Source organism: Aquiflexum sp. TKW24L (assembly GCF_023502205.1).
Taxonomy (GTDB): domain Bacteria; phylum Bacteroidota; class Bacteroidia; order Cytophagales; family Cyclobacteriaceae; genus Cognataquiflexum.
In genome coordinates this window covers 57672-173014 of the sequence record NZ_JAMFLG010000002.1, presented here as the reverse complement: position 1 = coordinate 173014, position 115343 = coordinate 57672, and the positions used below count along the sequence as shown (strand labels likewise).

General features: G+C 39.7%; 105 protein-coding genes and 1 other RNA gene (2 of these 106 cut by a window edge). 54 read left to right on the top strand and 52 right to left on the bottom strand.

Annotated elements, in window-relative coordinates; all coding sequences use genetic code 11:
- Positions 1-347 carry the beginning of a lysophospholipid acyltransferase family protein gene (locus M3O96_RS02150; RefSeq protein WP_249718338.1) on the bottom strand. 487 nt of this gene lie to the left of the window's left edge, so only the first 347 of its 834 coding nucleotides appear in the window; it begins with the start codon at positions 345-347; its stop codon lies beyond the left edge, outside the window.
- A gap of 122 nt (positions 348-469) precedes the next feature.
- Here M3O96_RS02150 and M3O96_RS02145 point away from each other — a divergent pair, with 122 nt between their 5' ends.
- The 6 genes from M3O96_RS02145 (at position 470) to M3O96_RS02120 (ending at position 4032) form a co-directional block, all read left to right on the top strand.
- Positions 470-1069 carry a sigma-70 family RNA polymerase sigma factor gene (locus M3O96_RS02145; RefSeq protein ID WP_249718336.1) on the top strand — a complete coding sequence of 200 codons (600 nt, stop codon included), beginning with the start codon at positions 470-472 and terminating at the stop codon, positions 1067-1069.
- A gap of 59 nt (positions 1070-1128) precedes the next feature.
- Positions 1129-1401 carry an anti-sigma factor gene (locus M3O96_RS02140; protein WP_249718334.1) on the top strand — a complete coding sequence of 91 codons (273 nt, stop codon included), beginning with the start codon at positions 1129-1131 and terminating at the stop codon, positions 1399-1401.
- A 6-nt stretch (positions 1402-1407) separates the two neighbouring features.
- Complete coding sequence (gene gmk / locus M3O96_RS02135) at positions 1408-1980, top strand: guanylate kinase (RefSeq protein ID WP_249718332.1); 573 nt, start codon at positions 1408-1410, stop codon at positions 1978-1980.
- A 13-nt stretch (positions 1981-1993) separates the two neighbouring features.
- On the top strand, positions 1994-2560 hold the full coding sequence (nadD, locus tag M3O96_RS02130; protein WP_249718330.1) for a nicotinate (nicotinamide) nucleotide adenylyltransferase: 567 nt from the start codon (positions 1994-1996) through the stop codon (positions 2558-2560).
- A 171-nt stretch (positions 2561-2731) separates the two neighbouring features.
- Complete coding sequence (locus tag M3O96_RS02125; RefSeq protein WP_249718328.1) at positions 2732-3589, top strand: hypothetical protein; 858 nt, start codon at positions 2732-2734, stop codon at positions 3587-3589.
- 23 nt (positions 3590-3612) lie between these two features.
- A complete protein-coding gene (locus tag M3O96_RS02120) occupies positions 3613-4032 on the top strand; it encodes a hypothetical protein (protein ID WP_249718326.1) in 420 nt (139 codons plus the stop codon).
- A gap of 569 nt (positions 4033-4601) precedes the next feature.
- On the opposite strand, the gene M3O96_RS02115 is transcribed toward M3O96_RS02120, so the two are convergent.
- Positions 4602-5213, bottom strand: a complete 612-nt coding sequence (locus tag M3O96_RS02115) for an RNA polymerase sigma factor (protein WP_249718324.1) — start codon at positions 5211-5213, stop codon at positions 4602-4604.
- Positions 5204-6340, bottom strand: coding sequence for a glycosyltransferase (locus M3O96_RS02110; protein WP_249718322.1), 1137 nt, complete (start codon positions 6338-6340; stop codon positions 5204-5206). The genes M3O96_RS02115 and M3O96_RS02110 overlap by 10 nt, the downstream gene beginning before the upstream one ends.
- Before the next feature lie 131 nt (positions 6341-6471).
- Between M3O96_RS02110 and tgt the strand changes: the two genes are divergently transcribed.
- The 4 genes from tgt to M3O96_RS02090 all read left to right on the top strand — a co-directional run bounded on the left by tgt (position 6472) and on the right by M3O96_RS02090 (position 10905).
- Entirely contained in the window at positions 6472-7602 is a 1131-nt protein-coding gene (gene tgt / locus M3O96_RS02105; protein ID WP_249718320.1) for a tRNA guanosine(34) transglycosylase Tgt, read from the top strand.
- A 2-nt stretch (positions 7603-7604) separates the two neighbouring features.
- Positions 7605-8678 (top strand): LptF/LptG family permease, encoded by a 1074-nt coding sequence (locus M3O96_RS02100; RefSeq protein ID WP_249718318.1) that lies wholly within the window; start codon positions 7605-7607, stop codon positions 8676-8678.
- Between the two features lies 1 nt (position 8679).
- Positions 8680-9597: a DMT family transporter gene (locus M3O96_RS02095; RefSeq protein WP_249718317.1), complete on the top strand. Its 918-nt coding sequence runs from the start codon at positions 8680-8682 to the stop codon at positions 9595-9597.
- Between the two features lie 180 nt (positions 9598-9777).
- The gene (locus M3O96_RS02090) at positions 9778-10905 is read left to right on the top strand and encodes an ATP-binding protein (RefSeq protein ID WP_249718315.1); all 1128 of its coding nucleotides are present in this window, start codon (positions 9778-9780) and stop codon (positions 10903-10905) included.
- Positions 10906-11011: 106 nt separating this feature from the next.
- Here M3O96_RS02090 and ispE read toward each other — a convergent pair whose 3' ends face one another.
- On the bottom strand, positions 11012-11818 hold the full coding sequence (ispE, locus tag M3O96_RS02085) for a 4-(cytidine 5'-diphospho)-2-C-methyl-D-erythritol kinase (RefSeq protein ID WP_249718313.1): 807 nt from the start codon (positions 11816-11818) through the stop codon (positions 11012-11014).
- A gap of 635 nt (positions 11819-12453) precedes the next feature.
- On the opposite strand from ispE, the gene ilvD reads away from it, so the two are divergent.
- The 10 genes from ilvD to truA all read left to right on the top strand — a co-directional run bounded on the left by ilvD (position 12454) and on the right by truA (position 24703).
- On the top strand, positions 12454-14130 hold the full coding sequence (ilvD, locus tag M3O96_RS02080; RefSeq protein ID WP_249718311.1) for a dihydroxy-acid dehydratase: 1677 nt from the start codon (positions 12454-12456) through the stop codon (positions 14128-14130).
- An 18-nt stretch (positions 14131-14148) separates the two neighbouring features.
- Positions 14149-15831: a biosynthetic-type acetolactate synthase large subunit gene (ilvB, locus tag M3O96_RS02075; protein ID WP_249718309.1), complete on the top strand. Its 1683-nt coding sequence runs from the start codon at positions 14149-14151 to the stop codon at positions 15829-15831.
- Between the two features lie 16 nt (positions 15832-15847).
- Positions 15848-16357 (top strand): acetolactate synthase small subunit, encoded by a 510-nt coding sequence (gene ilvN, locus M3O96_RS02070; protein ID WP_249718307.1) that lies wholly within the window; start codon positions 15848-15850, stop codon positions 16355-16357.
- Between the two features lie 11 nt (positions 16358-16368).
- Positions 16369-17412 carry a ketol-acid reductoisomerase gene (gene ilvC / locus M3O96_RS02065; RefSeq protein WP_249718305.1) on the top strand — a complete coding sequence of 348 codons (1044 nt, stop codon included), beginning with the start codon at positions 16369-16371 and terminating at the stop codon, positions 17410-17412.
- A gap of 7 nt (positions 17413-17419) precedes the next feature.
- Entirely contained in the window at positions 17420-18931 is a 1512-nt protein-coding gene (locus M3O96_RS02060) for a 2-isopropylmalate synthase (protein WP_249718303.1), read from the top strand.
- A 6-nt stretch (positions 18932-18937) separates the two neighbouring features.
- On the top strand, positions 18938-20338 hold the full coding sequence (gene leuC, locus M3O96_RS02055) for a 3-isopropylmalate dehydratase large subunit (RefSeq protein WP_249718301.1): 1401 nt from the start codon (positions 18938-18940) through the stop codon (positions 20336-20338).
- Between the two features lie 17 nt (positions 20339-20355).
- Positions 20356-20946, top strand: coding sequence for a 3-isopropylmalate dehydratase small subunit (leuD, locus tag M3O96_RS02050; protein ID WP_249718300.1), 591 nt, complete (start codon positions 20356-20358; stop codon positions 20944-20946).
- A gap of 208 nt (positions 20947-21154) precedes the next feature.
- On the top strand, positions 21155-22774 hold the full coding sequence (locus M3O96_RS02045; RefSeq protein ID WP_249718298.1) for a hydroxymethylglutaryl-CoA lyase-like TIM-barrel protein: 1620 nt from the start codon (positions 21155-21157) through the stop codon (positions 22772-22774).
- Entirely contained in the window at positions 22743-23804 is a 1062-nt protein-coding gene (gene leuB, locus M3O96_RS02040; protein ID WP_249718296.1) for a 3-isopropylmalate dehydrogenase, read from the top strand. The genes M3O96_RS02045 and leuB overlap by 32 nt, the downstream gene beginning before the upstream one ends.
- Before the next feature lie 110 nt (positions 23805-23914).
- The gene (gene truA / locus M3O96_RS02035) at positions 23915-24703 is read left to right on the top strand and encodes a tRNA pseudouridine(38-40) synthase TruA (RefSeq protein WP_249718294.1); all 789 of its coding nucleotides are present in this window, start codon (positions 23915-23917) and stop codon (positions 24701-24703) included.
- Here the strand turns inward: truA and M3O96_RS02030 are convergent.
- From M3O96_RS02030 to M3O96_RS01985, 10 genes are all read right to left on the bottom strand, one after another.
- Positions 24684-24977, bottom strand: a complete 294-nt coding sequence (locus M3O96_RS02030; protein WP_249718292.1) for a type II toxin-antitoxin system RelE/ParE family toxin — start codon at positions 24975-24977, stop codon at positions 24684-24686. The genes truA and M3O96_RS02030 overlap by 20 nt on opposite strands.
- Positions 24974-25198, bottom strand: coding sequence for a hypothetical protein (locus M3O96_RS02025; protein WP_249718290.1), 225 nt, complete (start codon positions 25196-25198; stop codon positions 24974-24976). Before M3O96_RS02025 ends, M3O96_RS02030 begins: the two co-directional genes overlap by 4 nt.
- 179 nt (positions 25199-25377) lie before the next feature.
- Positions 25378-26193, bottom strand: coding sequence for an enoyl-ACP reductase FabI (locus M3O96_RS02020; protein ID WP_249718288.1), 816 nt, complete (start codon positions 26191-26193; stop codon positions 25378-25380).
- A 314-nt stretch (positions 26194-26507) separates the two neighbouring features.
- Positions 26508-28160, bottom strand: coding sequence for a DNA repair protein RecN (gene recN / locus M3O96_RS02015; protein ID WP_249718286.1), 1653 nt, complete (start codon positions 28158-28160; stop codon positions 26508-26510).
- A 43-nt stretch (positions 28161-28203) separates the two neighbouring features.
- Complete coding sequence (porD, locus tag M3O96_RS02010) at positions 28204-29109, bottom strand: type IX secretion system protein PorD (protein ID WP_249718285.1); 906 nt, start codon at positions 29107-29109, stop codon at positions 28204-28206.
- A 41-nt stretch (positions 29110-29150) separates the two neighbouring features.
- On the bottom strand, positions 29151-30359 hold the full coding sequence (coaBC, locus tag M3O96_RS02005) for a bifunctional phosphopantothenoylcysteine decarboxylase/phosphopantothenate--cysteine ligase CoaBC (RefSeq protein WP_249718283.1): 1209 nt from the start codon (positions 30357-30359) through the stop codon (positions 29151-29153).
- Complete coding sequence (locus M3O96_RS02000) at positions 30359-30670, bottom strand: DNA-directed RNA polymerase subunit omega (protein WP_249718281.1); 312 nt, start codon at positions 30668-30670, stop codon at positions 30359-30361. Before M3O96_RS02000 ends, coaBC begins: the two co-directional genes overlap by 1 nt.
- A gap of 29 nt (positions 30671-30699) precedes the next feature.
- Positions 30700-31605: an outer membrane protein assembly factor BamD gene (locus M3O96_RS01995; RefSeq protein WP_249718279.1), complete on the bottom strand. Its 906-nt coding sequence runs from the start codon at positions 31603-31605 to the stop codon at positions 30700-30702.
- 70 nt (positions 31606-31675) lie between these two features.
- On the bottom strand, positions 31676-32383 hold the full coding sequence (locus M3O96_RS01990; protein ID WP_249718277.1) for a T9SS type A sorting domain-containing protein: 708 nt from the start codon (positions 32381-32383) through the stop codon (positions 31676-31678).
- A gap of 183 nt (positions 32384-32566) precedes the next feature.
- A complete protein-coding gene (locus tag M3O96_RS01985) occupies positions 32567-34183 on the bottom strand; it encodes an OstA-like protein (protein WP_249718275.1) in 1617 nt (538 codons plus the stop codon).
- A gap of 50 nt (positions 34184-34233) precedes the next feature.
- Here M3O96_RS01985 and tilS point away from each other — a divergent pair, with 50 nt between their 5' ends.
- The 4 genes from tilS to M3O96_RS01965 all read left to right on the top strand — a co-directional run bounded on the left by tilS (position 34234) and on the right by M3O96_RS01965 (position 40060).
- Positions 34234-35550 carry a tRNA lysidine(34) synthetase TilS gene (gene tilS, locus M3O96_RS01980; protein WP_249718273.1) on the top strand — a complete coding sequence of 439 codons (1317 nt, stop codon included), beginning with the start codon at positions 34234-34236 and terminating at the stop codon, positions 35548-35550.
- Positions 35551-35553: 3 nt separating this feature from the next.
- Positions 35554-36078: a Crp/Fnr family transcriptional regulator gene (locus M3O96_RS01975; RefSeq protein ID WP_249718271.1), complete on the top strand. Its 525-nt coding sequence runs from the start codon at positions 35554-35556 to the stop codon at positions 36076-36078.
- 220 nt (positions 36079-36298) lie between these two features.
- On the top strand, positions 36299-37237 hold the full coding sequence (gene mdh, locus M3O96_RS01970; protein WP_249718269.1) for a malate dehydrogenase: 939 nt from the start codon (positions 36299-36301) through the stop codon (positions 37235-37237).
- Between the two features lie 102 nt (positions 37238-37339).
- Positions 37340-40060 (top strand): hypothetical protein, encoded by a 2721-nt coding sequence (locus tag M3O96_RS01965; RefSeq protein ID WP_249718267.1) that lies wholly within the window; start codon positions 37340-37342, stop codon positions 40058-40060.
- 22 nt (positions 40061-40082) lie between these two features.
- Here M3O96_RS01965 and M3O96_RS01960 read toward each other — a convergent pair whose 3' ends face one another.
- From M3O96_RS01960 to M3O96_RS01945, 4 genes are read right to left on the bottom strand one after another with little or no spacing between them, the layout of a single operon-like run.
- Positions 40083-41717: a hypothetical protein gene (locus M3O96_RS01960; RefSeq protein ID WP_249718266.1), complete on the bottom strand. Its 1635-nt coding sequence runs from the start codon at positions 41715-41717 to the stop codon at positions 40083-40085.
- Positions 41718-41725: 8 nt separating this feature from the next.
- On the bottom strand, positions 41726-42877 hold the full coding sequence (locus tag M3O96_RS01955; RefSeq protein WP_249718264.1) for a DUF4249 domain-containing protein: 1152 nt from the start codon (positions 42875-42877) through the stop codon (positions 41726-41728).
- Entirely contained in the window at positions 42877-45630 is a 2754-nt protein-coding gene (locus M3O96_RS01950) for a TonB-dependent receptor (RefSeq protein WP_249718263.1), read from the bottom strand. Before M3O96_RS01950 ends, M3O96_RS01955 begins: the two co-directional genes overlap by 1 nt.
- The gene (locus M3O96_RS01945; RefSeq protein ID WP_249718261.1) at positions 45623-46327 is read right to left on the bottom strand and encodes a hypothetical protein; all 705 of its coding nucleotides are present in this window, start codon (positions 46325-46327) and stop codon (positions 45623-45625) included. The genes M3O96_RS01950 and M3O96_RS01945 overlap by 8 nt, the downstream gene beginning before the upstream one ends.
- 185 nt (positions 46328-46512) lie before the next feature.
- Between M3O96_RS01945 and M3O96_RS01940 the strand changes: the two genes are divergently transcribed.
- On the top strand, positions 46513-47436 hold the full coding sequence (locus M3O96_RS01940) for a sugar phosphate isomerase/epimerase family protein (protein ID WP_249718259.1): 924 nt from the start codon (positions 46513-46515) through the stop codon (positions 47434-47436).
- A 79-nt stretch (positions 47437-47515) separates the two neighbouring features.
- Here the strand turns inward: M3O96_RS01940 and M3O96_RS01935 are convergent, their stop codons facing one another.
- Positions 47516-48937, bottom strand: coding sequence for an SLC13 family permease (locus tag M3O96_RS01935; protein ID WP_249718256.1), 1422 nt, complete (start codon positions 48935-48937; stop codon positions 47516-47518).
- 389 nt (positions 48938-49326) lie between these two features.
- Here M3O96_RS01935 and M3O96_RS01930 point away from each other — a divergent pair, with 389 nt between their 5' ends.
- Entirely contained in the window at positions 49327-50589 is a 1263-nt protein-coding gene (locus M3O96_RS01930; protein ID WP_249718254.1) for a replication-associated recombination protein A, read from the top strand.
- A gap of 90 nt (positions 50590-50679) precedes the next feature.
- Here M3O96_RS01930 and M3O96_RS01925 read toward each other — a convergent pair whose 3' ends face one another.
- Positions 50680-51411 (bottom strand): nitroreductase family protein, encoded by a 732-nt coding sequence (locus M3O96_RS01925; protein ID WP_249718252.1) that lies wholly within the window; start codon positions 51409-51411, stop codon positions 50680-50682.
- 102 nt (positions 51412-51513) lie between these two features.
- Between M3O96_RS01925 and M3O96_RS01920 the strand changes: the two genes are divergently transcribed.
- From M3O96_RS01920 to M3O96_RS01910, 3 genes are all read left to right on the top strand, one after another.
- Positions 51514-53001: a DUF5687 family protein gene (locus M3O96_RS01920; protein ID WP_249718250.1), complete on the top strand. Its 1488-nt coding sequence runs from the start codon at positions 51514-51516 to the stop codon at positions 52999-53001.
- Entirely contained in the window at positions 52998-53693 is a 696-nt protein-coding gene (locus M3O96_RS01915) for an ABC transporter ATP-binding protein (RefSeq protein WP_249718248.1), read from the top strand. Before M3O96_RS01920 ends, M3O96_RS01915 begins: the two co-directional genes overlap by 4 nt.
- Before the next feature lie 299 nt (positions 53694-53992).
- Positions 53993-54205, top strand: coding sequence for a hypothetical protein (locus M3O96_RS01910; RefSeq protein WP_249718246.1), 213 nt, complete (start codon positions 53993-53995; stop codon positions 54203-54205).
- 108 nt (positions 54206-54313) lie between these two features.
- Here M3O96_RS01910 and ssrA read toward each other — a convergent pair.
- Positions 54314-54720: a transfer-messenger RNA gene (ssrA, locus tag M3O96_RS01905) on the bottom strand.
- Between the two features lie 387 nt (positions 54721-55107).
- On the opposite strand from ssrA, the gene M3O96_RS01900 reads away from it, so the two are divergent.
- The 3 genes from M3O96_RS01900 (at position 55108) to M3O96_RS01890 (ending at position 57660) form a co-directional block, all read left to right on the top strand.
- Positions 55108-55836, top strand: a complete 729-nt coding sequence (locus tag M3O96_RS01900) for a DUF481 domain-containing protein (RefSeq protein WP_249718244.1) — start codon at positions 55108-55110, stop codon at positions 55834-55836.
- Positions 55837-55927: 91 nt separating this feature from the next.
- Complete coding sequence (locus M3O96_RS01895; protein ID WP_249718243.1) at positions 55928-57073, top strand: DNA polymerase III subunit gamma/tau; 1146 nt, start codon at positions 55928-55930, stop codon at positions 57071-57073.
- Positions 57070-57660, top strand: coding sequence for a DUF8439 domain-containing protein (locus tag M3O96_RS01890; protein WP_249718240.1), 591 nt, complete (start codon positions 57070-57072; stop codon positions 57658-57660). Before M3O96_RS01895 ends, M3O96_RS01890 begins: the two co-directional genes overlap by 4 nt.
- On the opposite strand, the gene M3O96_RS01885 is transcribed toward M3O96_RS01890, so the two are convergent.
- The 4 genes from M3O96_RS01885 to M3O96_RS01870 are packed head-to-tail and all read right to left on the bottom strand — an operon-like array spanning position 57657 to position 62142.
- Positions 57657-58646 (bottom strand): DUF3078 domain-containing protein, encoded by a 990-nt coding sequence (locus tag M3O96_RS01885; RefSeq protein ID WP_249718238.1) that lies wholly within the window; start codon positions 58644-58646, stop codon positions 57657-57659. The genes M3O96_RS01890 and M3O96_RS01885 overlap by 4 nt on opposite strands.
- A 25-nt stretch (positions 58647-58671) precedes the next feature.
- Complete coding sequence (locus M3O96_RS01880) at positions 58672-60270, bottom strand: LysM peptidoglycan-binding domain-containing protein (protein ID WP_249718236.1); 1599 nt, start codon at positions 60268-60270, stop codon at positions 58672-58674.
- Positions 60267-60911 (bottom strand): O-methyltransferase, encoded by a 645-nt coding sequence (locus M3O96_RS01875; RefSeq protein ID WP_249718234.1) that lies wholly within the window; start codon positions 60909-60911, stop codon positions 60267-60269. Before M3O96_RS01875 ends, M3O96_RS01880 begins: the two co-directional genes overlap by 4 nt.
- Position 60912: 1 nt before the next feature.
- A complete protein-coding gene (locus tag M3O96_RS01870; protein ID WP_249718232.1) occupies positions 60913-62142 on the bottom strand; it encodes a M16 family metallopeptidase in 1230 nt (409 codons plus the stop codon).
- Between the two features lie 126 nt (positions 62143-62268).
- On the opposite strand from M3O96_RS01870, the gene M3O96_RS01865 reads away from it, so the two are divergent.
- The 3 genes from M3O96_RS01865 (at position 62269) to M3O96_RS01855 (ending at position 68847) form a co-directional block, all read left to right on the top strand.
- A complete protein-coding gene (locus M3O96_RS01865) occupies positions 62269-63555 on the top strand; it encodes an aminopeptidase P family protein (RefSeq protein ID WP_249718230.1) in 1287 nt (428 codons plus the stop codon).
- A gap of 475 nt (positions 63556-64030) precedes the next feature.
- A complete protein-coding gene (locus M3O96_RS01860; protein WP_249718227.1) occupies positions 64031-65398 on the top strand; it encodes an SdrD B-like domain-containing protein in 1368 nt (455 codons plus the stop codon).
- Positions 65399-65424: 26 nt separating this feature from the next.
- Positions 65425-68847 (top strand): sensor histidine kinase, encoded by a 3423-nt coding sequence (locus M3O96_RS01855; RefSeq protein ID WP_249718223.1) that lies wholly within the window; start codon positions 65425-65427, stop codon positions 68845-68847.
- Positions 68848-68997: 150 nt separating this feature from the next.
- Here M3O96_RS01855 and M3O96_RS01850 read toward each other — a convergent pair whose 3' ends face one another.
- A complete protein-coding gene (locus tag M3O96_RS01850) occupies positions 68998-69375 on the bottom strand; it encodes a VOC family protein (protein WP_249718220.1) in 378 nt (125 codons plus the stop codon).
- A gap of 71 nt (positions 69376-69446) precedes the next feature.
- Here M3O96_RS01850 and M3O96_RS01845 point away from each other — a divergent pair, with 71 nt between their 5' ends.
- Complete coding sequence (locus M3O96_RS01845) at positions 69447-70463, top strand: Gfo/Idh/MocA family protein (RefSeq protein WP_249718216.1); 1017 nt, start codon at positions 69447-69449, stop codon at positions 70461-70463.
- Between the two features lie 24 nt (positions 70464-70487).
- On the opposite strand, the gene M3O96_RS01840 is transcribed toward M3O96_RS01845, so the two are convergent.
- From M3O96_RS01840 to M3O96_RS01825, 4 genes are all read right to left on the bottom strand, one after another.
- On the bottom strand, positions 70488-71876 hold the full coding sequence (locus tag M3O96_RS01840; protein WP_249718214.1) for a Fic family protein: 1389 nt from the start codon (positions 71874-71876) through the stop codon (positions 70488-70490).
- A gap of 129 nt (positions 71877-72005) precedes the next feature.
- A complete protein-coding gene (locus M3O96_RS01835; protein ID WP_249718211.1) occupies positions 72006-73892 on the bottom strand; it encodes a 6-phosphogluconolactonase in 1887 nt (628 codons plus the stop codon).
- A gap of 15 nt (positions 73893-73907) precedes the next feature.
- Positions 73908-75374: a sodium:solute symporter family protein gene (locus M3O96_RS01830; RefSeq protein WP_249718209.1), complete on the bottom strand. Its 1467-nt coding sequence runs from the start codon at positions 75372-75374 to the stop codon at positions 73908-73910.
- A gap of 31 nt (positions 75375-75405) precedes the next feature.
- Positions 75406-76758 carry a Gfo/Idh/MocA family protein gene (locus M3O96_RS01825; protein ID WP_249718207.1) on the bottom strand — a complete coding sequence of 451 codons (1353 nt, stop codon included), beginning with the start codon at positions 76756-76758 and terminating at the stop codon, positions 75406-75408.
- A 369-nt stretch (positions 76759-77127) separates the two neighbouring features.
- On the opposite strand from M3O96_RS01825, the gene M3O96_RS01820 reads away from it, so the two are divergent.
- A complete protein-coding gene (locus M3O96_RS01820; protein ID WP_249718205.1) occupies positions 77128-78441 on the top strand; it encodes a Gfo/Idh/MocA family protein in 1314 nt (437 codons plus the stop codon).
- A 62-nt stretch (positions 78442-78503) separates the two neighbouring features.
- The gene (locus M3O96_RS01815) at positions 78504-79265 is read left to right on the top strand and encodes a 3-keto-disaccharide hydrolase (RefSeq protein WP_249718203.1); all 762 of its coding nucleotides are present in this window, start codon (positions 78504-78506) and stop codon (positions 79263-79265) included.
- A 12-nt stretch (positions 79266-79277) separates the two neighbouring features.
- Here the strand turns inward: M3O96_RS01815 and M3O96_RS01810 are convergent, their stop codons facing one another.
- On the bottom strand, positions 79278-80324 hold the full coding sequence (locus M3O96_RS01810) for a twin-arginine translocation signal domain-containing protein (protein ID WP_249718202.1): 1047 nt from the start codon (positions 80322-80324) through the stop codon (positions 79278-79280).
- A 150-nt stretch (positions 80325-80474) separates the two neighbouring features.
- On the opposite strand from M3O96_RS01810, the gene M3O96_RS01805 reads away from it, so the two are divergent.
- Complete coding sequence (locus M3O96_RS01805; RefSeq protein WP_249718200.1) at positions 80475-81314, top strand: sugar phosphate isomerase/epimerase family protein; 840 nt, start codon at positions 80475-80477, stop codon at positions 81312-81314.
- A 77-nt stretch (positions 81315-81391) separates the two neighbouring features.
- Here M3O96_RS01805 and pyrF read toward each other — a convergent pair whose 3' ends face one another.
- From pyrF to M3O96_RS01770, 7 genes are all read right to left on the bottom strand, one after another.
- Positions 81392-82210 (bottom strand): orotidine-5'-phosphate decarboxylase, encoded by an 819-nt coding sequence (pyrF, locus tag M3O96_RS01800; protein ID WP_249718198.1) that lies wholly within the window; start codon positions 82208-82210, stop codon positions 81392-81394.
- Positions 82211-82250: 40 nt separating this feature from the next.
- The gene (gene lolA1, locus M3O96_RS01795) at positions 82251-82907 is read right to left on the bottom strand and encodes an outer membrane lipoprotein periplasmic chaperone LolA1 (RefSeq protein WP_502798893.1); all 657 of its coding nucleotides are present in this window, start codon (positions 82905-82907) and stop codon (positions 82251-82253) included.
- A 41-nt stretch (positions 82908-82948) separates the two neighbouring features.
- The gene (locus tag M3O96_RS01790) at positions 82949-85411 is read right to left on the bottom strand and encodes an FtsK/SpoIIIE family DNA translocase (protein WP_249718195.1); all 2463 of its coding nucleotides are present in this window, start codon (positions 85409-85411) and stop codon (positions 82949-82951) included.
- A 132-nt stretch (positions 85412-85543) separates the two neighbouring features.
- Positions 85544-86593 carry a quinone-dependent dihydroorotate dehydrogenase gene (locus M3O96_RS01785; RefSeq protein WP_249718193.1) on the bottom strand — a complete coding sequence of 350 codons (1050 nt, stop codon included), beginning with the start codon at positions 86591-86593 and terminating at the stop codon, positions 85544-85546.
- 66 nt (positions 86594-86659) lie between these two features.
- Positions 86660-87565 carry a site-specific tyrosine recombinase XerD gene (xerD, locus tag M3O96_RS01780; protein WP_249718191.1) on the bottom strand — a complete coding sequence of 302 codons (906 nt, stop codon included), beginning with the start codon at positions 87563-87565 and terminating at the stop codon, positions 86660-86662.
- A 43-nt stretch (positions 87566-87608) separates the two neighbouring features.
- The gene (gene vapC, locus M3O96_RS01775) at positions 87609-88004 is read right to left on the bottom strand and encodes a type II toxin-antitoxin system VapC family toxin (protein ID WP_249718189.1); all 396 of its coding nucleotides are present in this window, start codon (positions 88002-88004) and stop codon (positions 87609-87611) included.
- 3 nt (positions 88005-88007) lie between these two features.
- A complete protein-coding gene (locus M3O96_RS01770) occupies positions 88008-88199 on the bottom strand; it encodes a type II toxin-antitoxin system VapB family antitoxin (protein ID WP_249718187.1) in 192 nt (63 codons plus the stop codon).
- Between the two features lie 159 nt (positions 88200-88358).
- Between M3O96_RS01770 and aroQ the strand changes: the two genes are divergently transcribed.
- The 8 genes from aroQ to M3O96_RS01730 all read left to right on the top strand — a co-directional run bounded on the left by aroQ (position 88359) and on the right by M3O96_RS01730 (position 96721).
- Positions 88359-88778: a type II 3-dehydroquinate dehydratase gene (aroQ, locus tag M3O96_RS01765; protein WP_249718185.1), complete on the top strand. Its 420-nt coding sequence runs from the start codon at positions 88359-88361 to the stop codon at positions 88776-88778.
- A 6-nt stretch (positions 88779-88784) separates the two neighbouring features.
- Positions 88785-89840 carry an aminotransferase class V-fold PLP-dependent enzyme gene (locus M3O96_RS01760; protein WP_249718183.1) on the top strand — a complete coding sequence of 352 codons (1056 nt, stop codon included), beginning with the start codon at positions 88785-88787 and terminating at the stop codon, positions 89838-89840.
- A 4-nt stretch (positions 89841-89844) separates the two neighbouring features.
- Positions 89845-90429, top strand: a complete 585-nt coding sequence (locus tag M3O96_RS01755) for a MarC family protein (RefSeq protein WP_249718181.1) — start codon at positions 89845-89847, stop codon at positions 90427-90429.
- 66 nt (positions 90430-90495) lie between these two features.
- Complete coding sequence (rnhA, locus tag M3O96_RS01750; protein ID WP_249718179.1) at positions 90496-90951, top strand: ribonuclease HI; 456 nt, start codon at positions 90496-90498, stop codon at positions 90949-90951.
- A 23-nt stretch (positions 90952-90974) separates the two neighbouring features.
- Complete coding sequence (locus tag M3O96_RS01745; RefSeq protein WP_249718177.1) at positions 90975-91688, top strand: tRNA1(Val) (adenine(37)-N6)-methyltransferase; 714 nt, start codon at positions 90975-90977, stop codon at positions 91686-91688.
- An 84-nt stretch (positions 91689-91772) separates the two neighbouring features.
- Positions 91773-93242, top strand: coding sequence for an IPT/TIG domain-containing protein (locus M3O96_RS01740; protein ID WP_249718175.1), 1470 nt, complete (start codon positions 91773-91775; stop codon positions 93240-93242).
- Positions 93243-93251: 9 nt separating this feature from the next.
- Positions 93252-95651 carry a TonB-dependent receptor gene (locus M3O96_RS01735; RefSeq protein ID WP_249718173.1) on the top strand — a complete coding sequence of 800 codons (2400 nt, stop codon included), beginning with the start codon at positions 93252-93254 and terminating at the stop codon, positions 95649-95651.
- 5 nt (positions 95652-95656) lie between these two features.
- A complete protein-coding gene (locus tag M3O96_RS01730) occupies positions 95657-96721 on the top strand; it encodes a DUF4249 domain-containing protein (protein WP_249718171.1) in 1065 nt (354 codons plus the stop codon).
- Between the two features lie 115 nt (positions 96722-96836).
- On the opposite strand, the gene M3O96_RS01725 is transcribed toward M3O96_RS01730, so the two are convergent.
- Positions 96837-98174, bottom strand: coding sequence for a saccharopine dehydrogenase C-terminal domain-containing protein (locus M3O96_RS01725; protein WP_249718169.1), 1338 nt, complete (start codon positions 98172-98174; stop codon positions 96837-96839).
- 134 nt (positions 98175-98308) lie between these two features.
- Here M3O96_RS01725 and M3O96_RS01720 point away from each other — a divergent pair, with 134 nt between their 5' ends.
- The 3 genes from M3O96_RS01720 (at position 98309) to M3O96_RS01710 (ending at position 99955) form a co-directional block, all read left to right on the top strand.
- On the top strand, positions 98309-98791 hold the full coding sequence (locus tag M3O96_RS01720; RefSeq protein ID WP_249718167.1) for a cytidine deaminase: 483 nt from the start codon (positions 98309-98311) through the stop codon (positions 98789-98791).
- Entirely contained in the window at positions 98791-99429 is a 639-nt protein-coding gene (locus M3O96_RS01715; protein ID WP_249718166.1) for an alpha/beta hydrolase, read from the top strand. The genes M3O96_RS01720 and M3O96_RS01715 overlap by 1 nt, the downstream gene beginning before the upstream one ends.
- A gap of 85 nt (positions 99430-99514) precedes the next feature.
- Positions 99515-99955, top strand: a complete 441-nt coding sequence (locus tag M3O96_RS01710) for a UPF0158 family protein (protein ID WP_249718164.1) — start codon at positions 99515-99517, stop codon at positions 99953-99955.
- A 55-nt stretch (positions 99956-100010) separates the two neighbouring features.
- Here M3O96_RS01710 and M3O96_RS01705 read toward each other — a convergent pair whose 3' ends face one another.
- The 9 genes from M3O96_RS01705 to M3O96_RS01665 form a co-directional block, all read right to left on the bottom strand.
- Entirely contained in the window at positions 100011-101318 is a 1308-nt protein-coding gene (locus M3O96_RS01705) for an ABC transporter permease (protein ID WP_249718162.1), read from the bottom strand.
- Positions 101311-102210, bottom strand: coding sequence for an ABC transporter ATP-binding protein (locus M3O96_RS01700; RefSeq protein WP_249718160.1), 900 nt, complete (start codon positions 102208-102210; stop codon positions 101311-101313). Before M3O96_RS01700 ends, M3O96_RS01705 begins: the two co-directional genes overlap by 8 nt.
- Positions 102211-102257: 47 nt before the next feature.
- Positions 102258-103145, bottom strand: coding sequence for a hypothetical protein (locus M3O96_RS01695; RefSeq protein ID WP_249718158.1), 888 nt, complete (start codon positions 103143-103145; stop codon positions 102258-102260).
- Between the two features lie 79 nt (positions 103146-103224).
- Complete coding sequence (gene dnaJ / locus M3O96_RS01690) at positions 103225-104331, bottom strand: molecular chaperone DnaJ (protein WP_249718156.1); 1107 nt, start codon at positions 104329-104331, stop codon at positions 103225-103227.
- Between the two features lie 9 nt (positions 104332-104340).
- Positions 104341-104904 (bottom strand): nucleotide exchange factor GrpE, encoded by a 564-nt coding sequence (locus tag M3O96_RS01685; protein WP_249718154.1) that lies wholly within the window; start codon positions 104902-104904, stop codon positions 104341-104343.
- 74 nt (positions 104905-104978) lie between these two features.
- The gene (gene obgE / locus M3O96_RS01680; RefSeq protein WP_249718152.1) at positions 104979-105974 is read right to left on the bottom strand and encodes a GTPase ObgE; all 996 of its coding nucleotides are present in this window, start codon (positions 105972-105974) and stop codon (positions 104979-104981) included.
- 85 nt (positions 105975-106059) lie between these two features.
- Positions 106060-106632 carry an adenylate kinase gene (locus tag M3O96_RS01675; protein WP_249718151.1) on the bottom strand — a complete coding sequence of 191 codons (573 nt, stop codon included), beginning with the start codon at positions 106630-106632 and terminating at the stop codon, positions 106060-106062.
- A gap of 27 nt (positions 106633-106659) precedes the next feature.
- Positions 106660-107187, bottom strand: coding sequence for a hypoxanthine phosphoribosyltransferase (gene hpt / locus M3O96_RS01670; protein ID WP_249718149.1), 528 nt, complete (start codon positions 107185-107187; stop codon positions 106660-106662).
- 84 nt (positions 107188-107271) lie between these two features.
- Entirely contained in the window at positions 107272-108180 is a 909-nt protein-coding gene (locus M3O96_RS01665; protein ID WP_502798892.1) for a M20/M25/M40 family metallo-hydrolase, read from the bottom strand.
- 169 nt (positions 108181-108349) lie between these two features.
- On the opposite strand from M3O96_RS01665, the gene M3O96_RS01660 reads away from it, so the two are divergent.
- The 4 genes from M3O96_RS01660 to M3O96_RS01645 all read left to right on the top strand — a co-directional run bounded on the left by M3O96_RS01660 (position 108350) and on the right by M3O96_RS01645 (position 111773).
- On the top strand, positions 108350-109627 hold the full coding sequence (locus M3O96_RS01660) for an OmpA family protein (RefSeq protein WP_249718145.1): 1278 nt from the start codon (positions 108350-108352) through the stop codon (positions 109625-109627).
- A gap of 109 nt (positions 109628-109736) precedes the next feature.
- On the top strand, positions 109737-110387 hold the full coding sequence (gene upp, locus M3O96_RS01655; RefSeq protein ID WP_249718143.1) for a uracil phosphoribosyltransferase: 651 nt from the start codon (positions 109737-109739) through the stop codon (positions 110385-110387).
- Positions 110388-110394: 7 nt separating this feature from the next.
- The gene (locus M3O96_RS01650) at positions 110395-111318 is read left to right on the top strand and encodes a calcium/sodium antiporter (RefSeq protein WP_249718141.1); all 924 of its coding nucleotides are present in this window, start codon (positions 110395-110397) and stop codon (positions 111316-111318) included.
- The gene (locus M3O96_RS01645; protein WP_249718138.1) at positions 111315-111773 is read left to right on the top strand and encodes a hypothetical protein; all 459 of its coding nucleotides are present in this window, start codon (positions 111315-111317) and stop codon (positions 111771-111773) included. The genes M3O96_RS01650 and M3O96_RS01645 overlap by 4 nt, the downstream gene beginning before the upstream one ends.
- Here M3O96_RS01645 and sdaAA read toward each other — a convergent pair.
- From sdaAA to M3O96_RS01625, 4 genes are all read right to left on the bottom strand, one after another.
- Positions 111762-112670 carry an L-serine ammonia-lyase, iron-sulfur-dependent, subunit alpha gene (gene sdaAA / locus M3O96_RS01640; protein WP_249718136.1) on the bottom strand — a complete coding sequence of 303 codons (909 nt, stop codon included), beginning with the start codon at positions 112668-112670 and terminating at the stop codon, positions 111762-111764. The genes M3O96_RS01645 and sdaAA overlap by 12 nt on opposite strands.
- Before the next feature lie 104 nt (positions 112671-112774).
- On the bottom strand, positions 112775-113731 hold the full coding sequence (locus tag M3O96_RS01635) for an FKBP-type peptidyl-prolyl cis-trans isomerase (protein WP_249718134.1): 957 nt from the start codon (positions 113729-113731) through the stop codon (positions 112775-112777).
- A gap of 1 nt (position 113732) precedes the next feature.
- Positions 113733-115091, bottom strand: coding sequence for an outer membrane beta-barrel protein (locus tag M3O96_RS01630; RefSeq protein ID WP_249718133.1), 1359 nt, complete (start codon positions 115089-115091; stop codon positions 113733-113735).
- Positions 115072-115343, bottom strand: the 3' end of a protein-coding gene (locus M3O96_RS01625) for an RNA polymerase sigma factor (protein WP_249718130.1). 277 nt of this gene lie beyond the right edge of the window; only the last 272 of its 549 coding nucleotides appear in the window; the start codon falls outside the window, past its right edge — the gene reads right to left on this strand; its stop codon occupies positions 115072-115074. Before M3O96_RS01625 ends, M3O96_RS01630 begins: the two co-directional genes overlap by 20 nt.

The window sequence follows — 115343 nt, the reverse complement described above, 5'->3', positions numbered from 1 at the left end:
GCTTCCCAATTGATAAAATGTCCACTTACCATGATGACTGTTTCGCCTCTATCCAACCTACTCGATAAAATATTTCCGCTATGGATCTCAAGCATGTTGGCAAGCTCCTCTTTGCTGATGGTGTAGAACTTCAATGTTTCCGCAAAGGAATCAGTCAGATTTCGGAAAAACTTCTTTGAAATGGCTTTTCTTTCTTTCTCTGACTTTTCTGGAAATGCATGAAAAAGATTTTCTAGAATGACTTTTTGTCTGTATTTCAAAAGATGGTATCCTATTAGATACAAGATATCGGTAAAGATATACAATACCCAAAGGGGTAAAAAAGATATCAGTTTGAATAGATACATGCGTTAAAATCTGGAAGTAAGATTTCTGCGTTATTTTTTGCAAAGCTCAAAATAAGCCAAAAGCATGGACTTTATTCAAAAACATTAGTGATAAATTCTTCCAATGCTTACTTTTGAATCTTATGTCTGAAGTTCAGAGAAAAAAATATTCCGAACAGGAAAAGAGTAAAATTTTCGATCAGGAGTTTATGCCAAACATAGACTCTATGTATAATTTTGCCTACAGATTGACCTTTGACGAGGATGATGCCAAAGATTTGGTACAGGACACTTATCTCAAAGCTTTTAGATTTATCAATTCTTTTGAACAGGGAACCAATGCTAAAGCTTGGCTGTTTCGGATCCTGAAAAACTCCTTCATCAACGATTATAGAAAGAAGTCTAAACAACCTGCCAAAATTGATTATCAGGAAGTTGAAACTTATTACAATTCGGATGATGTTGACTATACGAGCACCACAGACCTGAGGGTAGATGCTGTCAAGGACATGCTCGGAGACGAGATATCCAATGCACTCAACAGTCTCGCAGTGGATTTCAGGACAGTTATAATCTTGTGTGATCTCGAAGGATTCACCTACGAAGAGATGGCCAAAATCCTAGATATACCGATCGGAACTGTCAGATCAAGATTACATAGAGCAAGGAACTTATTGAAAGACAAACTGCGTTCCTATGCATCTACTATGGGTTATGGCAATGACGAAGAGGAGGGATCATAAGCCGGACTTTCAAATCGGAAAAATTTTATTCAATAATAGTAAATCAAGTAAGATTAAAAATGGACGATAATTCAACACCATCCGGAGATAGGAAACTCTCGTGTTCAGATGTCAGTAAATGTTTCCAGCTATTGGAGAGCATTTTAGACGGGGAGAACTTGCCCAATTCTAAGGAAATGCTCAATGAAAAATTGGCCAAATGTGAACCGTGTTTCAAGCATTTTCACCTCGAGCAGGCAATCCGCGATGTACTCAAAACAAAATGTACCAAGCAGGCCGTCCCAAGTGAACTTGAGGCAAGCATCAGAGAAATAATACAGGATAGAAAATAACCCGCCATGTCCTCAGGAAAAGCCATCATTTTTTCAGCCCCTTCAGGTTCGGGTAAAACCACCATCGTCAGACATCTTTTAAGTAAATTTCCCAATTTGGGATTTTCTATTTCAGCTTCGACGCGAGACAAAAGAGGCAGAACAGAGGAAAACGGAAAAGATTACTACTTTTTGACACCAGAAGATTTCAAAAATAAAATTGACACCAATGAATTTATCGAGTGGGAAGAAGTCTATGAAGGTAACTTCTACGGAACTCTCAAGGAAGAAATCCAAAGGCTTTGGGACGAAGGCAAGCATGTAATCTTCGATGTGGATGTCAAAGGAGGAATCAACCTAAAAAAGTATTTTGGGGAGCAGGCACTTGCGATTTTTGTCAAAGTCCCTTCCTTGGAAGTGTTGCATGAAAGACTCAAAGATCGGGGCACAGAATCTGAAGAAAGCCTTTCACGAAGGCTGTACAAAGCAAAATTCGAAAGTACCTTTCAGGATAAATTTGATGTCATCATATTAAATGACGAAAAGGAAAAATCCTTTGCTGAGGCAGAGAGGCTTGTAGGGGATTTTCTAGCCAAATAATTATACTGTAATTTTGAAAATAGGATTGTTTTTTGGATCTTTTAATCCTGTTCACATCGGCCACTTGATCATCGCCAATGTGATGCAGGACAGGACTGATCTAGACGAAATTTGGTTTATCGTCAGTCCACAGAATCCTTTCAAGAAGCAAAAGTCATTGTTACATGAATTTGATCGGCTTAAGATGGTAGAGCTCGCCATTGCCGATCATTTTTATTTTAGGGCTTCCGATGTGGAATTTCACATGCCTCGGCCGAGCTATACCATTGATACACTTACCTACCTTACCGAGAAGCATCCCAATCATCAATTTAGACTGATAGTGGGAGGGGACAACCTGACACACTTCCACAAATGGAAAAATTTTGAAGTGATCTTGGAGCAATATGGTCTTTACGTCTATCCTAGGCCGGGAGAGCAACCGGATCTGAAGCATCCAAATATCCGATATGTAGAGGCGCCGCTGATGGATATTTCTGCGACTTTTATCCGGGACGCAATCAAAAACGGGAACTCGGTCAGGTATTTAATTCCACAATCTGTGGAGGATTATATCAGAGATAAGAAGTTGTTTCTGTGAAAAATTAAAATTGCTTTCAAGGTATTTTTTGGTAAGCTTAATAAGCCCTTTTCTTAGTTAAATTCTACAAAAAAATAATCTTTGATTATTGATTTATGCAAAAATGAAGCTCATAATTTTTTTTATAAGCTGTTGATTGTAAATAACTTTAGGTGTTAAATTTTATAATTTATGAAACACCTTAGGATATTTTTTATTTTGCTATTATTGGTCGGTTGTAATGATGGTTTTGAAAGGCAAAAAATTATCGGGGAGATCAATGACCAAGTTGCCTATCTGGATATGGAAATTATCGAGGGTGATAGCCTAGGATTTGTTTTTGAATTACAAACACCGGGTAATTTTCAAAATCTTTCAGTGATCGATCCCGATCTTATTTGTGATTCATTATCGGTGAATGACTGCTACAATTGGCATTCATTTTACCCGAGAAGGCCGGGAATGAAGCTTTTATACCATATTTCCGGGGAGGTTCTGTCACCCAATCCCAATGAAAAAAGAGTAGGAAAACCATTTATTCTAACAAAAGCGGAAAGGATTTTGAGTTGTCCTGTTGATTATCGAATAGTTCCGGGAGAAGTAGCTCTAAATGAAAAAGTTTGGAAAATGATAGGGTTTGTAGATAACGATGACCAGATTTATTCTCATCCTGCATGCGAATCAAATAATATGCGGATACAATTTTCAGATGTTTTATTGGATGATTATCCATTTAACCTGCCGGGCGGAAAAAGAGTGGAAGTGAGAACCGGCGATTACTTGTTTTCTCTCTCAGGAAGAGAAATAAGCTATTCTGTGATTGAAAACAGTAATAAAATCCGGCTAAAATATTTATCATCGCCATTTTTTATTCCCGGATTTAGAAATTACGTGCAGCATGATGGTCCCAGGACGCTGCAAACCAAACAAAAGTCAGATAGCCTACTCCGTTTACTTTCTACTGATACATTAGATTATATGTTGGAAAATAATATTCTAAAACTCAGTAATCCCAAGTCTAAGTTGAATGCGATGTTTGTGGCGAATTGATTCTAAATCAAACTATATCAGATATGAAACGGGTCGGAATCTTTTTTATTTTGGTTTTTTTGAGTAGTTGCATTTTTGATGAGGATCAGATTGAGAAAAGGAAAACACTTGTGGAAATTAATGATTTAAAGGCCTTTCTAGATGTAGAGCAGGTTGGAAAAAGTCTTGAATCCGGTTATATATTCAAATTAAAACCGATAGATAATTCTGTGCCATATCATGTTTTACATGTTGGTGATGATGGATTGATTTGTAGTTTTTTAAATGAACAATTTAAATACGGTTCATCCCTAACTGAAAATTGTGCGGGGGTTGTTTATTATTATGGCTATCTCTATAACGGATTAAAAAGTGCAAATTACCGCATGCAGGTAAACATAAGCGGTCTGATTAAAAAGAAGCTTGGCTCAAACGATTTTAATGGTGAACCTTTCCTCTTATAAAGTATCAGTAAGGTTCCTTCGTGCCCTATTTCTTTTGAAATACGAGAAGGCGAATTAAGCCTTGAAAATAAATTTTGGCAGCTTCAAGCATTTCTTGATGAAAATGGGGATATCCTGTCTTACCCAACCTGCGAAGATCCTGCGATAGGGATATATTTTTATGACAGCCTGAATTTATTTGGTGCATCAGGTACAGAATTGAAAAGTTTAGAAATCATTACTGAAGTTTGGATTCGTCAAAATTTCATTCCTGTTTATTCAACTGAAAATGAGAAAATAAAAATAAGTTCGTTTTACTTCCAAATTCGGCCTCAACCTAGTACCTATCCTACAGACAATATATCCAGAGTAACTTTAGATATTTACAATAAATATGATAGTCTTAATCTGCTATTAAAGGTAAATCAAAGCACTGAGTATTCTTTGAATCAAAATGTTTTGGAACTATACAATCCTGAAACGAAAGTCAAAGCCAGGTTTTTTAATCAATTTCCATAAGATTCCAAAAAATTTTTTCATTATAATTCGATAAAGCGATTCCAAACTTATAAGTGAAATATAAATAAACCCTATATATGATCCTCTTTTCCCGAGGCTATCTCATACAATAGCTCTCTGGACCGGTGAAGTTGGGCCTTCACTGTTCCAAGAGGCTTCTCAAGTTCCTGTGCGATTTCTTCGTAGGACAATTCATCAAAGTAGCGTAACTCCACCAATTTGCGGTATTTGGCAGGAAGCTTGTCTACAAAAATCCTGACCATCTCGATCCTTTGTGACCGGATATATTCATCTTGAGGATTATTGTCATCGTCCTCTACATCTATCGTGACCGAATTGCCGCCATCATCTGTCATACTGGTATTGAGACTCATGGTTTTGAGTTTCTTTTTCCTAATAAAATCGATGGTATTGTTGGTAGCTATTCGGAATAGCCAAGTACTGAATGTGTAGTCTTTTTTGAATTTATGGAGGTTTTTGAAAGCTTTGGCAAAAGCTTCCATGGTAAGGTCTTCGGCATCATCTGTATCCCTGATCATTTTCAGGATCATGAAATAAACAGCCTTTTTGTACCGCTTCATCAGCATGGCATAGGCCTGTTGGTCCAACTCAATAACAGCTTTGTCTATGAGTTCGAAGTCCTCTAAGGCCTTACTTGAAAATCCTCTTTCGTTTATTTCCATTTAACTTTTTTTGACAGGTACCCCAATGAACCTAAAATCCAAAAATACCCCATATACATGACATCGAAAACCAGCGACCAATAAACCTGAATTTTTCCTTCGAGTTTTTTTCTGGCCGAGCGGAATATCGAGGTGATTAATATAGAACGGACAAACATAATACCCAATATGACCAAAATTTGTTCCCATTTTTGATCAATTGCCAAAAATATAAGTAATACCGTACCCATTACCCAAAACAGGAAATGGGAAAAGGCATACCATCCCACCTTTTGTTTGTTGCCTGTAGTGTAGTATTTGCCGGCATGAAAATGCCTTTTCTTTTGGGTGAAATATTCCTCCCAGGTATTTTTTGGAATGGAATAGGTGATGCTTGCAGGATCGACTACCACCGCCACATTGGTACTGTTGGCGTGGAGATTTACAAACAAGTCATCATCCCCGCCTTCAATATCCCAAAGTCCTTTAAAGGCTTTTTTGTCCAAAAAGAAACTCCTTCTATAACTCATGTTGCGTCCGACTCCCATAAATGGTGATTTCCACAATGCAAATGAAATATATTGGATAGCAGTCCAGATGGTTTCCAATTGGATCCATTTGTTAAGAAAGCCCTTTTGTGATTCATATTGGGAAAATCCCAAGGCAAAATCTTTTCCTTCAAGCCTTACAGGTGCGGTCATCAATTCGATCCATTTATCAGTTTTGGGAGTGCAATCTGCATCCGTCAAAAGCAGGACGTCGTTTTTGGCCACTTTGATACCCAATGTCAAGGCATATTTTTTTGCGGTCACATGTCCCGGGGTGTAATGGACGGTCACGGTCCGGAGTCGGGGATAAACCGCCATCAATTGCTCAAGGACTTTTTTGGTGCCGTCATAAGAGCGGTCATTGATGACCATCACTTCAAAGTTTGGGTAATCCTGCTCAAACAGCAGAGGAATGATTTTCTTTAGGTTTGTACGTTCATTGTGCGCTGCAATGACCACTGTCACCGGTTCTTTTTCTTGGATTGGTACAGTTGACTTCTTTTTGTAGAAAAAAGCAAATCTTCCAAATAGAATAAGGAGGTAAAATAGTTGGATTGCAAGACTTACAAAAAAAACGACCCACAAAATTTGTATAAACATCCCCTTGTTATTGTGGGGCAAATATAAAATCAAATTGAGCATTCATTTAAGAATAAGCTTATATTTTTGTGATTCAAAAATGAAAAGAAATCTCTAATGCCTTTTGGGTACTACAGATCAATTCAAATAGAATGAAGTTTAAGTTAGAATCTACCGACCCGGACAGCAAAGCAAGGGCAGGAGTGCTCAAAACAGACCATGGGGATATCGAAACTCCGATTTTTATGCCTGTCGGTACGGCTGGTACAGTCAAGGCCGTACATCAGCGTGAGCTCATGGACGACATCAAGGCTCAGATAATCCTGGGTAATACCTATCACTTATACCTCAGACCGGGATTGGATATCCTCCAAAAAGCCGGTGGCCTCCATAAATTCAACGGATGGAACAAACCGATCTTGACGGATTCGGGGGGATATCAGGTTTTCTCCTTGGCAGCAAATAGAAAACTGACCGAAGAAGGAGCTATTTTCAAATCCCACATAGACGGTTCCAAACATACCTTTACACCCGAAGGAGTGATGGATATTCAGCGGATCATCGGGGCGGATATCATCATGGCTTTTGACGAATGTCCGCCATATCCCTGTGACTATTCCTACGCCCGCACATCTATGGACCTGACCCACCGTTGGCTCCAAAGATGCATTGAGAGGTTTGACAGCACAGAGGGGATTTATGGATATAGCCAATCGCTTTTCCCGATTATTCAGGGAAGCGTTTTCAAAGATTTGAGAAAACAGTCAGCGGAATTTGTTGCTTCCTGCGAAAGGGAAGGCAATGCCATTGGGGGACTTTCGGTAGGAGAGCCTGTGGAAATGATGTACGAAATGACAGACATGGTCACGGATATTCTTCCAAAAGACAAACCGAGATACCTGATGGGAGTAGGCACACCTGCCAATATCCTCGAAGGAATCGCCTTGGGCATCGACATGTTTGATTGTGTGATGCCCACCCGCAATGCAAGGAACGGCATGCTCTTTACTTCTGAAGGAATCATCAATATCAAAAATGAAAGGTGGAAGGACGATTTCAGCCCGATTGATCCAAATATCAATTCGTACGTTAGTACTTTCTATTCCAAAGCCTATCTCAGACACTTGGTAATCGGCAAGGAAATCCTTGCTGCTCAGATTGCAAGCATCCATAATCTGGCCTTTTACCTTTGGCTAGTCGGACAGGCAAGGGAAAAAATCAAGTCAGGTGGCTTTTTGGCCTGGAAAAATGAGATGGTAGAAAAAGTAAGCAGAAGGTTATAAACATGAAAATTCTCGACAAGCTCATCATCAAAGATTTTCTCAAAACCTATTTCTTTGTGGTTTTGATGCTGATCATGATTGTATTGGTGTTGGACTTCACCGAGAAAAACGATGCATTTATCCGCAATAAAGTCCCTGCCAAAGACATTCTGAGATATTTGGGAAACTATGGGCTTTACCTTAATAACCTCCTTACTCCGATCACTGTCTTTATTTCTGTCATTTTTATCACTTCCAAAATGGCCGGAAGAACAGAGATCATTGCCATTTTGAGCAGCGGGACGAGCTTTGTGAGGATGCTTTATCCTTTTCTGTTTTCAGCTTCCATGATCGGAATTGTGAGTTTCCTGATGAATGGTTGGATCCTTCCTGGAGCTACTGCGGGGGTGACAGAATTCAAATCAAGGTGGCTAGAGGATGATAAGTTTTTTACCCAACAAAATATTCATATTAAAGTAGCCCCGGATATTTACGCCTACATCTCTCGATACTACACTTCCGGCAATACCGGATATAATTTTACTCTGGAAGAAATCCGGGAAGGGAAATTGATCGCCAAGTTATCTGCCGACAGAATCGTGTGGGACACAGCCATCAATACTTGGTCTGCGAAAAATTGGAGAATGAGGGTGCTTCATGACGGCGGTGAGCACTACACCGTAGGCGAGTCTTTGGACACCTTATTGTCTATCACACCTAATGACTTTGACCTACCGACCAATCACCACGAAACGCTTAAACTTCCTGCCCTTAGTAGGCAGATTAAAATTTTAGAAGAAAGGGGGGCAGACAATGTCAATTTTTATAAAATCGAAAAATATGTCCGGTTCATGTCTCCTTTTGCGGCAGTGATCCTGACCTTTATTGGAGTCATCGTTTCTTCCAGAAAAACACGCGGAGGTTCAGGTTTTCAGATTGCTCTGGGATTCATGTTGGCCTTTGTATATATCATCATGTTTTTGCTTTCCAGGACTTTCGCCGAGGCAGGCACGGCCTATCCGATTTTAGCTGTATGGATCCCAAATATCGTTTTTGCGGCAACAGGGTTGGTTTTGTATAAAACAGTTCCAAGGTAGTATGTCGGAACACGCCACTGCCAAGGACTACCTCATGCTCCATTTTATCGTAGCAATCTGGAGTATTACAGCCATTCTCGGGATATTGATCAGTATTGCTTCTATTGAATTGGTGTTTTACCGGACACTGATTGCTTCAGCCATGTTGGGACTTATTTTCCTTTGGAAAAAAACCTCCATCAGAGTTTCCAGATCCGAACTGATTAAGATTATCGGTACAGGATTCTTGATCTCGATTCATTGGATTCTGTTTTTCTGGGCAGCGAGGGTTTCTACAGCCTCAGTTTGCTTGGCCGGGATGGCGACGACTTCCCTTTGGACGGCTTTTCTCGAGCCTATCATCAACAAGAAAAAGATCAAAGGATTTGAAGTTTTTTTGGGACTGCTGGTGATATCGGGGATCTATGTGATTTTCAGATTTGAGTGGGGATATTGGTTGGGATTGTCGATGGCGATCGGTGCGGCGCTGATGGGGGCATTGTTTTCGGTCATCAACGGAAGGCTTACCAAAAGACACAGTCCATATGTCCTGACATTCTATGAGATGCTTGGAGCTTGTGTTTTCGCATTCATGATGCTACCGGTCTATGCTTTTTTCTTTGCCGAAAATGGGCTTCAGCTTATCCCTGCACCAATGGATTGGCTGTGGTTGTTGATTTTGAGTGGAATCTGTACAGTATATGCCTTTTCTGTTTCGGTTGAACTGATGCGGAGGATTACCGCTTTTGCAGTCAACCTGACAGTGAATCTTGAGCCTGTCTACGGGATTATCCTGGCGGTGTTGATTTTGGGAGAAAGGGAAAAAATGACCGGAGGGTTTTATTTGGGAACTTTGATTATTTTGATTTCGGTGCTGATCTATCCGATATATAATTACATTTTAAAAAGGAGAATGGCCAAGAGAATGTTGGGAACCTAGCTCAAAACGGGGAGATTTTCCAAAGGTCGCCGTGATTTTTAAAGTACAAATTTATGACTTTACGGGAATGTAATCCTTTAAAATCATGACTTTACGGGAATGCAATCCTTTAAAGTTATAACTTTACGGGAATTTAATCATTTAAAGTTATATCTTTGTAATAAGATAATTTCAAACCCAATGAAATTTAACCGAATCATCAAAGCCTCTATTGAAGAAAAATTCTTTTCAGGGAAAGCAATTTTATTGCTTGGTCCAAGACAAGTTGGCAAGACAACTTTGCTCAGAGCAATATTGGATAACAGAAAGGAAAAGCATTTATATCTTGACGGAGATGATCCTACGGTCGTAGGGATTTTGGAAAATGCCAATACTGAGACTTTAAGGAGTCTGATTGCAGACAATCAGATTGTATATATAGATGAGGCGCAACGAATCAATAAAATTGGGATAAAAGCAAAAATACTCGTAGATCAATTCAAGGAAGTACAGCTTTTGATCAGCGGTTCTTCTTCATTTGAACTCAACCAACAGATCCAAGAACCCCTTACCGGAAGGAAATGGACCTTTAATTTATGGCCCATTTCTTGGGCTGAGTATGAAAAGGAAGTGGGATTTTTGAAGTCCGAGCAAAGCTTGGAAAACAGGTTGATTTATGGGTTTTACCCTGACGTCATCAACCAAACAAGCCAAGAAGAGAAGGTTTTAATTGAGTTGGCGGAGAGTTACCTGTACAAAGATGTAATGATGTATGGAAATTTGAAAAAGCCTAAGTTGATACAGGATATTTTAAAAGCTTTGGCTTATCAAGTTGGCCATGAGGTGAAATTCAAAGAGGTGGCTGAAACCGTCGGGGCCGATCCCAAAACAGTGGCTTCTTATATTGAAGTTCTTGAAAAGGCCTTTGTAGTGTTTGGCCTTTCTTCTTACAGTTATAACCTGAGGACAGAAATTAAGACGGCTAGAAAAATTTATTTTTACGACAATGGTATTCGAAATGCAATTATTAGAGACTTCACACCTTTGGCCATAAGGCAAGATGTGGGTGATCTTTGGGAAAATTTTTTGGTCAGTGAACGTGTTAAGCGAAATTCCTACTACCAGAGTTTGGCACGAAGCTATTTTTGGCGAACTAAGCAACAGCAAGAAATCGATTATGTGGAAGAATTGGCAGGTAAATTAACAGCCTATGAATTCAAATGGAATCCCAAGAGAAATGTAACTTTCCCCAAAACCTTTACAGTAGGATACAACAGCAATAACCTTTTGGTAAACAGGGGTAATTTCAGAGAGTTTGTGGGGAATTGAAATGCCCTAAAGTCAGTGTCTCACTGACTTTCTTTTTTGAATTTATGTGGTTTTTGCAATTTGGCATTAGAGACAAGCCAAAGTCGTCAAAAAATCCTATTTCTATTTACATCACCCCTTCAAAAACAAAATATTCCTTGTTCCATTCTTTAACCTCAGGTTTGTGGTCAAACAAACCAAACACAGTTGAACCTGAACCGGACATCGCGGCGTAGTAGGCCCCCATGTCGTACAGGGATTTTTTGATAGCCGCCAATTCTGGATATTGCGGAAAGATACTTTTCTCAAAATCATTTTGCAGCTCGGTTTTCCAAAGTGTTTGGTCCTTCAGGATTTGGGTGAGGTCTTTTTCCGGTTTTTTGGGACTTACTCCGGCATAGGCTTCTTTGGTGCCAATATGGATGGGAGGCTTGACGAGCAATAGGTGGTTTCCTTTGAGGTCTACTTCCACAGGTTCCATGATTTCACCTCGTCCTGTGGCGATTTTTGGGGCATTGTCGATAAAAAAAGCGCAGTCACTTCCAAGTTGGGCCGCATAGTCTTCCAAAAACCAGTTTTCCAGATGGAGGTCAAAGAGGTTGTTCATCAGTGTCAGCGCAAAAGCCGCATCAGCAGAACCTCCCCCCAAACCCGCACCCATGGGGATGTTTTTGTGCAAATGGATATGGACATTGGGTAGGTCATTGAAATCTTTCCTCAATAATTTGAAGGCTTTCAAGATAAGGTTGTCTTTTTCCTCACCTGGAATAGAAAGTCCGGAAGTATCAAACACCGTTTTATTTGACAGGATCATTTCCAAGGCATCATGCAGCGGAATGGGGACCATGCAGGTTTCGATGTCATGATAGCCGTCTTTCCTCTTGGCAGTGATGTGAAGTCCTAAGTTGATCTTGGCATTTGGGAATGAAATCATTTTTGAAAATAGGTTTTAATGAATCGAATTTAGATGTTGAAATTAGGATATAAAATTGAATTTGAAGGATTGAGGTCCTTTGGGATATTTGGATTTTTAAAATTGAGTATTTCACAGAAAGAAGTGTCTAAATTAATTTTGATATACTTTTTGTGAGATTTGAATGTTAAATGGTATTTATTCATATCCATTGTTGAATTTGATACATGGTTATTTTTCTTTTGAAGAAAATCCAAAAAAAATAGCTTTTGGTTAAAAATATGCGAAATCAATACATTCTTTTGATTTGTGAATAATTATGAGGTTAAGATAGGTAAAAGTTTTCCAATCGCTCATTTTGCAAAATAAACTATTATATTTAAATCTTTTTAATTCATTATCAATATATGTTTGCCATAAAAAATGAAATTAAATATTGTATCTCTCGAAATAGAGGTTTAATATTGTACTACGTTAGCCAAACAAAAAAGAATCATACCACATGTTGCAAATAGTCACTCCTCTAAGCTTTATTATTCTCATTTGTAATAATCACTGAGGCATCTGACATATTTGACCAACAACCATATAATGTTAAGTGCCTCAGATGATGGGGCACTTTTTTTATAAACCTATTAATCCAACCTGAAGTAACCATGAGTTTGAAAAAACACAGTTGGGAAATCAGTCAGAATGAAGAACATCCCGCAGGTAAAGCCATGCTGTATGCCACGGGAATGTCTGATAAACAGATGAACCAGCCCTTTGTAGGCATAGCTAGTTGTGGCTATGAAAGTAACCCCTGCAATATGCACCTCAATGACTTTGCCGGTCTGATCAAGGAAGCTACAAGAGCTCATGGTCTGACCGGTTTGGTTTTTAATACCATCGGGATTTCTGATGGAATTTCTATGGGAACCTCCGGAATGCGGTATTCTTTGGTGTCAAGAGAGATCATTGCAGATTCCATTGAGTCCTTTATTCTTGGTCATTCATTTGACGCCTGCGTCGCAGTAGCTGGATGTGACAAGAATATGCCCGGGGCGATCATGGGGATGTTAAGGATCAACAGGCCATCTATCATGGTCTATGGGGGAACTATCCGGTCGGGAAATTATAAAGGAGAAAAACTGAATATCGTTTCGGCTTTTGAAGCTTACGGCAAAAGGGTGAAAGGCGAGCTCAGTGATCTTGATTATCAAGGTGTAATTGAGAATGCATGTCCGGGTGCCGGTGCCTGCGGTGGGATGTACACTGCCAATACCATGTCTTCAGCCATTGAAGCCATGGGAATGTCATTGCCCTACAGCTCCTCGACTCCAGCCACAGCAGATGAAAAAATGACTGAGTGCAGGGATATTTCCAAATATATCACCATCCTTTTGGAAAAAGATATCAAGCCAAAGGATATCGTCACCAAGAAAAGTCTTGAAAACGCAGTCCGTGTAGCAGTGGCACTTGGAGGAAGTACCAATGCGGTGCTTCACATCTTAGCCATTGCCAAAACTGCAGGAGTGGATTTTACGCTTGCAGACTTCGCAAGAGTAAATCATGAGACTCCATTGTTGGGTGATTTCAAGCCTTCTGGGAAATTCCTCATGGAAGATCTTTTTGAGCAGGGTGGACTTCCTGCTTTTATGAAATACCTGCTGAACAACGGCATGCTTCATGGAGACTGTATGACAGTCACAGGAAAAACCCTTGCTGAAAATCTTGCAGATATTAATCCTGTGGTCCCATCGATGGTCAATGTCATCCATCCTTTGGAAACGCCACTGAAAGAAACAGGACATCTCTGCATCCTGAAAGGCAATCTTGCCCCTGAAGGTTCTGTAGCCAAAATCACGGGAAAAGAAGGCAAATCCTTTACAGGTCCTGCCCGTGTTTTTGATTCTGAATTGGAAGCAAATGAGGGGATCAAAAATAAATTGGTGAATAAAGGAGAAGTCATCGTTATCAGATACATCGGACCCAAAGGCGGTCCGGGAATGCCTGAGATGCTGAAACCAACCTCTATGATTATTGGTGCCGGATTGGGTTCGGATGTTGCTTTGATCACAGATGGCAGATTCTCTGGTGGAACCCACGGATTTGTTGTTGGTCACGTCACCCCGGAGGCTTATTCAGGTGGACCAATCGGTCTGCTCCAAAACGGGGATATCATCACCATCGATGCTGACTCTCTGACTTTGAGTTGTGCGGTAAGTGATGCCGAAATGGCAGAGAGGAAGAAGCATTGGAAAAATAAAGATTTGAGTGACCTCCAAGGAACACTCAAGAAATACAACAAACTCGTGTCCTCCGCTTCGGAAGGATGTGTGACAGATAAGTAAATTAAATCATCCAATTCTATGGTTAGAGGAGCAGACATCGTAGTGAGATCCTTGATCGCCGAAAATGCAGAATTCATCTTCGGTTATCCTGGCGGAGCAATCATGCCCGTGTATGATGCATTGTATGATTACAGTGATCAGATCAAGCATGTGCTGACCCGTCATGAGCAGGGTGCAATCCATGCAGCTCAAGGTTATGCGAGGGTTTCCGGAAATGTCGGGGTAGTACTCGCTACTTCAGGTCCCGGTGCCACCAACCTGATCACGGGTCTTGCGGATGCACAGATTGATAGTACTCCTTTAGTCTGCATTACAGGTCAGGTAGCTGCCCATCTTTTGGGATCAGATGCTTTTCAGGAAACGGACGTAATCGGTCTTTCCATGCCGGGTACCAAATGGAATATTCAGGTAAGAAGGGTAGAGGATATAGCTCCGGCGATTGCCAAGGCTTTTTTTATTGCAAAAACCGGAAGACCGGGTCCGGTATTGGTAGATATAACAAAAAATGCACAAGTTGAATTTGGAGAATTCCTCTATCAGCCTTGTTTAGGAATAAGATCCTTCAGGCCTTATGTCACCATCAATCCAACGGCCATTGCTGCAGCAGCCCAATTGATCAATGATGCAAAAAGACCTTATGTGCTCTACGGACAAGGTGTAATCCTTGCCAATGCAGAGGAGGAATTGAAAAGATTTTTGGATAAATCAGGGATACCTGCCGCTTCCACACTTCTAGGTTCTGGCGCACTTTCCCAAGATCACCCTTCCTATGTAGGCAAACTTGGGATGCACGGCAACTATGCACCCAATCTTCTGACCAACCAATGCGATGTACTGATTGCCATCGGAATGCGGTTTGATGACAGGGTTACAGGAGATTTGAAACGATATGCCAAGCAAGCGCAGGTTGTCCATTTGGAATTGGATCCTTCAGAAATCGATAAAAATGTAAAATGCGCAGTCCCTGTTTTGGGGGATTGCAAGACAAGTTTGCCTTTATTGACCGATGCTGTCAATTCCAATACCCACCACGAATGGTTTCAAAAATTCAGGGAATTGGACAAAGAGGAAAAGGCTGCTGTCATGTCTTATGACTTAGAATCTACCCATGGAGGATTGCATATGGGCGAAGTGATTCAACTAATCAATCAATTCAAGGATGAAAACGCCATATTGGTGACGGACGTAGGTCAGCATCAAATGATTTCCTGGCGGTATTTTCATTACAAAGAATCAAGGACCCAAGTCACTTCCGGTGGTCTTGGTACGATGGGATTTGCCCTTCCTGCGGCTTTGGGTGCACAATTGCATGATTTCAAAAGGCAAGTAATCTGTGTTGTGGGAGATGGCGGGATTCAGATGACTATCCAAGAATTTGGAACCATCATGCAGACCAAAGCCCCTGTCAAAGTGGTCTTGCTCAACAATAATTATCTTGGGATGGTGAGGCAATGGCAACAGCTTTTCTTTGATAAAAGATATTCATTTACAGAACTTGAAAATCCCGATTTTGTAAAAATTGCGGAAGCATACAAACTCAAAGCGGTAAAAGTAACCGAGCGCCACGAGTTGAAAGAAGCAGTAGCCCAAATGATTTTGCACGAAGGGCCGTTTTTCCTTGAGGTTGTCGTCGAGAAAGAAGACAATGTGTTCCCGATGATTGCTACCGGTTGTTCGGTGGAAGAGGTAAGGTTAAGCTAGGAATGAAACTGAATTTATGAATCGTTATACCATATTAGTATATACAGAAAACTTTATCGGGATACTTAACCGCATCACGATCATTTTCACAAGAAGGGGGATCAATATTGACGCTTTGACAGCTTCAGAAAGCCGTCTCGATGGGATCCATAAAATAACCATTGAGGTTACGGTCACCGATGAGCAGATTATCCAGCTTTCAAAACAGATCGAAAAAGTAGTGGATGTGATCAAGGTATATTATTTCATGGATGATGAAGTAGTCTATCAGGAAATCGCCCTTTACAAAATTCCGATCGAGAGTTTGGATCCGAGTCTGGAGAAAGTCATCAGGCAATTCAATGCCCACATCATTGCGGCAGAAAAGGAATTTGTGGTCTTGGAATTTACCGGACACAAAGAAGATACCCAGGCATTGCTTGAAATTCTAAAACCATTCAACCTGTTGGAATTTTCCCGGTCAGGTAGGGTTGCAATCGCCAAACCAAAATTTTCCATCACAGATTATTTAAATAATAAAACCTAATTTATCACACTATGAAACTGAAATTCGGATCAGTAGAAGAAAACGTAGTCACCAGAGAGGAATTTCCTTTGGAGAAAGCTAGAGAAGTATTGAAGAATGAAACCATTGCGGTATTGGGATATGGTGTGCAGGGCCCCGGTCAAGCACTTAACCTTAGAGACAACGGCTTCAACGTCATCATTGGTCAAAGGAAAGAATCCAAAACATGGGACAAAGCAATCGCTGACGGCTGGGTTCCGGGTGAGACCTTATTTGAATTGGAAGAAGCTTGCGAAAAAGGCACCATCATTCAATTTCTTCTTTCTGATGCCGGACAGATTGCACTTTGGCCAATGGTTAAAAAACACCTAACTCCGGGAAAAGCATTGTATTTCTCCCACGGTTTTGGAATTACCTATAAAGAAAAAACAGGCATCATTCCACCAGCTGACGTAGATGTGATTTTGGTTGCTCCAAAAGGTTCAGGAACTTCCTTGAGAAGAATGTTTGTCGAAGGTCGTGGATTGAACTCATCCTATGCCATCTTCCAGGACGGAACAGGCAAAGCCAAAGACAGGGTAGTTGCTTTGGGAATCGGGGTAGGCTCAGGATACCTGTTCGAAACAGATTTTTATAGAGAAGTAACCTCTGACTTGACTGGCGAAAGAGGCACTTTGATGGGAGCGATCCAAGGGATATTTGCTGCGCAATACGAAGTGTTGAGAGCAAATGGACATACCCCTTCTGAGGCATTCAATGAAACAGTGGAAGAATTGACTCAAAGCTTGATGCCTTTGGTAGCCGAAAACGGAATGGATTGGATGTATGCCAATTGCTCCACGACTGCTCAGAGAGGTGCCTTGGATTGGTGGAAACCTTTCAGAGATGCTACCAAGCCTGTTTTTGAAGAATTGTATAGCAGTGTAAAATCCGGAAAAGAAGCCCAAAAATCAATTGATTCCAACAGTAAGCCTGACTACAGAGAAAAGTTAGAAGTGGAATTGAAAGAATTGAGAGATTCTGAAATGTGGCAGGCAGGCGCTACCGTCAGGAAATTGAGACCAGAAAATAACTGAAAAAATTATGAGTGAAAAGCTATGGATATTTGATACTACCCTCCGGGATGGAGAGCAGGTGCCGGGATGTCAATTAAACTCCCAGGAAAAGATAGTGGTGGCGAAAGCTTTAGAAAAACTTGGGGTTGACATCATCGAGGCGGGATTTCCAATTTCCAGCCCTGGAGATTTCAATTCAGTAGTAGAAATTTCCAAAGCAGTTTCGGATCCTATCATCTGCGCCCTTTCAAGGGCAGTGGAGAAAGACATAGAAGTAGCTGCGGATGCTTTGAAATATGCCAAAAAAGGAAGAATCCATACAGGCATCGGAGTTTCCCCATACCATATCCAATTCAAGCTCAGATCTACTCCGGACAACATCATCGAGCGCGGTGTCAGGGCGGTGAAATATGCAAAAAGCTTTGTCGAGGATGTTGAATTTTACGCTGAGGATGCAGGAAGGGCAGAGTTGCCTTTCTTGGCAAAAATCATCGAAGCCGTCATAAAAGCCGGTGCAACGGTAGTCAATATCCCGGATACTACCGGTTATTGCCTCCCTGAGCAATATGGTGCCATCATCCGCTACCTAAAGGAACACGTATCCAATATCGACAAAGCGATCATTGCGACACATTGCCACAACGACTTGGGAATGGCCACGGCCAATACCATTTCCGGTGTGCAGAATGGTGCAAGACAAGCTGAACTTACGATCAATGGAATCGGTGAGCGTGCAGGAAATACCTCTTTGGAGGAAGTCGTCATGGCGATCAAATGCCATCATGCCATCCCTGTCCATACCAATATCAAAACCGAATTGATCTATGGGACGAGCAGGTTGATCTCCAAATTGATGAACATGCCAGTGCAGCCCAACAAAGCTATTGTAGGGAGAAATGCATTTGCACATTCCTCAGGCATCCATCAGGACGGAGTACTCAAGCACAGAGAAAATTACGAAATCATAGATCCAAAAGAAGTTGGCGTTCATGAATCTACCATTGTCCTGACTGCAAGAAGTGGTAGGGCTGCTTTGAAGCATCATTTGGATGCTTTGGGTGTAGAACTTGAAGGCGAACCATTGCGGGAGGTATATGAAGAGTTTTTGCTTTTGGCGGATTCCAAAAGAGATATCGGGACAAAAGATTTATTGTCCTTGGTAGGAAAGTTTATGGACAGTTCCACATTCATTGAATTGGGGAAAGTCAGCTACCAGTCAAATGGTGAAATCAAAGCCAATGTGGAATTGAAAGTAGGAGACAAAAGCCATGTAGCAAATTCCACAGGCAATGGGCCGGTGGATGCTGTTTTGAAAGCCATTGAATCCATTGTAAAACCGCAGATTGAGTTGGAGGAATTCCTCATCCAAGCAATAACACATGGAAGCGATGATGTGGCCAAAGTACATATGAGGATTATACAGGGTGACAGACCCTATTATGGGTTTGCGTCCAATACAGATATCGTAGTGGCTTCGGCTCAGGCATTTGTGGATGCCTTGAACAAAATACCTGTCAAAGAAAAAGTGATTGTAGCGTAAGTTAAGATGGAAAAAAATACATTATTCGATAAAATATGGGATTCACATGTGGTGCGTTCTGTACCCAATGGTCCTGATGTCTTTTTCATAGATAAGCATTTTATCCATGAAGTGACGAGCCCTGTTGCATTTCTGAATTTAGAAAAAAGAGGTATAGGCGTTCTTCATCCCGACAGGACAGTCGGAACGCCCGACCACAACGTGCCTACCGTAGATCAGGACAAAACCATCAAGGACAAACTTTCCCGCATGCAGGTTGAAAGACTCAGGGAAAACTGTAAAAAATATGATATTGAATTGCATGACTTGGGTTCAGACCACCACGGTATTGTCCACGTCATCGGACCCGAATTGGGCATAACCCAACCGGGAATGACCATCGTGTGCGGTGATAGCCATACATCTACCCATGGCGCTTTTGGTGCGATTGCATTTGGAATCGGAACCTCCGAAGTAGAAATGGTTTTGGCGACTCAATGCATCATGCAGACCAAAGCCAAAAAAATGAGAATCACTGTGGACGGTGAATTGGGTGGGGGAGTGACTTCCAAAGACATCATCCTCTATATCATTGCCAAGATTTCTGCCGCAGGAGCAACAGGTTATTTTGTGGAATATGCAGGTATGGCTATCCGAAGACTGAGCATGGAGGCAAGAATGACCATCTGCAACATGAGTATTGAAATGGGTGCAAGAGGTGGTTTGATAGCTCCGGACGAAACTACTTTTGCTTATCTCAAAGGAAAACAATATGCCCCCAAAGGTGAAGCTTGGGATCAGGCAGTAGCTTATTGGAAAACGCTGAAAACGGACGAAGAGGCTGTTTTTGACAAAGAATATACTTTTGATGCAGCCGACATCGAACCGATGATCACTTATGGTACCAACCCAGGAATGGGTATCAAAATCAAAGGCAACATCCCGACAACCGAAGGAATGGAAGGAAGCAACAAAATCTCCTACCTCAAATCTTTGGAATATATGGGTTTTGCTCCTGGTGAACCTATCAAAGGAAAAAAAGTGGATTATGTTTTCGTTGGAAGCTGTACAAACGGTCGCATCGAAGATATCCGCTCAGTAGCCGCTTTCGTCAAAGGAAAACAAAAAGCCGCTAACATAACCGCTTGGATTGTTCCCGGTTCAAGGGAAGTGGAGAAGATGGCGCATGAGGAGGGTTTGGTGAAAATATTGGAAGATGCCGGTTTCGAATTGAGACAACCGGGCTGTTCTGCTTGCCTTGCTATGAATGACGACAAGATTCCGTCAGGTAAATATGCGGTATCAACTTCCAACAGGAATTTTGAGGGAAGACAGGGACCTGGTGCGAGAACGCTTTTGGCCAGTCCATTGACTGTGGCAGCTGTGGCTGTTACTGGTGAAATCGCTGATCCAAGGGAAGTATTTTAACCTAAAAGAAAGAAAAAATGGCTTACGATAAATTCAATATACTTACCAGCACAATTGTTCCTTTGCCTGCAGAAAACGTGGATACTGATCAGATTATCCCTGCGCGTTTTCTGAAAGCTACCGAAAGAGAAGGTTTTGGCGATAATCTTTTCAGAGATTGGAGATATGATGTGGAAGGAAATCCCAAAAAGGATTTTGTGCTCAATGATCCTACTTATTCTGGTAAAATTCTTCTTTCGGGAAAAAATTTCGGGTCCGGTTCAAGTCGTGAACATGCCGTTTGGGCGATTTATGATTATGGATTTAGGGCAGTTGTTTCGAGTTTTTTTGCTGATATCTTCAAAAATAACTGTTTGAATATTGGTGTTTTGCCGGTGACCATCAGTGCTGAATTTGCTGAAGTTTTGTTTAAGTCTGTAGAAGCTGATCCAAAGACTGAAGTTGAAATCGATATTGACAAACAAAAAATCACCTTGCTCAATACAGGTGCGTCGGAGTCTTTTGACATCAATTCCTACAAAAAGGAAAACATGAAAAACGGTTTCGATGATATCGACTACTTATTGAACATCAAGGAGGAAATAGCAGCATTTGCTGAAAACAGATAGCTGATTCATTATTCATAATTCAATTTCGTTTAGATAAGCTTTTGGGTTATACAAACCTTTTCCAAAGTTGGGACCAGACCATGAAAATCTTAAAACATCCATTCCGAACCTTGGAAAAGTTTATCGAAGCAACCCTAACTAAACGACATTGATTCATAATTATTAATTCCATCAGCGCGAGTATATACTTTGTGCCAAACTCAAAAAAATGGGTCATCATAGGAAAATAGAAATCATGGATACAACCCTGAGGGATGGCGAACAGACCTCGGGTGTTGCGTTTCTACCTTCCGAAAAACTTCAAATAGCAAAGCTATTGTTGGATGAACTGAAGGTGGATAGGATAGAAGTGGCTTCTGCCCGGGTTTCTGAGGGGGAAATGGAAGGTGTCAAAAGAATTACCCAATGGGCTGCCGAGAAAGGATACCTTGATCGGGTAGAAGTATTGGGTTTTGTCGATACGCCTGATTCCATCAATTGGATCAAGGAAGCTGGAGGAAAGGTTCTGAACCTTTTGACCAAAGGCTCACTCAATCACCTGACCCATCAGCTTAGGAAAACCCCGGAGCAACATTATAATGATATTGAAAAAAGTGTCCTATATGCACGTCAAATGGGCATTTCAGTAAATGTCTACCTGGAAGATTGGTCCAATGGCATGAGAAATTCCATGAATTATACCATGGATTTGATCGGTGTATTGGTGCATCTTCAGGTGCGGAGAATCATGCTTCCTGATACTTTGGGCTTGCTCAATCCAAGGGAAGTATCCCATTTTCTCAAGGTGATTACAAGCGAATACCCTGATACCCATTTTGATTTCCATGCCCACAATGATTACGATTTGTCAGTAGCCAATGTCTTGGAAGCAATATATAACGGAGTGAGCGGCATCCATACCACTGTAAATGGATTGGGAGAAAGGGCGGGGAATGCACCTTTGGAGTCTGTAATTGCTGTTTTGAAAGATTTTACTGACTTCAAACTGAACGTCAAAGAGAATAAAATCTACCGCGTCAGTAAGTTAGTGGAGCAGTTCTCCGGTCAGCATATCCCGGCCAATAAACCTGTTGTGGGTGAAAATGTATTTACCCAAACTGCCGGAATCCATGCAGATGGTGACAATAAGAAAAATCTTTATTTCAATGATTTGCTTCCAGAGCGCTTTGGCCGTCAAAGAAAATATGCTTTGGGCAAGACATCGGGAAAAGCCAATATTGTCAAAAATCTGCAGGAATTAGGCATCTCTCTTGAACCTGACGAACTGACAAAAGTCACCCAAAGGATCATCGAGCTTGGTGACAAAAAGGAAAGGGTAACCACAGAGGACTTGCCATATATCATTTCAGATGTGTTGCAGAATAACTCCATCTCTCATGATATTTTCATCGAAGGTTATAACCTCAGCCATTCAAAAGGTTTGAGACCAACTGTCCAACTGAAGATCAACATCAACGGCGATAGCTTTGAAGAAGGTTCTTCTGGAGATGGGCAATACGATGCTTTCATGAAGGCCTTGAAAAAGATTTATAAATCACTGAATAAAGAATTACCGGTTTTGACTAATTATAGCGTGACGATACCTCCAGGAGGAAAGACGGATGCTTTTGTAGAAACCGTCATTACCTGGGATTTTGGAAAGATATTCAAAACCAAAGGTTTGGACAGCGATCAGACTGTAGCTGCTTTGAAGGCCACAGAAAAGATGCTGAACATCATTGAAAAGATTAAAAAAACAGAGCCGGTAACCGGAACTCATGCTGAAGAAAACCCAGAACTAGATAAAAAGAATTTCTATGGAAATGAATATAGCGCTATTGCCGGGTGACGGCATCGGCCCAGAGGTGATTGCTCAGGCAGTCAAAGTAGTAAATGCTGTAGCTAAAAAGTTTGGTCATACCATCCATTTTGAAGAGGCACCTGTGGGTGCTGCGGCGATTGACCTTACAGGAGATCCATATCCTGATACCACACACGAGGTTTGTTTGAGGGCGGATGCTGTACTTTTCGGAGCGATAGGTGATCCCAAATACGACAACGATCCCAAAGCCAAAGTAAGGCCCGAGCAGGGATTATTGGCAATGAGAAAGAAATTGGGATTATTTGCCAATGTCCGTCCGACCTTTACTTTCCCTTCTTTGGTACATAAATCTCCTTTGAAATTAGATAGAATTGAGGGTGTTGATTTGGTTTTCTTCAGGGAATTAACCGGAGGGATATATTTTGGTGAACCTCGTGGAAGAAACGAACAGGGTACCAAAGCTTTTGACACCAATGTCTATTCCAAAGAAGAAATCACGAGGTTGGCTAGAATGGGATTCGAAGCTGCCCAAAAGAGAAGAAAATTATTGACCTGTGTGGATAAAGCCAATGTTTTGGCTACTTCCAGGCTTTGGAGGGAGACTGTCCAAGAATTGGCTCCGGAATATCCTGATGTCAAAGTGGAATATGAATTTGTTGACGCAGTCGCCATGCGATTGATCCAATGGCCAAAAGCATACGATGTGTTGATCACAGAAAACCTTTTTGGAGATATTCTCACTGATGAAGCATCGGTGATTTCAGGTTCTATGGGATTAATGCCGTCTGCCTCTTTGGGAACTGAAAACAAGCTTTTCGAACCGATCCATGGTTCCTATCCCCAGGCTGCAGGAAAAGACATCGCCAATCCCCTGGGGACAATTCTGTCGGCAGCGATGATGTTTGAGTATGCATTTGATCTGAGTGATGAAGCCAAAGCGATTTCAGATGTGGTCAATAAATCATTGGAGGAAGGAATCGTCACAGAAGACATTGCCGAAGGCGGAAAAGCGTACAAGACCTCGGAAGTGGGGGATTGGTTGGCTGCAAATATTTAAAATCGATACTATTGATTCATTTGAAAACCCTCCTAAAGTTTTGAACTTTTGGAGGGTTTTGTATTTGGAGTGCTTGATGCCTTTATTTGTCATTCTCCCGTTAATCCAAAATGCAAACCCGACCGTTTACCTACCTTTTTTACCTGCAATATCTTGGACTTCGGTATCACGGTTGGCAAAAACAGCCAGGAGTCAAAACAATTCAAAGTACATTGGAGAAAGCTTTCCGGTATGTATTAGGTCATGAAGATTTTACCATCCTTGGAGCAAGCCGGACTGATGCAGAAGTTTCCTGCAGTCGTGGTGCTTTTGAATTGTTTTTGAAACATGAAATATCTCCCGATCTTCTTGATACCCTAAATTCATTCTTACCTTCAGATATCAGGCTTTTGGAGGTGGAACCTGTTCCCTTAAGCTTTAATATCATTCAGGATGTGCAGTGGAAGGAGTATCATTACCACTTTGCGATTGGAGAAAAATTCCATCCTTTTGCATCAGGGAACCTGGCATTTTTTCAAGGATCGCCTGATTTGGAATTGATGAAAATGGGTGCACTACTTTTTATAGGGAAACATGATTTTCGGCGATTTTGCTCCATTGATAAAGTGACAGATGATTATGTCAGGGAGGTTTACGAATCAGAGATTACCCAACATCCTCAAGCAGGAACTGGCCTTATCCCTGAAAGTGCCTTCACTTTTTCTGTCAAAGGAAAAGGATTCCTCAGGTATCAGGTGAGGATCATGATGGCCGCTTTGGTGGATTTGGGGCTGGGAAAAATAAGTTTAGATGACTTGAAAAATGCCTTCATTTCAGAGCAAACAAATCCCATTTCGATTGCAGTTCCGGCTAATGGGTTGGTTTTGGAGAGGGTAAGTTTTAATAAGGAAAGTTTTTAGGCCCTTTGCTATTGCTTCTTATACTGAGAATGATGATTTGATTTTTATCAATCTTATAATAAAGGCTTGAATGCTTTTTGATGACGGCTTTTCTTACCCCCTTAGTGGGTGATAAAGGAAATAATTCCGGGGACATTTTAATAAGTGCTATTACTTTTTCTATCCTATCCAGAAAATTGACGATTTCCTTTTCACTCCATTCTTTTTCTAAATACAAAATAATCTCTCCAAGTGAAACTTCAGCTTCTTTAGTCCAAAATACATGAAATTTCATTCTTTGATATTGGGTCTATATTTCTCCATAACAGCTTCATGGGGAACGATTTTACCTGATTCATAATCTTTGATCCCTTGTATGATAGACTTTTGGGAAACCTCATCGGTTTTATCCCAAAAATCTTCCCCCATTAATAGGGACCTGATTTGGTCTAAAATCACCTCGTCCTCTGAGATAATAATCTCTTCAATAATTTGATACTTTATTAATTTGTCCATTTTTAAATTTAAGAATAATACATGAAAAAATAAGGGCTGATAAAATTCAGCCCTATTTTTATTTTACCCCTATCGACATATTTACTTTTATTTTGTCCCAATTCGGGAAATAAATCTTTATTGCTCGAGATAGTAAAATTCTGCAATCTTTCAATTAATTACTCTTGAGCTTTTATTTATCAAAGATCCATGAATTTATTCATGATATCCTCAGATATACCAGTATTGGAATAACCACCATCGTGGAAAAGGTTCTGCATGGTGACCATTTTGGTCAAATCAGAGAACATCGTAATGATGTAATCGGCACAGGCCTCAGCAGAGGCATTTCCAAGGGGTGACATGGAATCCGCAAAATTGTAGAAGGTATCGAATCCTCCGATTCCTGTTCCTGCGGTAGTTTTGGTAGGTGATTGGGAAATTGTATTTACCCTGACTTTTTTCAGTTTGCCATATCTATAGCCATAACCTCGCGCAATACTTTCCAAAAGTGCTTTGGCATCGGCCATATCTGTATAAAATGGATATACTCTTTGCGCAGCAATGTATGAAAGTCCAAGGATGGAACCCCATTCATTCATAGCGTCCATTTTTTCTGCTACCTGCATCATTTTATGAAAAGATACCGAAGAGACATCGTAGGATTTTGCAGCCCATTCATAGTTGAGGTCACCATAAGAGCGGCCTTTACGGATATTTGGGGACATACCGATCGAGTGAAGCAAAAAGTCAAAGTTGCCGCCTAAATATTCACGGGCTTCGGTATAAAGTTTTTCAATATCTTCCAAAGAAGTGGCGTCTGCAGGGATAACAATGGTATTGCATTGCTCTGCCAATTCCTTGATGGCACCCATTCTCATGGCGATAGGTGCATTGGTCAATACAAACCTTCCACCTTGTTCGTGCGCTTTGAGTGCAGCTTTCCAAGCAATGGAGTTTTCATCTAAAGCTCCTGTGATTATTCCGAGTTTTCCTTTCAATAAATTCTCTGGCATGATATGTTCTTTTGATTTGGTCAAATAATGTGTAAAAATAAGATTTGGAGAAGCAAGAACCAAGTACAAAGTATCAAGTATGAAAGAGCCAGGTATAAGTAGATGGTGAGAAGTGAAAGGTAAGAGGGGAGCATTGAGTACCAAGTACCAAGTATCAAGTACTAAGTATCAAGTACCAAGTACCAAGTAGCGCCAACTCGAAAACATGTAGGACGGATATCAGTTAATCAGTTAACCAATTAACCAATTAACCAGTTAACCAAATAACCAGTTAAACCAAATAACCAATAACCCATTAACCCAATAACCAAAAATTAACCACCTAGCAACTCCCTAGCACTTTCAAACGCTGTTGGAGATGGATTGGCTCCGGCGATCATTTTGGCGATTTCAATGGTTCTTTCTTCGCCTTCTAGCAATTTGATTTTACTGATTGTTTTTTCTGAGCTGTCGTCCTTATAGACAAAGTAATGTTGATTCCCCTTAGCTGCTACCTGTGGCAAATGACTGATGCAGATGACTTGGTGCTGCTTGGCGATGTCCTGCATCATCCTGACCATCTGAAGCGCGATTTCTCCGGATACCCCTGTGTCTATTTCATCAAAAATCAAAGTCGGGAGGGCCATTTTATCGGCCATGATATACTTAATGGCGAAGATCAATCTAGAGAATTCACCACCCGAAGCCACCTGTTTTAAGGCCTGTGGTTTGACTCCTTTATTGGCGGAGAAAAGGATATCAATCTGATCAATTCCGTTTTTGGTTGGAGTGATTGGTTGATAGGAAAACTCGACTTGCGCATTTTCCATACCCAATTGCTGTAATAATTTGGCAAGTTGGGAAGCAAATGGCTGAAATGCTGATTTCCTTTTTTCGGAAAGGGCTTTGCCTTTTTCGGTCAATTCCTTTTCTGTCGCCTCTTTGATTTTCTTTAATTTTTCTAGTTCCTCATCGAGGTTCTCCACCAAAAAAACTTTTTCGGCAAGTTCGTTTTCTAAGGCAATCAATGCTTCGACAGTATCCAAGCCATGTTTCTTCTGCAGGTGGTAGATCTTGCTAAGTCTTGTCCTGACATTCTCAAGCTTGGCAAAATCCACTTCCACCTGTCCATCCTCTTCTTCCAGACTTGCCGCAATGTCTTTGAGTTCAATCAAAACACTCTGAAAACGCTCCCCATATGATTCAAACTTATGCGCAAATTTTGTGAGTTGTTGGACACCTTGATTGGCCAAAGCCAAAAGCTTCAAGGCTCCAAATTGGTCGTCTTCCATTTGGGCAAGGATTTCCTGAATTTTGGATTTGATTTCCTCCGCATTTTCTAGGATTTCCTGTTCACTTTCAAGGTCTGTTTGTTCGCCTTCATGAAGTTTCAATTCTGCCAACTCTTCCAGTTGAAATCTATTGAAATCAGCCTCTTTTTTCATTTCTTGAGCTTCTTGGCTTAGCTTTTCTAATGCTTTTTTTGAAGATTGAAATGATTTGTAAGCTGATAAATAATCATTTTTCTCAATTTGGCTTTTGACAAATACGTCCACCAAATCCAATTGATATTCACCCTCTCCGAGCTGAAGGTTGTCATGTTGTGAATGGACATCCATCAAGGCCTTACCAAGGTCTTTCAGGGTTTCAAGCTTTACCGGAGTATCGTTGATAAATGCCCTGGATTTGCCATTCGGACTTATTTCTCTTCGAATGATGCACTCGGGATCAAAATCCAAATCTTCACTTCTGAAAAAATCCTCCAATCCATAATTTCCAATCCCAAAATTTCCCTCGACCACACATTTTTGGTCAGGGTTTAGGAGTGCTTTGGTATCTGCCCGATTGCCTAACAGCAGTCCGACAGCACCCAACATGATGGATTTACCCGCTCCGGTTTCGCCGGTGATCATATTGAGGTATGAGCTTGGATTCATTTCCAAGCTTTGGATCAAGGCGTAATTGGCAATGCTAAGGGAGCGGAGCATTAAATTGGTTTAATTTTTATTTGGTCAAATCTAAAAAAAGAAATTAACCTTTCAGGAGGTCGTTGTACCTTTTTGAATTGTTTGGGTCAATTTTAAGAAGAACTTCGACTGCTTCACTTCGGGTTACCTTTGGGGCACCTTTAAAAACACGCAAAATTTCATCTCTTTTTGCATCCATAAAAGTGATTACAAAAATACTGTTAGGCTGTGGGGTATTTGCCTCTTCAACCAACTGGAAAGCTGAAATCATATTTTGATAGGCTTCCTCAGGATTGGTGAGTAGCAAATCAAGTCCTTTGCGATGGTATAGAAATATGGCTTCCCGTATCGGAGCAAAAATCGATGAGGTGTAAATGTCATTGATCAACCAATACCTGTTCCTTCTGTCATTGGGATTGGGTGCCCATCCTGCTCTGTTGGATTGTTGGGCATTGTTTACAATTCCATTAGCGATTTCAAAATAGGGGCTTCCTCCTCGGAGTGAAAAACTGTCATAATCAAAACCCAATGCGATGTAGGCATAGTAGGCAAGTAGTGAACTGATATTATTGAGAAAGGCGAATCTGTTGAACTCTAATGGCTGAGAAAGGAGGTATTCAAAAGCCCAGTTTCGGTCGATGAAATTGATGACCATACTTTCATAATTGGTGCCGTAGACAGGCCTCACAGTTTGAATCTGTACAGTTGCATTGTAGACTCCTACCTGTGGCATGTCACTGATGGTGATGAGGACATTGCCTTTGATTCTTTCAAATGCCTGAAATTGATCGCCTGTCCAAGTTCTCCCATTGAGAAACTGTTCAAAGCTATTTTTCATGTTATCGAAAATGGCAGTTTCTTGGGTTCGTGCCCGCTCACTATTGATAATAACCGAAAAATTTAGCTCTTGTGAGAACGATGGAAGCGTAAACAAAAAAGTAAGAAGGATAATCGTAATTCGAATCTTCATGTAGAATGGGTTTTCTTTTAAAGATAACGATATTCTTATAGTCAGATTTTTACAGGAAGATTTTTAATTTCCTTAATGATCAATTCAGCAATTTGATTCTTTGGAAGTAACTCAGATTCAAAAGATTTTCCTTCCTCAGTAAATATCCTGACTTTATTGGTATCATGCTGGAAACCCGCTCCTGCATCTCTCATGGAATTGAGAACGATAAGGTCAAAATTTTTCTTTTCGAGTTTTGACTTTGCGTAAAATTCCTCATTCTCTGTTTCCAATGCAAATCCAACATGGATTTGAAAAGGGGATTTGAGTTTGCCTAGTGTATAGGCGATGTCAATGTTTTTGACCAATTCAATGGTCATGCCGTCACCTTCTTTTTTTATTTTCTCAGCCGAAACGTTTTTTGGTGCATAATCAGCCACCGCAGCCGCAAAAACACAAATGTCCATTTGATGGTGAATATTAGAAGAAGCTTGATACATTTCTTCAGCACTCGTCACTGGATAGATTTTGATGGATGCATGATCAGGCTTGATTGCTCCTTTTCCCAAAACCAGATGAACTTGCGCTCCCTGATCTGCAAAAGTATCGGCTAAAGCAGATCCCATCTTGCCGGAGGAATGATTGCTGATAAATCTTACCGGATCGATGGCTTCTTGAGTTGGTCCTGAAGTAATCAGGACTTTTTTTCCTTTGAATTCCTGGCTTTTTGAAAAATGGGAGATTACGTATTCCAGAATATGTTCTGGCTCCATCAATCTTCCCTGACCCGAAAGTCCACTTGCCAATTCACCGGTTTCGGCTTCAAGAATGATGTTACCGAAATCTTTTAATTTTTTGAGATTAGCCTTTACAGAAGGATGTTGGTACATATCCAAGTCCATCGCAGGAGCGACCATGACAGGGCATCTTGCAGAAAGGTAGGTTGCTGTGAGAAGGTTGTCGCAGATGCCATTGGCAAATTTGCCTAAGGTATTGGCGCTGATAGGCGCTATTAAAAATAAATCTGCCCACAATCCCAGATCCACGTGGTTGGTCCATACTCCTGATTTAGGATCATGAAACTGATGGTGGACAGGTCCTTTGGAAAGGGTTGCTAAAGTTAAAGGGGTAATAAAGTCAAGAGCAGAAGTACTCATGATGATCTGTACTTCTGCTCCTTCTTTGACAAGTAGTCTTGTGAGTATAGCGGATTTGTAGGCTGCTATGCTTCCTGTAACTCCCAATAAAACCTTTTTACCCTTTAAAAGCATTATTCTGTTGGTGCTTCAGGTTTTCTGAAATAAAGTTTGTCTTCCAAAAACTCCTCCATAGCCAAAGAAGATGGCTTTGGCATTCTTTCGTAAAATTTGGAAATTTCGATTTGCTCTTTGTTTTCAAAAACTTCTTCAAGATTATCTACAGTTGAAGCAAATTCAGAGAGTTTGTTGTTCAATTCTTCCTTCATGCTTGAAGAAATCTGCTTCGCCCTTTGGGAAGCAATATGAAGTGATTCATACAAATTCCCTGTTTTTTCAGAAATTTTATCCAAATCTCTAGTGATGATTGACGGATTAACTGCCATATATATGATTGATTTTAATTGCTATTATATTATTTATCTTTTACGAGACCTGTGCTTTGGGCCGCTTCATTTTCTGCTTTGGCTTTTGCTAAATCTTCCTCATAATCCTTTTTGATTTTCTGATGGGCAAGCAACTCTACTTGGGATTTTTTGACGATATTTTCTATGCTGCCCAAATATTTACTTTCAGGATATTTTCTTGTGAATTGTGCTGCGTATTTGGAAACATCCTTCAATCTATCTTCCTTTTTGTCAAAAATACTTCTTTCGCCATATGCCAAAGATACTTCTACCAGTTTAAATCCAAGTTCTTCGTTGTGCTTGCTGTCGGGATAACTTTTGGCAAAATTCTGAAAATTTATGATGCATGCCCGATAATAGTCACCCGGGTATAATCCTTCAGTCAAGCTTAGATACAATAGTGATTCCCTGTATGCTTTTTCTTCAAACCTGACTTGAAGATCTTCAATCATCACAGTTGCTCTTTCGTAGGAATCGGACTGAGGAAACCTATTGAGAAAGATCTGAATGGCATTTACCGCGTCGTGGCTGCTTTTTTGATCCAAATTGTAATCAGGTGCATCTAAGTAAAGGGAGTAAGCATTCATAAATAATGCCTCCTCTGCCATCGGAGATCTATTATAAGTCTGGTAAAAGGTATTGAAATAACCTGCAGATTCTATGTATCTCTTTAACTTGAAATGGCTATATGCGTAATTGAAATCTGCCAACTCAGCCTTTTCGCTCCCCCTGATCACAGGAAGGACTTTGTCGTAAAGGATAATGGCTTTATTGAATTCCTCTTCATTATAATACTTGTTGGCTGCTGCGTATAGTTCTTCCCAGTTTGTGCTTTTTTCTAATTTATAGAATCCAGAGCAGCTGGAAAATGCAATAAGGAGGGTTGTAATGATGTATGGAAAGAATTTTTTCATTGCTTTTTCGAGGCGCAAATATAAATGATTATTCATTTGAAACCAATTCTAAACCGTAGGCGGTAGGAGTTTACTTCTTGACAACGAGTTTTTTGGTGACAATATTCTTGTTGTCTACGAATAAAGTATAAAAATAAACACCCGGGTTAAAATCAGAGACATTGATTACCAGGTTCTTTTGGAGAGGGTCTAATTGGTATTCAGCTACAGGATTACCTATAAAGCTGTTGATGCTTATTTTCACCACCGCATTTGGATTTTTGACTACATAATCTATCTGCGCCTGCCTGTTGGTTGGGTTTGGATAAGCACTGCCAATGCTGATGTCTTTGTGGTTTGTATCATCCGCCCTTGGGTTAAAAACTTCATAGACGGATTCAATTACGAATACATCTCTGACGTTTGTGCTATTGAAGAAATGAAGGTCAAAATTCCCTTTCGTTTCGGTTATGCCCAATTCAAATTCCAGATAAAGATCAGTGAAAATTTCTCCCGGTTTAAGTGAGATTTTGATTTTTGAAATGTCTCTTTTTGGATCGTAACACTTATCACCGATACATATTTTAACATTTTGGGAGGATCCGATATTTCCTCTGAGATATTTCAAGCTGTAATCCTTGACTTGATTGCTTTCGTTTTGGATGATGAGCGATTTTCTTTGGGAACTACCTATGACGCCGCTGAATTCGATGTTTTCAGACAATACCCTTACCTGAGCTTCCGTGTATAGTGGAAGCAATATCATGCAGAGAAAGAAAAGTAAGAAATACCGTTTCATGTAAATGTCTGTCAATAGGCCTGTTCGCTGAGTATCAGTAAATGTTGATACGGATAAATTTAACAAATAGGTTTGGTGTTTTTATACAAAGGCGGTTAAAAATTGTTAACCTCATATAAAATTTTTTCTAATCGAATCCGTTTGAAGAAACTTATCTTAAAAATTCGTTTTCAGGTTGTTGATTTAGATTCCTGATTTTAGTTTTTCCTCCAGAAGTTTTTGTATTTCCTCATCTTTTGGGGCTGGAACTACGGCATCCGGTTCATTGAAAAAATTAAATCGTGAGCTGTCCCTTTTTTTTGGAGTTCGCCATTCATTTATAGCTGCCATGGAGGGTTTTTCGTCTTCTCTCCAAACAAACCCTTCCAATTCCTTGTCTTTATCCTCAATCATATGTGGAGGTTTGAAGTTACCTTCCGGCTTGACCAACCAATTTATCTTTTTGATGTTCCCCTCTTCAAAGAACATCATGATATTGGCACAGAGCATTTTGTTCATCCCCCTCAGCAAGGTATCCCCGACGAGGTCAAAATAAATTGATTCACCATTACCCTGAATATGCAGCCGGCTGATCTTTTGATCAGTGAAATAGCCCGTCATCTTCCGCCCTTTCATCTGATTATAATTTCCGATTGTATCTCTGTTTACAGTAAATGCATTCTGAATTAAATTTACCCTGTCTATTTCTTCATTTACGATAAAAAAGCTGATGCTGTCGGCCGTAATCTGGCTTTTATTTTCCCAGATGACAGGATCCTTATACATATGTATTAGCGAATCTGAATTGATAAACACCAGAGAATCTGATTTTCCGTGGAGTTCAGACTTGATCAGTCGTACATTGTGAAATGCATACAAAAACCGCTGCTCTGAGTCATCCTTTTCTTCAGAGATGAGGGTGTCTGCGGCCACGTACATGGTGTCAGATTCCATATATTTTCTCACCAAGGCATTTCCATAAACAATGCTATATTTTCGGTCTTCCCAGTATTTTCCTTCTTCACCAAAAATTTCTATTTCACGCTCTTTATTGTACAAGCTGACATTTACCTTCCCTTCAAAGTATTTATTTTCTTCCTCATAATATAAAGTTTCTGCATAGACTAAGCTTGTTTCTGTTTCCACATCCCCATCATAAAATCTAAAAATTTTATTTTCTGTATCGTAGTAGCTCCCTTTTTGCGCATTGAGTAGATGACCTTCCTTGGAAACCACGTTGGTAATTCCAACTGTTTCAGCTGTTTTTGGTACGGTCCTGTATATCAAAAAATCAGTTTTTAAAGTATAATCCGGGTTGATCAATATTACTTTATTGGTAAAGGTGATTTTTTCCAAAGCTGTTTCGTAGGTTCCGTTTTCACTTGTCAGGACATTGGTACTGTCTATTACTTTCCCGTCATTGAAATAATTGGCAACTCCTGTAGCTCTGTTATAATCCAGAAAGTCGGTGAAAAGTGTGGTGGTTTGATTTTTAAACACCACCGTATTTCTCAGCTTGGCCGTTTTCGTATTGCCATCATATTCTGCATACCTACTGGTGGTGGTGATAGGGTCTTGAGTATCCACTATCCTTACATTCCCATAAAGAATGGCCCTATTTTCTACCCTATAAAAATGTGCTGAATCACAATAAATCAAAGAATTCTGATGCTTCATCCTCACGTCTATGAGCAATCTCTCAAATCCCTGTGCACCTTGGAGCAATTCGGCATTTTGGATCTCCAAGAGGTTCTGGGCCTGGACACCTGAAAAGAGTCCGGCAAAAAGCAATAGAAAGCACAATGAAGAGTATTTGATCATTAGATTTTTGAATCAGGGCGCAAATTAACCAAAAATGGTATTTTTGATTTATGGAAGAGCTTTTTAAAAACCATATACGTTCAAAAAAACTTTTGGATGAAAACAAATCCTACCTCCTTGCCATCAGTGGGGGAATTGACAGTGTATGTTTGGGTTATTTGTTGCAATCAGCAGGAATTAGATTTTCGCTTGCCCATGTCAATTTTTGGCTTAGGGGAAATGAAAGCGACGAAGATGAAATATTTGTCCGGATGCTGTCGGCAAAATGGAATGTCAAAATCCACGTAATTCATACGAATAAGGATGAAATGGATAAGCAGGGAATGTCAACCCAAATGGCTGCACGGGAATTCCGGTATAATTGGTTTGAGCAGGTCATCAGCGAAAACGGATATGATGCATTAGTAGTGGCACATCATGCCGATGACCAGTTGGAAACTATTTTTCTTAATATGTTGCGGGGGACGGGCATCGAAGGCATCTATGGAATGTCCGAGATAAGGGGAAATATCATCCGGCCTTTGCTCGGTTTTTCAAGGATGGATATTTCTGATTACATGACTCAAAATTCCTATTCTTGGAAAGAAGACAGCAGCAACCAAAAGAACGACTACAAAAGGAATATCCTTAGAAACAAAGTGTTTCCCATTCTCAATGAAGCTTTTCCAGAGGGACTTCAGGTCATGGATACAAGTTTCAAGCGGCTCAAAGATACCGGGAGGGCATTTTTCTTCTTATATGAAAAATGGAAAAAGGAAGCAATTGTTACCGAAGGAGACTATCAGTATCTGTCTATCAAAGAAATATCGAATATTACAGGAAAGCACTCCATGGTTTATTATTGGCTGAGGGATTTTGGATTTTCATTCGCAGATGTTCAGGATATTCTCCACTCTGTTGAAAAAAGTGAATCAGGAAAAACTTTTTACGCAGGCAAATTCATGTTGAATAAGGACAGGGATTTTTTGATTTTGGGAAACAATGATTTTGAATGGGAAGAAAAAAGGATTGAATTCCACGATATTTCTGTCCAGATGAAAGAAAAAAAATTTGACATCCTTCATCTCCAAGGCGAAATTGAGATAGATAAATCAAAAGAAAATGCCATGCTTGATATGGAAAAGCTCCAGTTTCCGCTTGTCATCAAAAAATGGGAGCAAGGGGATCGTTTTGTGCCCCTTGGGATGGACAAACCAAAAAAAATCAGTGATTTATTAGTAGATTTGAAAGTGCCGCTAATCCAAAAAAAGCAAGTTTTGGTGCTTTGGTCAGGAGATGAAATAGCTTGGGTGGTTGGTTTTAGGATTGGAGAGCTTTTCAGGTGCGGGCCAAAAACAAAAAGAGTACTATATTTCAAAAACCTTTAAGCAATGATCAATCCTTTTTCCAGGACATTCAATGAAAGCGAACTTGAAGTTTTCCAGTTCCTCTCTCAGGTCAATTTTTTTGAAAAACTCAAAAATATTGAGATGGCAAGATTCCTACCTGCCATACATCACCGGAAATATTTTAAAGATGAGGTTATTTTTTTCAGGGGAGATCCCAGCCAAGCTTTCTACATTATCAAATCGGGAAAAATTAACCTCACCATTGACATCAAGAATTCATTTGAGGTCATCAAGGAATTGGGAAAAATTGAGGCATTTGGTGAAAATTCACTCTTGGAGAATACCAAAAGAATTTACACAGCCCTAGTTGGGTCAGATCAAGCGGAACTGATAGTCATTCCTCACTTTGCCATCCAAGAGGTTTTTGACAGCAATCCTTCGATCAAAGCCAAAATGATGACCTCATTGGCTGAATATTACAATGAAAACAACAGGCGACTTTTCAGATCATACAAAAATTCCTTTGGGTTTTTCAATCTTGGAGAAATGTTTGAAACCCCTCAATGAGGTCTTTTTTCAAAAAAACGAAAATGAATAGAGGACTTTTTTCTCAAGAAACCTGATGTTTTTTAGGTCTTCTTTATAATCTGTTTCATTCATTTACTATTAAAAAAACAACTTACCCGATTTTCAAGTATTCAGCGGTAATGCTTTATTTAGACGGCTTTGTTTAATAACTTAGCAACTCTTTTGAAATAAATATTAACACTAAAAATAAACTTATATCATGACAAAAGTAACCGTTGTTGGAGCCGGTAATGTCGGAGCCACTTGTGCTGACGTATTGGCCTATAGAGAGATTGCTGAGCAGATTGTATTGATAGACATCAAGGAAGGAATAGCTGAAGGCAAAGCCCTTGATATCTGGCAAAAAGCCCCCATCAATCAATATGACAGCAGAACTGTCGGAAGTACAAATGATTATACCAAAACCGCTAATTCTGATGTGATTGTAATCACTTCCGGTCTTCCGAGAAAGCCAGGAATGACTAGAGATGACCTGATCGAGACCAATGCCGGGATCGTGAAGTCTGTGACTGAAAATGTGGTAAAGCACTCTCCAGATGCGATCATTATCGTTGTTTCTAATCCACTGGATGTGATGACCTATCAGGCACATATCACTTCTGGGTTTTCTAGAAATAAGGTTATCGGGATGGCGGGAATCTTGGATACGGCTCGATACAGGGCATTTATAGCAGAAGAGTTGAATGTCTCATCTAAAGAGATTCAGGCCATCTTGATGGGTGGTCATGGCGATACGATGGTTCCGCTTCCAAGATACACCACTGTTGCGGGGATTCCTGTGACTGAATTGATCGGAAAAGAAAAACTTGATGCCATCTTTGAAAGAACCAAATTTGGCGGTGGTGAATTGGTCAAATTGATGGGAACTTCGGCATGGTATGCACCGGGAGCTGCGGCAGCGCAGATGGTGGAAGCTATCCTTAAAAATCAGAGAAGAGTATTCCCTGTTTGTATCAAACTTGTAGGAGAATATGGAATCGATGACTGCTACCTTGGAGTGCCTGTGATTTTGGGAAGAAATGGTGTGGAAGAAGTCTTGGAGCTTGATCTTAATGCTGAAGAAAAGGCAATGCTTGAAACCTCAAGAGGACATGTGAAAGAAGTAATGAATGTTTTGGACAAGATTTCCGCGAAATAATCTCCAAACTCATTTTATTGAAAAAATCCCGGTCAACTATCGGGATTTTTTATTTTATTGCTGTCAGGGGAAAATTTAGCCACTTCCCAAAATGATTGAAAATTGAAAAATAGAATTATAATCCTTTCAGTTTTGGTTTGCCTTGGTATCGGGGTAATATTTATTTGGAAAATCTTCCTACAGAATACCAACAGAAATGCAGTGGATGTTATTTCTTCGGAAGCGTTGTTTGTCTTTGAAACGACAGAACCCGTATTGGCATGGAATCAGCTTGTAAGCCAACCTTTTTGGAAATCAATATCCGGAATACCAGCACTGAAAAACGCAGAGTATAATCTTTTGGTTTTGGATAGCCTGGCCGGAAAATCTGGAGTTTTACAGAAAAATTTAAAAGGAAACCAACTTGCTGTTTCGCTACATCTAACCGGAAAGGAAGAATTTGATTTTTTATTTGTTTTGGCCTATCAAAACCCTGAGGGATTTTCTTTGATGGAAGACTTAGAGAAAAAAATCCTAGCAAATGGGACTATATCTTCCAGAAATTACAGCGGAATCAATATCCGAGAATTGAAAACCAAAACCGAGGGTATCACCCTCGCCTATGCACAAATAGACAATCTATTAGCAGTCAGCTTCACCTCTTTTTTGATTGAAGACGCCATCAGACATTCCCAAAACGATGCGCTTTCGGTATTTGGAGGATTTTATTCAGAGCTTTTTAAAGACATTCCCAAATCCAAAGATTTGGGAATCCTGAGAGTCGGCAGTTCAGGAATCGCCGGAATCATCAATGGAATTGCTAAAAATAATAACCTCCCATCGATCAGGAATTTTGCAAAAAATAAAATGTCTGCAAACCTTCATTTAAAGTTCTCGGCAGACAGTATTTTTTTTGATGGAGCCTTATTTTTTGAAGGCAAAGGCAATGTCGGCATTAAGCATCTAGGTTCACCGGCTTTCGTTTATTTCCGTGACTTGGTTCCTAACAGAACAGCTACCTATTTTCAATACCAGCTTGAGGATCCTTTTCAATTGTTTTCGGGTATGGACTCGGACTTTTCTTCTAACAGTCTGGTGATGGGGGATATCGAAACAGGGTTGGTGCAAAAGGGATTTACAAAATACCTTACGGGCCACATGGCATTTCTCAATCTGGAAAAACTTCCAAAAGAACCACAGGATAAAATATTACTACTCAAAACCGAAAATCCCAATGTCCAGTTTGAATTGCTGAAAAAATTCGGTCTTGGGGAAAATCAGGAAATAGATGTTTCCAGATTAATGGATTTCTATCAGGGAAAAGAAATTTTTATGCTCAGTTCGGATGAGTTTCCTGCCCATCTTTTTAATGGAAATTTTATGGGGTTTGGAGATTCCTATTTCACCTTGGTAGATGATGTCATCATAATAGCGAATAGCAGTAAAGCCATTAAGCTCTTTATTGATGATTGGAAAAGGGGAAGGACCTGGGGCCAATTCAAGCAGCAAAATTCCATCTTGCCTTTCGCAAGCCAATCAGGATTCAATATGGTTTTGGATACGCAGAATTTTTGGAACAATTTAATGGAGACAAGTGCTCCCGGATGGAAATCCTTTTTTCAAAGATATGAGTCAGAATTTAAAACATTTGACAAGATGGTTTTAAATGCCCGTCAATCAGGGAATAAAACCCAGCTTCATATTGGAATTAGCCATCATCAGGGATTGAATACCACACCGAAGGAAGGCGTTTCTTTGACAGAAAATGTGTCCATCCCTTTTCCCAACAGGTTAGTCTATGGACCTGTTAGCATCCAAAACTTCATTGACAATAGCGTTGAATTTGTGATTCAGGATGAATTGAACCGACTCTATCTTTTAACAAATGATGGGGAGGAAATTTTTTCCACAGAATTGGATGGGCCGATAGTTTCGGATGTTTTCCAGTTTGATTTCTATAAAAACGGAAAGCTCCAACTTATTTTTGCCACCAAAGAGATGATTTATGGGATGGACCGTACAGGCAATGCATTGCCTGAATATCCTGTAGAGCTGGCAAATGAGTCGATTACCGAGCTTAATCTTCTGGATTATGAAGGAGACCGCAACTACAGGATATTTGCCGGTACCCAAAAAGGGAATCTTTATCTTCTTGACAAATACGGGTTGGTTTTGGAAGGTTGGGATCCCAAATCCATAGGATCCACCTTTGCCATAAAGCCGGCCCATCACCGGGTGGCCGGAATTGGTGATCGGATGGTAGCTTTGGGAACCAATGGGAACATCCATTTTTTCAACAGAAGAGGGCAACCTGAACCGGGAAGCCCTGTTCAGATCAAGGGGGAATTGGGATCAGAGTATGTGCTTTTAGAAAGGGGGACAGCTAAAGAAACCCAACTCATCACCGTGACTAAAGGTGGCGAAGTAGTCATGGTCAATCTCCTCGGGGAGGTTACTTTTCGCAATCAATTGCTTCGTCCCGACCGCGAAAGCAGGTTTTACCTTGTCAAAGATCAAAAAGAGGGCAGGTATTTGTTTGTTATCCACGAATACAATAAAGTAACTGTACTGGATTCGGATTTTAAGGAAGTGTTTTCTAAACCGATAATGTCGGAAGGATTGAAATTCCAATACTTCTCTTTTGGATCTACAAAAAATATTTTTGTCGTCGTGGATCAGACACAAGACTTTGTTTTTCTGTATGATATGGACGGCGAACTTCTAAATCCGATACCGATCAGTGGAAGCAATAAAGTGGAAATTGAGTACACTGAAAGTAAGAATGAATGCACTATATATGCGATTGGACCCAAAGGATTTTCAGCCTATAAGTTATCGCTGTAATTGATTTTCTTTTCGAGGAAGGTTATCTGTTTACCACCTTCAGAGGTTTTTTCATAAACTTCATGTTTCCATCCCCATCTTGATATCCTAATATAATTTCAAAATTTCCGGATATTTCGGAGCTATTGATTTCTAAGGGTGAGGTAATACCATTTGCCGTAGCATTCCAGTAGAGTGTACTTCTAAAATCAGGGAAATTTTCCTGTGAAAGATTGGAATTCAAATGGGGTGATTTGGGTGTTTTTACTTTTTGGATTTCAGGGTAATTGAGGTAAAGTGCATTAGGTGGCAGTTGAAATTTCCCGAAATCATTGTTGAATGAGGTAAAACTCAGGACACCGGAATATTTATCTCTATTGAAGGAAAACTCACGGGTCATTACCTCAAGTTTTTGGATGTTTACAGGATCAAATGCAGCCAAAGCATCCGTATCAAAAACGGGCATAGCATCAATCATGATCAGGGGATTTTCCTGAAAGACCGAACCAAGGGGATTGTTCAATACTTTAAATAGCGTTTTTTTGTCCTGCTTCCTTACCAATACTTCTGGAACATATTCACGGAGGGTTGTTTCCAGATTTTCAAATCGCGTATAGTCATCGAGCAGATAAGTTTTGTCAGCATCAAATCCAACTACAATCGGTGCAAACTCCACAGAGTCATTAGAATAATAATAATTACTGACTTGACCGGATGTGATCAAATCGGTGAGAAGTTCCCGGTCCTTTTCCTCCATTTGCAGCACTGGAAATATAAAGTCTTCTTTGAATTTCAATTTTAAGAATGGGAGTTCAGGGGAGAAATTGAGTTGATTTTCGATATGGGATGATTGGGCAATGAGGTAATTAAAAGCTTTCAATGCGCCTATTTCAAAATACAGGTCGCCACTTGGTTTTGGTTTTGCGGAACTTAAAAACGATTGTACACCATGTGACGAAAGAAAAAATGTTTCTGTCGTATCAATCATTGTGTTCAGGTTTTTGCCATATACAATATGTCCATAGGGTTCTGGGATGAGATCGGAATTATCTTGAATATCACGATAGATCTCCCTTCGGATATAGCCATGGTGGGTTTCCGGCAAAAATGGATTTGAAATTGAGACGGATATTGAGGACACTTTCCCATCAAAGGATGAAGGAAAATCAATACTAGTCTTTGATTTTAAGGAAAGGGAAGTCTGATTCTTTGGACTGATTTCTTCAGCTTTTATGAAACCATAGCTTTTACCGTTTTGGATGGTGGCTTTGACTTTCGATGGTTTTTTGGGGTTGATAATAGTAATGAATTGGTTGAATACCCCTTTTTCGCTTAACACCGGGCTGATTCTTGTATAGAATCTCAACAGATAATGGTCGGATTCCAAGCTATTTGGGATTTCTAGGATTCCCTCATATTTACCATTTTGTAATGGATAAATGACCTGATAGACCGCTAATCCATTCCTGTCTACCAATTCGGCGTACCCTATTTTAGAATAGAAATTGAGATTTTGATCCAATGCTTGGATAGAAAACCAAACCTTTTCCCCTGCTGCCGCAATATTTTTGGAAACGTGGGCAAATACTGATTCCGCTACCTTGTCCTGACTCCAACTCATCCTTGGGATGAATATTAAAACCAAAAAAATTAGGGTCAAAAGTCTCTTTTTCATCATTATTTAAATTAATCCTCCCAAAATTCAGGTTTGATATTGGTTCCTCTCAATGTGCAATCAGTACATTGTTTTGATGCTGCACGAAATCCAATCGTCGTGGTACCTACTATCACCGGCACAATAGGTATCCTATTTCTGGTGGAAAATTCCCTTTCATAGTTTTCAATATATACGGTGTCTTGGTCCATCCTACAAAATTCATATTCTTCGATAAAATAGGGCCATGGCGCTACCTCTTGCACATTGATAAAAATCCTTTTGGACGCTGATTTTCCCATGCTGACCATTCCAATTGCGCTGTCTCCATTTTCACTGGTTGCTTTAATATTACCTCTGATTAGAGAGGGCAGTGGACTGAATATCCCACCGATGTCATCTGAGTTTTTTCTTAAAATCTCCCAAAAATCATAGGTTTCCTGGTTGATGGCTCTTTGCCGAACGATGATGCTATAGCGCTGCATAAGTTTTTCGGAATTCGGAGGAATCCTCACCAACTCACGCTGGAGAATGGTATTGTCTTGGAATCGCGATGCATTTTGCAGAATTATTTTTGGAAATAAATTTGACTTCCAGCAGAGGTCTATTTTTTGATCTGCATTCCTGAAATCCACATCTTGCGTCAAGGGGTTAAAAATATATTGACTCCTGACTCCCGGCCTGAAAATCCAGTCTTCCTCATAATCCCACAAAAAATATTGAGCCTCTTCATTTCCCTTTGTACTCACAAATATTTCAACCCCGGCCTCGTCTTTCAAAAAACCTAGTTCTTCAATTTCTGGACTGATAATGGGATTCATTGATTCGGAAAGATATTGTTGTCCATTTCGGAGATTAATTCCCAACCGGTATTCCAAACCTGGATCAAAAAATCCTGAAAAAGAATAAACCCCCACCTCAGATTCTTGAAAAATCCATTCTTCTCCTGTTTCTGATTTTAGAAATACCGAAGCGCCAATTTCCGGTTCAAAATTTTGGATGCTTCTTATTGGATTGGTTCTGCTTATAATGATTTCGGATTTTTCACCATCAGTTTCTATAAATCCCTCTACGACGATTAGGGATAGATTTTGGTCGGTCACTTCCGGTTCGAAAGGGTCACGGCAACTTCCCCACAACAACATCAATAATACTGCTACAATATAAGACGTCCTCTTTCTCATCAGATTCGAAAATTATAAGTAATAAATGGAATCGGTTCTGCAAATATCGACAATTGGTATCCCTTCAATACGCCATTTACAGGAGTGAAATATACCGAGTAGGGATTCCTTCTGCCGAGAAGGTTATAGACCCCAATTGACCATGAGGAATGTGCAAGTTTTCGGACTTTATGGTTGCCTTCAATATTGATCGAGACATCAATCCTGAAATAATCAGGAATCCTGTAAGCATTTCTGTCAGAGAAATATACCCGCTCCGAACCACCGTAATTGAACTTCGCGACAGGGAGAGTAATCGGTCTACCGGTACTGTAATTGGCATTGACTGAGGTACTGAACCGCTTGCTCAAGGCATAGTTTCCTACCAATACAGCATTGTGGGGTTGGTCAAAATTGTTAGGATACCACTCCCCTCCATTGATTTTTTCGGCCATTTCATCCTGTGCTGTTCTCAGCAATGACCTCGAATAAGTATAACTGAGCCAACCATTGAACTTTCCTGTATTTTTTCTCAGCAAAAATTCTGCACCGTAAGCCCGCCCATCGGTTTTGAGGACACTTTGTTCTATGGCATTGTTCAGAATCAATGTGGCTCCGGAGCGGAAGTCTATGAGGTTTTTCATATTCCGATGATAAGCCTCTACGGAGAACTCATACTTATCTACTTTGATATTTCGATAATATCCAATCGATACCTGATCTCCCCACTGAGGCCTGATATTCGGATCGCTAAGCTTCCAGATGTCAGTCGGAGCGATGGCGGCATTGTTGGTCAGTAAGTGGATAAACTGCCTGTTGGTGTTGTATCCTGCTTTGACAGAAGATGTGTTGTTGAGGCTATACCTTGCCGAAATCCGGAATTCGGGGCCACTATAAGTTTTGATGGTTTGGCCGCTGTTGAAAGTCGTCTCCTCGATCAAGTTTGGTGGGGAAACAGGTAATCCCGGCTGGTATTCTCTGACTGTATTCGGTCCCAAATAATTGTAAATGGCGTAGCGCATCCCATAATTGATTGAAAATTCGTCAGTCACCTCAAAGTTGTCCCCAAGGTATATCGAGGTTTCCAGTGCCTGCTCGGGATTAACTTCTTCGGGCACCACAATGGATTCCGCTCCGGCAGGTTGGATAAACCCGGGATTCAACTGATACCTGATGGTATTTACCCCAAAATTAAAAGTGTGTCTCAAGTCATATTCATATTTAAAATTGGCTTTGAAAAAGTCCTGCTTGATACCAAAACCAAAATCATAGCCGTTGGATGGGTTATCTCTGCCCTCGATATCAAACCTATAATTGTCTCTTCCCGCTACAAATTCTCCTTCCAGCCTTTCGCTGAAATAATGAGTCCATCCAAGATTGATGCTCCTGTTTTGGTATGTAAAGGTGGTATCCCTGTCAAATCCAAAGCGGTCACTGCTGCCATAAGTATTCAGTCGGATGATATTTTTCTCGTCTATTTTATGAGAGACATTTAAATTGAGGTCATAGAAGTTTGCTCTTCCATCTTTGAAATCTGTGTTTTCTTCCAAAATATTCAACAACCAATCAGAGTAAGTGGATCTTGCTCCAAGTGCGAAAGTGGTTTTTTCACCAATCGGACCTTCGACTGATATCCGACCAGTCAATAAACCAATTCCTCCTCGGACGGTGATTTTGTCTGTGTTGCCATATTTGGCATGCACATCTAAGACCGATGAAAGCCGGCCTCCATATTGGACAGGAATCCCTGCTTTGTACAAATCCACTGATTCTACCAAGTCCGGATTGAATGCTGAAAATAATCCGAAAAGATGTGAAGGGTTATATATGGTAGCATGATTGAAGAGAATCAGGTTTTGGTCTGCTGCACCTCCTCGAACATTAAATCCTACACTTGCTTCACCGACTGTCTGCACGCCTGGTAATGTCAAAATGCTCCTGATGATATCAACTTCACCCAAGATGGCAGGAATTTGCCTCATCGTTTCCATATTCAGTTTCTGAACGCCCATCTCCGGTCGGGAAATATTGGTCATTTTCTCTGAAGAAATGGTGACTTCAGAAAGTGAAATGATATTCTCCTCAATGGCTACATCCAAAACACCATCACCCTGGAGGCTAATTTGTCGTTGTTCTACAAATCCCCCAAGATTTTGAATAAAAATGGTGTGCCGGCCAATAGGAAGTTTTATTTCAAAAAAACCGTCTTGGTCTGCGATGGCTCGGGTATAATTGATTTTTTCGAAAACTACTGCTCCAAAGACAGGATTCCCTGTTTCCAGGCCAGTAATCTTTCCGCTCAATATTGCCTCTGTTTTGCCCGAATTGTCCGGCTTTCCAATGACGTACAACTTGTTTCGTGAAAATGCCCTACTGATATCCTCCTGTCGAAGGGTACTGTCCTTTTCAAGTTCAGATACCTGTGAAAAAAAGTCTAAAGGTAAAGATGTGTCCAAGACCTTCCCTTTGGTTACAAAAATCCTGTTTTTTTCATCGAGGTAATATTTCAGGTCTGTACCATCAAAGACACCTGAAAGAACTTGGTGGATGGTGTTGTCTTTTGCGCTGATATTGACTACAAGACCTTCTACATCCTCTTTGGAAAAATAGAATTTGTAAGAGGTTTGTGATTCTATCTGGTATGCAAACCGTTCAAAATTCAGTGAGGGAAAGAGACCTGAAATCCTTTCTTCGACAGTTTTAATATCTTGGGCAAAGGACCTCGGGATATTTAATAGTCCAAAAAAAACAAGAAACAGTATCAGTTTATTCATGGACTGGGCTGTTAAAGGATTCTACCAAAAAAGCTAAGAAAATGCGTCGGTCATTCCTGAAATTCAGGTTTTTCACTTTTGCATTTTTATTAATTTGTTTCTTATCAAGTTCAAGAAAAGTAATTGCCTGTCCTTTACTTTTAACTAGTTGTATCTGATCTCCTTTTTTGATCAAGAAATCAAATTTATCCTGAAAAGTACTGCTATATTTAGACACCTCTCTTTTGGCCTTCGTTGTTTTATAATGTTTACAAAGCAGATTTGCCTTCTCTCCCTCTTCCACTAATTCGTAAAACCCTTTTCCGTGGTGGCTGTACCCGGGATTTATCGGAATCCGGACAAAACGTATGTTCTGAGGCAAAACAAAACCGTCAATTTTATCAGTCTTGATCAGTGTTTTCTGTTTGTGGATGGGGTGAAAAGTAACCACTTCATCAGAAAAAATATTATACAATAAAGGAACATTTTCATAGGCTAAACCATTGATGGTCAGTCTTCCATACTCAAAATTTTTTGACAGGAAATAGGGGTCTCCTTCTATACTTTGTGGAGGATCGACGTAATAGCCACCGCTGACGATTTCCTGATGAAGCGGAATATTTGCCTTATAAGCATCTTCTAACTCCTGCGAGGATTGTGCTTGGAGATTTGATAAAATACAAATACTAATAATGAGTAAAAAAATACAGGGTTTCATAGGTTTTGTTTGCGACATCATTAGTTGGGAAATCAATATAAATAAAAAAACATGTGGAAAACCAGAAGAATTATTGATTTATATAGGTGGTTGATTTTTCTTATTTGTAAAAAGTATTTTTAAGGTTTAGAGGAGTATTTTCAGAATTTTATTTTACAATCAACCAAAATTTATCACAAACCAACATGACAACAAGACGGAATGTTATCAAAGCCCTTGGACTTACTACCGGTGTGGTTGCCACAGCAGGAGTTTTTGGAGCAGGTCCCAAAAAGAGAAAAGAAAGTCAATTTAGTTTTTGCTTGAATACCAGTACCATCACGGGCCAAAAGCCTGGTTTGATCGGCTATCTGGACATTGCCGCCAAGGCGGGATATGATGGCGTAGAATTATGGATCCGAGACATTCAGGAATACCTTGCAGCCGGAAATTCTGTTGTTGGATTGAAAAAATATTTAGGGGATTCTGGTTTAAAATTTGAAAATGCCATCGGTTTTGCACCTTGGATGGTAGATGATGACGAAAAGAGAAAAGCCGGAATGGTTCAAATGGAGCAGGAAATGGAGCTTTTAGCTTCATTGGGCTGTAATCGTGTCGCAGCCCCTGCTGCCGGAGTTACGGCACCTTTGGATCTGTTCAAGGCTGGAGAGCGGTACAAAGCTTTATTGGACCTAGGAAGAAAGACAGGCGTCATGCCCCAACTGGAATTTTGGGGAGCATTTCCATTTTTTCATCATTTGGGCCAGGTGTTGATGGTAGCGGCAGTTGCCAATGATCCTGATACCCGGATTTTGCCTGATGTTTACCATCTTTTTCGGGGGGGATCGGGATATGATGGATTGAAAATGCTCAACGGAAAAACAGTTGAAATTTTCCATATGAATGATTTTGTGGCATCTATTCCGAGGGAAGACCAAGCAGATAAAGACCGTGTCTATCCTGGAGACGGCGCAGCTCCTATGAAAGAGATATTGATTGATCTGAAAAATATGGGTGGAAATAAAGTGCTTTCACTAGAACTATTTAATCAGGATTATTGGAAGCAAGATGCATTGTCTGTTGCAAAAACCGGTTTGGAAAAAATGAGAAATTTGGTTCAAAAAATATAATCTTCCGACTTCCGTCTTCCAACCCATTTTTAAAAGATTATTGGCCTACCGGCAAAGAAGTGGATAACCATTATGTTATTTATAAAAATAACCACCCGTATAGCATTACTGTCAAAAAGGAAAGTAAAGGTCCTATTATCATCATTAAAATTCCTCCTGGTCTAAAAGTTTTTTGTTCAACTAGGCCAGTTGAATAGGAAATTGCATTAGAAGGGGTAGACACCGGAAGTAGGAGAGAAGAGGAGCAACTCAGTGATATCATCAAAGGAACTGTAAATCCCCAAATACCCGGTAATGCAAGGCACAGGGGCACTAAAATCGCCGCAGCAGCAGTATTGCTCATGATATTGGAAATGGTCACTGCGACCAAAGAAAAGACGATCGCAACACCAATCATGGAAATCGGCAGTTGGGATATCTTTTTCATGATGATGTCAGTCAGTCCGACATCTACCATGGCAATACCCAACGCAAGGCCTCCTGCGACTAACATTAAAGTATCCCATGGGAGCCTTCTCACATCTTCAGCTTTGATCACTTGGAATAGTGTCAAGAAAACAATCGGGATGGCAGAAGTTGCTGCGATGGGCAAGCCATGAAGAGGCTCTGTCAACCACATGGCGACCGTTACCGAAAGGGTAAAAACTACAGCATTCCTTTCAAGAATATTTTTTGAACCACTTTTGGAAGTTATTTCGGAAAGGTCAAGTTTGATTTCTTTCAGGTGGAGGGTTTTTATAAGGAAAAACCAAAATATTAACAAAGAAATAAGAGCCATCGGAATCCCAAATATCATCCAGTCTATAAATGTGATGTTCAGACCCTTTTCCTGTAAGGCGCCCACAGCGATGGCATTTGGTGTACTTCCAATGATCGTTCCCATTCCCCCCAAAGTTGCTGCTGCCGGTATCCCAATCAAAAGTGCTTTGGAGTAGGGCGAATTTTTACCCAAAAGACGGACCACAGGTAAAATTGAAGAGATCATCATGGCAGTGGTTGCAGTATTAGACATGATCATACTGACCACTCCGGTAGTAAACATGATGCCTAAAAGCAATCTGTTGGGCTCCTGCCCAAATTTGTCTATGGTAAATTTAAACAAGGACCGATCCAAACCAACTATACTCATGCCCTCTGCGAGGAAAAAACCGCCCAACAAAAGCCAAATCACATTACTGGTCCAAGTACCAAGATACATCTCAACGGGTGTTTTGGAATCCTCTAAAATATAATCCGTGCCAAACCCCAGTAATAATCCGGTGAATATGAAGATGCCTACAGCAAACGGTGGGATGGCTTCTGTAATCCAAAGTCCTGTGGCTAAAACAGCAAGAAAAAAAACATAGTTAACATCCTCTCCATACCCAAGGTTATGAAAAAGGTAAGCGGTGACCAGAGCTATAACAAAGTTTCCGACAAAGGTACTGGTTGCCAATATCCAGCCGTATTTAAGTTTTTTGTAGAGGCGAAAAGCAGCCCTTCTTGAGTCGGTGTGAGCCATAAAAATTCCTTTGTTTCCAGAATAAAAGTAACCTATTTGAGTCGAAATAAGGATAATTCTTCAGTTTTATTTTTTATAAAATTTCTCACCTTTTCCAGATAATTTTATTAAAATTTATGCAATCGATTGAATAAATTTTAATAATTAAGATATCTACTTGATTTTGAGATTCTGAATATTATGGGAATTACCTCGTTTTCTGATATTTCAAATTTTGACATTGGCTTTGGAAAATTGAAAACAAAATCGAGAGATTAAATCTGAGGTTCTGACTTTTTATAAGTAAAAAATGGGAATGTGTATAAGGAACACATAATTTAAATTGACTTGGTTAATTTTGTTCCTCCAAGTCAATAGTATTGTAAAGACTATTTTAAATAATCAAAGAGATGAATCAGATCCCGCTAGCCGAACGTATGCGCCCACACAAGTTGGAAGACTTAATCGGTCAGGAACATCTTTCTTCTCCGAGTTCTTTTTTGCATAAAGCCATCAAAAGTGGAAATGTGCCTTCGCTGATTTTATGGGGACCTCCTGGGGTGGGCAAAACAACCATTGCCAATATCATTGCCAACGAGATCAAAGCACCTTTTTATACTTTGAGTGCGGTGAGTTCGGGTGTCAAGGATATCCGAGAGGTAATTGAAAAAGCCAAATTCCAACTTGGAGTCGTTCTTTTTATCGATGAAATCCATCGGTTCAACAAATCCCAACAGGACGCTTTATTGGGTGCGGTAGAAAAAGGAACGATCAGGCTAATTGGAGCCACGACTGAAAACCCTTCATTTGAGGTAAATGCAGCGCTTTTGTCCAGATGTCAGGTCTTCACACTCAATCCTCTTGGCCGGACCGAATTGGAAGCCATGATCAAACAGGCACTGGCAAAGGATGTGGACCTCAAAAAGAAAACTGTGGAGCTCAAAGAAACTGAAGCCCTACTCAGGCTTTCGGGTGGAGATGGGCGTAAGCTTTTGAATTTGCTAGAAATAGTCATAGATGGGATCAATAAGGACCCTTGTGTCATCACCAATGACATTGTCACCGAGATTGCCCAGCAGAAAGTGGCCTTGTATGACAAATCCGGAGAACAACATTACGATATTATATCTGCTTTTATCAAGTCCATTCGGGGATCGGACCCAAATGCGGCGGTGTATTGGCTAGCGAGGATGATCGAAGGCGGTGAGGATGTAAAGTTTATAGCGAGAAGATTGGTTATTTTGGCTTCAGAAGATATCGGCAATGCCAATCCAAATGCACTTCTTTTGGCAACCAATTGCTTTGAAGCAGTCAAAATCATCGGTTATCCGGAGGCGAGGATTATCCTTTCCCAATGCGTCACATATTTGGCAAGTTCACCAAAAAGCAATGCGGCCTACCTTGCCATCAACCAAGCCCAAGCTTTGGTGCGGGAAAAAGGAGACCTGTCTGTTCCGCTTCATCTCCGCAATGCGCCCACAAAACTCATGAAGGATCTCAATTATGGCAAGGAATACAAGTATTCGCACGACTATGAAGGGAATTTTGTAGCGCAGGAATTTCTGCCCGATGAAATCAAAAACCTCAAACTGTATGATCCCGGCAATAATGCGAGGGAAAATGAATTGAGAAAATACCTAAAAGATAAGTGGAAAGGAAAGTATGGGTATTGACAAAAACCTAAACTGATTCTTTTTCAGGTCGATTTCACACTGTAATTGGCGGAAGCCTCAGATTATTTTTCTCTTTTGAGGAATAACAACTCAAACTTTAAAAATAACCTCCTCGTTTGGTAATCTGAATCTTTTGCCATAAGTCCCTTCAGGCAATCCCTTCCCACAGCCAATGATCATATTGATTTCTGCTGCTTTTGGTAAATTAAGGAGTTTTTTGACCCTTGCTGAATCAAACCCTTCCATGGGACAAGTGTCATATCCTTCTGCCTTCATGGCGAACATGAAGGTCATGGCGGCCAATGCGGCACTTTTGTGAACTGAAACACGTACATCTGCCTCGGAGACCTCCCTTACCATGGGTCTTTTCAATGACATGAACCAAGAGATTACTTGCTTGGTCATGGACCAAAAAGGGTATTTAGAATAGAGCTTTGGGACTAGGTTGCCATAGTATGCTTCTGCCTGCTTTTGTTTTTTGCCTGGTGTGTCTTTGTATGTTTCTTTGATGTAAGCAAGATTTGCAGCTGCCCGAGATTTCCATTTGTCTCTTCTAGTGACGATGACCACAAGCTCACGTGCTGTAGTAGCTGCCTTTTGGCGCATGCATAAGTTGGAAATCTGATCTTTGAGTGGGGAGGATTCTGGTATTCGATAAAATTCCCAAAGCTGCATGTTGGAACTGTTGGGTGCCAAGGTGGCTGCCTCAAGGCATTTTTGGACGGATTGATGGTCAAAAGGAGTCTCTTGATCAAAAATCCTAACCGACCTTCTATTCTTTACTATATCGAAAAATCCTATTTCCTGTATATTTTCCGTCATTTGGTCAATTAAATTTTGGTTAGTTTATAGCCTTTTTTACTTTTACCTGTATTCCATCCCAAAAATACATTTAAATATCTTTTAACATTTATTCAATCCATTATGGTTTTAGAATTGATCCGGTTAGAATTACTGAAAAGTATCCGGTCTACGTCATTTGCCAAAAGTGCCTTGGTAGCTATTTTTCTAGCATTCTTGGCTCTTTTGCTTCTTTCATATGTGGTGATGCTCGGGCTGTTCCTTAAGCCAATAATAGAGAAAGGATTTGAAAGTAATGATGCATATGCCACTTTGAGTGGGGTTATGGTGTACTTTTTCCTATTTGAATTTATGTACAGGTATTTTGTGCAGAAGCTTCCCGTCATCGAACTGGAAAGGTTTCTGCACCTTCCCATCAAAAAAAGCAACATCATCCATTTTTTACTTGGAAGGTCGTTTGTGTCCCCTTTGACATTGATCCCTCTTTTGTTGTTCACTCCATTTGCCATTCAGGAAGTGACTCCAAGGTTTGGATCAGGCGCAGCGTGGTCTTGGCTGTTTTGCATCCTGTTTACAAGCTGGTCTTTGCATTGGCTGATGCTGTGGTTCAAGCAGAAGTTTGAGGATAGCCTGATCGGTATTGGGGCGGTGTTTGCGTTACTATTGATTGGTGCAGGCTCTACTTACTATGGATGGTACAATCTGGGTAGTCTGATCAAGCCGGTATTTGATTGGTCATTGACAAATTTTCTTCCAGTCGCAGTTTTGGGTTTGCTTTTTTTGGTGACTTATTCGCTAGCTTATAGCTATTACTATAAGAATGCTTATTTAGAAGACCTTACTGAGGAGGAAAATGTCCGATTCGTCAATCAGGATTTGGGTATTTTTTCCCGATTCGGTCTTGCAGGAGAATTGGCAAACCTAGAGTGGAAGCTCATCATCAGACATAAAAAAAGCAGGACTTACCTGATGTTGGCGGGTTTTTTCCTCTTATATGGACTGATATTTTATACCAATCCTATGTACAAATCTGAGACAGGTTTCAGCCATATGTTTGTTTTCGTCGGTTCTTTCATCACCGGGATTTTTATGCTCCAATATGGTCAGCTATTTCTGAGTTGGAATTCTGCCAATTTTGACTTTTTCCTTCAAAAAAGAACAGGGATAGAAGCATTGATCAAAGGAAAATACTTACTCTTTGCCTTGACATCCTGTCTATGTCTTTTGGCTTCTGTGCCCTATGCTTATTTTGGTTGGGACATTCTGCTGATCCATATTGCTACATTTCTTTTCAACATGGGAGTCATCATGCACTTGGTGATTTACCTTTCACTTTGGAAGCCAAAGCCAATGGATCTCAATAAGGGTGCGATGTTTAATTATGAAGGTGTCGGCATTGCACAGTTTCTAATGATCATTCCGATGATCGGTGCGCCTTATGTCATTTATCTACCATTTGCTCTTTTGGTCAATCAATATGCAGGGTTATTAGCCTTGGGGATAGTGGGGATTGCAGGGATTTTGGCATTCCCTTATTTATCCAAAGTTTCAATAGATAAAGTTTTACAAAATAGATACGAAATATCATCTTCATTCAGACAAGAATTATGATCAAGGTAGAAGGACTCAAAAAACAATACAAAGAAGCAGTAGTGCTCGATGTAGAATCACTGGAAATCCCCAAATCAGAATGTTTTGGATTGGTGGGAAACAATGGGGCAGGAAAGACAACATTATTTCGCATCATGCTTGACCTAGTCCGCGCATCAGCTGGAAAAGTAACCATTGAGGGCAATGATGTCAGCAAAACCGAAGAATGGAAAAGCAGAGTAGGGGCGTATCTCGACGAGCATATGTTGCTTTCCTACTTAACTCCAGATGAATATTTTGAGACTTTGAGGAAGATATACCGGCTATCTGAAGAAGATTTAAAGCTTCATCTTGAGAGTTTTAAAGAACTTTTCAATGATGAGATTTTAGGTAAGAAGAAGTACATCCGTGACTTGTCCAAGGGAAATCTCAAGAAAGTTGGTATTGCTGCGGCCTTGATGGGTCATCCTGAGGTGGTGATGTTGGATGAACCTTTTGAAAATCTGGATCCAAGTTCACAAAACCGCTTAAAGAAATTGATACTTCAATCTAAGGAGAATTTTAAAATCACGTTTTTGATATCAAGTCATGATCTGAATCACGTGACAGAAATCTGCGACAGAATAGTTTTGTTGGAAAAAGGGAAAGTGATCAAAGACCTAAATGAAAAAGCATTAATGTCCGAGGAATTGAATACCTATTTTGGAGTTTAAAAATTCCTTTTTGTAACCTTTCGGGTTTGAAATAAGGGTTAATCCCCTTTTTCAAGCCCGATTTTTTTTTGGATATAAATTTGCTTTATTCTTTATGCACACGATTGCGAAGGGTGTTTTGAAAAATTCTTTTGAACCTGTTGAAATATATTTTTACAAATATTTGTTTTTTAAATATATAAAAATGTAATTTGTATTAACATTAACGCTTTACGAGAATCATTCGCAAGTAAAAGGTACAGTTAAAGGCTGTCGAAAAGAATTAAAGTTTTTAGGTATAACATTAAAATTTGGACAAAATGGTAAAGTATGTAATCAAATTGGAAATCAATGGAATTGAGTTTCAAATCCAAACCTTAGCAGGTAGCGAAAGAGAAGCGAAAGACAACGCTTGGGAAGTAATCCGAAACAGGACTTCTTTTCTTTCCATTCAAAAAGATCAAAAGAAGGAACTTCACAGTTCTTTTAGTACAAAATTGGCACAGGGGATCAAGAGTGCCTTGTTGTTTTAAAAATATAAGCCTTAGTGGTGATTTTTTAAACTTTCATTTCAATGTTGTTCAGTGAGTAAAAAAGCCTTCCTTTATCCTTTTTAGAGGATTTAAGGAAGGCTTTTTGAGTTGTGGAGCTGGCGGGATTCGAACCCGCGTCCAGATAGGGAAACACCGTACCGTCTACATGCTTAGTCATCTGTTGGGTTTTCGTCAGTGTACTGCTGGATGACACACCTATCCACTGCTTAGATACTTGAGCTTTGCACCGACTTAGCATCATCACCGGCACTAGTCCGATCATTTCGACACCCCAGATTCAACCCCGAAAGGACGGGGGGTTGCGGGATGTGGCCGGGGAACTTCTATCGAAACTCAACCCTTTAAGCGTTATCTTTTCCCCGAAGGGTTAGATTATGCAGCCATGGCGTAAGAAGTTTCGCCAGTTATGTTCGTATGAATTATTCAAGGCCGTACATACTCCGGCCTGCATGCGAGCCCAATCTTTACACCTACTGTCAAAACCGGTCAGCCCCATTTTTCTGAATGGGTGACAAATATAGTGTAATAATGGTTCCTTGGTATGAAAGATTTAAGAATTTAGATGTGAGACATGAAAATTTGAGGCAAAGACTAGAAGTTAGAACCGAGAAGCGAGAGCCGAGAACCGAGAACCGATGTCTTGTCAACCGGATAACTTGAAAACTTGACAACAACTATTACAACTATAACAATTACAACAATTATAACTACTACAACAATTATAACTACCACAACCACTACAACCACTATAACCAATTCCCCTTTCCCTAGGAATCCAAATCAAAATTCAAAACCTTTGTAGCGAATCAAAAAATTATGTTTTGAAACAAACCATTTTTATTTTTCTTTTTTTAATCTCATTTTCCTCCCAATCTCAAATTTTGAATATTGAAAGGTACAGGCTAAAGGGTGACAGCTCCAAGGTATTTGTAGCCAAAGCAACTGCAGGTCTTGATGTATATAACCGAAGTGCAGCCGCGGATGCTCCTGTCAATCTATTTGGGTATAAATGGGACCTGAATACTATGTACCATCCGGGCAAACATGCTTATATATTTGTTTCAAATTTTGACTACCTCAGGATCAATGATGCAGATTTTCTAAATTTTGGTCTGATTCATGGACGGACGGTATTTAATTTTGAAGAAAAAAACAACATAGAAACTTATGTCCAATACTCATTTGATAATTTCCGGGGATTGGCACCACGATGGATCGCAGGGGGTTCTTTTAGGACGAGAGTAGTTGAAAGCGATCGTCTGACTTTGATTTTGGGACTTGGAGGCCTTTATGAAAACGAAACTTGGGAGCATCCTTACACTGAGGAATTCCTTAATGTGGAGTTTCTTAAAAGTTCAAATTATGTCTCACTTAGGCTTTCAATAAATGATTATGTGGATTTCAATATGGTCAATTACTACCAAGTAGGGTATGACAAGTCCATTCAGGTTTTTAGAAACCGTGTCAATGGGAATTTAAATCTCAATACCAAGATCACTGACAGATTTTCATTTACCAACAGTTTCAACTTTTCTTACGAGGACAAACCTATAATTCCCATTACACGCTTCATCTTTGCTTTCAATACAGGAATATCATTTGATTTTTAATTTTTCTCAGAATGAGATTGTTAGAAAAAAATTAGTAGCCTTTGCTCCATATTGAAAGGTCGGAATTCCAATTATTTTATATCTTGTGCCGATGGAAAATTTTGTCGTATCTGCCCGAAAATACAGGCCTTCTGATTTTAAGAGTGTCGTAGGGCAGCAGCATATTACGACTACACTTAAAAATGCGATCAAAAACAACCACCTAGCTCAGGCTTTTCTTTTTTGTGGTCCTAGGGGAGTTGGCAAAACTACCTGTGCCAGAATATTGGCCAAAACCATCAATTGCCAACACCGCACCGCTGATTTTGAAGCATGCAATACATGTGATTCCTGTTTGGCTTTCAATAACAATGCGTCTTTCAATGTCCATGAATTGGATGCTGCCTCCAATAACTCTGTAGAAGATATCAGAAATCTTGTGGAACAGGTTCGGTATGCACCTCAGCAGGGACTTTATAAAGTCTATATCATAGATGAAGTGCACATGCTCTCCAATTCAGCGTTCAATGCTTTTTTGAAGACATTGGAAGAGCCACCGAAGTACGCCATATTCATTTTAGCGACTACTGAAAAACACAAAGTCATCCCTACAATTTTGTCTCGTTGTCAGATTTTTGATTTCAATAGAATTCTGATCAATGATATTACAGAACATCTTAAGCATATAGCAGAGCAGGAAAAAATCGAAGCAGAGGATGAAGCACTGAGGCTTATCGCTACCAAGGCGGATGGGGCACTGAGAGACGCACTCTCTATGTTTGACCTGATTGTGACCTATTCTTCCGGCAATAGATTGACTTATCTAGAGACCATCAGTAATCTCCATATCCTAGATTATGATTATTATTTCAAGGTTGTCGATTCATTGATGGGAGGAAGTATCTCAAATGTGCTTTTGATTTTTGATGAAATTTTGAAAAAAGGTTTTGATGGACATAATTTCATTGTAGGACTTTCTGAGCATTTGAGGGATCTGATGGTCTGTAAAGACCCCGCAACAGTGGATTTAATTCAAGTATCGGAATCTGCAAGGGAAAAGTATATTTCCCAGTCACAACAATTAAGTATTTCTTTTATATTGTCAGCATTGAACATCTGCAATCAATGTGATATCCAATACAAAACAAGCAAAAATCAAAGGCTTCATGTAGAGTTGGCTTTGATGAAAATGGCAAAATTACCTCAGGCTCTTTCTTTGGCTGTTTTGGCTCAAGAAGAGTCAAAAAAAAAAGCTTGATTGAGGTAACTGAGGAAACTAAATCCAGTTCTTCCACGCCACTTTTTAAAGATTCGAATTCTTTTGCAGCAAAAAAAACACTTGTTCAAAAGACACTTTCTATACCAACAAGTATCTCTTCTGCAAAAATAGCCGTTGATCAAAACTCAGCTGCAGCAATAGTGGAGGTAGAAAGGAAAACGGGTAAGTTGACCAAACCTTCAGAGCAGCTTGCAGAAATTTTTGACCTTGCAAAGCTGAAGGCTGAAATCAACGAAATCATCGATGAATACAAAGAACATCATCGCAGCTTGGAAGTAACGGTTTTGAAGCAACCTGTCGTCTTGTTGGGTGAAACTATTACCTTCCAACTTAATGGTGAAATCCAGGAAGGAATTTTTAACAAGATCAAACCGGAAATTCTCCAAGTCCTTAGGCGAAAGCTGAATAATTATAGCATTCATCTTGATGCCGTGATCAAGGAAGAAGATGAAAATAATGGTAAAAGAAAATTATACACAAGTACTGACAAGCTCAATTACCTTCTAGATAAATCTCCTGCTTTAGGAGATTTGAAGAGAAGGTTTGGACTTGAAACAGATTTTTAAAAGTCTAGCCCAATTCCAAAATTGAACATATTTTGGAGCTGAACAGCTTGTTTTGGAGGCCCTGAATCCTGTTGAATCAATACTTTTTCGTCATAAATCAGGATTGTTTCTATCCTAGTGGTAATGAACTTATTGACACGCATTGAAATCACAGAATTGAGATTGACCACAAAATTTCCCAAACTTTCAAAATTGGTAAAGAGATTCAGATCCGCACGCCATCGGATATTTTCATATAGTTGGATATCGGTCGTTGACCCAAAAGAAAGCCCAGCCTCAGCCCGGACTTTTTCTCCCGGGATCACGCCAAAGGCTCCGGCATTGCTGAGCGAATCTTCCATGACTATCGTAAACCTGCCCGTAAATGGCGAAGCAATCAGGGAAATCCTGTCTTTGTTTTTAAAATCCCTCCTGTAATTTAAACCCGTGGAGGACTGTATATATGCCGGAGCTAAAAGGTCCGAAAGCTTTGACCTCGAATCCACTTCTGCACCAGAGGGCCTGAAATATCGGTAGCCTGCCAATAATTGGGTCCGGGCATCTAACTGCGTAGACAAAAACCAAAAGTTGGTCAGTTCTCTGCCATATTTGCTTATGAAGATAAAGTTGTCATTGGTTTTTCTGGTGGCATAGCTTCGTCCACCTTGCCTGTTAAAACCTGCATTTACATTCAGTTTGGTGTCCCAGATGATTACTTCTTTTCTATAATTGGCAAACAATGTCAAAGCAGTGTTCCAAGCTAAATTGCTGGATCCGCCAGCATTCCAATTAGAAAGGCTGACTTGCTGGATACTTAGGTTGAAGTTTCCTCCTTTTTCCCAATAGATTGGTTTGGCTTGTTGTTTGAAAATAATGGAGTCACCCAACATGATAATCGTATCCCCATCAATCAATAAGGTATCCGCTAGCTGAAGTCTGTCTTGTGCATTCAGAATGCAAAGGAAGCCGAAAAAAAACAAAAAGAATATTGATAGTCTTCTTTGCATGGTTCAATATACCCTAATAGGATCTTTAAGGTTTGTTGATGATGAGCTTTTGACCGACTTTGATATTGTTATCCAAAAGGTTATTCCATTTTTTTATTTCTTCGACAGTTACCCCATACTTTTGGCTGATTCTGAATAGGTTTTCCTCGGCACCTACAGTATGCGATATTCGATTGCTTGGTTCTATACTTTGGGAATTGACAGGTAGATTAATTTCAGGTCTGCTTGGCGGGGCTGTTTCGGAATTTGAAGGAACAGGATTATTTGTCCCTGTTGCAATGATTTTCTTGTATTCGGTAGAATTGATTACAGGAATGGCTTCGCCTCTTGGCCTTATATCCCTCAGGTTAAGAATCATCCCTGCCTTTAAATCCCGATCGTTATTGATTCTATTTTTGGATTTAAGCGACGAAAGTTTGATGCCATACATCTGGGAAATGGACCATAGAGTCTCCCCCGGTAGTACTGTATGTGTATCTAAATCTGCCTTTGTTTTCTTTGGTTGGGTATAGTAATATTGGCCTTCCTCGATTTTATCGGTTTTATCCAGGTCATTGATTCTCCGGAGTTTACCCTCTTTTACCCCTACTTTTTCACTGAAGTTGTCCAATGAAGTTGTTGTGGATGCTTTTACCCCATCGATATTGTTGACTTTGATCTGATTTGGCTGGGTGGCTAGCTGTGGGTTTCCGGTGATTTTTGGATAGTCCGTTTTTGTAACTTGGGTGATTGATACAGGCGGAGGGGTATAAGTATTTTCGGTCTGGGCGATCGCTTGTCTTGGCCTTACTGTCGCTTCTCTCAAATACAGAACCGAATATGGACGGTCATCAGGGATATTTCCTTTTGTTGTCCATTTGTTATATTCCTTCAGGTGCGCTTCTGTTACTCCTAGTCTTGGTGCCAATGCTTTGAGGGAAGTTGGGCCTTGTACTTGTACCTCTTCCAAAATGCCTTTATTACTTGCCAACATGACTGTTGGCGCTTCAAAGGCTATCTTATGGGCAAGAAATTTTTTAAAATACCAGTGAAAATTTCTATCCACTTCTACTGTTTTTTTTCCATTGTAAGTAGTTCCAAAATAAGACCTAGCTCCGCCAAGTCCCATCTGATAAGCTACCAATGCGCACATCCAATTGTCAAATGGTCCATTATTTTTCTTCAAATACCGCGCTGCACCTTGGCTAGATGCCACAATGTTTTTCCTTTCATCAATCTGTCCATCTACCCTCAAAGAAACCTCTTCAGCAGTTCCTTGCTTAAACTGCCAAAACCCAACTGCATTGGAGGTCGAAACAGCATCTGCGATCAGACTGCTTTCCTGAATCACAAGATATTTAAAATCTGTAGGTACACCGGCATTTCTCAGTTCCCGCTCAACTATTGGAAGATAAAGATTTACCCTTTCTGCTTTTACTTTGAAATAGGTAGGGTTGCGGTATAGTGCATCCACATCACTCTGGATTTCACGTCTTGCCTGTTCATCGATTTTAATTGTAAGGTCAGCAAATCTTAGTTCTCTAGGAACCTGAGGGACTTGGGCCATGGCCAAGAAAGCTGAAAAAAAATAGGCTAAAACAAATGAAAAAACAGATTTTAGTAAGTTAATGTATTTATGTTTCATAATTTTCTTGCCAGCATCAATCCATCCCTGATGGGAAGTAGTACATTTTCAACACGGGGATCATTTTGTACCATACGGTTGTAATCCAATATCACTTGAGTGTCTTTGTCAATTTTCTTGCCTTCTTCCACCAATATTTTTCCTGACCAAAGGACATTGTCGGCGATGATAATGCCACCCGAATTAACCCTTTCAACGACAAGATTATAGTATTGGATATAATTAGATTTATCGGCGTCGATAAAGACCATATCAAAATTACTTTCCAAAGTTGGTATGATTTCTAAGGCATTCCCCAGTCTGTAGTCGATCTGGGAGGAAAGTCCGGATTTTTCGAAAAAACCCCTAACCATAGTTTCCAGCTCATCATTGATGTCCAAAGTAATGAGTTTTCCATTTTTCCCTAGACCTCTTGCCAAACAAATACCTGAATATCCGGTGTACGTTCCGATCTCGAGGATGGTTTTAGGGTTTAACATCTTTACCAAAAGCTCTAATGTTTTGCCTTGTAAATGCCCCGAAAGCATCCTTGGCATCAGCACCTTGGCATAGGTTTCCCGCTTGATATATTGCAGCAGGTCATCTTCACAACTACTGTGCTCTTCACAATATGCCAATAATTCCGGTGCAATAAATTCCATATCAGGCTGGAATATAATTTAAGAAACTAAGCTGCTTAGGATCAAAGACTTCATTGGCAATGTCGATCAATTCCTCTGCGGTCGTTTCTCTCATGATGCCAAAGATAGTGTCTAAGGAATCTATTTTCCCTTTGTCCAATAAGTTTTTGCCAAAAACGAGCATCAATGCAGCGTAATTCTCCTCTGACATGGCCATTTGACCGATAGCTTGTTCCTTAGCCATATGAAGCTGCATAGTACCAAGTTTTTTGGTTCGGAGCTTTTCCATTTCGTTCAGTACAGACTTTCTTGCACGGTTGGCTTTGTTTTGTTCTGTAGCAAAATAAACCCCTATAAAACCCGTATCGGAATAAGTCTGGTAATGAGATTCCACACTGTAGACGTAGCCATATTTCTCCCGCAGGGCAAGGTTCAACCTGGAGTTCATACTCGGTCCACCGAGGATATTATTCAATAAATAGAGTTTGAACCGTCGCGGGTCATACATAGAATATGCCGGTTGGCCGATAGCGCAATGCGACTGAGTAATTTCTTTTTCTAAGGTTTTGGTCTTTGGTCCATAATTGGAAAAGCTGCTTCTCACATATAACCTTCTTTTGATCGGGATTTCTGTAAGAAACCCCTCCACTTCCTGAAGTACTTTTTTGAAAGAGACATTTCCGACAACCGAAAAGACCATTTGGGTGGTGTCAAATTTGGAGGACAAAAACTCAAAAAAGTCATCTTGACTGAAGTTTTTGACGGTACTTTCAGTGCCTAGAATATTTCTCCCCAAAGCATGTCCTTCAAAAATAATTTCATCAAAATCATCTTGGATCGAATCATCCGGCGAGTCGCGATACATGGCCATTTCCTCCAATATTACTTGACGTTCTTTGTCAATTTGTTTTTTTGGAAAGGTACTGTTGAAAGTGATGTCACAGAGCAATTCCGCAGCCTTGTCAAAATGCTCTTTTAAAGTACTCGCATAAAAGCAGATTTTTTCTTTGGTAGTGTAGGCATTGAGTTCTCCTCCCAACGTCTCAAGTCTGTTGATGATGTGGTAGGCTTTTCTTTTTTTAGTGCCTTTGAAAGCCATATGTTCCCAAAAGTGGGCAAGTCCTTCCTGTTCCTTGGACTCATCGCGGCTACCGATATTGAGGATAAATCCACAATGGACGAGCCTGGTATGGTTGACTTCTTGATGAACGATTCTGATGCCGTTTGGCAACTCTTTCAGATTGTATTGCATTATTTTATTTTCCCATGCTCAAAGTACAAAAATAAAAGACTTTTTGAAGTCTTTTTTTAGCCAATGGATAAATGGTATTTTTGGTTCAATTTAAAATCCATATCATCTGATAAGAAAGAACAGAATATGAAATATATCCCACTTCCTAAGTCATTATATATCCGTAATAGAGAAAAACTGAAAGAAAAATTTCCTCCAAAATCTATTGCAGTTTTCAATTCCAACGACATCATGCCGACCAATGCAGACGGGACAATGAGGTTCAGACAAAACAATGATCTTTTTTATCTTTCAGGAATCGATCAGGAAGAATCTATTTTGGTGATTTGTCCGGATTTTCCTGATCCCAATCTGAGAGAGGTGCTTTTTCTCAGGGAAACAAACGAACATATTGCCATCTGGGAAGGTCATAAATACACGAAAGAAGAAGCTTTTGCTGTTTCAGGAATCGAAAATATACAATGGGTAGCCAATTTTGACAATGTGTTAAATTCTTTGATGGCATTGAGCGAGCATGTATTTTTAAATGCCAATGAACATCTACGTGCTGCTGTGGTCGTTGAGACACGCGATGCCCGATTTATCAAATCCTGCAAAGAAAGGTATCCCCTTCATCAATTCAACCGTATAGCTCCATTGATGCATCAGCTTAGGGCGGTAAAGGAAAAGGAAGAAATAGATCAAATGCAGATTGCCTGTGACATTACAGAAAAGGGATTCCGTCGGATTCTTTCCTTTGTTAAACCTGGCGTGACTGAGTATGAAATTGAGGCGGAGTTTATCCATGAATTTATCCGAAACAGGAGCAAAGGATTTGCCTATGAGCCAATTATCGCTGCAGGAGGAAATGCCTGTGTACTTCATTACATAGAGAATAAAGAAGTCTGCAAAGATGGAGATTTGATCCTCTTGGATGTAGGTGCAGAATATGGCAATTACAATGCGGACATGACACGTACGATACCTGTAAGTGGCAGATTTACCAAAAGACAAAGAGAAGTGTATGATGCTGTCATAAGGGTTAAGAAGGGCGCTTCCGATATTTTGCGGCCAGGAATCAGCATCCAGGAGTATCACAAGGAGGTCGGGCTGATGATGCAATCCGAACTTTTGGGATTGGGGCTAATAGATCAGACAGATATCAAAAACCAAGATCCAAAATGGCCGGCATTCAAAAAATATTTTATGCATGGGACTTCTCATCATCTAGGAATGGATGTGCATGATGTAGGTACGATGCATGAACCGATCAGCGCGGGAATGGTATTTACTGTAGAGCCGGGAATTTATATTCCTGAGGAAGGATTGGGTATTAGACTGGAAAATAACATTGTTATTTTGGAAGAAGGATATTTTGATTTGATGAGAAATATTCCAATTGATCCTGAGGAGATTGAAGGGCTGATGAATTAGTCGGCCCTTATCCATTTTGAAAATAAATTGAGTTAATAATCAAATTCTAAATCTCAAAATCCTAGACTTTTTTCAAAAAGTTAAATAATTTTTTTTACGATAATATTCTTTAAAACACAATCAAATAATTTATTTAATTCTATGAATATTATTAAAAAATGATATTTTGAATGAAATAAATCAATGATAAAATATTTATTACTATATATTTTCCTACTTTATGGGTTTAATATGATTTTATGGATTGGGAAGTTACTTTTTTATCAAAAAAATATCTGTAATTTCAAGCAGTTGAGGCATTACGTCCCAATGAAAGTGTCCTTTATAATTGCAAAATTGTTTTATAGGATCGGGACAGAGAGTTAGTTATCGGACATAAATCGCAGAATTTAAAGAATTTCCAAAGTTGTTTTAACCTTATAAAAATCACAAATAGCAGAAATAATTTTTGACTGCTCTTAAATTTGAAAATGATATGAAAAAGAACATCAATCTAGTTTCCCTGTGTTTTCTATCGATCTTGATAATGGCAGGATGTGAGTTTGCCTCCCAAGAAGTTGTTATTGAAAAGATCGATGCAAATTTAAGAAAGGCAGATGTTGAGGATTTTAGAGTAGAATTGCCAGGATATTTTGCAGACCAGTTGGTGGAATTCGAAAATGTCAGAATCAACAACTATGATGTAGAATTCATTGGAAGAAATGTTGAAAAAACAAACGGTATTGCAACTAGTACCACATTCCACTATAAAGTAAGCGGTACCGGAAAATCCTCAGATTTAGAGAAATTCTTCCTTCAGGTGCCGTCATGTGCCGGTGCTCCAACTGATTGGGAGCCAAAGCAAAATTCAAAATTAGATTCCAAAGGGATCACCTGGAGTATATCAATTGGAAAAGATGAAAGTAAAAGCTTTTCAATGACCTTTCTCGGCGATGTGCCATTGGGTGTAATTGAAGGCAGTATTACAAGGAATGGCAAAAGAGAAAAGTGTGATATTTTGGGTCCCTGTGAAGGAGTGTCTGAAATCTGTGGCAGCATTTTCATAGATGCAAATGCTGATGGTGTCAAGCAAAACTCTGAATCAGGAATCCCTGAAATTGAAATCTTATTAAGAGATAAAAAGACGGGTAAAATAGTAGGTTCCGTAATGACGATAGACGATGGGACTTTTACATTTAAGGTTTTAGAAGGCGAATACTATGTCGAAACAACCGACCAATTGTTCAATCTGAGTTATAATGCTACTACCCCATCCAGCTTCCATTATTGCACTGAGGAATCTGACGGATCTTGCATCAATTTTGGATTCGAAATAGATTCAGAAAAAACGACTCGTGAATTGAAAGAAGGAATTATTAAAGGAACCGCCGAATGCACTGATTACTGGGTAGATCAATTGAAATACTGTGGGTCAAGTAAAGGTGATTATTCAGAAAAAGAAATACTTGAATTCCTTAGCCAGATCGAGAAACTATTGCTGAAAGAGCCATTTCAATTTGGAAATAAAAAAATCAAAACAGCATTAGAAATTCTTAATCCGGTGGGCAAATCGGATATTGAAAAGTTCCTGAAAGAATTGCTTACTGCTGAATTGAACGTAGTCAGCCAAAGAGGTGCACTTAAAGAGGTTGATGGAGAGCTAGTGATATGGGATAATTATAACCGAGCATTACTGATTCATTGCGAAGCTGTAGGTTGTGAAGAGTTAGGAACCTGTTCAGATGGTTATAATGATAGAAAATCCTATCCACAGCAAACTAATTCAAGAACTTTGTCGACTAGACTTGTTGATGCTACCAATACACTTGAGGCATTTAATGGTACAGGAGGTATCAGGAATTAATTAATGAAATTGATTATATTCAATCGATGAATCTCCGTTTTCTTATAACCATTTCTTTCATATTTTATACTTTCAAAGTGGCAGCCCAAGAGCTGCCCTTTGTTCATTATACCCCTGACAATGAGGTAAACCAATTGCCAACCGATCTTGCTACATATGTATTTCAGGACAGTGAAAGGTATATTTGGATGTCTGTTCATACCTCAGGATTAGTCCGATTTGATGGAGATGTGATGGAAGTTTACACTGATAAAAAAGATGGTTTAATTGATCATATGTATATGCGAGTTGTGGAGGACGAACTTGGCTATCTTTGGGTTTCTTCTAATGGAGGTCTGGTAGTTTCAAAAGAACCAGTTTCAAATTATAAAAATGGGCGACGCATTTCATTTACAGCCGAATTCGATGGGAAGTCACTTTACAAAGATCGTGTTTGGAATTTGATAGTGGATAAAGATGGGATGGTGTGGATTTATACTGAATTGGGTTTTTTGAGGTACAAAATCGATGAAACCCAAAATCTAAAATTGGACACTATATCCACGTATTTAGGTAGTGGGAATGAGGGAGTCACTTCAGTTTATTCGGGGAACAGTGGTGTTATATTAGGGCTTAGTGGGGGTAAATTGGCACGATTTACCGGGAATGCGATTAATGTAATTTATTCATCTCCTATAAATTTAAATGATCAAGATTTTGTATCAATCTTGGAGGAGAAGGACGGAAAAATATGGGCAATTAAACAAAATGGTGAATTAATTTGGTTTGAAAAAAATTCATTTACTCCTAAAATAATTTCAAAATCTGAAGATTTATATTATGCAAAATTAATTTCCATAGCTGGGGAGGAAGTTTGGGCTGTCAAGACTAATGGAATTTTGAGATTTGATATAGGGACAGGTGAGAAAATTGGTTCCATTTCAATGGCAAATGGATTATTGGGTTATATTGAACATGTAATTAATGATGTGGAAGGTAACGTTTGGATAGCTCAATCAGGGGGAGTTTCCAAATTGAGATATAACTTCAATGCATTTAAAAATTTTGGAGGAAGATTTATTCAAGGACAAAGACCGATTTTACCTTCTCCAAGAGTTAATACTATTTTAAAAGTTCCTGAAAAATCTTTCCCATTTAGTGTTTTGGCAGGTACCGAAGGGGGTGTCTCATGTATCTCCGAAGATGGGACTTCCACTTATATTACCCAAGCAGACGGTCTCATAGGCGATTGGGTAAATGGTCTGGAAATGGATATCGAAGGAAGGATTTGGATAGCCACCACACAAGGTTTAAATGGTTTGGTATTTGATAAGAAATTGGTTTTAAATGAGGCAGTTGAACTCAAAAACATCACTATAAATGGGGAAACAGGATTCCTGTTTACTATACCCAACAGTCCACCCATTATTGCTTCCGAAAAATTGATCATTAAAGGTCCCTCTGAGACAGAAGATATAAGCTCAATTTGGTTTGCCGGATTAAGAAGTATTTTTGGAGTCGTTGAAGGAAGAGTATTTGAATTTGGAGTGGATTCGGGATTACCATCTGTATTGTTCAAGTCAATTGCGATGGATGCAGAGGGTTATCTATGGGTAGGAACTCTTGACAAGGGTATTTACCGAAGTACCAAAAAGATTACAAAAGAATTCTTATACCAAACCAATTCTAATAAGAGAAATACTAATCTTTTTGAACAGTATTGGTCAATCTCCAATGGTGCACCTACCAATCACATTGAAAAGTTATTATGGTACAAAGATCAAATGTGGATTGGAACACAAAAAGGATTGTTTCTTGTGAATTTGGAAGCAGATAAAATAAATACCCAATTTACAATGGAAAATGGCTTGCCTGCGGATAATGCCATCAGTTTCGCAGTAAATCCAATAAACGGAAATATCTGGGCTGGCACCAATAAGGGCCTTGCCGAAATTAATGGGGAGTCAAATCAAGTTGTCAGGACTATTTCACGGCAAGAAGGATTGATTGACAACGAGGTATGGCTATATGGTTCGGTAAGGGTAGATGAAGATGGTTTGATATATTATGGAACCGCCAAAGGGCTTTCTATTTATAATCCACTATTAGACCGAAAGAATAATATTTCTCCCATTGTAGAACTTGATTCAGTACTTGTATCATATCAAACTGCAGGACGCAATGAAGCAGTCTTTAAATACCACTCAATTAGTTTTGCTAATAAATTAGGTGTCAAATACAAAACCAGACTGTTAGGGTATGAAGAAGAATGGTCTCCTGAGACCAATCAAAGACAGTTGAGATATACTAACTTGCCGGCTTATTTTTGGCCTAGATCATATACTCTTGAAGTGATAGCAATTAATGACAGTGGACTGGAATCCCTTGACCCACTGAGATACACTTTTATGGTAAAACCTGTTTGGTGGCTTAGATGGTGGGTAATTTTAATAACTGTAGGACTATCTGGATTAGGTCTTTTTGTTTTCGACAAAGAAAAGAAAACCAGGTTATTAAGAAAAGAACGGGAAATTGCCAAATTACGGGAAGCCGAACTTCATGCAGAAACTGCGATAGCCAAGTCATTGGCCTCGGAAGCCCAAGCCCAGGCACTTAAGGCAGACAATGAAAAGAAAGCAGTAGAACTGGAAAAAATACAGGAATTAGAGAAAGCCTATCAGGAACTCAAGTCCGCCCAAAACCAGCTCATCCAGGCAGAGAAAATGGCCTCGTTGGGAAGACTTGCCACAGGTATCGCACATGAAATAAAGAACCCGCTCAATTTTGTCAATAATTTTGCCGCACTTTCCAGTGAATTGGTCGATGAATTGACCCAAGCAATAAGGGATAATAATCAGGTTGAAATCGACTATTTGATGGAAAACCTAAAAATCAATGCAGGTTTGATCGAGGACCACGGAAAAAGAGCTGATGCAATTGTAAGGTCAATGATGCAACATACGCGACAGGGGAAATCAACTTTTGAAATAGTTGAAATCAATAATCTTGTCGAAAAGTACATCGATCTAACCTACAACAGTAAAGGCGTCCATAATCCGGGTTTTTTTACGGCAATTAAAAAAGATTTCCAGTCAAACTTGAAGAAAGTCAAAATATCGGGCCAAGAGATTGGTCAGGTTCTTATCAATATTATTGGAAATGCATTTGATGCGGTTTGGGAAAAAAACAAAAACAACCCAGAAGGATTTGAACCTGAGGTTTCTATTTCCACATTTATGGCCGGGGATAAGGTAGGAATCAGGATTTCTGACAATGGAATTGGAATTCCGACCGAAATCCAAGAAAAAATCTTTGAACCATTCTTTACGACCAAACCTACAGGAGAAGGTACCGGACTTGGCCTAAGTTTAAGTTATGAGATCGTCACTCATGGGCATAACGGTTCTTTGAAGCTGGAGAAGAAAAATGGGGAAGGCGCTTCATTTGTCATTTTGTTGCCTGTTTACTAACCGTTTCTTCAAAAGGAATTTTCATTTTTTATGAGAATTAATGGTAATAATCACTCTAGATCTTTGATCTAAAATCCCTCTGATCTTTAATTCCTTTAAAAGGATGGTAAAAATATGCCCTAAACAATATTCACCTAAAGCTAATTTGTCTTATTTATTTGAATGGAGGGCGATTTCATTTCCTTCACAATCATGAAATAAAGCCATGAAGCCGATGTTTGGTGCAATTTCTGTTTTGGGTTGAATGATCTTTCCTCCGGCTTTCTCAATTTTGCTGAGCTCTACACTAACGTCTTCAGAGGAGAAATAGATTTTGGTACCTTCTGTGCTTGGTTTGTAAAACCCTTCAGCTTTGACCAGACTTCCTCCCGCACCGAGTCTGCTTTCGTCCCAGGGAAACCATGCCATATCGATGGGGCCCATATGATGACGATCAAGTTTACAATCAAAAACGGCTTCGTAAAAAGCCATGGCTCTTTCCATTTTTTCGACTGGTATTTCAAACCAGCCAATGCTTACATGTTTCATAGTGGTAATGGTTTTAAAGAATAAATTTAAATAAATTCATCCAAAATTTCCCATTTCAAAATAACAGTCTTATGAAAAATAGAAGCCGTAATTCAAGAAGATTATTCTTAAAAACATCCACTATAGCTGGTCTAGGTTTAGGGATTTATGGGAATTCGTTTGGTTTTTCATCGGATCAAATAAATAAGTCTCAGGGAAAAAAAGTCGGGATAATTGGATTGGATACTTCGCACAGTATCGCCTTTACCAAGGTATTGAATGGACATAAAGATGACCAAATGTATCTTGGCTACCATGTTGTCGCTGCTTATCCCTTTGGAAGTAAAGATATCCAATCGAGCATAGATAGAATTCCCGGTTACACAGAAGAAATCCAGAAAATGGGATTGGAAATTGTAGGTTCTATTGCAGACTTGCTTCAAATAGTAGGTGTGGTTTTATTGGAAACAAACGATGGAAAGCTTCATTTAGAACAGGCTTTGGAAGTATTTAAAGCTGGAAAGCGCATGTTTATAGACAAACCTATGACAGCTTCATTGAAAGATGCCAAGGCTATTTTTGAAGCTTCGCAAAAGTATAAAATCCCGGTTTTTTCTGCTTCTTCGCTCCGCTATATTACAGGGATAGACAAAATTGACAAAAGCACCGTTATAGGTGCCAGTACATTTAGCCCTGCCGAATTGGAACCTTCGCATCCGGATTTATTCTGGTATGGGATACACGGAGTGGAAACCTTATTTACTGTAATGGGTACAGGATGTGCGTCTGTTGTGAGGGTGTCTACAAATGATACAGATGTGGTCACCGGGATATGGGAAGATGGAAGAGTGGGGACTTTTAGAGGAACCCGAACAGGCAAGCATGATTATGGTGGTACGGTTTTTACCCAAAACGGAAATGTGGTTTTAGGCCCTTATGCCGGATATGAACCTTTGCTTTTGGATATTGTAAAATATTTTGAGACGGGCATTGTGCCGGTGCAGCCTGAAGAAACGCTTGAAATTTTGGCTTTTATGGAAGCAGCAGATATCAGTAAGAAGCTGGGAGGGAAGCCTGTTTCTGTGAGAGAACTATTGGATAAAAAGTAAAAAGGTCAAGGTAAAAATTTGTCCTTACCTTGACCAGTTTTCTTTCCAAATATGGAATTCAGCTGGAGAAACCCTGAAACGGGCAAAACTTCCCTCATGAACGCCTAGTAATTCTGACTCCACATATTCAATGAACTTATTCTGATCGGTTTTCAGAATTTGATTAGCTTTCTTTTTGATCCTTTCTGATCCTTCTTTGGGACTCAGGTTATTTGAGATGATCTCAGTGACAAGTTCTCTGATTTCATTTCGGTATTGGGTCCTAAATGCATCAGGTTCTCCTACTGTTTGTCTGATAGCAGCATACCGGATTGCGGATCTTTCATAAGCCCAAATAAAAACATCCTTCAGCAATTCAATCCTGTTGAGCTCATAAACCCCCAAAATCGCCTCTACATAGACCTCATTTGGGACATCCACAAACGAAAGAGGAGACAGGTTATGTTTGAAGAACGGAATATTTGCTGCAAGTCTCGAGGTCCGTTTGTTGACATCATCAAATGGCTGCAAATAAGGGAAATGCACCATAATGAAGAAGGCTTGCTCAAATGGATTCTGAATCTCCTTGACTTTTTGCAAGATCAACTCAAATTGGTCTGCTATCAGTTGGGGAATTGACAATGGCGTATAGGCAGATTTATGGATTCCTACCGGAATGGACCTCAGGCGGCCTATGGAATTCTGGTCCTGCAGAAGGTTATCAGCCAATAGCGCATGAAGATTTAGAATGATATAGGAATTGAATTCCAAATCATCTCCCAACTGTACCAAAAATTCTATAGCCTCTTTATGGTTGAGGATCATTTGGGATTCTTCGATGGATTTTCCATCGGCAGATTCACCAAAATTCACCAACCTTTGTGTATCCAATAAAGAATAGGTATTTCCTTCCAATCTGCTGGAATTCCAACTCAGGTCAATCAGCAACCTGCTCAAAACCTCTTTGGCATGGGTTCCTGCCGGTTGGTTTTGATTTCCGGTTTTACCCAATTCTGTCAGTGTTTTAATTTCTTTTTCTGAGAGGTATTGGTCTACATTGGGTCGGTAGGATTCCAAGAACTGCATGTTGTACCCTACTTTTGGTCTGCTGATCAATGGTTTGGCTAATGCATCTTTGATCTTTTTTCCTTCTTTGGAAATTGGAATTTCTTCCTTTTTTTCCACGATATACTTTGGTGGTTCACTTTCTCTGACCACATTTCTTTCATAGACAGGATGGTATTTTGTGGCCTTTGAACCTCCGGTTACATAAACTTCCCCCTTTTCTTTTAGGATTTTGAGTCTTCGCTGTAATGTTCTTAGCTCGATTTCAAAATCAAGATTTTCTTTGATTTCTACCAAAGTGATTCCTTCAGGAAATTTTACCAAAATTCCCTTGATGGCATTTAATTCTTTGGTTTTTGGAATTTTCATCTCTTTCTATTCGCGACAAATATATATATTTTTATGTCGTGAAATTAATATTTGCGACAATTTATTCTTAATTCGCGACAATTATTTGTCGCGAATTAAATTAATTTGTCGCGAAAGGTCTGTTTTACGTCAAATTTTGAAAACCTCTCCGTTCTTAACGACTTTGTGGATTTTAATTTTTCCGCTGTCTCGGAGTTTGAAAAATACGAGGTCGGTATTGGTATTTGGTTTTTGAAAACCGATTCCTAAATAAGCCGCCGGTATGACTGAGGCCATTTTCCAAGCCATCGAAAGGTCTGCTAGCTTTTTTTCAATCAGGTATTCTATGCCTTCAAGGAGGGTTTTACTTGCTCCTGCCAATAATCCATTTCCGTTTTTCAGGGATAATTTTCCATTTTTGGACAGGATTACTTCATCTCCGATATGGGTTTTGTATTGTCCGGGAGGCATTCCGCAAAACTTTGTTCCATCACTCACCAAAAAAGCTTTTTCTCCTTTTACCTTCAAAACCACTTTCAAAAATGAATCCGGTACATGAAACCCGTCTGCGATCAAACTCGCATGTAGTTGATTCAAGGCAAGTTGATCCCAAAGGATATTGGGATGACGCGGAAGCATCAGCGGAACGGCATTTCCAAGATGGGTAGAAAGGCTTGCTCCTGCTTCTACTCCTTTTGCCAAATCCTCAAAGGTGGCATTGCTATGTCCAATGGCTACTTTTATTCCATTGTCGCAACATTTTTTGATGAATGAAAAAACATTTTCCAACTCAGGTGCCATGGTGATGAGCTTGATTCTTCCACCGGATGCATCCTGAAATTTGCTTACCAAATCCCATTTTGGTTTTTGGATATATTTAGAATTATGGGCTCCTTTCGCCCCCTCTTCTGAAGAAATAAAAGGACCTTCCAAGTGAATCCCTCCGATGCATGCAGCAATCAAGGGATTATTATCACAGGCTTCTTTGAAGGTAGATAAAATTGAGATGATGACTTGATCTTCGTTGGTAATCAGGGTTGGAAAAATGGTGGTGACGCCTTTGCTCAACAAAAAGTGTGTGGCACTTTCGATATCCGACACAGAGAGATTTGGATCATTGAAATCAATACCATTGACACCATTTACTTGCAAATCCACCAAACCGGGGCCAATAACAAAATGGTCATTCAACTGTTTTTTGGATGGTTTGACGCTTGTGGTTATAAAATTCCCACTTGAATTGAGAACAGACAGCTTTCCAGTCAGGCAATCAATTCCGATATATTCATTTTTATCATTTGGTTCCAAAATTTCAGGATTTGATTGGATATCCAAAAAGAGATGGCAATTGGCGTGGACTCTCAAAATTGAGGCCGGGCATTGCGTTTCTATCGGACCTGAAATGGTGTCGGTGACAGCATGTCTTTTGTTTTTGCCGGGCACGACGCAACAGATATAAGCCGTGTCAAGAAGGGCGGTAATTGTCAGTGTCAAAGCATGGCTCGGTACTTCTTCCAAAGCTGAAAAGCAACCATCATTGACCTGTTGCTGCCTGCAGACCCGGTCTAGCGCTACCATTTTTACTGTTTTTGAATCATTGAAATCTGCCACAGGAGGATCATTGAAGGCAATGTGTCCGTTTTCACCGATCCCCATACAGACCAAGTCAATAGGAGCTTGAAGGAGCAAAGAGGCATAGCGGTCACATTCTTCCTCCGGATTTTTGTTGCCATCAATGAGATTTATTTTCCCGAAAGGCAACTTGTCAAACAGTTTTTCTTTTAGAAAATTGGAAAAAAGTGCTGGTGAATCCTTGCTTAGACCCACATATTCGTCCATGTGAAAGGCGGTTACTTTTTCCCAAGGTATTTTGGAGGAGTTACTTAAAGCTGCTAAAAATTCATTTTGTGAAGGAGCCGCAGCAAAAACAATTCGCACATTTTCTTTTTCTTCCAAAACATTCAATATCCTTTCTTCTACTGCTTTTGCTGCAGCGTCGCCCATTTCTTTTCTTGAATCGAATACAGTCAGTTCCATGGTTTCTGATAGGTTTTATTCTTTACTGATTTCCTGAAGCATTGCTTTTACTTTGTCGGAAACAGTTCGGATTTGGGCAAGTCCAATAAATACATATACTAAGGTAGATACGATCAGAGGAAGGCTCACCTGCAAAGCCAAGCTACTGATTTCAACATTCTTGGTGATGATGAAAGTGATGAGTCCGGCAAAAATAGAACTGATGGCTGCAACTGGACCGCAAGATTTGAAGGCAGGAATAACCCCAAAAAGCATCGGAACGGCAATCGGTCCTACCAATGCTCCAAACCAAGTGATGATCAAGCCGAGAATTCCCCCAAAATATTCATATTGAAGGGCGACAATGATGGTCAGCAGGGTGAATATGAAAGTCGTAACCCTTGCCGTAAGCAATGAAATTTTATCTAAGCTGAATTTTTCCGAAATGTTTGGCAGGATATCTCTAGTGATCACGGCGGAGATAGTATTGATGTCAGAGGAAGTCATGGACATTGTATTGGCAAAAAGGGAAGCTATCACCAGTCCTACCAAACCTGAAGGTAAAAGCAAAAGGGTCAGCTGACCATAAGATTGACTTGGATCCGCAAGATTTGGAAGCAAAATAGGTGCAGCCCACATTGGGAAAAACAAAATTAAAGGCCAAATCAAATATAGCCATCCGGATAGCCTTGCTGCTTTGGTAGCCTGGGATTCCGAGGGGGAAGAAATATACCGGGTGGCAAGATTCCATTGGCCACCATTGTAGGATAGGAAATTTATAAACAAAAAAGCAAAAGCAAAACCGACACCATAGGGGTCATTAAATGGCTGACTGTTTCCTGATGGTAATTTATCCCAAATGGTAAATATACTTTCCAGTCCATCAAGCTTGTATAACACAGCGAAGAACATAACGAGTCCTCCCAAAAGTTGAATGATAAATTGTGCAAAGTCAGTCATCACCACCGCCCATAATCCTCCAAAGGTGATGTACAAAAGAGAGATTCCTCCTGATATCAGAATGCCAATTGGAAGACTGATGCCGGTAAAAACATTAAGCAAAATGGCAATAGAGGCCCATTTTGCGCCGATATCGAATAGTTTTAACAGCACGCCGCTCCAAGCCATGATCTGTTGGGTGAGGATATTGTAGCGTCGGGCAAGGAATTCAAGAGGGGATTGGATATGGAATTTCTTGCGAAGCCTGACCCACCGCACGGGAAATATTTTGGCACTGGCCAAAATTGTCAAGCCGATAGTAAATGCCCACCAAACATATATTGTAAATCCATGTGTGTAGGCAATGGCTGCATAAGCAACAAATACCGCCCCACTATATCCCGAGACGTGGTGGGAAATTCCTGATAGCCACCAAGGCAAGTTTCCTCCAGCGACGAAATAATCGTCAGCGCTTTTATTTCGGAAATAGGAGTAAACCCCGATCACCAACATCAGGAGAAAAAAAGCAGTGATTACAATCAGGTCAAGGGAAGTAAGCTTCATGGTAGGGTGGAGGTGGAGTGGGAAATTGGGTTTACACTTTTGGTTCCCACCCAGGTTGGTAATCCCTTTGCCAATATTTCTTCGCCTCTTTGCTCCCGATAATATGGCCGTTTTTAGGATCCACGTTCAATGTCTCACCGGTCCTTTGCGCAATATTTCCCAACTGGACCAAGAGTGTACTCGCCTGTCCCCCGATAATTTCTGCTGCTAGTGGAGTTCCTTTTTTGATTCCTTCAAACATGTTTTGGATATGGATCGCATCAAGTTCTTGGGTCGGATCAGAAAGATTTCGCGCATCAACAGGACGGTCGTATTTGACTTCTTTGACAAGTTTGTTTTTTAAGTCATAAATGGAGTAAGCATTGCCACCTCCGATATTCACAGAACCCTCTTCCCCGTAGAAAATCACACCCACACTCGATCCTTCATTGTTAATACCGTTACAACTTCTTCCTTCCCAACTGATCATACTTTTGTTTTCAAATTCCAGATTGATCATTTGGGTATCCGGGGTTTCCCAATCGTCCTGATAGCGGTACCTTCCACCTGCAGAAGTAACTTTTGTCGGGAATTCCACTCCCAATCCCCATCTCGCCAAATCGACCATGTGCGTACCATTGTTCAATGCTTCGCCTGTTCCCCAATTCCAGAACCAATGCCAATTGTAATGGATGATATTGTCCCGATAATCTTCTCGTGGGGCTGGGCCTTGCCATAAATCATAATCGAGATGGGAGGGGACTGCCACTTTTTTTCCGATACCGATCGGTCCCCGGTTGTTGGTGTACCATGTTTTGGCATAATAAGGCCTACCGATTGCACCATCATGGACTTCTTTGATGGCGGCGGCCACATTCGGCCATGACCTTCTTTGGTTACCCATTTGGATCAATCTTTTGTATTTGGCGGCAGCTTGAAGCAATATTTCTCCTTCGTTGGGATTATGGCTGGAAGGCTTTTCTAGATAAACATCCTTTCCGGCTTTGCAGGCGAGAATGGCTGCCGGGGCATGCCAATGGTCAGGGGCTGCAATCACCAACACGTCTACATCCTTGTCTTCCAGGCTTTTTCTAAAATCAGGAGTAGCTTTTGGCGTAGAGTTTTGGATTTTGGAAACCGCGCTGATGCATTTTTCTGCTGCTAATTGATCTACGTCGCAGATATGGATGACCTCTGCATTTGGTTGGTTTGCAAAATTCTGTGCCAAGGCATTTCCCCTGCTGTTGACTCCCATCACTGAAATCTTGATTCTATCATTGGCTCCAATGATTTTTCCATAGCTCTTTGGACTGAAGGCAGGAAGTATTCCTCCAATCGAAAAAACCGCAGTACCTGCGATGGATTTTTTGAGAAAATCTCTTCTGGAATCTGTAGATGGTTTCATATTATCAGGGGTGTTGTAAGTTAATTTTGTAGAAATGGCTCGAGGTTAGATATCCTTTCTTTACAATATATTGATTAATTGCGGGGCTCAAAAGATTTTTTACTGGACAGGTAAATTCAAAATCTCCACCACTTTCAACTTTGTTCCAATGGATTTTAATTGCCGCTATTTCATTTTTATTTATTCAAAGCTCCTTAATTCAATAATCTTTTAGTCAATCCTTCCAAGAAGGATTATAGGTTTGAGATTCAGGTCTAATTCTAATTCTTTTTGAAATAGTCCTGATAAATAGTATTTTACTGGTAATTAAGAATTTGAATGAATTGAAATAAATTCTCATATCGATACCCAAAATAATACTGCCACCATATGTCAGATAAAACATATTCACCCGAAAAAAAAGACCGGAGGGAATTCCTTAAATCCACCGGGACGGCCTTGATAGGAAGTGCCGCTCTACCTTTTGTATTTCAGATCAATCCTGCTTATGCTAGCAAAAACAATACACTCAAAGTGGGTTTGATTGGCTGTGGAGGCAGGGGAACCGGAGCGGCACTACAGGCTTTGAAAGCTGATAATGACGCCGTCCTGACCTGTATGGGAGATATATTTTCCGATTATTTGGATGAATCTTATCAGGCACTTTTTGAAGCAAATCCCAATCAGGTCAAGGTGGATAAAGAAAACCGTTTTGTGGGTTTTGACGCCTATAAGAATGTAATTGAATCCGATGTGGATGTCGTTATCCTTACTGCTCCTCCTGCATTCCGGCCTGGTCATTTCAAAGCTGCGGTTGCGGCAGGTAAGCATGTCTTTTGTGAAAAACCCGTAGCGGTGGATGCTCCCGGAGTTCGGAGCGTTTTGGAAACAGCCAAAGAAGCGAAGGCCAAAAATCTTTCTGTGGTATCAGGGTTTACTTTTCGATATGATTTTCCCAAAAGAGCTCTTTTTGAAAGAATCAATAAGGGAGAGATTGGTGAAGTAGCTTCCGTGCTTACGGTAAGAAATGGGGGAGGATTATGGTACAAAGACAGAAAGCCAGAATGGAAAGAAATGGAGTACCAATTGAGGAATTGGTATTACTATGATTGGCTTTCGGGCGATTATATTGTAGAAATGATGGTGCATAGTCTTGACATGATGTCATGGGCTTTTGGTGACAAACTTCCTGTCAAAGCCACGGGGTCGGGTGGAAGACAATCACGAACCGAAGAAAAATATGGAAACATTTTCGATCACTTTGCCATAGAGTATGAATATGAAAATGGTGCAAAAGGAATCCATTTCAGTAGACAGCAGCAAGGGGCTTCCAATGTCAACAAGGCAGAAATCATGGGAAGAAATGGAAATGCCATTGTGGACATCGGAAGACAAATCCATCGAATTGATGGTCAAAATGCTTGGAATTATGAGGGTGAAAAAAACAATCCTTATGAAACCCAACATGAGGAATTATTTGCGGCTATAAGATCTGGCAAACCAATCAATGAAGGAGACCTGATGGCAAACAGTACGATGTTGGCGGTTTTGGGGAGAATGGTCGGCTACACCGGGCAAACCATCGGATGGCAAGAAGCGCTCAACTCCACCCAAACTTTAGGGCCTAAATTGGAGGAATATGATTGGGATCTCAAATGGCCTGTCCCCGCTGTTGCCATCCCAGGAAAGACCAAGTTTTTTTGACCAAACTTTCCTTCCCCGATAGATTTCCTTTTTAAAAATCCTTTCCAAAAAATTTCCGCCAAATGAAAATCCTGAAATCATTGTCCTTTGTCTTTCTCCTATTTCTAGCGCAAAATTTCTCAGCGCATTGTCAGGAATATCTATTTGAGTTTGGAAAATCAAGAGGAATAGAAGCCCTCATTTCCGATCAGTCGCCAAAAGAAACTCCTTTAAAATGGTATAATGTCAATACAGAAAAAGACACCTGGTATTTTGAAGGGCAGGAACTGGTATGTAGGGGATTGCCCATTGGAGTGATCCGATCTGAAAAGCAATATGAAAACTTCATCATGCACATCGAGTGGAAGCACATGGAACTTGGGGGAAACTCAGGGACCTTTGTTTGGAGTAGTGCTGTCCCCGGAGAACAAAGGCTGCCTGATGGCGTAGAAGTGCAGATGTTGGAATTGGATTGGGTAAATCAAAACAAAAAAGACGGTGTCTTACCTCCAATTGCCTACGTTCATGGTGAATTGTTTGGAGTAGGCGGAGTGACTACTGTACCTGATACCCCACGGGGAACCCGAAGTAAATCCATAGAAAACCGTTGCTTGGGCAAGGGAGAGTGGAATACTTATGTGGTCATTTGCGTCGATGGTGTGATAAAACTCTCTGTAAACGGAAAGTTTGTCAATGGCATCAGCCAAGCAAGTCAAAAGAAAGGATATATCTGCTTGGAATCTGAAGGCGCCCCGATTCATTTCAGAAATCTGAAAATCACAGAATTGCCTTCAGGAGTTATCTCGGCAGAACAAATCGCTCCTCTTTTGACCTCTGGAAATTAAAGACTTGAAGGATTATACCCGTGTAAGTTTGATGGGATAACTTTTTGAGGCATTCCACTGACAGACATAGATATTCTCATCTTGATCTATGCATACATCGTGGCAATGTTTGAAAATTGGCTCTTTTTGAATCATCAATTGGAGCTCTCCATCGATGTATTTTGGTTGGGTACCACCAGGATTAGAGACGACTTTATTGTTTTCATCCAAAATCGTTACAAACCCTGAGTTGTCCATTTGCTCCAGATATTTGGATCTTGACCAACAAACCCCCGCATAGAGATTTTTGCCATGGATGACAGGTCGGCAAACAAAAGCTCCGGGAAGGAAAAGCGTTTCCAAATATTCACCTTCCATTGTAAACCTTTTGAATGAATTATGTCCACGGGAAGTACAAAGTAGGGTAGGAGTTCCTGCTTTTCTTTGATCGACGGCTATTCCATGGACTGTTTTGAATTGGGCATCACCGTGTCCATCACCGCCAAACATCCGTATAAATTTTCCCTTGCTGTCATATTGAAGTACATACTGCGAGCCATAGCCATCGGTGATATACAAGTCACCATTTGGTGCGACGACAGTTTCGGTTGGAGTGTAGCGCATCCCTTCTTTATAGATTCCCTGACTTGTCGGTGTAGCTGTTTCTGTGATTATTTTTCCTTTAAGATCGGTTTTGATGACCCTGCCGCCATTGTCTACGATCCATAAAAACTCCTCCCCACCTTCATTGGCAAGACTTAGACCATGTGCAGATCCCAAACCCAAAGTCCAAGAATCGATGTATTTTCCCGATTGGTCGTAGATAAGGATGTTGTTTTTAGCCTCATCGGTTACCATCAGCAGTCTGCCTTTTTTGTCCATGACCATTTCGTGGCAATTGACCACCGGAAATTTGGCGGGATCAAGATTTCCCCAAGAGGTATTTACTTTATATTTGAAATCCCCGTGACCAATGATGGTGTCAGGTTGGGTTGCAAAAGAAATAGAAGGAGCTATCGCCATTGTGGCGCCTGCCAAGGCGGATTGCTTGATAAATTGTCGTCTTGAAAAATCTTTCATGGGTTAATATGTTTTGGACAAGTAATTTAGCAAAGTATCGCAAAAATCACATTTTGTTTTTTTAGTATGGAAAAAATTCCATCAGTCACATTCTTGGATGTCATTATAATCTGATTTACTAACTTCCTCCAAACAAACCCATTAGGACCTATGAAAAACCTTATTTTAAAATTATTCAGTTTAGTTATTGTGATTATCATATCAGCACAGGTACATGCACAAGAGATTGCATTGCAGATGTATAGCCTGCGCAATGAAATGAAAACCGATGTCAAAGGTACCCATGCACTTATCCCCAAAATGGGAATCAAATTCCTTGAAGGTGGTGGAACTTACGGCATGAGTCAGGATGAATACAAAACTTTTATTTCAGGACTTGGCCTTTCGGTAGTGGGTGTCGGGGCAGATTATAAGCAATTGCAGGAAAATCCGCAGGTGATCATAGACAATGCAAAAGCTTATGGGGCAAAATATGCAACTTGTACCTGGATTCCCCATACTTCGGGAAAATTCAGCATCAAAGAGACGCAAGCTGCTGTGGAGCTTTTCAACAAGGCAGGTAAAACCCTAAAGGATGCCGGAATTACTTTGTGTTATCATCCACATGGCTATGAATTTACGGCACATGGCGAAGGTGTTCTATTTGATGAAATGCTCAAAAATGCCAAAAACTTCGATTTCAATATGGATGTGTTTTGGGTGCAGATGGGTGGAGGTGATCCTTTGGCTATCATGAAAAAGTACCCTAACAAATTTCCCTTGCTCCACTTAAAAGACAGGGCCAAAGGTACCCTGGGAAGTTCTGATGGAAAAGGAGATGTAGAGACTAACGTGGTACTCGGAACAGGAGATATCGACATTAAAGGACTGATCAAACAAGCTCAAAAGTCAGGTGCGAAATACCTGATTATTGAAGATGAGTCTTCTAGGTCTGTTCAACAAATCCCGCAAAGTGTGGCTTACATCAAAAAAGTGATGGCTGAGAATTAATCTTTAATGGATGAAATAAAAAAAGCCATGGGATCTTTTAGAAGTTTCCATGGCTTTTTTTATGATTTGATATGGCTTTAGAAGCAATATTGGTTTAAAAGAACTTCCATTTCCTGTTGTAGCTTTTTAGCTTCTTTTCTGGCTTCGGATCCAAAATCAGCACCTTTTCCTGCGTAAATGATTCCTCTCGAAGAGTTGACCAATAGTCCGCAGTTGCTGTTCATTCCATATTTGGCTACATCTTCCAGACTTCCACCTTGTGCCCCAACTCCAGGGACAAGAAAGAAATTCTCAGGGACAATGTTTCTTACCTCACCGATTTTTTCTCCTCGTGTCGCTCCGACTACATACATCATATTGTCCGGATTGCCCCATTTGCTGCTCTTTTCTAGGACTTCTTGATAGACTGGTTTACCATTTTTCAACTCAGAAAATTGAAAATCCAAACTACCTTCATTGGAAGTCAAAGCCAATAATATGACCCATTTGTTTTCGTAAGAAAGAAAAGGGCTAACGCTATCAATGCCCATGTATGGAGCCACTGTAATGGAGTCAAAATTCATGGTTTCAAAAAATGCTTTGGCATAAAGGCCGGAAGTATTTCCGATATCGCCCCGCTTGGCATCTGCTATGCTAAAAATATTTTGCGGAATATAATCCAAGGTCTTCTGAAGGCTTTCCCAACCTTTTGGACCCAATGCCTCATAGAATGCAATATTGGGCTTGTAGGCCACTGCAAAGTCTGCAGTTTGATCGATTATCTGTTTGTTGAATTCAAAAATGGGATCATCCTCTTTTTGCAGATGGCTTGGGATTTTATTGAGATCAGTATCTAGGCCTACGCACAAAAAAGATCGCTTGATTTTGATTTGTTCAAATAATTCTTGTCGGGTCATTCTGAATAATTTTTCCCAAAAGTAGGGATAAAAATCAAAATCAGCGGAGATCGATTATTTCTACCTTTCCGTATTTCTGCGGATTGAATGTGAAATAGTCATCTGTCAGTTCAGCATTGGTATTGACAGACTTGAACTTGTATTTAAAAATACCACCTTGGTCATCATAGATTTCCCAACTGATCAGGTCCTTTCTATTTTTATCAACAAACAACTTTACCCTTTTGAATGGTGCGTTGGGCTTTTCGGCGGTGAGTTCTACTTCTTGGATTACCACACCGTTTTCTGTCTTTTCCCCTAGCAACTTGTAATTATATCCTTTTTGGTAAATGTTGTACACAGAAGACGGGGTCAGTTCATTTTCCATATCGGAGGCATTGTTGATCGTCACCTCCTTGTAATTGTCAGATACGATGTAGGTCCACACAGTTTTTCCATTGTTGAAAATCTCCTGCTCAGGTAATTTCAGATGATATTTATCTCCTTTGATGGCGATTTCACCGTTCTGATTTTGGACGCGACTATCAGAAACATCTGAATAAGAAAACTCAAAACTTGCTTTGAGTCCTTTGTTGGATGCATATTTTTGACTGACCCCGTCCAAAACTGCTTTGGCTTTTGGATCCTTTGATTGTGCAAAAGCCAAACTGGCAAATGCACTTAGGAAAAATAAAATTAGTGGGAGTTTTTTCATTATGGTAGAAGAGGCAAAGGCCTCTGTATTTAAATTCTGAATTTTTACAGGTTGTTCAATAACCGTTCCAAACTTGCCTCATCTTGTATCAATACCTCCCTTGCTTTGCTGCCCTCGAAAGCACCAACAATTCCCGCAGCTTCCAATTGATCCACAATCCTTCCGGCCCGGTTATAGCCAAGTTTCAGTTTTCTTTGGATTAGTGAAGTACTTCCTTGCTGATGCAAAACAATCAATCTTGCAGCATCATCAAAAAGCGGATCCCTGTCAGACAAATCCACATCAGAGAGACTTCCTTCGCCTTCTTCACCCGCAAACTCAGGTAATAAATAGGCATCAGGATAGCCTTTTTGCGCTCCGATCCAATCACAGATGGAGTCCACCTCAGGGGTATCTAGGAATGCGCATTGAATTCGTGTCACGTCTGATCCTTGGGAAAGCAACATGTCTCCCATCCCGATCAATTGCTCGGCACCACCGGCATCAAGGATAGTTCGGCTATCAATTTTGGAAGTAACCCTGAAGGAAAGTCTTGCAGGAAAATTGGCTTTGATGATACCTGTGATGACATTGACAGAAGGCCTTTGCGTTGCCACGACCAAGTGGATCCCGATCGCTCTCGCAAGTTGGGCGAGTCTAGCTATAGGCGCTTCAATTTCCTTGCCGGCAGTCATCATCAGATCTGCCAATTCATCAATCACCAAGACAATGTATGGCATAAACTTGTGCCCTTTTTCAGGACTGAGTTTTCTTGCTACAAACTTTGCATTGTATTCTTTGAGGTTTCTACAACCCGCATCTTTGAGCAGGTCGTAACGGTTATCCATTTCGATGCAAAGAGAATTGAGGGTATATATTACTTTTTTGGTATCTGTGATGATAGCCTCATCAGTTCCCGGAAGTTTCGCAAGAAAATGTCTTTCAATTTTGTTGAATAGCGTTAGTTCCACTTTTTTAGGATCGACGAGCACAAACTTCAGTTGTGAAGGATGCTTCTTATACACCAAAGAAGCCAAGATCATATTTAATCCAACAGACTTACCCTGACCTGTGGCCCCTGCCATGAGCAAGTGAGGCATCTTTGCCAAGTCCATGACAAAGACTTCATTTGAAATGGTTTTGCCCAATGCAACAGGCAAATCCTTGTCGCTGTGCAAAAACTTTTCTGTTCCCAAAACCGCTTTGGCAGGAACCAATTCCCGGTTCTTGTTTGGAACTTCTATCCCGATTGTGCCTTTGCCGGGCATCGGGGCGATGATCCTGATTCCTAAGGCCGCCAAACTCAAGGCAATGTCATCTTCCAGATTTTTGATTTTGGAAATTTTCACTCCCGGATCAGGGATGATTTCATATAGGGTAACAGTGGGGCCGATGGTAGCTTTGATTTCCTGGATGCCGATTTTAAAATTGACAAGCGTCTCGACGATTTTGTTTTTATTTTCCTCAAGTTCCTGCCTTGATACAGTCACTTTCTGGACATCATATTCATTGAGCAAATCCAGAGTCGGATACTTATAATGCGGCAAATCCAATGTCGGGTCATATGGATCGAGGTTTTCTACCTCAAGGGCTGTTTTTTCTTCTTTGGGTTTGTTGATGGCAAATTTCTTTTCCTCCACTTTTTCTACAAAAGGCTCATCTTCTAAAATGTCATCTCCCTGAATATTGAAAACAGGGCCTTTGGCAGGAACAGTTTTTTCTTTTTCATCCGATTTGATGGTCCATGAACTTGCCTCTTCTTCCAGATCGAATTCTTCCAATTCATCTTCCAAATCAAGTTCATCCTGTTCTTCCTTTAGCTTAGCCTCGACTTCAGCCTCAAATTTTGAAACAGCATTCTCTTCTTTAATTTTTGCGGAACCAATATTCTGTATCCAATCGAGTTGGTTGATATTGAAATAAAAGATAATGAAAATTAAAATTGAACCTAGGATCAAAATGATGGTTCCCCATCCCAAAAATTCATCTGCCAATAATCCCAATTCAAATCCAAAACCTCCACTGATATATCCCAATGTGCTATAGCCATCTGCCAATTGAACAAAATATCCTGTCACGAGCCCAATCCAAAATGCAAAAAACAGCGCAAAGCCGCTATATCTAGAAAGTGAAACCAAAGATTTTTTGAAGGCCAATTTAAATCCAAGGAAGAATAGATAGGGGGGGAGAAGAAATGCAGCCAACCCAAACCACCTCCTGATAAAAATATCTGACATCTTGGCTCCAAACAATCCAAGCCAATTTCTCGCTTCAGATGCCGTGGTCCTGATTCCTTGTTCCATCTCGGAAACCACTAGACTTTGGTCAGCTTTTCCTGAAAAAATATAGCTCAGAAAGGCAAAAAACAAAAACACAGAAAAAGACATCAAAATAATCCCCAATGCCAGAGGTATCCTTTTGTCCTTAGCAAAAGCCAAAGAAAACTTCCCGGATTGGGTTTCTTGTGCTTTTGGTTTGGTTTCACCTTTTTTTCTGAAAGTATTTGTTTTTGGGGTATCCGAAGCCATATTTGGTTTTTACTGTCAATCTCAAATAAAAGGAAGAGGGGCGAAATATACAGATTTCAAAACAATGAGTTCTACAAAATGCTCAAAACGAATTTTAAAGACTTAACGAAAAGGTATTTAAAATAGTGAAGACTATTTTGTTTTGCTCCGCAAATATTTGACCAACCCTTTATTAATACCTTTAATCAATCCCGGGCCTTCATAAATCATCCCCGTATACACCTGCACTAGCGATGCACCTGCTTCCAACTTATCTATTGCATCTTGGGCTGAGAAAATACCCCCTACTCCAATAATGGGGAATGCGTTATTGGATTGGCTGGAAAGGTATCTGATAACTTCAGTACTTCTTTTTGCCAAGACCTTCCCACTTACACCACCGGCGCCTATGCTCTCAATCTTGGAAGAATCCGTTTTGAGGCCACTTCTGTCTATGGTGGTATTTGTGGCAATGACTCCATCGATTTTGGTTTCAATTACGATTTCGATAATATCGTCCAATTGCCCAACGGTGAGGTCTGGGGCTATTTTCAGAAGGATGGGTTTTGGTTTGGTTTTAAAAGAATTCGCTTGTTTCACAGCAAGGAGCAAATTTTTGAGAGGTTCTTTCTCTTGTAACTCCCGAAGGTTTGGCGTATTTGGGGAACTTACATTGACTACAAAATAATCCACATAAGGATGAAGGGCATGTAGACAATAAAGGTAATCGTCCACGGCTTTTTCATTGGGAGTCAATTTATTCTTGCCAATGTTTCCACCGATCAAAACATCGGTTTTTACATCCTGAAGTCTTTTGATTGCCTCCTCTACACCCCCGTTATTAAATCCCATTCTGTTGATCAGGGACTCATCTTCCGGCAACCTGAATAACCGTGGCTGGGGATTGCCTTCCTGTGGTTTTGGTGTCAAGGTTCCGATTTCGATAAATCCAAAACCTAGCATTGCCATCTCATCGATCAGTTTGGCGTCTTTGTCAAAACCCGCGGCAAGTCCCACTGGATTTTTAAAATGCAGTCCAAATACTTCTCTTTCCAAAATTGGATTTTGGTAATCATAAAGTGCTTCGATGATATTTTTTACAATTGGAAGATTGAAGGTTCTCTTGATCCAGGAAAAAGTAAAATGGTGGGCAGATTCCGGATTTTTTACAAAAAGTATGGGTTTCAGTATCGATTTATACACAATGATTGGGGGTTTTCAATGTGCTAAATTAATTGAATTGATCGGTAAATGGGAAGAAATTCTGGCTTATTTCCTTGGATGAAACTCATTGAGCACCTGTCTGAGATAATCTCTGTCCAAATGGGTGTAAATCTCTGTAGTTGTGATGCTTTCATGGCCGAGCATTTCTTGGACTGCACGCAGGTCGGCCCCACCTTCGATGAGGTGTGTAGCAAAGCTGTGTCTAAAAGTATGGGGGCTTACATTTTTATTGAGGCCGATAGCTTCGACTTGTTTTTTGATGATGAGAAAAATCATCACACGGCTGAGTTTCTTTCCTCTCCGGTTGAGAAAAACGTATTGTTCATGACCCTTGACGGGCTCTATTTCTTTTCTTTTTTCTTCAACATAGAGTTTCAGATATTTCAATGCATCCCTTCCTATGGGGACAAGTCTTTCTTTGTTGCCTTTTCCTATTACCCTTAGAAATCCAATGTCAGCATAGACATTTCCAATTTTCAGATCAGTCAATTCCGATACCCTCAAACCCGAACTGTACAGCACTTCCAATATAGCGCGGTTGCGGTGACCCTCCGGTGCGCCTAAAGTAATGCTTTCAAGTATTTGCGTGATTTCGATATAACTGAGTGTGTCGGGGAGTTTGCGGCCTAGTTTTGGAGCTTCCAAAAGTTGGGCTGGATCTTCGGATATGCGGTCTTCATACATCAGGAATCTGAAAAATGCCTTGATCCCTGAGATAATCCTAGCCTGCGTATATTCAGAGATTTCAAGTTCTGCTAGGCCATTGACAAAATAGCGTAGATGTTGCAATTTGACTTCCGTGGGTTTGGTGTCAGGAAAATTCTTCTCCATATACCTGCTCAGCTTTTCCATGTCTTGTTGGTAAGCGAGGATAGAGTTTTGGCTCAGCGACCTTTCGAGTTTAAGGTAATGTTGAAACTGACGGAGGGATGCATCCCAATGGTTGGACATGGTACTTATTCAAATTGAAAATGAGTTTTTTAACTGGAAAAATTCAGCCAAATATTTTAAGATTTGAATGCTTTGCAATGGCATCAAAATCCCTGTCCAAATGCCAAATAGATAAATTATGTTCGATGGCATACCAAGCAATGAGGCAATCGTTACTTTTTCTGATGGTAGCTCCTTTTTGTCTCAATTCGACATATAGTTTGGCGGCTCCTGCTGCCGCAAGGTAGGAATCAGAAACCAATTGGAATAATCCCGATAATCTATCTTCCAATAGATCAAATTCCTTTTTATTCCTACAACCTTGGAGCAATTCTTGGAAAATTGGTGGGCAAATACAAATCTTGTCTTCGACAAGTAAACTTTGAAATAACTCCGGTTCATTATCCTCAGGATTATTCAGAAACGAAATCCACTTGGAAGTATCTACCAAGATATCCATGATTTAAATAGACCTCATTTCTTCAAGATTCCCTTCCCATTTAATTTTCCCGCGAAGGTCAGCCAATTCCTGCAATTTGATTTTCCTCAAAAACTCGCGCAATGCGGTATCAACTGCCTCTTTTTTGGTTTTGATGGAAGTTTTCTGAAGGATTTCGTCCATCAGTTTTTCGTCTATTTCAATATTGGTTCTCATTCTATTTTTAATCTATACACAAAAATAATAATTTTTATACACAAGCTAAGTCCTTTAATGAGATTATCTGGGTATACTATTTTAAAACAAAGGTTTATCCTTTTTAAAACAAATCCTTCCTTAACTTTGAACTCCGATAGCCACTAAACGTAATTTGCCTTGAAAATCATCATAATCAACGGTCCCAATCTCAATCTCTTGGGAAAAAGAGAACCCGAGATTTATGGGAGCACTTCTTTCGAAGAATTCTTTGAGACGCTCAAAACCAAATTTTCCGAAATCGATCTTTCCTATTACCAAAGCAATATTGAGGGGGAAATCATCGACAAAATTCATGAGGTGGGTTTTAGCTTCGATGCGATTTTGCTCAACGCCGGCGGCTATACACATACTTCGGTAGCGATCTCTGATGCGATAGCGGGAGTGAAGACGCCTGTGCTGGAGGTACACATATCGAACATCTACAAGCGTGAAGAGTTTCGTCACAAGAGTATCATCACCAAAGAATGCGTGGGCATGATTTCAGGCCTTGGACTCAAGGGCTATGAATTGGCCATCCGTTATTTTCTCAAAAATTAATCGACCATGGTAACATTTGCTCCGGGACCTTCCAAAGTCTATGACAGCCTTCCAAAATACATGCAGGAAGCATACGAAAAAGGCATTTTGAGCGCAAATCACCGCTCGGCAGTATTTATGAACCTCTATCAGGAAACAGAAACCCTGATGAGGGAAAAGCTGCACATGCCCGATGATTACAAGCTCCTTTTCACATCATCTGCCACCGAAAATTGGGAAATCATTTCCCAATCCATTGTACAATCCGCCGGCTACCATATCTTTTCTGGCTCATTTGGTAAAAAGTGGTATGAATATGCCAAGCACATTGAACCCAAAACATTTGCACATAAGCTTGAAGCAGACAATACTGTTGAGGTGGAATCATTGCAAGTAGAAGAGGGATTTGACTTGATTGCCATCACCCAAAACGAGACTTCTAACGGCACTCAGGTTACGAATGAGTTGATTGCGGCAATTGCCAACAAGTATCCCGAAAAAATGATCGCTGTAGATACGACTTCTTCCATGGCCGGAATCGAACTCGATTTTACATTGGCTGACATTTGGTATGCCTCGGTACAAAAATGCTTCGGACTACCTGCGGGATTGGGTATTTTGATAGTTTCTCCCAAAGCCATTGCCAAAGCAAAAGACAAAGGGGAAAAAGGAAGGTACAACAGTTTGAGTTTCATGCTGGAGAATGCCGAAATCTTCCAGACACATTACACGCCAAATGTTTTTGGAATATACCTGCTGTACCGTGTACTACAGGATATGCCTGAAATTCAGCATATAGACCAACAGACCAAAGACCGGATGAGGAAATTGGAAGATACAATTGCAAATACTTCCAAATTGAGAATGTTGATTCAAAATCCGGAAGCCAGAAGCAGTACAGTTTTGGCAATTTCCGGTAAGGAAGAATTTATCGGGGAAATCAAAAAAGCAGCCGAAAAGGAAGGAATGCAGTTGGGCAGTGGATATGGTCCATTGAAGCCAACAAGCTTCAGGATTGCCAATTTCCCTGCTATCACAGAAGCGGAATTTTTAAATTTGGTGGAATTTTTAAAGAAATATTGACCGGATGTTCAGTCTCAAAGAAATTTTCTCAGTTACCCTGATCCTTTTTTCTGTGATTGACATCTTGGGTTCAATTCCCATAGTCATCAATCTCCGGAAAAAAGTCGGGCATATCCAATCCGGAAAAGCAACGATTGCAGCAGGATTCCTCATGATCTTATTTTTATTTTTTGGAGAATCTATCTTGAAATTGTTTGGTATCGGCGTCGATGACTTCGCTATTGCCGGGGCATTGATCATTTTTGCAATTGGGGCTGAAATGATTTTGGGAATAGAGCTTTTCAAACCTGATCCGGAAGCTTCTAATACAAGTGCTTCCATTGTACCCATCGCTTTTCCATTGATTGCGGGTGCAGGAACACTGACGACGATTTTGACTTTGAAAGCAGAATATACGCAAGCGAATATCGCTGTTGGGATGATCATCAATCTGGTAATCGTCTTTGGAGTATTGAAAAGCACCAATTGGTTGGAAAGGAAACTGGGAAAAACAGGATTAGATGTATTGAGGAGGATTTTTGGAATCATATTACTTTCTATTGCCATCAAGATTTTCAAAGGGGCATTATTTACGGGAGAGTTGGAATGATTTTTAACTTTCCAGTCTCGCCCGCTCATTTGATTAGGCTAAAGTTTACCAGAGAATTTATTTAGAATGATCACAATATTTACAGACGGAGCGGCCAAAGGCAATCCCGGGCCGGGAGGCTATGGGGTGGTGATGAAGTATAACCAACATCGAAAGGAACTTTCTGAGGGTTTCCGCCACACCACCAATAATAGGATGGAACTATTGGCTGTCATCCGTGCACTTCAGGAAATCAAAGTGAGAGATATCCCTGTCACGATTTATTCTGATAGTAAGTATGTAGTCGATGCCATCGAAAAAGGTTGGTTATGGGGTTGGCAAAAAAAAGGCTTCAAGGATAAAAAAAACCCCGATTTGTGGAGAATTTATATTCCTTTACATACCCGGTACAAGCCGAAGTTTGTCTGGGTAAAGGGACATGCCGGCCATCTGGAAAATGAGCGATGCGACCAATTGGCTGTAGCTGCTGCTGAGCGCCCAAACCTTCCGGCTGATGAAGAATATGAAAGAGGTGGTCAATAATTTTTGAATATTCTAAATCTCCAATGACTTCTACACCCTTCCGTTTCAAGCAATTTGACATCCACCATGACCGGACAGCCATGAAGGTGGGTACCGATGGGGTTTTGTTGGGTGCAATAGCAGGAATAGGAAATCCGCAAAGCATCTTAGAAATAGGGGTCGGTTCAGGAGTAGTTTCATTGATGTTGGCCCAAAGATTTCCACAAGCCAAAATCACAGGAGTTGAGATTGACTCCGAAGCTTGGAAGCAAGCCACCGAGAATGCCGAAAACAGTCCTTGGAGCGAAAGAATTGAATTTGTGAACATGTCTTTCCAAGAATATTGTGGGTTAACAAGTCAAAAGTTTGACTTGATTGTCAGCAACCCTCCGTATTTTCCCAACCATCTAAAATCAATTGATCCTCAAAGGAATCTCGCCTTACACAATGATGCTTTGCCTTTTACTGAGATGGCATCAGGGATCTCGGGACTTCTTAACCTTGAGTCAGAAATATGGGTAATACTTCCACCGAGTCAAATGGCTGAATTTGAGAGAATTTTAGATTCCTTAGGCTTAAAATTTTTTAATAAAGTAAATGTAAAGGACAAGCCTTCAAAAAATATTCTTAGGATGATTTATGGTTTTTCATTTTATAATCATTCTATTTCAGAGAAAGACCTATCCATAAAGATGGAAAATGGGAATTTTTCAGATGAGTATTCTGAATTATTAAGAAATTTTCTCACCATATTTTAGTTTAAAAACACACCTGCTTTGGGTAATCTGTTTTTTTAAATCCAATATTCCTGTATTTTTAACCCCGCATTAAGGGTGAATTACATGGAAAAAAGAAAAATTGGTATCATTTCATTGCTTGTCATTTTTTTGGGAATTTTTTCATCCTGCCAAGAGGAAAACCAAATCCCAACATCCTTAGTGACAGAAGATATTATTTACCTCAGCGGTGAAAGAGCTAGGATCTTAGGGAGGATACTTACTACCCAAAATGTAGCTGCAACTGACCATGGATTCTATATTTCTGAATCGGAATCATTTTTCCAACCCAAAATAATCACGTTAGGAGAAAGAACACTTCCAGGAAGATTTATTGGAGAAATAAATGAGCTAGAGATAGAGAAACAATATTATGTCAAATCATTTATTGCGCTTCCGGATGGGATCCTATTTGGCAATGTCTTGATAATCAAGACTCTTTCCCCTGATGCATTTGATATTTCTCCCAAAAATGGATCGGTGGGGATTACAGTTACGATAAAAGGTAAAAATTTCACATCGGATACCCGCGTTTTTTTTGGTGATCGTCCGGCACAGGTCTTAAAGATTGATTTCGAATCTTCAATCACGGCTATTGTTCCGGCAAGTGGGTCGAAGATTTTGGAGGAAGTAAGCGTTTTGGTTCAAAACAAAAAGATTATTCTGGAAGATAAATTTGAATATACAACGGGTAAATTTACCCGGTTACCGAACTTCCCCTCTAGTCTAAAATTATTTGATAATATTTATTTCCAAGATGGCGCTGAATTTTTTGCAGGATTGGGGGCTAATAATGGTCAATCGATCAATTCCCAAATTTGGAAATATAGTGTCGTAACCAAAAACTGGACAGAAGTTGGATTTTCAGGACGGCCTCTATGGAAGGCCTTTAGTGGACCAAATTATTTTGGAGGTGGGGCTTCAATAATCAGCCAATCATCATTGGTATCTACTACTAATGATTTTTGGAAATATGAAAATAATAATTTTGTAAAACTTCCTAACCTTCCTTTTATAGCGGTCAATGCTGTATCATTCGAACTGAACAGTAAATTATATGTAATGGGTGGCTTGACTGGCGGTGGGACTGATTCTTATAGGTATGATTTTGCAACACAGCAATGGCAAAAAATTGGGAATGCTATTTTTTCTTTGAATCGCAGTGTTTTAACATTCCAGTATGGTAACCAACAATTTTTTGTAAACCCGGCGTCAAAAGAAATATATTCCTTTGATGGAGGTTCTGAAATTTGGTCCTTTTTTGGTCTCTATCCGGGTGATATTAATTCGGGTTCTGCCTTTGCTGTGACTATAGGAAATAGAATAATCACAGGAATGGCAAATAGATCTCTTGAGGTTTGGGAATTGAATATGGATAGTGGAGTTTGGATTTCCAAAAATTCATTTCCTGGCAATCCGATAGCCCGAAATGCCGGTGTGTTTGTCCATGATAACCTTATTTATATCTTAAGGAGTGGAGAGGTCCAAGTTCAGGGACCGATGGAATTTTGGGTATTAGATCCATTTGGCCTATAATATTTATATATGAAAGAAACTTTACTTTATATTTTCCTGATTCTATTCCTACCGGGGAGTCTTTTTGCCCAACAAAAAAATGTGATTGGAAGGGATATAGGTCAATTAAAAGATATCAAAATCAGTGGTAGACTCATAGATCAGATTACAGGAGAACCGCTTGTTGGGGCCACTGTGACAGTTAAAGAGGTCAACAAAACTGAAGTTACCAATACTAATGGTAATTTCAATTTGGTCCTTGACAGAGCCGAGTATATTCTTGAAATCAGGTATGTGGGATATGAAACAGTCACCTATCCTTTTGTGGCAGTTGGAGAAGGTAGGATAAGCCTCACCATGATCCAAGAAGATTTCACGTTGGATGACGTGGTAATATTTGGTCGGGATCCTGAAAAAAATATCAGAAGTACAGACATGGGAGCGATTACGGTGAGTATGAATACCCTGAAGGAACTCCCTCCTTTCCTTGGAGAGGTGGATATTATCAGGTCCCTTGCAACCCTTCCCGGAGTAAGTCAGGTGGGGGAAGCTTCCTCAGGACTCAATGTCAGAGGTGGAGGAGCTGATCAAAACCTCATTTTGTTTGCAGGTGCGCCGATTTACAATCCTTCCCACCTTTTCGGATTATTTACAGCTTTCAATCCCGATGTAGTCAATGATTTTGTTTTATACAAATCGATCATTCCCACAAAATATGGAGGAAGAGGTTCGTCTATTCTGGACATAACCCCAAAATCAGGGAGCTTGGACAAATGGGGAGGAGACATGATGGTAGGAACAGTATCTGGAAAATTATCCTTGAACGGACCGGTGATTAAAGATAAAGTATCTGCAAAGGTCGGATTCAGGGGTTCTTATATTAACTGGCTTTTGGGTGCAATGAACAATCCCGATTTGAGGTCGAGTAATGCAAATTTCAATGATATCAATGGGATTCTATATGGAGAAATCAATGAGAACCACAATGTGACCTATAGCTTTTATAGAAGCTATGATGATTTTGCATTGGCTTCAGATACAACGATTTCGTGGACAAACCTTAGTCATACAGTAAGATATCAGGGTAAATTTTCAGAAAGATTATCAGCTGATGTAATCGGCTATTATTCAAAATATGATTTTACGATCTTCAATAAATCCGGAATCAATAATTTTGATCTTGAATCTGGAATAACTGACCCCGGCCTAAGGTTGAATTTCACATATGCTCTTGGTCCAAATAACAGAGTTTCTTTTGGTGGAGATACCAAAAGTATAACCATAAGACCTGGAGAGCTGATTCCTGGACAATCTGGTGGAGAATCTACAATTTTGCCTAAGAAAGTTCAGGATGAGTTTGGTCGTGAATCGGGATTTTATCTCCAACATGAATTGGAATTCGGTGAAAAGATTGGAGTATCGTATGGGATAAGGTATGATATGTATCAATATTTTGGTCCAAGGACAGTCAAAGAATATGCTCCAAACCTTCCCCTTAATCCGGGAAATGTAATCGGAGAAAGGACTTATGCTTCAGGTGAAACCATTCAGACTTATGATGGATGGGGTCCAAGGGCTTCTTTGAGGTATTCTTTGGATTCCAAAACTTCGATAAAAGCTGGATACAATAAAATGTACCAATTTATCCATTTGATTTCAAACACAGCCACGATTGCCCCGACGGATGTTTGGAAACTGAGTGATCAATTTTTCAAGCCACAGATAGTTGATCAATATTCCCTTGGTATTTACAAGAACCTGAAAGGGAATATTTTTGAAACCTCCATTGAGGTGTATTACAAAGACATCCAAAATGTATTGGAATACAAAGACGGAGCAAGGCTTTTGCTTCAGCAAAATCTTGAAACAGAGGTTGTACCCGGTCAAGGGCAGGCGTATGGAGTAGAGCTCTACGTGAAGAAAAATCTAGGAAGGACAACCGGTTGGGCAAGCTATACTTATTCCAGATCATTAAGAAGGGTAATTACACCTTTCGAAGAAGAAATTATCAATGATGGTGAATGGTACCCAGCTAATTTTGACAAGCCTCATGATTTGACTTTAATTGGGAATTATAAATTGGCGTCCAATGCTTCCATCTCGGCAACATTCTCTTACAGTACAGGAAGGCCTGTTTCTTTTCCTGAAGCAAAATTTGATTTCTCTAGAAACTCACTCGCTTTTTTCAAGGAAAGAAATACACAACGAATTCCTGATTTCCATAGGCTAGACCTATCATTGAATTTCAAGTTGAAAGGAACAAGTAAATTCCACGACGGTGACTGGACTTTTGCTATCATGAACGTGTATGGAAGGAAAAATCCATTTTCTGTTTTCTTTGCAGACCAAACGGGATCACCTCCCCAATCTTACATCTTGGCAATCCTTGGCGTTCCATTCCCAACCTTAAGTTATTCGCTTAAATTCTGATCCTGATGTTGAAAAAACTACTTTATATAATATTGATCTTGCCGATTTCGTGTATTGAACCCTACAAGGTTGAACTGCCACAGGGAGAACAATTGCTTACTGTAGATGGATTTATAACTACAGATTCTGGGCCACATATCATTAGGTTGACAAGAAGTGATACCTATGGGAGTGTATTCCAAGGACTGATCAGACCGGTCTCTCAGGCTAATGTGGTCATCAGGGACAGTGAAGGAAATGTGACTTTCCTCGAAGAAGGCATTGAAAGAGGAGCATATCAAACACCGCCTGATTTCCGAGCAAGAGTGGGGATTTCCTACACATTGTTAATCACACTACTGGGTGGCAAATCATATACTTCCTTGCCAGAGAGAGTGGCGGCTGTTCCTGAGATATTGGAGCTTAGCTACAGTGCTGTTGGGTTCAACACAGAAGACAGGCTGCTAGATAGATCAGGTGCTAGGATTTTTGCGCATTTCAATGATCCGAGTGACCAGACCAATTTTTATTATTGGAGGGTGGGTGCAAGAAATTATGTATTGGTGGCAAATCCTGAATTATATAGATTACCGGGTACACATCCAACAAATCCAAGAGGTGAAGCTCCCAAAGCATGTTGCGCAATATGTTATATCCAAGAACCCGGAAGGTTTCAGCGATTTGCAATTGCTTCTGATGAAGGATTTAATGGTTTACCGCAAAGACTACCTGTTGCTTTTGTAGAGGATGATGGACTGAAGTTTAAGCAGGCATACAGGGCAGAGATTCTCCAGATGAGTATATCTGCAAATGCCCATAGGTTTTTGAGATTAGTAGAACAGCAGACCAGTCTTACAGGAAGTGTATTTGATAGCCCACCGGCAAATATCAGAGGGAATATGATAAGTTTGGATGATCCTAACGAAATAGTTCTTGGGTTTTTTATGGCAGCAGGAGTTTCTAAAAAAGAAGTCTATATCAAACCTGGAAAACTAGATATCCGCCAAACTCCGAAAACTATTCCTGATGATTGTCTTACGGTTCCCGGTGCGACTTTGGATCCTCCGGCAGGCTGGAATCCTGACAATTGAATCGCAATAATCTTGAAATCAAATATTTGATTTTAGAAAATGGAGATCATGTTTTTTTATGGGATTCAATGAAATCATAATAAAACCATTTTAGGGCTATTGAAAAGAGGGAAATCTATTCATTTTTGGGTATTTGATTTTCTTGGAAAAAAATACCGTAACCTTCCAAAGCTTTTAAGATTGGATCATAAAATTCTTTTTGAACGGGTATCTGTAAACCCCTTGATTTGATTTTTCCATCCAAGAATAGATCAACTGCCATGGCAAGTGGTAGCCCTACTGTTTTTGCCATAGCGGTGTATTCTTCATTTTGACCTTTGCAGACCAGGCTTGAAACAATTTTGGTGTTCACTTTTCCACCCTTTACTTCAAATTGATGCTGAAGTACGATCATGTCTTTATCATCGGGGCTCAGCTGCCATTTCTCTTCCAAAATCTTCTGTAGGATTGTGGCAGGACTTCCTTTGGATATTGGGACAGGGTTATCTGAAAACAATCCCAACCATTCAATCTTAGGCATGGTATCCAAGTCCATATTTGGAAGATAAGCTTGTAATTTTTCCTCAACAGTTTTTGTGGGGTGATAGGGAAGAAAAGAATTAAGAAATCCTCGATAGCTTACACCATTTGGAAAGTCCACCTGAAATGTATCATCGGTCATGCCTAATTGGACAAATACATTCCATGCCTGACAAAATCCAGCTCTGCGCAGTGTTCCTCGCAACATAGTTGGGATTTTTTCCAATCCATAAATTTCCCTATACCTAAGAGAATCTCTGTTTGCGTACCCGTCAAAATCACCGACATCTTCAAAGTTTATCTTTTCTGTCCTCTCAAATAATTTGTGATAGGGAATAAATTTTAACTGGGCGTTTTGGATATACCTCGATACACCTTGGCCTGCAAGCACGACATTTCTTGGATTCCATGTGAATTTGTATTTCCACGGGTTGTCTTCACTTTCGGGAGATAGTATGCCACCACAAAATGATTTAAAAGAAATAATTTCATTCCCTTTTGCCTTTTGATGATCAATGATTTTCATCGCAGACATATGGTCAATTCCCGGATCTAGCCCACATTCGTTTAGGAAAAGCAGGTTTTTTGCTTTGATATCATTTGCTAATTTTCTGAGCTCATCAGATTCGTAGGAAGCTGTAAAAAAATGTTTACCTAAAGTCAAGCAATCTTTAGCAATGATAGGATGCATAGATGCGGGCAACATGGATACTACCAAGTCGGATTTTTGAATCAAGGCATTTCTTTCTTCCTGATTGGTGATATTGATGGATACAGCTGAAGCAAAAGAACTTCCCTTAATTTTTTCAGCAGCGGTTCTTTTTAAGATGTCAGCGACGATGATTTTTCTACTCTTGACGCCTGCACTTTCCAATAAATATTCAATCAGATAGGTTGATGACTTTCCGGCACCTAGAATTAGAATGGTCTGCATAGCAAATGGATAGGATTACAATTCCCGAAATTGTAAAAAAAGGATGAAGGCTAAAAATCAAATTGTGTTAAAGAGAAAAATAGCGCTATTCCCATTTTTTTTTTGTTAATTCCAAACAATTTTTAAATCCAATAATGAATAGAAAAATAGAAGTGACTGCTTCCCTTGAAGTGGTACCAATTGAGTTGTGGACAGAAGAGGAATCAATGTTAATTACAAAAGCCAAGGAAATATTGGAATCTGCTCATGCACCGTATTCAAAATTTTTAGTTGGAGCAGCGCTTTTATTGGAAAATGGTTCGGTTTTCGCTGCGAATAACCAAGAGAATGTATCCTTTCCGGTTGGGATCTGTGCCGAAAGGGCAGTGCTGAGTTATGTGATGGGAAATTATCCAAGAATCAAACCTCTTAAGATCGCCATAGCAGCCAAGAGGATAGGAGAGGATATATATGCATATGTCACACCGTGTGGCATATGCCGACAAACTATCAATGAATATGAAATGAAGTTTGGGTCTTCAATCGAAATTTTGATGCTTAATGGTCAGGAAGAAATTCTAAAAGCAAAGGGAATCGAACAGCTTTTACCTTTTAGATTTAATAAATTTAACAGCTGATGCAAGCTTCGGTTACTTATCGACATAGAGGGGTCTATTTTATGTCACATCTTCCGAATAGAAATGAGAGTGAAATTCTCATAGCACTTCACGGATATGGCCAACTCGCTGAGTTTTTTTTAAAAAAAATGGAACCGATTTTTCGGGAAGATAGGTTGGTCATCGTGCCTGAAGCTACCAATTATTCGTATCAAAAAGGGTTTTCCGGAAGGGTAGGTGCCAATTGGATGACAAGTCATCAAAGGGAAACTGCGATTGAAAACAACAACTACTATTTAAATGAAATTTTGGAATCAGTAATGTTGAAATATGCATCAAAGCCTACTATCAATGTTCTTGGCTTTTCCCAAGGTGCTGCCACTGCAACAAGGTGGGTAAGTCAGTTAGCTGTAAATGTCGAAAAGTTGGTTCTTTGGAGTGGGGGATTTGCACATGATTTGAATTTAAAAAGTGCTGGTGAGAAGTTAAAGAACAAAGAGGTTATTGTAGTTTTGGGTGATGAAGATCCAATGCTTACTCCTGAATCTATTCAAAAACAAAATGAATTAATTGCATCTTTACCTTTTGAAGTCAAGAGGATGGAATTTAAAGGAGGTCATGACATCAATATCCCCTTATTGAAAAGTATTTTTGTGTGACTAGCAGGGCACAGATTAAATGGAAAAATAGTTTGATTTAATCCGACAGTTATTTAATTTTCTTAAAATTTTATTTATTTCTAAAATGCTTACCCTATCTGAAAAAGAAGTAGAGAAAATAGCAGTTCAGCTGCTAAAGGGAATGATTTGTTTTTATCAACTGGACAATAAGAAAATATACCAGCTTCCCGATGACGAGGATTATTTCAATTATGATTTGACGCCTGAAGAGGAAGATATCCTAGATGAGATCGATGATAATCCTGATAATTTTGCCGAATTCGTCAAAATGGAACCAAACCAAGAACATCAAATGATGGAGAAGTTTGCCGACCGGGTAGTGAAAGAAAGAAATTTTCAGGATGAATTGGTCAATGCCTTAAGCAAACCAAAAGCTGCGACGGCATTTAAGTTTTTGATTGATAGCTCTGGCAAATACAATGACCTGTGGAAAGAATATCGACTTCAGAATTATAAGGACTGGATCAAGGAACAAATCGATAGCTTTAATTATGCAGAGGACTAAAAAGAGAAAGAGCCAAATTTGGCTCTTTCTCTTTTTAATGCCGGTTTAATGGGATTTAATTTGTTTTGATCCACCTCCAAAGGGTCTTATAATTTACTTTGCTGCCATGCATCAAAATCCCGATCCGATAGACTTTGCCTGCAACCCAAGTGCTAAAAAAGAAACCTATAATCAAAAGTGACATTGAAAGTGCCAAATCAAAAAATGGCACACCATAACTTACCCTTCCCATCATCGCAATCGGTGAAGTAAAAGGGATAATGGAAAGCCAAAATGAAACGTTGCTGTTAGGATCATTCAAAACAAAGACAAATAGTCCAAGATAACCGATTAGTAAGGGAATGGTAATGGGAAGCATAAACTGTTGGGCTTCGGAAGGCGCATCTACAGCGGCACCGACAGCGGCAAAAAAAGCTCCATATAGTAAATATCCACCCAGGAAATAAAATACAAAAGTCAGTGTCAATTGAAAGAAATCGATCCCGTTTATAACCTGAAGAATATTTTGGACATTTCCCTGGCTTTCCATCATTTCTCCGATTTCGGGATTGGCAAGTTCCATTGCTTGTTGTTGAGGCATTTGCAGACCAAAATACCCCATTACAATGGAGGAAATTCCTCCAATCAAGACAATCCAGATTAAGAATTGTGTCAGTCCAACGGCTCCTATTCCTATGATTTTCCCCATCATGAGTTGGAAAGGCTTGATGGACGAAACCAAAATCTCAATAATTCTGCTTGACTTTTCTTCTATGACACCCTGCATGATTTGATTGCCATAGATAAAAATAAACATGTAAATCAAAATGCCGGCGAGGAATCCGATGGCATAATTTACAGTGGCATCTGTCACTTTTTCCTCCCCAGTGTTATCAAAAGTAATGGCTTGGATAGAGACTTTGGTCCGATATGCATTGATAGCTTCCGGGCTTATTCCTGACTCAAAAAGCCTTTGCTCCTCAATTCTTCTTTTAATGCTTGATTCCAGAAAAGAAATCAACCCCATGCTAGGATTTTTCTCTCCGTAATAAATAATCCCAGAAGGATTCTTGAGATCGATTTTTGGAATGTAAAGGAATCCAAAACGTTCACCTTCATTTACCATTTTTTTCCCCTCTTCAATTCCGATTTTTGAAAAAGAGAAAGCATATTGCTCTGAACTTTCTATGAAAAATATATTATTCTCGTCCACCACTTCTATAATCTGTAAGGAGGGATTCTCGGACTCTCCGATTGAAATCCAGAGAAAAATTCCCATGATGGATGGGAATATCAGAGGGGTCAGCAAAGTGGCCAAGAGAAAAGATTTTTTCTGAACCCGCGAAAGGTATTCTCTTTGAATGACCAACCAGATTTTATTCATACGAATGTTCTTTTATCTGTTGGATAAAGATTTCTTCCATGCTAGGCAAGATTTCTTTGAAACCCACAACTTCACCATATTGCATCAGCTTCATTAAAGTGATATTTGGGGATTCTTTTCCGAGAGAAATGGTAAAAACAGAATTTCCGTTGATGGTCCTGAAATCCCAATCCTGAGGAAGAACTTCCTTAAGACTGGAAAGAATTACTTCATAAGTATTTGGTCTGAATTTCTGTTTGATATCAGCCAACTTTCCTTCGAGGATCTTATGTGAGCGATGGATCATCGCGATCTGATCACAGAGCAACTCTACGGATTCCATTCTATGTGTGGATAAAACGACAGTGATGCCTTTTTCTCTCAATCCTATAATTTCATTTTTGATAATTTCAGCATTTAATGGATCAAATCCAGAAAAAGGTTCATCCAAAATGAGTAGTTCCGGTTCATGAATGATGGTCGAGATAAACTGCACTTTTTGAGCCATACCTTTAGAAAGGTCATCTATTCTTTTGTCCTTCCATGAGCTGATCTCCATTTTATTCAGCCAAAAAGTTACTCTTTCCTTAGCCAAAGCTGCCGGCATGTCTTTGAGTCTAGCAAAGTAAATCAGCTGGTCCCAAACCTTCATTTTTTTGTATAGACCTCTTTCCTCAGGAAGATATCCGATTTGTGAAATATGCTTAGGGTGAAGCCTTTCGCCTTTAAACAAAACCTCACCGGAATCGCCTTCTATAATCTGATTGATGATTCTGATCAAAGTGGTTTTACCTGCACCATTTGGTCCCAAAAGTCCAAAAATACCTTTTTTTGGGATGGTCAAATTTATACTGCTGAGAGCTTTTTGGTTCCCGTACGTTTTGGTCAGATTTCGGATTTCAAGAATTTCCAAAGTGAAGGCGGTTTACTAAAAATAGAAATTTGTTCCTTTTTAGGGACTTACTTTATAGTAACTGAACCTACGGATACATCAATGGTAAAGATCATGAGATTTTCGCTATTTTCTCTGTAAGCCTTGCTCACATAAGTATTATTGCCAAGGTCTTTGAGATATTTTGGAATATAAGTCCTGCACATAGGAGTGGAGGTAATTTTAAGGATATAAGCATGATTTTCGCTCGGCAATTGGAGATTAACTTTCCCAACCCCAACCATAGCCTTGATATTGCACGATTCGGCCATTTTATCAGAAAAAGAAAGATCTAAGGTGCCGTAATTTGATTCAAAAATCATTTCTTTAGCATTGGTGTAATTAAGGTTATTTGCCTCCAGATTCCCCATATGGATGGAGACAGACAGCGTGTCCATTTTTACGGAATTGGCAAATTTTTTACTGTAGTCTAATTTGATATCTGCGCTGGTGGATTTGATCATGCAGTTAGAAATCGGCAAGTGCGATAAGTCAATAGCAGCATAACCGATTCCAAAGTAAAAATGAAGGTTGTAAAGGTTGTGAGAATTTAGACCTACATCCCATTTGTGGTCAAAATTCTCGTTTGAGCTTGAAAACAATTTATAAGAAAGGCTTTTACCGAGGTTTTCAGATTCTACATTACGATGGGAAAGATTTGCAAAAAGTATCCCGTCCTTGATTCGGTAAGAGAAAGACGGAAGAATATTCACTTTATTAAGTTCTGAGGAGATGGTCAAGGGTCCATCCATAAGATCCCTTTTAATGTCCGAGATTCCTTTGTAAACATTGAAATCTAGGTGGACAAGGTTATAGCCGTTTTTTTCCTCGACTTTGAACTCCTTAGTAATTTGGGCATCGGACCAAGACGTACTCCCTAGAACCAATCCAATTAGTAAGCAAAATTTGTTCAACATAGGGTAAGGTTACGGCGATCGATTTAAAAGGTTATTAAAGGTATAAAAAAAGCCGGATTTTCATCCGGCTGCAAGTTTTTTAGAAGAATTCTTTCATTTTGTCAAAGAAATTTTTCTCTGATTTACCCGGATCGGGTCTGAAATTTTCGGAATTTTTCAGATTTTCCAAAATTTGTCGTTCTTCTTTGGATAGCTGTTTTGGTGTCCAGACATTTACTTGGATTAGTTGATCACCACGGTTATATCCATTGATGTCTTTTATTCCTTTTCCTTTCAATCTTAGCATTTTTCCACTTTGAGTTCCGGAATCAAGCTTGATTTTAACTTTTCCTTCGATGGTTGGCACCTCAATTTGAGAACCCAATGCTGCATCAATGAAACTTACATACAATTCAAAGATGACATCATTCCCATTTCTTTGTAGAACTTCATCCTCAATTTCCTCAATGACGATCAACAAATCACCGGGAACGCCACCTGCAGTTTCGTTGCCTTTGCTCGACATGCTCAACTGCATTCCGTCAGCGACCCCTGCCGGAATATTGATTGATATAACTTCCTCTTTTAAAATAAGACCTCTGATATCTGCTTCAGCTGGTTTTTTATCTACTATTTGGCCATTTCCTCCGCAAACATGACAGGCACTTGCAGAGACCATTTGGCCAAGCATGGTATTGACTACCTTTTTAATCTGACCTGAACCTTGGCAAGTGGAGCAATTTTTGAAAGTAACTCCGTCAGCTAGAACATTACGCTTTACTTTGATTTTCTTCTCCACCCCATTGGCAATTTCTTTCAGGTTCATTTTTAATTTCACCCTGAGGTTGGTTCCTTTTTTCATTCTTCTTCCGCCTCTGCCTCCTCCAAAAAAGGAATCAAATCCACCTCCTCCAAATATGTCTCCAAATTGGGAAAAAATGTCCTCCATATTCATCCCGCCGCCGCTGTAACCGCCGTTTCCGCCTAGACCCTGATGACCAAACTGGTCATATCTTTGCTTCTTCTCGGCATTACTCAAAACCTCATAAGCCTCTGCAGCCTCTTTGAATTTATCTTCAGCTTCAGGATTGTCAGGGTTCTTGTCGGGATGGTATTGAATCGCAAGCTTTCGGTATGCTTTCTTTATTTCCTCAGGAGATGCACTTTTTGTCACTCCCAATATTTCATAATAGTCTCTTTTTGCCATAATCCTTTCTTAAGCTCCTATTACAACTTTTGCAAACCTGATGACTTTATCCCCAAGCATATATCCGTTTTCAATAACATCTATGACTTTTCCTTTCATTTCTTCATTGGGAGAAGCTATTTGGGTGATAGCTTCCTGAGTCTCTGCATCGAATGGTTTTCCTGCAAGGTTATCCATGGCTTTTAATCCTTTTTGCTCCAATATTCTTACTAGCTTGTGGAATACCAGTTGGTTTCCTTCTCTTACTTTTGAAGCGTCTGTTTCATTTTGATGGGCTTTGAATGCCCTTTCAAAATCATCAACCACAGGGAGTATTTCAGTCATCAAATCTTCAGAAGCTGTCTTGATTAGATCTAGACGCTCTTTGGCAGTCCTTCTTCTGTAATTCTCAAATTCAGAATAAAGCCTCAAATATTTATCCTTCAATTCAGCAACTTCCTTATTAAGTTTTTCAACTTGAGATAAATCAAGCTTTCCTGAATTTTCATTTCCTTCATTTACAGCCTGTTCGTCTTGTACCCCTTGTTCTTGGGAATCAATAGGCTCTTCATTGAATATTTGTTTTTCCTCCATTTTATATCTCAAAATTTGACTTTTTCATTGTTATCAATTTGTTTGCCAAGGGCTCAAAACTGACAAGTTGGCATTTATTGGGTATTGATGGCCTGCCAGAGCATATCCTTGAGTTTGTCAAGATTGTATCCCGAGACTGAAGAGATGAATATCGAACTCAGGTCTTTAGGAACCTCTTTTTTCATTTGTTCCATCAATTCTTCATCCAGCATGTCTGCCTTGGTAATGGCTAACAGTCTTTTTTTATCTAACAACTCTGGATTGTATTTTTGAAGTTCCCCAATGAGTATTTTGTATTGATTCTGGATATTGTCCGAGTCTGCTGGGATCATAAACAACAAAATTGAATTTCGTTCAATGTGCCTCAAAAATCTTAATCCAAGACCTTTTCCTTCGGCAGCTCCTTCAATAATCCCCGGTATATCAGCCATCACAAATGACTTTTCTTCTCTGTATGGGATGACGCCGAGATTTGGAACCAATGTGGTAAAAGGATAGTCGCCGATTTCAGGCCTTGCAGCAGAAATACTGGAAAGTAAAGTGGATTTTCCTGCATTTGGAAATCCTACCAATCCAACATCCGCCAATAATTTAAGCTCAAGGATGATCCATTCTTCAATGCCTTCTTCGCCAGGTTGCGCAAAATGCGGTGCCTGATTGGTTGCAGTTTTGAAGTGGTCATTACCCAAGCCACCCCGTCCACCTTTAGTGAGGATGACTTCCTGTCCTTCTTCGGTGATCTCAAACCTTACCTCAAAAGTTTCAGCATCTTTGGCAATTGTTCCCAAAGGAACCTCTAAGACTACATCTTTGCCGTCTCTTCCCTTTCTTCTTCCCCCTTCACCACCTTTACCCTCCTCTGCGATCACATGTTTTTTATATTTTAGATGGAGTAAGGTCCATACCTGCGTACTGCCTTTTAATATGATGTGTCCACCCCTACCGCCATCTCCACCATCAGGTCCACCTTTTGGCACATGCTTTTCTCTTCGAAAATGAACTGAACCTGCTCCCCCTGCTCCTGACCTGGAGCAGAATTTTACGTAATCTATAAAGTTGGAATCTGCCACTTTTTCTACAAGTTTTAAACAAAAAAGGCTAAGCTTGAAGGCTTAGCCGGATAATCTTCTCTGCAAAGGTAAGAAATATTCAGTATCAGTATCTGTCAATGACTTTTGTAATGTCAGCAAAAATGTCTTCGATGGTACCAACACCATTTATTTTGGTGAATTTTCCCTGCTTTTCGTAATACTCAGCAACAGGAAGGGTCTCGTCCAGATATACTCGTATCCTGGTTTCGATTTTGGCTTCATCCTGATCATCGGTTCTTCCGGAGGTTTTTCCCCTTTCCCTGATTCTTTCTTTCAAAATATCCTCTGCCACATCAAGTGCAATCATTCCAGAAATTTCAATTTTGTTTTTTTTCATTAATTTATCCAAGGCTTCTGCCTGGGCCACAGTTCTTGGAAATCCATCGAAAATGAAGCCATTGGTTCCTAATGTATTAGCGATTTTGTCATCCACCATGTCGATGACAACTTCGTCGGGAACTAGCCTGCCTTCATCCATGAATTTTCGGGCGAGTTTTCCTAGTTCGGTGCCTTCCCCAAGATGTTTTCTGAATAAATCTCCTGTGGATAAATGTGTCAGCTTGTATTTTGAAATTATATTTTCGCTTTGGGTTCCTTTTCCTGCCCCTGGAGGGCCAAATAATACGATATTAAGCATGTTATGAATAAATTAATATTTTGGTTCCTATTTCAATTGATAAAGTTCGGGAAGGTTTCGGCCAAATCCATCATAGTCCATCCCATATCCGACTACAAACTTGTTTGGGATTTCAAAGCCGATGTAATTTACCTTAAGCAGCTCCACTAAAGCATCTGGTTTTAGTAAAAGGCTGGCAATAGCTATCCTCTTTGGTGTTTCTTTTTCTATCATTTCCACCAAGTGTTTCATACTCAAACCTGTGTCAATAATATCTTCTACAATTACTACTGACCTATTATTTAAATTAACATCAAGACCGAGAATATTTCTAATAGATCCTGTTGAGTTTGTTCCCGAATAAGAAGAAATTTTAATGAAGCTTATCTCAATAGGTATTGAAATACTTTTAGCCAAATCTGAAAGGAATATAAAAGAACCGTTGAGGACACCAATTAATATAGGGCAATCTTCTTTGAAATCTTTCGATATTTCAGCCCCAATTTCTGCCACCCGTTGTTGAATTGAATGGGCTGTTATATAAGGTACAAATACTTTGTCTTTTATTGATATCATAAAATCAAATAAAAATGCCCTTTATTCAAGGGCATTGCAAATATAAAAAAAAAGATTTCTCTACATCTAAATTATTGCTAATCCTTACAACCGCTTCATTAGATAGCTGTAAAGATCAATCATAGATTGGAGGTCTTTCAAAGAAATTTTTTCATTTGGGGTATGGACATTGTCTTCCGGAGGTCCAATAAAACACCAATCTATCGCATAAGGAGAAAATTGAATTTCACGGCCATCACTGCCGCCTATACCTTCTACTTCCAACTGAAATGGAATGCCGCTCTCCTCTGCCAGTTTAAGGATTTTATCTAAGAATTTTTTTCTTGGGATATATTTATCCCTTAATGAAATAGCTACTCCTTCATGGTGTTGTACTCCCTCAGTGACCCATGTGACATCAGAAATAAGAGCAAACTCAATAGGAGCCACTTCTTGGATAAAGTGAAGTAAATATGGAACGCTGCCTCCCCCGTGTTCTTCATAGGTTGAAAAAATTATCCAGCCATTTTCTAAATTATCACATAAGTTAAGGCAATTGTATATGCCAATCCTATTATCCAAGTAGGCTGCTTGGATAAATTCTTCGTCAAGAATAATAGACTGTTCATAAGAAAGCAAGGTTCCCCTGTCTATTGCTCGGGGAAAATCATGAAAAGCAAAATCATCATTTAAAATTATTTTACATGAGATAAGCCCGAGACTATCTTCTCCTACCAACCTTGTTCCATTGTCAATTTCCGGACCGCCGATTGGTAAGAGCTGATTTTCATATCTTGCCGAAAACCCCACAGTATCTATGTGCGCAAAAACAGCTCCGCGGGGATTTCCAAATTTAAGTAACAGACAATCATGTAAGTTGTCTCCAAAATAAATGTCGGGCTGAACCTTCCATTGACCTTTCCGTTTGTTAATGTGATCTATCAAAAATTCAGTCATTGCCGTTTCATTTCCCGAAACACTGATTACATTTAGAAGATCAAACAGGGTTTTTATCATCGTATTTATAATTTCACATTGATGAAAATTGTAAATTGATTAAAAATCAAAAAGAATTTTGGTATTGTTTTAAAATATTAATATACATTTGTGAATAGTTAAAAGTTTATAAATTTGCAGTCAAATCAATTAAACACCTAAAAATCTGAACAAAAAATTTTTTATTATGAAAAAAATATTACTATCAACAATCATGGCGGGCTGTTTAGCTTTAGGAGTTAACGCCCAAGACGACTATAACAAGTGGTCTTTAGAACTTAACGGAGGTTTTAACAAACCTATGGCTCCTTTGTCACCTGGATATTTCTCACCAACATTAAATCTTGGTCATGTTGACTTTGGTGTTAGGTATATGTTCAATGACAAATTCGGTGCTAAATTAGATTATGGACTGGGTTCCTTCAGTGAATCTGGAAAAGACAATAATCCTGCGTTTTCTACCAATTATTACAGGCTAAACCTTCAAGGAGTAGCTAATCTTGGTCGAATAATGAAATGGGAAACCTTCACTAGAAGGGTAAATTTGTTAGGTCACCTTGGTGCCGGTATTGGACAAGTTAAACATGACGGTCCTCCGATTACTTTTGATGATAATGTATACAACATTATTGCAGGTTTGACCGGTCAAGTGAAACTTAGTGAAAGAATTGCTCTTACAGGAGATGTAAGTACAATTCTTAACGGTAGACAAACAGTTACCTTTGATGGTAATACCAATATCGGTCCCGCAGATGCAGGTTTTTATGGAACAAATGGAACTTGGTGGACAGGAACTTTAGGATTGACATTCTATCTTGGCAAAGGTGCAACCCATGCTGACTGGTATATCGAAGCAGATAAATATGCTACCAAAGCTGAATTGGCTCAACAAATCGGCGAAATTAAAGATATGTTGAAAGACTCTGACGGTGATGGTATCCCTGATTATCTTGACAAAGAGCCAAATACTCCATCTGGATCAAGAGTAGATTCACAGGGTAGAGCAATGGATTCTGACGGTGACGGAATACCTGATCATTTGGATAAATGTCCATTCGCTCCAGGTCCGGCCTCAAATAACGGTTGTCCAATTGAACAAGTTAAGGAAGAAACTGACTTCTTTAAGAGAGCTATCAATGAGAACTACGTAAACGTTTATTACGCATTTGATTCAGCAAAACCACTAGGTTTTTCTGCATCCGCTGTAAACTATGTTGCTAACTTCTTGAATAGAAATCCTGGAGTTAAACTAGAAGTAAAAGGATTTGCTGACGAAATTGGTCCTGCTGATTACAACATGAAGTTGTCTGAGAGAAGAGCAAAAGCAGTATATGATCTTTTGATCTCTTCGGGTATAGACTCTTCAAGACTTTCCTACAAAGGATATGGTGAAGATACTAGCGTAGATAAAAATTCTGCCGATGCCAGACAATTGGCTAGAAGAGCTAGCTTTGAAGTTAAATAATACTTAATTAAAATAATGAAAACCCGATTCATAGAATCGGGTTTTTTTTTGTCTTTTTCTTAGTGAATATCCGATATTTGGAACAATACATAATTTTAATGGATTTCACATGTTTATTTTAGACCAAACAAATAGCATAGCAAATAACTTCCTAGCTGAACTTAGAGATGTTGCAATACAAAATGACAGGTTGAAATTTAGAAAAAACCTTGAAAGATTAGGAGAAGTAATGGCCTATGAGGTTTCCAAAGCATTACACTTTATTGATTGTGATGTGAATACTCCTTTAGGAAATAAGCGATCAAAATTGATTTTAGAACAACCTATATTGATTGCTGTACTTAGAGCGGCTCTTCCCTTTTATAATGGTTTTTTGAATTATTTTGATCAGGCTGACAGTGGTTTTATTGGGGCATATAGAAATGAAGGTGGAAATCAGGACGAAGGAGTTGAAATTGAATATTTGTATCAAGCTACTCCTGATATAAACGATAAAAACTTGATTTTAATAGACCCTATGTTGGCATCAGGGAAATCTGTTTTGAAAACTATTGAAAATCTTCTTTTGATTGGAAAACCCAAGGTAATCCATATTGTAAGTGTTATTGCCGCCCCTGAGGGAGTCAAGTTGATCAATGAAAGCATCAAGATTCCCTACCAATTATGGATTGGCTCTTTGGATGAATGTTTAAATGATCGATCGTACATCATTCCTGGCCTAGGTGATGCAGGTGATCTTTGTTTTGGTAATAAAGTTTAAATAAGATATGGTTTATATATTTTTATGTTTGGGTCTACTGATTCTTTTGGCAGGAGGAAAATTTTTAGTAGATGGTGCTTCTTCCCTTGCCTTGAAAATTGGTTTAAGCCAAGGGTTGATTGGGTTGACGATAGTTGCCTTTGGTACCTCTTCACCGGAATTATTGGTAAGTATTTATGCTGCTTTGGAAGGTAAAAGCGATATCTCTATTGGAAATGTAATTGGGTCTAATATTGCGAATATTTCTCTTGTTTTGGGAATCAGTGCTATCGTATTTCCTATTAAATTAAACTCAAGTATATTAAAAGTTGAATACCTTGTACTTTTAATATCTTCTTTCATATTCTATTTTTTTTCTTACAATGGACTTATATCGAGATTAGATGGTGTCATACTCTTAGTTATCTTAATCCTAATCAATACTTATTTCTTTTTTAAACTTAGAAAGATCAATTTAAGTGACCTAGATGATCCTGAGGTTCTGCCTTTGCCGATTTGGAAATCTCTACTATTGCTAACAGGTGGGGTATTGGGATTATATTTTGGAGCTGACATGTTCATAGAAAATTCGGTAGAAATTGCTACGATTTTCGGAGTCAGTGAAAGGATCATAGGTATTACAGTAATTGCCGTTGGAACAAGTCTCCCTGAAATGGTGACTTCAATTATTGCAGCCATCAATAAAAAAACCGATATAGCCCTTGGAAATATTCTTGGTAGTAACATCATGAATATCCTTGCAATTATTGGTATAACTGCTGTAATCAGTCCGATAGCTGTTTCAGATTTATTTCTCAATCAGGATTTTTTATGGATGTTGGGTTTGACAATTGTTTTATTTCCGATTTTAAAATCTGGAAACAAAGTTTCCCGTCTTGAGGGCATATTTCTTTTTGGATTTTATATAACTTATATCCTTATCATTATATGACTGGATATTTATTGAAATTCATTGGGATCTACTTTGCATGCCTCTTTAAATTTATTTCTGGTCCCGTATTGGGCGCTGCAGCAGGGTTTTCATTATTTGAGATTGTTCTCGTATCTGTTGGAGGAATGATGACGACTGTCGTCACTCTGACCTTTGTTGGAGATTGGTTTAAATCCTATTGGGATTTAAAGATTTCGCCAAACAGGAAAAGATTTTCTCCTAAGTCTAGAAAAATAGTTAGGGTTTGGAGAAAGTTTGGACCAATTTGGATTGCAGTTTTTACACCACTGTTTCTAACACCGATTGGTGGAACTATCGTGATGAATGCGTTTAATGTTGAAAAAAAGAAAATAATTCTTTACATGTTTGGGAGTGCTCTTTTTTGGTCTGTCGTCCTTGGAGGATCAATTCATTGGATATTAAGCATTCCATTTTTTGACACTTTACTCCGGTAAATTCTCGTCAGGTAAGATTTCAATATCCTTTATCAAAACTCTTTTGGAAATCTCCTGCCCCGTCAATGTGGCTGCTAATCCTCCCATTGCAGTTTCTTTGTACCTGCTTTCCATACTTGATCCGATTTCACCCATAGCTTCAATGCATTCGTCAACAGGAATGACGGAGTTGACTGCGGATATGGCTATTTGAGCTGAGCTAAATGCAATGGCTGCAGCACTTGCATTCCTAACCACACAGGGAACTTCTACAAGTCCTGCAACAGGATCGCAAACAAGACCAAGCATGCATTGTATAGTGATCGCAACTGCATTGAACACTTGGTCAATAGATCCTCCCAAACAATACACAACCGCTCCCGAAGCCATTGCTGCCGCTGATCCGGTTTCTGCCTGACAGCCTCCTACAGCACCTGCCAAACTCGCTTTTTGCTCTATGATTAGGGCGATTCCTGCGCCAACCAATAATCCTTCAAGAATCTTTTGGTCCGACAAACCATGGATTTCTTGCAGTGTGTATAGCACCCCGGGCAAGATTCCGGATGCTCCTGCTGTGGGAGCGGCGACAACTCTTCCCATACAGGAATTAACTTCTTTTGCTGCTAAAGCCCTTGAAATCAATTTTTGAAAATCCAATGAAAGAACTGTCAAAGGATGGTTAAACACTTTTTTGGCACCATTGTCGATCATTCCTGATCTGGAGGTCATATTTTCACTTAGCCCAATCTCCACCGCCTCTTTCATGACATCATAGGCTTTTTGCAACCCCAACCAAATATCCTCTTCAATTCCATTTTTTTGTGAGAATTCATATTCCAAAACAGCTTGGTGTAAGCCAATTTGATTTTTTTCACAATGGGATTTCCAACCCACAAAACTATCAAATAGAAAATTCATAACAATTGAGTTTTTAGTGTCAGCAAATTTGGATAAACTATCCATGAAAACAAAAAGCCTCCAGATTTGAAATTTGGAGGCTTATAAATAAAATTTGAAAATTGCTACCTAATATCGGTTACAGTCACTCTGAATATAATCGGTTCAAATGGTCTTGCGATTTGGTTTATATATCCTTTTTCAAACAAATCCTTCCTGATTACCAAAGGATAAACTTGTACTGTCAACCCGAATCCTAACCTTGAAGGGATGATTGCTTCTATTTCCTGTCCCTTTTTCAAACCTTTCAAACTCAGGTTTAAAAACTTTTGATTAGACTCAGTTCCAACCGTAACTTGAAATGGCGTTGTTCCGGTAGACTGTGCAAAAGGGGATTCGCTATCAAGCTGAAGTAGCTTGTAGGTAAAGCTGACGATGTCTCCATTTGCAGTCACTTTACTTCCTGCCTCTCCTTCTTTAATAGTTTTTACATAAATGCTGTCGGCTGTTTTTACGAATCCTTCAAGGTTTTTTTCAGAGATATAGTTTAAGATCATTTCGTTCTCAATTTCCTTGATTTCATCGTTGGTATATGTTTCTACATATTTTACCTTGACCACAAGGTTGGCATTTGGCAATATCAATTGCTGGTAACTATATTCCTGATAAGCAAGATAGGATGGTATATATAGCATGAAAGTCTCACCGGTCTTTGCCAGTCCCGAAGCGAAATTTATAGCTCTTGGGATCAAACCTCCTTCAGAATGCTTATATATCCTTGGACTCTTGGATTCATCTGTATAAGCTTCAATTAATTGTCCATCAATCGTCCTTATTTCATAATATACGCCGACAATATCATTGTTAATGATTTGATTTCCTGTTTCATTTGGAATCTCTTTTTTGTAGAAATAACCCAATTGTGTCTCAATAGCATTGATATTATTGCGTGAAAGATAATCCGCTAGCAATCGGTCATCTCGGTTAATGGCATTTTGTAAGTCTGACTCCACCTTTGGAAAACATCCTGCTATTCCAAATAACAACACAACTAGGACTGGTAAAGCAATTTTTCTAATCATTTTATTCTTTTTTAGATTTTAATTGAAAATTCATTCTAAGATTTATTCCCCCAATAGAGAATTGTTGGTTTGTAAATGTTTGGTCGCCTAATGGCAATTTATAAAACGGTTCTATGGACAGAGATGTGCCATTTTTAAGATTTTGCTCAAATCCAATTCCAAAATTCAACATTCTTCCAGTATCTATTCCATTAGATTGGGGATCAGGCTCAATGGTTTGACTGAAGGTATTCAGCATGGATTGGGAACTTGCAAAATTAACCGTGGCAAGGTTTGCAGTACTGTAAGTCGTGACATCCTGTTGGTTTAAATAGACCATATTAGACAGTCCCGATATCAAATATATGCCGGATTCTTTTTTGTCCATTACCCTATACTTCAGATTAATGGGTATTTCCAATTGTCCGAAACTTACTTCTCGAGAAGTATTGATAACATTACCTGTAATGGACGCGGCTTTCAAACTTCCAGATGCCATGTCATTTGTGACCCCTGCCAATAACATATTACCTCCGGAAGTTGGTGAAATATTTTGCCGGGCATAAGCCATTCCTACATCAAGTTTTAATTTCCTTGAAAATGATAGTTCAGACATCAAGCCTGCTCCAAGATTTATACTTTGAGTGGAATTGGAAATCGTCTGAGGTGCTACCAAAACTCCAAGTTTCATAGGATCTTTGAAATTTGTTTCTTCTAGGGCCGTCTCTTTGGAAGGGATATTTTCCTCTCCTTTCCATTCTTGGATCTGTGCTATGGCCTCCTTTGCAGTCATTTCCTTGGGGTCAATATTGGAAGTTGACGATGTGCTACTTTTTTCAGCAATGGTGACCAGTAACTCAATCCCATTATTGTTTTCAACCACAAGGGAGTTGCTCTTTTTAACCTCGGAAGATGCAATGTTTACATTCTCCTGTTTTTGGTTGATTGATTTCAGAGTTGATTTGCTGGTTTCAGTTTTTAATGGGGAATTTTGAAAAGGGTTTTTTTGATTTTGTGCATCCTGGATTTCGGGTGGATTATTAGATGCTAATGGTTTTTCTGGAATGGGTTTTTCCTCAGTATTACTTAATTCCTCAGAAGGTTTTCCATCCGAGCCTTCTTCACCCTTATCCGCAATGACAATTTGGAGATCAGTTGCTGGATTTTTTGCAGGCTGGATCAAAGTGTAAATAGAAATTCCAAAAAGGAAAGCAGCAGCGATTCCTGAAATCCATTTAATCCAGATAGCCATAGGATTAGCTTCCTTGCGGAAATATTTTTTTGAAAATTTATCCCATTCTGAAGGATCAAATTCGCCTTCCAAGCCTTGGAAAGAGGATTTGATTTTATCTGCAAGTTTTTTATCGAATTGCTCCCGCATCTTTGATTTGGTTTAGCTCTTGTATTTTTTCACGAAGTTTTTTCTTTGCCCTAGCTAGATAGGTTCTTGAAGTACTGGAGGGGATACTTAACTGTTCGCTGATTTCGTTGTGGGAATAGCCTTCGATTTCGTACAAGTTGAATATGATTCTTAGGATTTCAGGAAGTCCCCTCAAAATCTCAAGGATATCCTCGGCTGAAAGTTGGTCGATTACATCCGCTTCCATGGTTTCCGCATTTGCTTTTTCAATGT

Excerpts from the sequence above, each read along its gene's own strand:
- M3O96_RS02145 (WP_249718336.1), top strand. The coding sequence starts at position 470 with ATGTCTGAAGTTCAGAGAAAAAAATATTCCGAACAGGAAAAGAGTAAA.
- M3O96_RS02140 (WP_249718334.1), top strand. The coding sequence starts at position 1,129 with ATGGACGATAATTCAACACCATCCGGAGATAGGAAACTCTCGTGTTCA.
- gmk (WP_249718332.1), top strand. The coding sequence starts at position 1,408 with ATGTCCTCAGGAAAAGCCATCATTTTTTCAGCCCCTTCAGGTTCGGGT.
- M3O96_RS02125 (WP_249718328.1), top strand. The coding sequence starts at position 2,732 with ATGAAACACCTTAGGATATTTTTTATTTTGCTATTATTGGTCGGTTGT.
- M3O96_RS02120 (WP_249718326.1), top strand. The coding sequence starts at position 3,613 with ATGAAACGGGTCGGAATCTTTTTTATTTTGGTTTTTTTGAGTAGTTGC.
- M3O96_RS02115 (WP_249718324.1), bottom strand. The coding sequence starts at position 5,213 with ATGGAAATAAACGAAAGAGGATTTTCAAGTAAGGCCTTAGAGGACTTC.
- M3O96_RS02110 (WP_249718322.1), bottom strand. The coding sequence starts at position 6,340 with ATGTTTATACAAATTTTGTGGGTCGTTTTTTTTGTAAGTCTTGCAATC.
- tgt (WP_249718320.1), top strand. The coding sequence starts at position 6,472 with ATGAAGTTTAAGTTAGAATCTACCGACCCGGACAGCAAAGCAAGGGCA.
- M3O96_RS02100 (WP_249718318.1), top strand. The coding sequence starts at position 7,605 with ATGAAAATTCTCGACAAGCTCATCATCAAAGATTTTCTCAAAACCTAT.
- M3O96_RS02095 (WP_249718317.1), top strand. The coding sequence starts at position 8,680 with ATGTCGGAACACGCCACTGCCAAGGACTACCTCATGCTCCATTTTATC.
- M3O96_RS02090 (WP_249718315.1), top strand. The coding sequence starts at position 9,778 with ATGAAATTTAACCGAATCATCAAAGCCTCTATTGAAGAAAAATTCTTT.
- ispE (WP_249718313.1), bottom strand. The coding sequence starts at position 11,818 with ATGATTTCATTCCCAAATGCCAAGATCAACTTAGGACTTCACATCACT.
- ilvD (WP_249718311.1), top strand. The coding sequence starts at position 12,454 with ATGAGTTTGAAAAAACACAGTTGGGAAATCAGTCAGAATGAAGAACAT.
- ilvB (WP_249718309.1), top strand. The coding sequence starts at position 14,149 with ATGGTTAGAGGAGCAGACATCGTAGTGAGATCCTTGATCGCCGAAAAT.
- ilvN (WP_249718307.1), top strand. The coding sequence starts at position 15,848 with ATGAATCGTTATACCATATTAGTATATACAGAAAACTTTATCGGGATA.
- ilvC (WP_249718305.1), top strand. The coding sequence starts at position 16,369 with ATGAAACTGAAATTCGGATCAGTAGAAGAAAACGTAGTCACCAGAGAG.
- M3O96_RS02060 (WP_249718303.1), top strand. The coding sequence starts at position 17,420 with ATGAGTGAAAAGCTATGGATATTTGATACTACCCTCCGGGATGGAGAG.
- leuC (WP_249718301.1), top strand. The coding sequence starts at position 18,938 with ATGGAAAAAAATACATTATTCGATAAAATATGGGATTCACATGTGGTG.
- leuD (WP_249718300.1), top strand. The coding sequence starts at position 20,356 with ATGGCTTACGATAAATTCAATATACTTACCAGCACAATTGTTCCTTTG.
- M3O96_RS02045 (WP_249718298.1), top strand. The coding sequence starts at position 21,155 with ATGGGTCATCATAGGAAAATAGAAATCATGGATACAACCCTGAGGGAT.
- leuB (WP_249718296.1), top strand. The coding sequence starts at position 22,743 with ATGGAAATGAATATAGCGCTATTGCCGGGTGACGGCATCGGCCCAGAG.
- truA (WP_249718294.1), top strand. The coding sequence starts at position 23,915 with ATGCAAACCCGACCGTTTACCTACCTTTTTTACCTGCAATATCTTGGA.
- M3O96_RS02030 (WP_249718292.1), bottom strand. The coding sequence starts at position 24,977 with ATGAAATTTCATGTATTTTGGACTAAAGAAGCTGAAGTTTCACTTGGA.
- M3O96_RS02025 (WP_249718290.1), bottom strand. The coding sequence starts at position 25,198 with ATGGACAAATTAATAAAGTATCAAATTATTGAAGAGATTATTATCTCA.
- M3O96_RS02020 (WP_249718288.1), bottom strand. The coding sequence starts at position 26,193 with ATGCCAGAGAATTTATTGAAAGGAAAACTCGGAATAATCACAGGAGCT.
- recN (WP_249718286.1), bottom strand. The coding sequence starts at position 28,160 with ATGCTCCGCTCCCTTAGCATTGCCAATTACGCCTTGATCCAAAGCTTG.
- porD (WP_249718285.1), bottom strand. The coding sequence starts at position 29,109 with ATGAAGATTCGAATTACGATTATCCTTCTTACTTTTTTGTTTACGCTT.
- coaBC (WP_249718283.1), bottom strand. The coding sequence starts at position 30,359 with ATGCTTTTAAAGGGTAAAAAGGTTTTATTGGGAGTTACAGGAAGCATA.
- M3O96_RS02000 (WP_249718281.1), bottom strand. The coding sequence starts at position 30,670 with ATGGCAGTTAATCCGTCAATCATCACTAGAGATTTGGATAAAATTTCT.
- M3O96_RS01995 (WP_249718279.1), bottom strand. The coding sequence starts at position 31,605 with ATGAAAAAATTCTTTCCATACATCATTACAACCCTCCTTATTGCATTT.
- M3O96_RS01990 (WP_249718277.1), bottom strand. The coding sequence starts at position 32,383 with ATGAAACGGTATTTCTTACTTTTCTTTCTCTGCATGATATTGCTTCCA.
- M3O96_RS01985 (WP_249718275.1), bottom strand. The coding sequence starts at position 34,183 with ATGATCAAATACTCTTCATTGTGCTTTCTATTGCTTTTTGCCGGACTC.
- tilS (WP_249718273.1), top strand. The coding sequence starts at position 34,234 with ATGGAAGAGCTTTTTAAAAACCATATACGTTCAAAAAAACTTTTGGAT.
- M3O96_RS01975 (WP_249718271.1), top strand. The coding sequence starts at position 35,554 with ATGATCAATCCTTTTTCCAGGACATTCAATGAAAGCGAACTTGAAGTT.
- mdh (WP_249718269.1), top strand. The coding sequence starts at position 36,299 with ATGACAAAAGTAACCGTTGTTGGAGCCGGTAATGTCGGAGCCACTTGT.
- M3O96_RS01960 (WP_249718266.1), bottom strand. The coding sequence starts at position 41,717 with ATGATGAAAAAGAGACTTTTGACCCTAATTTTTTTGGTTTTAATATTC.
- M3O96_RS01955 (WP_249718264.1), bottom strand. The coding sequence starts at position 42,877 with ATGAGAAAGAGGACGTCTTATATTGTAGCAGTATTATTGATGTTGTTG.
- M3O96_RS01950 (WP_249718263.1), bottom strand. The coding sequence starts at position 45,630 with ATGAATAAACTGATACTGTTTCTTGTTTTTTTTGGACTATTAAATATC.
- M3O96_RS01945 (WP_249718261.1), bottom strand. The coding sequence starts at position 46,327 with ATGAAACCCTGTATTTTTTTACTCATTATTAGTATTTGTATTTTATCA.
- M3O96_RS01940 (WP_249718259.1), top strand. The coding sequence starts at position 46,513 with ATGACAACAAGACGGAATGTTATCAAAGCCCTTGGACTTACTACCGGT.
- M3O96_RS01935 (WP_249718256.1), bottom strand. The coding sequence starts at position 48,937 with ATGGCTCACACCGACTCAAGAAGGGCTGCTTTTCGCCTCTACAAAAAA.
- M3O96_RS01930 (WP_249718254.1), top strand. The coding sequence starts at position 49,327 with ATGAATCAGATCCCGCTAGCCGAACGTATGCGCCCACACAAGTTGGAA.
- M3O96_RS01925 (WP_249718252.1), bottom strand. The coding sequence starts at position 51,411 with ATGACGGAAAATATACAGGAAATAGGATTTTTCGATATAGTAAAGAAT.
- M3O96_RS01920 (WP_249718250.1), top strand. The coding sequence starts at position 51,514 with ATGGTTTTAGAATTGATCCGGTTAGAATTACTGAAAAGTATCCGGTCT.
- M3O96_RS01915 (WP_249718248.1), top strand. The coding sequence starts at position 52,998 with ATGATCAAGGTAGAAGGACTCAAAAAACAATACAAAGAAGCAGTAGTG.
- M3O96_RS01910 (WP_249718246.1), top strand. The coding sequence starts at position 53,993 with ATGGTAAAGTATGTAATCAAATTGGAAATCAATGGAATTGAGTTTCAA.
- M3O96_RS01895 (WP_249718243.1), top strand. The coding sequence starts at position 55,928 with ATGGAAAATTTTGTCGTATCTGCCCGAAAATACAGGCCTTCTGATTTT.
- M3O96_RS01885 (WP_249718238.1), bottom strand. The coding sequence starts at position 58,646 with ATGCAAAGAAGACTATCAATATTCTTTTTGTTTTTTTTCGGCTTCCTT.
- M3O96_RS01880 (WP_249718236.1), bottom strand. The coding sequence starts at position 60,270 with ATGAAACATAAATACATTAACTTACTAAAATCTGTTTTTTCATTTGTT.
- M3O96_RS01875 (WP_249718234.1), bottom strand. The coding sequence starts at position 60,911 with ATGGAATTTATTGCACCGGAATTATTGGCATATTGTGAAGAGCACAGT.
- M3O96_RS01870 (WP_249718232.1), bottom strand. The coding sequence starts at position 62,142 with ATGCAATACAATCTGAAAGAGTTGCCAAACGGCATCAGAATCGTTCAT.
- M3O96_RS01865 (WP_249718230.1), top strand. The coding sequence starts at position 62,269 with ATGAAATATATCCCACTTCCTAAGTCATTATATATCCGTAATAGAGAA.
- M3O96_RS01860 (WP_249718227.1), top strand. The coding sequence starts at position 64,031 with ATGAAAAAGAACATCAATCTAGTTTCCCTGTGTTTTCTATCGATCTTG.
- M3O96_RS01855 (WP_249718223.1), top strand. The coding sequence starts at position 65,425 with ATGAATCTCCGTTTTCTTATAACCATTTCTTTCATATTTTATACTTTC.
- M3O96_RS01850 (WP_249718220.1), bottom strand. The coding sequence starts at position 69,375 with ATGAAACATGTAAGCATTGGCTGGTTTGAAATACCAGTCGAAAAAATG.
- M3O96_RS01845 (WP_249718216.1), top strand. The coding sequence starts at position 69,447 with ATGAAAAATAGAAGCCGTAATTCAAGAAGATTATTCTTAAAAACATCC.
- M3O96_RS01840 (WP_249718214.1), bottom strand. The coding sequence starts at position 71,876 with ATGAAAATTCCAAAAACCAAAGAATTAAATGCCATCAAGGGAATTTTG.
- M3O96_RS01835 (WP_249718211.1), bottom strand. The coding sequence starts at position 73,892 with ATGGAACTGACTGTATTCGATTCAAGAAAAGAAATGGGCGACGCTGCA.
- M3O96_RS01830 (WP_249718209.1), bottom strand. The coding sequence starts at position 75,374 with ATGAAGCTTACTTCCCTTGACCTGATTGTAATCACTGCTTTTTTTCTC.
- M3O96_RS01825 (WP_249718207.1), bottom strand. The coding sequence starts at position 76,758 with ATGAAACCATCTACAGATTCCAGAAGAGATTTTCTCAAAAAATCCATC.
- M3O96_RS01820 (WP_249718205.1), top strand. The coding sequence starts at position 77,128 with ATGTCAGATAAAACATATTCACCCGAAAAAAAAGACCGGAGGGAATTC.
- M3O96_RS01815 (WP_249718203.1), top strand. The coding sequence starts at position 78,504 with ATGAAAATCCTGAAATCATTGTCCTTTGTCTTTCTCCTATTTCTAGCG.
- M3O96_RS01810 (WP_249718202.1), bottom strand. The coding sequence starts at position 80,324 with ATGAAAGATTTTTCAAGACGACAATTTATCAAGCAATCCGCCTTGGCA.
- M3O96_RS01805 (WP_249718200.1), top strand. The coding sequence starts at position 80,475 with ATGAAAAACCTTATTTTAAAATTATTCAGTTTAGTTATTGTGATTATC.
- pyrF (WP_249718198.1), bottom strand. The coding sequence starts at position 82,210 with ATGACCCGACAAGAATTATTTGAACAAATCAAAATCAAGCGATCTTTT.
- M3O96_RS01790 (WP_249718195.1), bottom strand. The coding sequence starts at position 85,411 with ATGGCTTCGGATACCCCAAAAACAAATACTTTCAGAAAAAAAGGTGAA.
- xerD (WP_249718191.1), bottom strand. The coding sequence starts at position 87,565 with ATGTCCAACCATTGGGATGCATCCCTCCGTCAGTTTCAACATTACCTT.
- vapC (WP_249718189.1), bottom strand. The coding sequence starts at position 88,004 with ATGGATATCTTGGTAGATACTTCCAAGTGGATTTCGTTTCTGAATAAT.
- M3O96_RS01770 (WP_249718187.1), bottom strand. The coding sequence starts at position 88,199 with ATGAGAACCAATATTGAAATAGACGAAAAACTGATGGACGAAATCCTT.
- M3O96_RS01760 (WP_249718183.1), top strand. The coding sequence starts at position 88,785 with ATGGTAACATTTGCTCCGGGACCTTCCAAAGTCTATGACAGCCTTCCA.
- M3O96_RS01755 (WP_249718181.1), top strand. The coding sequence starts at position 89,845 with ATGTTCAGTCTCAAAGAAATTTTCTCAGTTACCCTGATCCTTTTTTCT.
- rnhA (WP_249718179.1), top strand. The coding sequence starts at position 90,496 with ATGATCACAATATTTACAGACGGAGCGGCCAAAGGCAATCCCGGGCCG.
- M3O96_RS01745 (WP_249718177.1), top strand. The coding sequence starts at position 90,975 with ATGACTTCTACACCCTTCCGTTTCAAGCAATTTGACATCCACCATGAC.
- M3O96_RS01740 (WP_249718175.1), top strand. The coding sequence starts at position 91,773 with ATGGAAAAAAGAAAAATTGGTATCATTTCATTGCTTGTCATTTTTTTG.
- M3O96_RS01735 (WP_249718173.1), top strand. The coding sequence starts at position 93,252 with ATGAAAGAAACTTTACTTTATATTTTCCTGATTCTATTCCTACCGGGG.
- M3O96_RS01730 (WP_249718171.1), top strand. The coding sequence starts at position 95,657 with ATGTTGAAAAAACTACTTTATATAATATTGATCTTGCCGATTTCGTGT.
- M3O96_RS01725 (WP_249718169.1), bottom strand. The coding sequence starts at position 98,174 with ATGCAGACCATTCTAATTCTAGGTGCCGGAAAGTCATCAACCTATCTG.
- M3O96_RS01720 (WP_249718167.1), top strand. The coding sequence starts at position 98,309 with ATGAATAGAAAAATAGAAGTGACTGCTTCCCTTGAAGTGGTACCAATT.
- M3O96_RS01715 (WP_249718166.1), top strand. The coding sequence starts at position 98,791 with ATGCAAGCTTCGGTTACTTATCGACATAGAGGGGTCTATTTTATGTCA.
- M3O96_RS01710 (WP_249718164.1), top strand. The coding sequence starts at position 99,515 with ATGCTTACCCTATCTGAAAAAGAAGTAGAGAAAATAGCAGTTCAGCTG.
- M3O96_RS01705 (WP_249718162.1), bottom strand. The coding sequence starts at position 101,318 with ATGAATAAAATCTGGTTGGTCATTCAAAGAGAATACCTTTCGCGGGTT.
- M3O96_RS01695 (WP_249718158.1), bottom strand. The coding sequence starts at position 103,145 with ATGTTGAACAAATTTTGCTTACTAATTGGATTGGTTCTAGGGAGTACG.
- dnaJ (WP_249718156.1), bottom strand. The coding sequence starts at position 104,331 with ATGGCAAAAAGAGACTATTATGAAATATTGGGAGTGACAAAAAGTGCA.
- M3O96_RS01685 (WP_249718154.1), bottom strand. The coding sequence starts at position 104,904 with ATGGAGGAAAAACAAATATTCAATGAAGAGCCTATTGATTCCCAAGAA.
- M3O96_RS01675 (WP_249718151.1), bottom strand. The coding sequence starts at position 106,632 with ATGCTTAATATCGTATTATTTGGCCCTCCAGGGGCAGGAAAAGGAACC.
- hpt (WP_249718149.1), bottom strand. The coding sequence starts at position 107,187 with ATGATATCAATAAAAGACAAAGTATTTGTACCTTATATAACAGCCCAT.
- M3O96_RS01660 (WP_249718145.1), top strand. The coding sequence starts at position 108,350 with ATGAAAAAAATATTACTATCAACAATCATGGCGGGCTGTTTAGCTTTA.
- upp (WP_249718143.1), top strand. The coding sequence starts at position 109,737 with ATGTTTATTTTAGACCAAACAAATAGCATAGCAAATAACTTCCTAGCT.
- M3O96_RS01650 (WP_249718141.1), top strand. The coding sequence starts at position 110,395 with ATGGTTTATATATTTTTATGTTTGGGTCTACTGATTCTTTTGGCAGGA.
- M3O96_RS01645 (WP_249718138.1), top strand. The coding sequence starts at position 111,315 with ATGACTGGATATTTATTGAAATTCATTGGGATCTACTTTGCATGCCTC.
- sdaAA (WP_249718136.1), bottom strand. The coding sequence starts at position 112,670 with ATGAATTTTCTATTTGATAGTTTTGTGGGTTGGAAATCCCATTGTGAA.
- M3O96_RS01635 (WP_249718134.1), bottom strand. The coding sequence starts at position 113,731 with ATGATTAGAAAAATTGCTTTACCAGTCCTAGTTGTGTTGTTATTTGGA.
- M3O96_RS01630 (WP_249718133.1), bottom strand. The coding sequence starts at position 115,091 with ATGCGGGAGCAATTCGATAAAAAACTTGCAGATAAAATCAAATCCTCT.